General features: G+C 71.0%; 89 protein-coding genes, 3 pseudogenes and 1 riboswitch (1 of these 93 cut by a window edge). Of the genes and pseudogenes, 64 read left to right on the forward strand and 28 right to left on the reverse strand.

Going from position 1 to position 93,299, the window contains the following annotated elements:
* The 3 genes in view from urtC to urtE are tightly spaced (at most 9 nt apart) and all read left to right on the forward strand, a layout consistent with a single transcriptional unit that may run on beyond the window.
* On the forward strand, positions 1–960 hold the 3' portion of the coding sequence (gene urtC / locus AB0J90_RS20550; RefSeq protein WP_363598065.1) for an urea ABC transporter permease subunit UrtC. It extends 213 nt beyond the left edge of the window; only the last 960 of its 1,173 coding nucleotides appear in the window; its start codon lies off the left edge, out of view; its stop codon occupies positions 958–960.
* Positions 957–1,724: an urea ABC transporter ATP-binding protein UrtD gene (urtD, locus tag AB0J90_RS20555; RefSeq protein ID WP_363598067.1), complete on the forward strand. Its 768-nt coding sequence runs from the start codon at positions 957–959 to the stop codon at positions 1,722–1,724. Before urtC ends, urtD begins: the two co-directional genes overlap by 4 nt.
* Positions 1,725–1,733: 9 nt before the next feature.
* Complete coding sequence (gene urtE, locus AB0J90_RS20560) at positions 1,734–2,423, forward strand: urea ABC transporter ATP-binding subunit UrtE (RefSeq protein ID WP_363598222.1); 690 nt, start codon at positions 1,734–1,736, stop codon at positions 2,421–2,423.
* A gap of 52 nt (positions 2,424–2,475) precedes the next feature.
* On the opposite strand, the gene AB0J90_RS20565 is transcribed toward urtE, so the two are convergent.
* The 3 genes from AB0J90_RS20565 to AB0J90_RS20575 all read right to left on the reverse strand — a co-directional run bounded on the left by AB0J90_RS20565 (position 2,476) and on the right by AB0J90_RS20575 (position 4,577).
* The gene (locus tag AB0J90_RS20565; RefSeq protein ID WP_363598069.1) at positions 2,476–3,315 is read right to left on the reverse strand and encodes an SGNH/GDSL hydrolase family protein; all 840 of its coding nucleotides are present in this window, start codon (positions 3,313–3,315) and stop codon (positions 2,476–2,478) included.
* A 190-nt stretch (positions 3,316–3,505) separates the two neighbouring features.
* Positions 3,506–4,177 (reverse strand): DUF998 domain-containing protein, encoded by a 672-nt coding sequence (locus AB0J90_RS20570; protein ID WP_363598071.1) that lies wholly within the window; start codon positions 4,175–4,177, stop codon positions 3,506–3,508.
* Between the two features lie 76 nt (positions 4,178–4,253).
* The gene (locus AB0J90_RS20575; protein ID WP_363598073.1) at positions 4,254–4,577 is read right to left on the reverse strand and encodes a multidrug efflux SMR transporter; all 324 of its coding nucleotides are present in this window, start codon (positions 4,575–4,577) and stop codon (positions 4,254–4,256) included.
* A 359-nt stretch (positions 4,578–4,936) separates the two neighbouring features.
* On the opposite strand from AB0J90_RS20575, the gene AB0J90_RS20580 reads away from it, so the two are divergent.
* Complete coding sequence (locus tag AB0J90_RS20580; protein WP_363598075.1) at positions 4,937–5,464, forward strand: hypothetical protein; 528 nt, start codon at positions 4,937–4,939, stop codon at positions 5,462–5,464.
* A 57-nt stretch (positions 5,465–5,521) separates the two neighbouring features.
* On the forward strand, positions 5,522–6,115 hold the full coding sequence (locus AB0J90_RS20585; RefSeq protein WP_363598077.1) for a hypothetical protein: 594 nt from the start codon (positions 5,522–5,524) through the stop codon (positions 6,113–6,115).
* 64 nt (positions 6,116–6,179) lie between these two features.
* On the opposite strand, the gene AB0J90_RS20590 is transcribed toward AB0J90_RS20585, so the two are convergent.
* The 6 genes and pseudogenes from AB0J90_RS20590 to AB0J90_RS20615 all read right to left on the reverse strand — a co-directional run bounded on the left by AB0J90_RS20590 (position 6,180) and on the right by AB0J90_RS20615 (position 10,889).
* Positions 6,180–6,953, reverse strand: coding sequence for an urease accessory protein UreD (locus tag AB0J90_RS20590; RefSeq protein WP_363598079.1), 774 nt, complete (start codon positions 6,951–6,953; stop codon positions 6,180–6,182).
* A complete protein-coding gene (ureG, locus tag AB0J90_RS20595) occupies positions 6,953–7,711 on the reverse strand; it encodes an urease accessory protein UreG (protein WP_363598081.1) in 759 nt (252 codons plus the stop codon). Before ureG ends, AB0J90_RS20590 begins: the two co-directional genes overlap by 1 nt.
* Positions 7,701–8,363 carry an urease accessory UreF family protein gene (locus tag AB0J90_RS20600; RefSeq protein ID WP_363598082.1) on the reverse strand — a complete coding sequence of 221 codons (663 nt, stop codon included), beginning with the start codon at positions 8,361–8,363 and terminating at the stop codon, positions 7,701–7,703. The genes ureG and AB0J90_RS20600 overlap by 11 nt, the downstream gene beginning before the upstream one ends.
* A 3-nt stretch (positions 8,364–8,366) precedes the next feature.
* Entirely contained in the window at positions 8,367–10,076 is a 1,710-nt protein-coding gene (locus AB0J90_RS20605; RefSeq protein ID WP_363598084.1) for an urease subunit alpha, read from the reverse strand.
* 164 nt (positions 10,077–10,240) lie between these two features.
* Positions 10,241–10,546, reverse strand: a pseudogene (locus AB0J90_RS20610) (urease subunit beta); the annotation flags it as partial.
* A 40-nt stretch (positions 10,547–10,586) separates the two neighbouring features.
* On the reverse strand, positions 10,587–10,889 hold the full coding sequence (locus AB0J90_RS20615; protein WP_326559487.1) for an urease subunit gamma: 303 nt from the start codon (positions 10,887–10,889) through the stop codon (positions 10,587–10,589).
* 226 nt (positions 10,890–11,115) lie between these two features.
* Between AB0J90_RS20615 and AB0J90_RS20620 the strand changes: the two genes are divergently transcribed.
* On the forward strand, positions 11,116–11,712 hold the full coding sequence (locus tag AB0J90_RS20620) for a YbhB/YbcL family Raf kinase inhibitor-like protein (protein ID WP_363598085.1): 597 nt from the start codon (positions 11,116–11,118) through the stop codon (positions 11,710–11,712).
* 66 nt (positions 11,713–11,778) lie between these two features.
* On the opposite strand, the gene AB0J90_RS20625 is transcribed toward AB0J90_RS20620, so the two are convergent.
* The 3 genes from AB0J90_RS20625 to AB0J90_RS20635 form a co-directional block, all read right to left on the reverse strand.
* Positions 11,779–12,381, reverse strand: a complete 603-nt coding sequence (locus AB0J90_RS20625; RefSeq protein WP_363598087.1) for a hypothetical protein — start codon at positions 12,379–12,381, stop codon at positions 11,779–11,781.
* Positions 12,378–13,256 carry an ATP-binding cassette domain-containing protein gene (locus tag AB0J90_RS20630; protein WP_363598089.1) on the reverse strand — a complete coding sequence of 293 codons (879 nt, stop codon included), beginning with the start codon at positions 13,254–13,256 and terminating at the stop codon, positions 12,378–12,380. Before AB0J90_RS20630 ends, AB0J90_RS20625 begins: the two co-directional genes overlap by 4 nt.
* Positions 13,257–13,323: 67 nt before the next feature.
* Positions 13,324–13,518: a hypothetical protein gene (locus AB0J90_RS20635; protein ID WP_363598090.1), complete on the reverse strand. Its 195-nt coding sequence runs from the start codon at positions 13,516–13,518 to the stop codon at positions 13,324–13,326.
* A gap of 368 nt (positions 13,519–13,886) precedes the next feature.
* Here AB0J90_RS20635 and AB0J90_RS20640 point away from each other — a divergent pair, with 368 nt between their 5' ends.
* Both AB0J90_RS20640 and AB0J90_RS20645 read left to right on the forward strand, forming a co-directional pair.
* On the forward strand, positions 13,887–14,150 hold the full coding sequence (locus AB0J90_RS20640; RefSeq protein ID WP_363598224.1) for a hypothetical protein: 264 nt from the start codon (positions 13,887–13,889) through the stop codon (positions 14,148–14,150).
* A 222-nt stretch (positions 14,151–14,372) separates the two neighbouring features.
* A complete protein-coding gene (locus tag AB0J90_RS20645; RefSeq protein ID WP_363598092.1) occupies positions 14,373–15,173 on the forward strand; it encodes a hypothetical protein in 801 nt (266 codons plus the stop codon).
* Between the two features lie 1,163 nt (positions 15,174–16,336).
* On the opposite strand, the gene AB0J90_RS20650 is transcribed toward AB0J90_RS20645, so the two are convergent.
* The 6 genes from AB0J90_RS20650 to AB0J90_RS20675 all read right to left on the reverse strand — a co-directional run bounded on the left by AB0J90_RS20650 (position 16,337) and on the right by AB0J90_RS20675 (position 22,350).
* Positions 16,337–17,125, reverse strand: coding sequence for a DUF1684 domain-containing protein (locus AB0J90_RS20650; protein ID WP_363598094.1), 789 nt, complete (start codon positions 17,123–17,125; stop codon positions 16,337–16,339).
* A complete protein-coding gene (locus tag AB0J90_RS20655) occupies positions 17,122–17,982 on the reverse strand; it encodes an ATP-binding cassette domain-containing protein (protein WP_363598096.1) in 861 nt (286 codons plus the stop codon). Before AB0J90_RS20655 ends, AB0J90_RS20650 begins: the two co-directional genes overlap by 4 nt.
* Positions 17,979–18,779 carry an ABC transporter ATP-binding protein gene (locus tag AB0J90_RS20660; protein WP_363598098.1) on the reverse strand — a complete coding sequence of 267 codons (801 nt, stop codon included), beginning with the start codon at positions 18,777–18,779 and terminating at the stop codon, positions 17,979–17,981. The genes AB0J90_RS20655 and AB0J90_RS20660 overlap by 4 nt, the downstream gene beginning before the upstream one ends.
* Entirely contained in the window at positions 18,776–19,678 is a 903-nt protein-coding gene (locus tag AB0J90_RS20665) for an ABC transporter permease (RefSeq protein ID WP_363598100.1), read from the reverse strand. Before AB0J90_RS20665 ends, AB0J90_RS20660 begins: the two co-directional genes overlap by 4 nt.
* Positions 19,675–20,637: an ABC transporter permease gene (locus tag AB0J90_RS20670; protein ID WP_363598102.1), complete on the reverse strand. Its 963-nt coding sequence runs from the start codon at positions 20,635–20,637 to the stop codon at positions 19,675–19,677. Before AB0J90_RS20670 ends, AB0J90_RS20665 begins: the two co-directional genes overlap by 4 nt.
* Positions 20,638–20,787: 150 nt before the next feature.
* Positions 20,788–22,350, reverse strand: a complete 1,563-nt coding sequence (locus tag AB0J90_RS20675) for an ABC transporter substrate-binding protein (RefSeq protein ID WP_363598104.1) — start codon at positions 22,348–22,350, stop codon at positions 20,788–20,790.
* Between the two features lie 415 nt (positions 22,351–22,765).
* Between AB0J90_RS20675 and aspS the strand changes: the two genes are divergently transcribed.
* The 4 genes from aspS (at position 22,766) to AB0J90_RS20695 (ending at position 27,558) form a co-directional block, all read left to right on the forward strand.
* Positions 22,766–24,592 carry an aspartate--tRNA ligase gene (aspS, locus tag AB0J90_RS20680; protein ID WP_363598106.1) on the forward strand — a complete coding sequence of 609 codons (1,827 nt, stop codon included), beginning with the start codon at positions 22,766–22,768 and terminating at the stop codon, positions 24,590–24,592.
* 4 nt (positions 24,593–24,596) lie between these two features.
* The gene (locus AB0J90_RS20685) at positions 24,597–25,418 is read left to right on the forward strand and encodes a sugar nucleotide-binding protein (RefSeq protein ID WP_363598108.1); all 822 of its coding nucleotides are present in this window, start codon (positions 24,597–24,599) and stop codon (positions 25,416–25,418) included.
* An 89-nt stretch (positions 25,419–25,507) separates the two neighbouring features.
* Positions 25,508–26,194: a helix-turn-helix domain-containing protein gene (locus AB0J90_RS20690; RefSeq protein WP_363598110.1), complete on the forward strand. Its 687-nt coding sequence runs from the start codon at positions 25,508–25,510 to the stop codon at positions 26,192–26,194.
* Positions 26,191–27,558 (forward strand): MFS transporter, encoded by a 1,368-nt coding sequence (locus tag AB0J90_RS20695; RefSeq protein ID WP_363598112.1) that lies wholly within the window; start codon positions 26,191–26,193, stop codon positions 27,556–27,558. Before AB0J90_RS20690 ends, AB0J90_RS20695 begins: the two co-directional genes overlap by 4 nt.
* Here AB0J90_RS20695 and AB0J90_RS20700 read toward each other — a convergent pair.
* Positions 27,483–28,238 (reverse strand): GNAT family N-acetyltransferase, encoded by a 756-nt coding sequence (locus AB0J90_RS20700; protein ID WP_363598114.1) that lies wholly within the window; start codon positions 28,236–28,238, stop codon positions 27,483–27,485. The genes AB0J90_RS20695 and AB0J90_RS20700 overlap by 76 nt on opposite strands.
* Positions 28,239–28,343: 105 nt before the next feature.
* Between AB0J90_RS20700 and AB0J90_RS20705 the strand changes: the two genes are divergently transcribed.
* The 11 genes from AB0J90_RS20705 to AB0J90_RS20755 all read left to right on the forward strand — a co-directional run bounded on the left by AB0J90_RS20705 (position 28,344) and on the right by AB0J90_RS20755 (position 41,196).
* A complete protein-coding gene (locus AB0J90_RS20705) occupies positions 28,344–28,550 on the forward strand; it encodes a hypothetical protein (protein WP_326559466.1) in 207 nt (68 codons plus the stop codon).
* Between the two features lie 74 nt (positions 28,551–28,624).
* The gene (locus tag AB0J90_RS20710; RefSeq protein ID WP_363598116.1) at positions 28,625–30,094 is read left to right on the forward strand and encodes a replication-associated recombination protein A; all 1,470 of its coding nucleotides are present in this window, start codon (positions 28,625–28,627) and stop codon (positions 30,092–30,094) included.
* A complete protein-coding gene (locus AB0J90_RS20715) occupies positions 30,091–33,054 on the forward strand; it encodes a hypothetical protein (RefSeq protein ID WP_363598118.1) in 2,964 nt (987 codons plus the stop codon). Before AB0J90_RS20710 ends, AB0J90_RS20715 begins: the two co-directional genes overlap by 4 nt.
* A 145-nt stretch (positions 33,055–33,199) precedes the next feature.
* Entirely contained in the window at positions 33,200–33,664 is a 465-nt protein-coding gene (locus tag AB0J90_RS20720) for a DUF948 domain-containing protein (protein WP_363598120.1), read from the forward strand.
* Between the two features lie 42 nt (positions 33,665–33,706).
* The gene (locus AB0J90_RS20725; RefSeq protein ID WP_363598122.1) at positions 33,707–34,012 is read left to right on the forward strand and encodes a hypothetical protein; all 306 of its coding nucleotides are present in this window, start codon (positions 33,707–33,709) and stop codon (positions 34,010–34,012) included.
* A complete protein-coding gene (gene alaS, locus AB0J90_RS20730; RefSeq protein ID WP_363598124.1) occupies positions 34,009–36,693 on the forward strand; it encodes an alanine--tRNA ligase in 2,685 nt (894 codons plus the stop codon). Before AB0J90_RS20725 ends, alaS begins: the two co-directional genes overlap by 4 nt.
* Before the next feature lie 86 nt (positions 36,694–36,779).
* Positions 36,780–37,241, forward strand: a complete 462-nt coding sequence (ruvX, locus tag AB0J90_RS20735) for a Holliday junction resolvase RuvX (RefSeq protein ID WP_363598226.1) — start codon at positions 36,780–36,782, stop codon at positions 37,239–37,241.
* A complete protein-coding gene (gene mltG, locus AB0J90_RS20740) occupies positions 37,238–38,440 on the forward strand; it encodes an endolytic transglycosylase MltG (protein ID WP_363598126.1) in 1,203 nt (400 codons plus the stop codon). The genes ruvX and mltG overlap by 4 nt, the downstream gene beginning before the upstream one ends.
* A complete protein-coding gene (locus AB0J90_RS20745) occupies positions 38,441–39,268 on the forward strand; it encodes a shikimate dehydrogenase (protein WP_363598128.1) in 828 nt (275 codons plus the stop codon). It begins immediately after the preceding gene.
* 246 nt (positions 39,269–39,514) lie between these two features.
* Positions 39,515–40,693, forward strand: coding sequence for a chorismate synthase (gene aroC / locus AB0J90_RS20750; RefSeq protein ID WP_363598130.1), 1,179 nt, complete (start codon positions 39,515–39,517; stop codon positions 40,691–40,693).
* Complete coding sequence (locus AB0J90_RS20755) at positions 40,693–41,196, forward strand: shikimate kinase (RefSeq protein ID WP_363598132.1); 504 nt, start codon at positions 40,693–40,695, stop codon at positions 41,194–41,196. The genes aroC and AB0J90_RS20755 overlap by 1 nt, the downstream gene beginning before the upstream one ends.
* A 4-nt stretch (positions 41,197–41,200) precedes the next feature.
* Here the strand turns inward: AB0J90_RS20755 and AB0J90_RS20760 are convergent, their stop codons facing one another.
* Positions 41,201–41,926, reverse strand: a complete 726-nt coding sequence (locus AB0J90_RS20760) for an alpha/beta hydrolase (protein WP_363598134.1) — start codon at positions 41,924–41,926, stop codon at positions 41,201–41,203.
* Between the two features lie 86 nt (positions 41,927–42,012).
* On the opposite strand from AB0J90_RS20760, the gene AB0J90_RS20765 reads away from it, so the two are divergent.
* From AB0J90_RS20765 to aroQ, 3 genes are all read left to right on the forward strand, one after another.
* Positions 42,013–43,017 carry a YafY family protein gene (locus AB0J90_RS20765; RefSeq protein ID WP_363598136.1) on the forward strand — a complete coding sequence of 335 codons (1,005 nt, stop codon included), beginning with the start codon at positions 42,013–42,015 and terminating at the stop codon, positions 43,015–43,017.
* 103 nt (positions 43,018–43,120) lie between these two features.
* Positions 43,121–44,200, forward strand: a complete 1,080-nt coding sequence (gene aroB / locus AB0J90_RS20770; protein ID WP_363598138.1) for a 3-dehydroquinate synthase — start codon at positions 43,121–43,123, stop codon at positions 44,198–44,200.
* A complete protein-coding gene (gene aroQ / locus AB0J90_RS20775; RefSeq protein ID WP_363598140.1) occupies positions 44,197–44,667 on the forward strand; it encodes a type II 3-dehydroquinate dehydratase in 471 nt (156 codons plus the stop codon). Before aroB ends, aroQ begins: the two co-directional genes overlap by 4 nt.
* A gap of 354 nt (positions 44,668–45,021) precedes the next feature.
* Here the strand turns inward: aroQ and AB0J90_RS20780 are convergent.
* Both AB0J90_RS20780 and mptB read right to left on the reverse strand, forming a co-directional pair.
* A pseudogene (locus tag AB0J90_RS20780) lies at positions 45,022–45,918 on the reverse strand (glycosyltransferase family 87 protein); the annotation flags it as partial.
* Positions 45,915–47,474, reverse strand: a complete 1,560-nt coding sequence (gene mptB / locus AB0J90_RS20785; protein ID WP_363598142.1) for a polyprenol phosphomannose-dependent alpha 1,6 mannosyltransferase MptB — start codon at positions 47,472–47,474, stop codon at positions 45,915–45,917. The pseudogene AB0J90_RS20780 and the gene mptB, both read right to left, overlap by 4 nt.
* Positions 47,475–47,642: 168 nt before the next feature.
* On the opposite strand from mptB, the gene efp reads away from it, so the two are divergent.
* Together efp and nusB are read left to right on the forward strand one after the other, a co-directional pair.
* The gene (gene efp / locus AB0J90_RS20790; protein ID WP_363598144.1) at positions 47,643–48,200 is read left to right on the forward strand and encodes an elongation factor P; all 558 of its coding nucleotides are present in this window, start codon (positions 47,643–47,645) and stop codon (positions 48,198–48,200) included.
* A gap of 23 nt (positions 48,201–48,223) precedes the next feature.
* A complete protein-coding gene (nusB, locus tag AB0J90_RS20795) occupies positions 48,224–48,634 on the forward strand; it encodes a transcription antitermination factor NusB (RefSeq protein WP_326559452.1) in 411 nt (136 codons plus the stop codon).
* Between the two features lie 144 nt (positions 48,635–48,778).
* Here nusB and AB0J90_RS20800 read toward each other — a convergent pair whose 3' ends face one another.
* Positions 48,779–49,267: a transcriptional regulator gene (locus AB0J90_RS20800; protein WP_121159805.1), complete on the reverse strand. Its 489-nt coding sequence runs from the start codon at positions 49,265–49,267 to the stop codon at positions 48,779–48,781.
* 285 nt (positions 49,268–49,552) lie between these two features.
* On the opposite strand from AB0J90_RS20800, the gene pyrR reads away from it, so the two are divergent.
* From pyrR to AB0J90_RS20895, 19 genes and pseudogenes are all read left to right on the forward strand, one after another.
* A complete protein-coding gene (gene pyrR, locus AB0J90_RS20805) occupies positions 49,553–50,137 on the forward strand; it encodes a bifunctional pyr operon transcriptional regulator/uracil phosphoribosyltransferase PyrR (protein ID WP_363598146.1) in 585 nt (194 codons plus the stop codon).
* Positions 50,134–51,060 carry an aspartate carbamoyltransferase catalytic subunit gene (locus AB0J90_RS20810; RefSeq protein ID WP_363598148.1) on the forward strand — a complete coding sequence of 309 codons (927 nt, stop codon included), beginning with the start codon at positions 50,134–50,136 and terminating at the stop codon, positions 51,058–51,060. Before pyrR ends, AB0J90_RS20810 begins: the two co-directional genes overlap by 4 nt.
* A gap of 28 nt (positions 51,061–51,088) precedes the next feature.
* The gene (locus AB0J90_RS20815; protein ID WP_363598150.1) at positions 51,089–52,366 is read left to right on the forward strand and encodes a dihydroorotase; all 1,278 of its coding nucleotides are present in this window, start codon (positions 51,089–51,091) and stop codon (positions 52,364–52,366) included.
* Positions 52,366–53,556, forward strand: a complete 1,191-nt coding sequence (carA, locus tag AB0J90_RS20820) for a glutamine-hydrolyzing carbamoyl-phosphate synthase small subunit (RefSeq protein ID WP_363598152.1) — start codon at positions 52,366–52,368, stop codon at positions 53,554–53,556. Before AB0J90_RS20815 ends, carA begins: the two co-directional genes overlap by 1 nt.
* Entirely contained in the window at positions 53,549–56,923 is a 3,375-nt protein-coding gene (carB, locus tag AB0J90_RS20825; protein ID WP_363598154.1) for a carbamoyl-phosphate synthase large subunit, read from the forward strand. The genes carA and carB overlap by 8 nt, the downstream gene beginning before the upstream one ends.
* The gene (locus AB0J90_RS20830; protein ID WP_363598156.1) at positions 56,920–57,930 is read left to right on the forward strand and encodes a quinone-dependent dihydroorotate dehydrogenase; all 1,011 of its coding nucleotides are present in this window, start codon (positions 56,920–56,922) and stop codon (positions 57,928–57,930) included. Before carB ends, AB0J90_RS20830 begins: the two co-directional genes overlap by 4 nt.
* Positions 57,927–59,201, forward strand: a complete 1,275-nt coding sequence (locus AB0J90_RS20835; RefSeq protein ID WP_363598158.1) for an adenosylmethionine--8-amino-7-oxononanoate transaminase — start codon at positions 57,927–57,929, stop codon at positions 59,199–59,201. The genes AB0J90_RS20830 and AB0J90_RS20835 overlap by 4 nt, the downstream gene beginning before the upstream one ends.
* 184 nt (positions 59,202–59,385) lie before the next feature.
* The gene (pyrF, locus tag AB0J90_RS20840; RefSeq protein WP_363598160.1) at positions 59,386–60,228 is read left to right on the forward strand and encodes an orotidine-5'-phosphate decarboxylase; all 843 of its coding nucleotides are present in this window, start codon (positions 59,386–59,388) and stop codon (positions 60,226–60,228) included.
* A gap of 171 nt (positions 60,229–60,399) precedes the next feature.
* Positions 60,400–60,717, forward strand: coding sequence for an integration host factor, actinobacterial type (mihF, locus tag AB0J90_RS20845; RefSeq protein ID WP_326559443.1), 318 nt, complete (start codon positions 60,400–60,402; stop codon positions 60,715–60,717).
* A 26-nt stretch (positions 60,718–60,743) separates the two neighbouring features.
* Entirely contained in the window at positions 60,744–61,283 is a 540-nt protein-coding gene (locus AB0J90_RS20850; protein WP_363598162.1) for a guanylate kinase, read from the forward strand.
* Between the two features lie 20 nt (positions 61,284–61,303).
* Entirely contained in the window at positions 61,304–61,567 is a 264-nt protein-coding gene (gene rpoZ, locus AB0J90_RS20855) for a DNA-directed RNA polymerase subunit omega (RefSeq protein ID WP_007075826.1), read from the forward strand.
* Between the two features lie 19 nt (positions 61,568–61,586).
* Positions 61,587–62,795 carry a bifunctional phosphopantothenoylcysteine decarboxylase/phosphopantothenate--cysteine ligase CoaBC gene (gene coaBC / locus AB0J90_RS20860; RefSeq protein WP_363598164.1) on the forward strand — a complete coding sequence of 403 codons (1,209 nt, stop codon included), beginning with the start codon at positions 61,587–61,589 and terminating at the stop codon, positions 62,793–62,795.
* An 88-nt stretch (positions 62,796–62,883) separates the two neighbouring features.
* Positions 62,884–64,077 (forward strand): methionine adenosyltransferase, encoded by a 1,194-nt coding sequence (metK, locus tag AB0J90_RS20865; RefSeq protein ID WP_363598166.1) that lies wholly within the window; start codon positions 62,884–62,886, stop codon positions 64,075–64,077.
* Positions 64,078–64,136: 59 nt separating this feature from the next.
* A complete protein-coding gene (locus tag AB0J90_RS20870) occupies positions 64,137–66,326 on the forward strand; it encodes a primosomal protein N' (protein ID WP_363598228.1) in 2,190 nt (729 codons plus the stop codon).
* Positions 66,327–66,470: 144 nt separating this feature from the next.
* On the forward strand, positions 66,471–67,469 hold the full coding sequence (locus AB0J90_RS20875; protein WP_363598168.1) for an AAA family ATPase: 999 nt from the start codon (positions 66,471–66,473) through the stop codon (positions 67,467–67,469).
* 76 nt (positions 67,470–67,545) lie between these two features.
* A pseudogene (locus tag AB0J90_RS20880) lies at positions 67,546–68,759 on the forward strand (cytochrome P450).
* A 158-nt stretch (positions 68,760–68,917) separates the two neighbouring features.
* On the forward strand, positions 68,918–69,478 hold the full coding sequence (def, locus tag AB0J90_RS20885) for a peptide deformylase (RefSeq protein WP_363598170.1): 561 nt from the start codon (positions 68,918–68,920) through the stop codon (positions 69,476–69,478).
* Between the two features lie 5 nt (positions 69,479–69,483).
* The gene (fmt, locus tag AB0J90_RS20890; RefSeq protein ID WP_363598230.1) at positions 69,484–70,428 is read left to right on the forward strand and encodes a methionyl-tRNA formyltransferase; all 945 of its coding nucleotides are present in this window, start codon (positions 69,484–69,486) and stop codon (positions 70,426–70,428) included.
* Between the two features lie 260 nt (positions 70,429–70,688).
* On the forward strand, positions 70,689–72,038 hold the full coding sequence (locus tag AB0J90_RS20895; RefSeq protein ID WP_363598232.1) for a transcription antitermination factor NusB: 1,350 nt from the start codon (positions 70,689–70,691) through the stop codon (positions 72,036–72,038).
* Positions 72,039–72,124: 86 nt separating this feature from the next.
* Here AB0J90_RS20895 and AB0J90_RS20900 read toward each other — a convergent pair whose 3' ends face one another.
* Positions 72,125–73,015 (reverse strand): septum formation family protein, encoded by an 891-nt coding sequence (locus tag AB0J90_RS20900; protein WP_363598172.1) that lies wholly within the window; start codon positions 73,013–73,015, stop codon positions 72,125–72,127.
* Between the two features lie 206 nt (positions 73,016–73,221).
* Positions 73,222–74,739: a DUF2142 domain-containing protein gene (locus AB0J90_RS20905; protein ID WP_363598174.1), complete on the reverse strand. Its 1,518-nt coding sequence runs from the start codon at positions 74,737–74,739 to the stop codon at positions 73,222–73,224.
* 500 nt (positions 74,740–75,239) lie between these two features.
* On the opposite strand from AB0J90_RS20905, the gene rpe reads away from it, so the two are divergent.
* The 6 genes from rpe (at position 75,240) to ribH (ending at position 80,831) form a co-directional block, all read left to right on the forward strand.
* Entirely contained in the window at positions 75,240–75,920 is a 681-nt protein-coding gene (gene rpe / locus AB0J90_RS20910) for a ribulose-phosphate 3-epimerase (RefSeq protein WP_363598176.1), read from the forward strand.
* The gene (locus tag AB0J90_RS20915) at positions 75,914–76,879 is read left to right on the forward strand and encodes a response regulator (RefSeq protein ID WP_363598234.1); all 966 of its coding nucleotides are present in this window, start codon (positions 75,914–75,916) and stop codon (positions 76,877–76,879) included. The genes rpe and AB0J90_RS20915 overlap by 7 nt, the downstream gene beginning before the upstream one ends.
* 123 nt (positions 76,880–77,002) lie before the next feature.
* Positions 77,003–77,181, forward strand: a riboswitch (FMN riboswitch).
* 169 nt (positions 77,182–77,350) lie between these two features.
* Positions 77,351–78,412, forward strand: a complete 1,062-nt coding sequence (gene ribD / locus AB0J90_RS20920) for a bifunctional diaminohydroxyphosphoribosylaminopyrimidine deaminase/5-amino-6-(5-phosphoribosylamino)uracil reductase RibD (protein WP_363598178.1) — start codon at positions 77,351–77,353, stop codon at positions 78,410–78,412.
* A 3-nt stretch (positions 78,413–78,415) separates the two neighbouring features.
* On the forward strand, positions 78,416–79,021 hold the full coding sequence (locus AB0J90_RS20925; RefSeq protein ID WP_363598180.1) for a riboflavin synthase: 606 nt from the start codon (positions 78,416–78,418) through the stop codon (positions 79,019–79,021).
* Positions 79,018–80,328, forward strand: coding sequence for a bifunctional 3,4-dihydroxy-2-butanone-4-phosphate synthase/GTP cyclohydrolase II (locus AB0J90_RS20930; RefSeq protein WP_363598182.1), 1,311 nt, complete (start codon positions 79,018–79,020; stop codon positions 80,326–80,328). The genes AB0J90_RS20925 and AB0J90_RS20930 overlap by 4 nt, the downstream gene beginning before the upstream one ends.
* A 2-nt stretch (positions 80,329–80,330) precedes the next feature.
* Positions 80,331–80,831 carry a 6,7-dimethyl-8-ribityllumazine synthase gene (gene ribH, locus AB0J90_RS20935; protein WP_363598184.1) on the forward strand — a complete coding sequence of 167 codons (501 nt, stop codon included), beginning with the start codon at positions 80,331–80,333 and terminating at the stop codon, positions 80,829–80,831.
* A 25-nt stretch (positions 80,832–80,856) separates the two neighbouring features.
* Here the strand turns inward: ribH and AB0J90_RS20940 are convergent, their stop codons facing one another.
* From AB0J90_RS20940 to AB0J90_RS20950, 3 genes are read right to left on the reverse strand one after another with little or no spacing between them, the layout of a single operon-like run.
* The gene (locus AB0J90_RS20940; RefSeq protein WP_363598186.1) at positions 80,857–81,654 is read right to left on the reverse strand and encodes an amino acid ABC transporter ATP-binding protein; all 798 of its coding nucleotides are present in this window, start codon (positions 81,652–81,654) and stop codon (positions 80,857–80,859) included.
* 1 nt (position 81,655) lies between these two features.
* Complete coding sequence (locus AB0J90_RS20945) at positions 81,656–82,471, reverse strand: amino acid ABC transporter permease (RefSeq protein WP_363598236.1); 816 nt, start codon at positions 82,469–82,471, stop codon at positions 81,656–81,658.
* 50 nt (positions 82,472–82,521) lie between these two features.
* Positions 82,522–83,385: an ABC transporter substrate-binding protein gene (locus AB0J90_RS20950; protein ID WP_363598188.1), complete on the reverse strand. Its 864-nt coding sequence runs from the start codon at positions 83,383–83,385 to the stop codon at positions 82,522–82,524.
* Positions 83,386–83,614: 229 nt separating this feature from the next.
* Here AB0J90_RS20950 and AB0J90_RS20955 point away from each other — a divergent pair, with 229 nt between their 5' ends.
* The 11 genes from AB0J90_RS20955 to pheT all read left to right on the forward strand — a co-directional run bounded on the left by AB0J90_RS20955 (position 83,615) and on the right by pheT (position 93,176).
* Positions 83,615–84,142: a SigE family RNA polymerase sigma factor gene (locus AB0J90_RS20955; protein WP_363598190.1), complete on the forward strand. Its 528-nt coding sequence runs from the start codon at positions 83,615–83,617 to the stop codon at positions 84,140–84,142.
* A gap of 12 nt (positions 84,143–84,154) precedes the next feature.
* The gene (locus AB0J90_RS20960) at positions 84,155–84,478 is read left to right on the forward strand and encodes a phosphoribosyl-ATP diphosphatase (RefSeq protein WP_363598192.1); all 324 of its coding nucleotides are present in this window, start codon (positions 84,155–84,157) and stop codon (positions 84,476–84,478) included.
* A gap of 62 nt (positions 84,479–84,540) precedes the next feature.
* Positions 84,541–85,386: an ATP phosphoribosyltransferase gene (gene hisG, locus AB0J90_RS20965; protein WP_326559420.1), complete on the forward strand. Its 846-nt coding sequence runs from the start codon at positions 84,541–84,543 to the stop codon at positions 85,384–85,386.
* A 10-nt stretch (positions 85,387–85,396) separates the two neighbouring features.
* Positions 85,397–86,344: a DMT family transporter gene (locus AB0J90_RS20970; protein WP_363598194.1), complete on the forward strand. Its 948-nt coding sequence runs from the start codon at positions 85,397–85,399 to the stop codon at positions 86,342–86,344.
* 5 nt (positions 86,345–86,349) lie between these two features.
* A complete protein-coding gene (locus tag AB0J90_RS20975; RefSeq protein WP_363598196.1) occupies positions 86,350–86,811 on the forward strand; it encodes a PH domain-containing protein in 462 nt (153 codons plus the stop codon).
* 337 nt (positions 86,812–87,148) lie between these two features.
* The gene (gene infC / locus AB0J90_RS20980; protein ID WP_363598198.1) at positions 87,149–87,775 is read left to right on the forward strand and encodes a translation initiation factor IF-3; all 627 of its coding nucleotides are present in this window, start codon (positions 87,149–87,151) and stop codon (positions 87,773–87,775) included.
* Between the two features lie 19 nt (positions 87,776–87,794).
* The gene (gene rpmI, locus AB0J90_RS20985) at positions 87,795–87,989 is read left to right on the forward strand and encodes a 50S ribosomal protein L35 (protein ID WP_326559416.1); all 195 of its coding nucleotides are present in this window, start codon (positions 87,795–87,797) and stop codon (positions 87,987–87,989) included.
* 34 nt (positions 87,990–88,023) lie between these two features.
* The gene (gene rplT / locus AB0J90_RS20990) at positions 88,024–88,416 is read left to right on the forward strand and encodes a 50S ribosomal protein L20 (protein ID WP_145777279.1); all 393 of its coding nucleotides are present in this window, start codon (positions 88,024–88,026) and stop codon (positions 88,414–88,416) included.
* 31 nt (positions 88,417–88,447) lie between these two features.
* Entirely contained in the window at positions 88,448–89,365 is a 918-nt protein-coding gene (locus tag AB0J90_RS20995) for an RNA methyltransferase (protein WP_363598200.1), read from the forward strand.
* Positions 89,366–89,544: 179 nt separating this feature from the next.
* Positions 89,545–90,606 (forward strand): phenylalanine--tRNA ligase subunit alpha, encoded by a 1,062-nt coding sequence (gene pheS / locus AB0J90_RS21000; protein WP_363598202.1) that lies wholly within the window; start codon positions 89,545–89,547, stop codon positions 90,604–90,606.
* 41 nt (positions 90,607–90,647) lie between these two features.
* The gene (gene pheT / locus AB0J90_RS21005; RefSeq protein WP_363598204.1) at positions 90,648–93,176 is read left to right on the forward strand and encodes a phenylalanine--tRNA ligase subunit beta; all 2,529 of its coding nucleotides are present in this window, start codon (positions 90,648–90,650) and stop codon (positions 93,174–93,176) included.
* Positions 93,177–93,299: the final 123 nt, after the last annotated feature.

Consider the following 93,299-nt stretch of genomic DNA (forward strand, 5'->3'; position numbering starts at 1 on the left):
GGCGTGTTCTTCGGCCTCGGCGGCTACGCCATGGGCATGCACCTCAAACTCCGCGAAGCCGGGCCGGGCGGGCTGCCCGACTTCATGGTCTGGAGCGGGGTGGAGAGCCTGCCGGCGATCTGGCGTCCGTTCGCCAACCCGGTCTTCGCCCTTGCCATGGCGGTGCTGCTGCCGGTCACCGTGGCGGTCCTGCTCGGCCTGCTGGTCTTCCGCCAGCGGGTACGGGGCGCCTACTTCGCCGTACTGTCCCAGGCACTCGCGGCGGCGTTCGTCATCCTGCTCGTCGGTCAGCAGGGCCTGACCGGCGGCACCAACGGGCTGACCAACTTCCAGTTCTTCTTCGGCCTCGACCTCTACGACCCGGCCGACAAACGCCTGCTCTACCTGGTGGTGGTGCTGGCGCTCGGTGCGACGTTCCTGATCGCCTGGCAGCTCGGCCACAGCCGGTTCGGCAAGCTCCTGGTCGCGATCCGCGACGGCGAGGACCGGGTACGTTTCCTCGGCTACGACCCGGCCGTGGTCAAGACCATCACGTTCGCCATCTCGGCCGGCATGGCCGGACTCGCCGGTGCCCTGTTCGTGCCGATGGTCGGCCTGCTCAGCCCGGCCAACCTGGGCATCGTCGCCTCCCTCGAACTCCTCGTCGGGGTGGCCATCGGCGGTCGCTACTCGCTGGCCGGTGCGGTCGGCGGCGCGCTGCTGGTCAACTACGCCAAGACGGTCTTCAGCGAGGAGTCCGCCGACAACTGGATCTACCTGCAGGGCGCCATGTTCATCGCGGTGATGATCTGGGCACCGCGCGGACTCGCCGGACTGCTCGCCGACGGGCGGGCGTTGGTGCGCCGACGCAGGCGTACCCGATCGCCGGTCACGTCCGACCAGCCGGCGGGGGCGGCGGACCCGCCGGTGGCGACCACGCCGGCCGCCTCGGCGCCCGAGCCGAGCGAGGTGGCGAGATGACCGAACTGCTCCGGGTACGCGGACTGAACGTCACCTTCTCCGGCTTCCGGGCCATCACCGATCTCGACTTCACCGTCTCCGCCGGTGAACTGCGTTTCCTGATCGGGCCGAACGGCGCCGGCAAGACCACCCTGATCGACGTGATCACCGGGCTGACCAAGCCGGCGTCCGGCTCGGTCACCTTCGACGGCACCGAACTGGTCGGCCGGCGCGAGCACCGGATCGTCCGGCTCGGCGTCGGGCGCACCTTCCAGACCTCGGTGGTCTTCGAGGAACTGTCCGTGCTGGAGAACCTCGACCTCGCGGCCAGCTTCCGGCGCCCGCTCGGCGCCCTGCTGCGGCGTCGCCGAGACACCTCCGACGAGGTCGCCGAGGCACTTGCGACGACCGGGCTGACCGCGCTCGCGGACCGCCCGGCCGGGGTGCTCTCGCACGGCCAGCGGCAGTGGCTGGAGATCGGCATGCTGGTCGTCCAACGGCCCAGCCTGCTGCTGCTGGACGAGCCGGTGGCCGGGATGAGCCGGCCGGAACGGGAACGCACCGGCGAACTGCTCCAGGAGGTTGCCCGGGAACACACCGTGATCGTGATCGAGCACGACATGGAGTTCCTGCGCCGGTTCGCCAGCACGGTCAGCGTGCTGCACGAGGGCCGGCTGCTCTGCGAGGGCACGGTGGCACAGGTGCAGGCCGACCCCCGGGTGCAGGAGGTTTACCTCGGCCGGACCCGCAAGGAGAGCACCGAGCTGATCAAGGAGGCGGGTTAGTTGCTGCGGGTGTCGGGACTGGACGTCGCGTACGGGCGGGCGCAGGCCCTGTTCGGGGTGGACCTGTGGGCGCCCGGCGGCTCACTGGTCTGCGTGATGGGACGCAACGGGGTCGGCAAGACCACCCTGCTCAAGGCGATCATGGGGGTGTTGCCGGCGAAGAAGGGCAAGATCGAGTTCGGTGACCGGGACATCACCCGGCTCAAGACCCACGAGCGGGTACGCCTCGGCCTCGGTTACGTGCCGCAGGGGCACGAGACCTTCCCCCAGCTCACCGTCTGGGAAAACCTCCAGGTGGCGCTGGAGGCGTCGCCCGGCGGCGGCGACAAGAGCGCGGTGGACGAGGCACTGGACCTCTTCCCGGCCCTGCCACCGCTGCTGCGCCGCCGGGCCGGTTTCCTCTCCGGCGGCCAGCAACAGCAACTCGCCATCGCGCGGGCCCTGGTCACCCGCCCGAAGATGCTGCTGCTCGACGAGCCGACCGAGGGCATCCAACCGTCGATCATCCTGGAGATCGAGGCCGCGATCGAGCGGCTGCACAGCGAGTTGGGGCTGGCGATCCTGCTGGTCGAGCAGTACCTCGAACTGGCACTGCGGATCGCCGACCGGTTCGTCATCCTCGACGCGGGCGAGGTGGCCCGCGCAGGCGAGCGCGCCGACCTCCAGGACGAGTCGGTGCACCGCCTGCTCGCCGTCTGACCCGGACGGGGCGGCCACCCGTACGGTCGGCCGCCCCGGACCGGGGGATCTGCTACCAGCCGAAGCCGGCGGCGTACGTGACACTGGCCAGCACCTGCTGACCGGTGGCGTTCGGGTGGAAGTAGTCCCAGCCCGAGAGTTGGTTCAACGCGAACGGATAGTTGAAGACCGCGTTGTTGTCGAACTTGCAGTTGGCGCCGTACGCGGCACACGCCGAGGCGAGCTGGGTGTTGTAGTCGACGACGCGCTGACGTACCCGGTTGCGCCGGTCGACGTCGGCCTGCGCGTTCGAGGTCGGGTTCGCCAGCATCGACTGGCAGATGCCGAACAGCGACCAGGCCGTACGGGCACTGCCACTGCCCCGGCCCACCGACCAGAGCCGCTGGATGTCCGGCACGCTGATCACGTACACCTGGGCGCCGGGCAGGCCGGACTTCAGCCGGTTGAGCCCGGCGTCGACGTTCGCCCGGAAGGTTCCGACCGTCGTCATGCTCGACTCCGAACCGGTGCAGGCGTCGTTGGCGCCGATCAGCACGGTGACGTACTGGACACCACGGGATACCGCGCTGTTCGCCTGACCGAGCAGGTCCGCCGAGTCGGCCCCGGTCTGGGCGTCGTTGTAGTTGCGACCGTTGATGGCCGGGTTCACGGCCCGGATACGCAGGTAGTGCGGGTTCACCGACGAGTTGTCGCCGGTGCTGAACGAGCGCGAGGTGCAGTCGACGTACCAGCCGCAGGCGTTGAAGCCACGGGTGATCGAGTCGCCCAGGCTGGACATCGAAGCGGGCGGGGGACCGGGGGCTGCGGCGGCGGGGACGGCGCCGACGACAACCGAACCGATCAGTACGGCGAGAGCGGTGAACAGGGGCAGGGTGCGCCGGGATAGGGACATGGGGGCCTCCGGATCACGGGTGCCTGGCGGTGGTGGTTCTGGGTGCCGGGAATCATATAGACGCGCATCGCTGCACACAATGTGTCGGCGACACCCTCGGCACCCTGGTGAAGTGGTGATCCAGCCCCTCGGCCAGCGGCGACGCGGCGGGTTCACCCCACCGGGTTTGGTTCGCTGTAGCGGGCCGGGCTCACTCCACCGGGCTGGGTTCGGCGGCCGTGTCGGTGCCGGCGGCCGGCAGCGCGGACGGGGCCAGCCGGGCGCTGATCGCCACCACCATCGGCCAGATCGACTCGGCACCGGCGGCAAACCGCTCGGTCAGGCCGATCCACGGGCCGCGGCTGAACATCTCGACGCCGAACCAGGCGCAGAGCCCGATCGGGACCAGGCTGGCGATGATCGCTGCGGGTCGGCGTACCGCCCAGGGGCGGGGTACGCCGGGGTCGGCCCAGGTCGGCCAGAACCTGTCCCGCAGCGCCACCGTCGAGGCCAGCGGCCAGAGGGCGAGCGCGACGAAGGCGGTCCCGGCGACGAACGCGTGCTCGTCCGAACCACCGTTCTCCGGCTGCGGGAAGAGCGCCACCAGGCCGGTCGCGATCCCGCCGAGGGCGAGCAGGGCCCGGCCCAGCACCCCGGCCAGCACCAGCCCGATCGCGGTGACCAGGTAGCAGGCCCCGGCGGCGGCCAGGCCGAGCTGCATGATCCACGGGTCGGTCGCACCGGGCCCGGCCAGCACGCTGATGGTGTCGAAGATCGGGTCGTAATGATCGGGTTGGCGAGCCGCCCCGGCGGTCCAGCCGCCGATCAGGAAGAACGGTGCACCGATGGCGGAGAGTAGGGCCCACCACGGCACGGGTCGCATTCGGTCACCGTACTGCGGAGCATCGGTGCAGGTCCGGCGATTGCGGACGGTCGTTGAGCCCCGGTGAGCGGCACTGTCAGTGACGCGCGCCCAACTCCAAGGCGGCCACTCCCGCGATCACCAACACCAGCCCACCGACCTGGATCCAGGTGAGGCTGTCACCCAGGAACGCGGCACCGATCACCGCCACCAGGGCCACCCCGATGGCCGACCAGACCCCGTACGCGACACCGACCGGCATGCCCCGCTTCAGCACCTCGGCGAGCAGTACGAAGGCGATGACATAACCGATCACGACGATCACCGACGGGACCAGCTTCGAGAACCCCTCGGAGATCCGTAGCGCGATGGTCGCGCTCACCTCACTGAGGATCGCCGCACCCAACAAGATCCACACCATTCGCGTTCCTCCCTCCGGATCGGAGTTACTCTCTCGTACCCGAACTGTCGGGCCGAGTTGGGGTGTCCTGGGGTGCGGCGGTCGTGACAAGTCGGTAGCGCGGAACCCAGTCTGCTCCGGCGACGTCCAACAGTTGTCCGTTCGGCTGTTTTGTCGTTCGGCCGTCCTGCGGACAAGGGAAGTTTGTCTGGTGTTAACCGGACCAAACTGTTCGGGCGATCTCGGTACGGGAAGGATTGGCGACAACATCGTGGTTCATCGATACGTGTATCTCGCGATGCTGTTGCTGGAAGGTTCCCGGCTTGGAGGCGACTTTGAAGCAGATCTGGTCCAGTAGGCTCCCAAACGTACGACGATCGGTGGGCATTGTGGTTGCGGCGGTAATTGTTGCTACCGTCACGCTCCAGCCGGTCGGACCCGCGCGCGCCACCTACTACTCGGGTGGAATGTGGAGTGCGCACTTCCCCATCCGGTCGTACAGCTACAACAGCACCTGGCAGGTGCCGCTCGACCGGGCGCTGACCAACTGGTACAACACTCCGACGGCGGCCTGGATCGAGAAGTCGGCGTCGGCGCCGTCCTGGTTGGAAGCCTCGTCTTTCCCCGACACGTGGTTCGGACTCTATACCCCCTACGGGTCGGGGTCCGGGAGGTATTTCCGGATCCAGATGAACTCCCGTACGCTGAGTGCGAGTTCCGGCGGCAATTTTGCCAACTGGGTGACCAGCAGCTTCACGCACGAACTCGGGCACGCTTTGAGTCTGAATGACAATCCTCCGGTGGCCGCCAGTGCGTCCCTCATGCGGCACGACCGTAATCGGGCGACGTTGACTACTCCCCAGCAGTACGACATCAACGACGTGAACAACTTCTACAGCTCTCGCTAGCTTGAATAACTATGGATCGGAGTCAAGTTGTCAAGAGCACGGGGTTTGCTGACAGCCGTGGTAGCTGCGGTGGCGATGCTCGGGGTGTCCGGCTGCGCGGCGGATGCTCCGACCGGCGATACCGGCCCGACCGGCTCGGTTGTCGACTACCACCCGGACTACCCGTCGTACGAGAATCTCGCCAGCCTCTACGAGCAGGCCGATGTCGTCATCGAAGCCACGATCGAACCGGGGACCAAGGTGCAGAACCTCACCCCCTCCAAGGTTTCCGAGAGTGATCCCCAGCTGAATCCGAACGCGGGGATGCCCAGCGGCCAGCAGCAGGCGAGCGAAGCCCTGGTGGTGACCGTTTTCCAGGCCAAGGCCAACCGGGTCTTCAAGGGCGACGTCAAGCCCGGCGCTCTCGTCCCGGTCAAGCAACTCGGCGGTGACTACCAGGGTGTGACCTACCGCGAGACAGACGCGGTGGCGCTTCGCAGCGGCACCGGCTATATCCTGTTCCTCGCGCTCTTCCCCGACTCACCGGCCTCGCTGCTCAACCCTGACCAGGCCCAGTACCCACTCGACGCGGCGGGCAAGCCCGGTCCGGTCAGCGCGGAGGCAGTGACCTTCACGGTCGCGGATCTTGAGCGACTCTCCGCCGGCCGGTAGCTCTCGACGTGGGCTCGGCCCCGGACACGAGAGCCGGGCGCCGAGCCCACCCGGCGGTCTACGCCTACCGACGTACGGAAGCCGCGGTATCGGGCGCGGACAACTCGCCGCGCATAACCTCTCGGACCATGGCGAGATCGGTGCCGGTGGCGGTGACCAGCACCGCCGGTCCGCCGACCAGCGGCATCCGAGCGGCGTACGCCCCCAGCGGCGCCGCCTCCGGCAGCCCCGTCTCGGTCCAGGTCGGGTCGACCCGAAGCAGTGTTCCGGTGACCCGTGCACCGCCGAGCCCGGCCGGACCCGCCCAGCCCGGAGCCCTCGGCCCCACCGCCAGTTCGTTGCGCAGCAGCGTACGGCCGGCGTAGCGCACGGTGGTGCTGATCCGTACGTCACCGACCTGCTCGCCGTGCCGCCCGCAGACCAACTCCTCCCGCCAGACCAGGGCCGCGCCCTCCGCCAGCTCCAACACCGAGCGGGAAAGGTGATCACAGCGGGCGGCACCGATCAGCGGCTCGGGCAGCCACCGCAGCCGCCCGCCCGCGCCGATCCGCGCCACCACCTCCAGCCGGGACTGCCCACCGCCCGCCCCCGGCAGCGCCAACGACGCCGCCACGGTCCGTACGCACAGCAGCGCCCCGGCACCCACCTCGATCTCGATCCGCAGCCGGTCCCCGCCGAGCGGCCCGGCCGCACCCCCGACCAGGTGCACCTGCACCTCGCCGGGCTCACCATCCGGTCCGGTACGCCGCAGCAGCAGCGGAGCCTCCCCGCGCAGCTCGGTCAGCCTCGTTCCCCGAGAGCCGTCCGCCACCGCCACGATCCGGGCAACCGCCCGCATCAGTACGAGGCCGGTGACCGTACGACCCCGGTCCGGTCCGCGACGAGGGCGCGTACCCAGTCGGCGACTGGTGTTGCCGCCCTGTCCTGCACCAGGGAGAGGAAGACGGTCGGCAGGTCGCCCCGGCGGGCCGCCGCGTCCCGGGACATCACCGACAGGTCGGCCCCGACCAGCGGCGCCAGGTCCGTTTTGTTGATCACGAGTAGGTCGGCGCCGGTGACTCCCGGCCCGCCCTTGCGCGGCACCTTGTCACCGCCGGCCACGTCGACCACGAAGATCTGCTGGTCGATCAGCCCCTTGCTGAACGTCGCGGTCAGGTTGTCGCCACCGCTCTCCACCAGCACCAGGTCCAGCGGCCCGAGCGTCGCCTCCAACTCCTCGACCGCGTCGAGGTTCGCGGAGATGTCGTCCCGGATCGCGGTGTGCGGGCAGCAGCCGGTCTCCACCGCCCGGATCCGCTCGGCCGGCAGCACGCCGTGCCGGAGCAGGAAGTCGGCGTCCTCGGTGGTGTAGATGTCGTTGGTCACCACCGCCAGCCGCAGCTCCGCCGACAGCGTCCGGCACAGCGCCGCGACCAGCGCGGTCTTGCCGGAGCCGACCGGCCCGCCGATCCCGATCCGCAACGCCCGACCCCCGTCGACCGGGGCACCGGCCAGCGCCGGATGCGGATCGACTCCCGGATCAGGATGGGTGTGCGGCGGCTCGTCCGGATCGTGCGTGTGCGGCGTACCGGCCGGGTGAGAGGTATCAGGATGCAAAGAGACGCACCTCCTGGCTCGCGTGCAGTTCGGCGCCGATCTCCAGCAGGACAGCGGAGTCGGCAGGCAGGTCGTCGACCGGATCGTCGACCCGGCCGGCCGCGTCGGCCGCCAGCCGGTCGCATTCGCCGGCCAGACCGGCAAGCAGGGCATGGACCGCGTACGGGTCAAGACCGAGCAGCCGTACGGCGGCACTGGCCGGACCACTGACCGACCCGTACGCGCTGGCCACCGCCGCCTCGGTCGGGCTCAGCCCGGCGGCAGCCGCCACCAGGCCGAGCGCCACCGGTTGGTGCAGACCGGTCGGGGACGCCCCGACCGGCACCGCCACCGGGCCGAAGATCGCCCGTCCGGCGCGTACGAGTGCCCTGCCCTGGGCCCGGGAGACGCGGCGCAGCGCGGGTGACGGCGTACGCGTGTCCAGGCCGTCGTCCAGGTCGGCGGCCGGCACCCGGCCGGCGCAGGCGCTCGCCGCGAACGCGGCGCCGACCCGGCCGGTGGTGGCGAGCCGGCCGCGCAGGAACTCGGCCAGCCCGGCCAGGTCCCGCAACCTGCCCGAGGCGACCGCCGACTCCAGCCCACCGGAGTGCGCGTGCGAGCCCGCGGGCAGCCGCCCGTCGGCCAGCACCAACAACGTGGCCAGCGAGGACATGTCTTAGAAGAGGAAGTAGCGCTGGGCCATCGGCAGCTCCGTCGCCGGTTCGGGCTCGATCACCGCGCCGTCGATGCGGACGGTGAAGGTGTCCGGCTCGACCTCGATCCGGGGCAGCGCGTCGTTGAGCGGCATGTCCGCCTTGCCGCGCGACCGGACGTCGGCCACCGGGGCGAGCCGTCGACCCAAGCCGATCCGCTCACCGAGCTTGTCCTCGATCGCGGCCGGCGCGACGAACGCCAGGCTGGTCTGGGCCGGCGCGGTGCCGTACGCGCCGAACATGGGGCGGGGCAGGACTGGTTGCGGGGTCGGGATCGAGGCGTTGGCGTCACCCATCTGCGCCCACGCGATCATGCCGCCCTTGATGACCAGGTGCGGGCGTACGCCGAAGAACACCGGATCCCAGAGCACCAGGTCGGCGAGCTTGCCCGCCTCGACCGAGCCGACCTCGGCGTCGATGCCATGGGCGATGGCCGGGCAGATCGTGTACTTGGCCACGTACCGCCGGGCACGCTGGTTGTCCGCGGCCCCGTCACCGGGCAGCGAGCCGCGCCTGGCCTTCATCACGTGCGCGGTCTGCCAGGTACGCAGGATGACCTCGCCGGCCCGGCCCATCGCCTGCGCGTCCGACCCGATCATCGAGATCGCCCCGAGGTCGTGCAACACATCCTCGGCCGCCATCGTGCTCGGCCGGATCCGGCTCTCGGCGAACGCCAGGTCCTCCGGCACGGTCGGGTTCAGGTGGTGGCACACCATCAGCATGTCGAGGTGCTCGTCGAGGGTGTTGCGCGTGTACGGCCGGGTCGGGTTCGTCGACGACGGCAGCACGTTCGGTTCGGCGGCGACGGTGATGATGTCCGGCGCGTGCCCGCCGCCCGCCCCCTCGGTGTGATAGGCATGGATCGACCTACCGCCGATCGCGCGCAGGGTGTCGGCGACGAAACCGGCCTCGTTGAGGGTGTCGGTGTGGATCGCCACCTGCACTCCGGAGGCGTCCGCGACCCGCAGGCAGGCGTCGATCGCGGCCGGGGTGGTGCCCCAGTCCTCGTGCAGCTTGAAGCCGCCCGCGCCGCCGCGCAACTGCTCCCACATCGACTCTTCGCGGACCGTGTTGCCCTTGCCGAGCAGCAGTACGTTCACCGGCCACGGGTCGATCGAGGCCAGCATCCGGGCCAGGTACCAGGCGTTCGGCGTGACCGTGGTCGCCTTGGTCCCCTCGGCCGGGCCGGTGCCACCACCCATGATCGTGGTGATCCCGCTGGCCAGCGCCGTCTCCAGGATCTGCGGACAGATCAGGTGTACGTGACTGTCGATCCCACCGGCGGTCAGGATCTTCCCGTTGCCAGAGATGATCTCCGTCCCTGGCCCGATCACCAGGTCAGGGTGCACACCGTCCATGGTGTCCGGGTTGCCGGCCTTGCCGAGCGCCACGATCCGACCGTCCCGGATCCCGACGTCCGCCTTGACGATGCCCCAGTGGTCGAGCACCACCACACCCGTGATCACCGTGTCCGGCGCACCCTCGGCCCGGGTCGCCATCGACTGTCCCATCGACTCCCGGATCACCTTGCCACCGCCGAAGACCGCTTCGTCCCCGTACCCGCAGTAGTCCCGCTCGACCTCGACCAGCAGATTCGTGTCCGCGAGCCTGATCCGGTCCCCGGCCGTAGGCCCATACAGCGCGGCATACCGCCGCCGATCCAGCGTGCTCACAGCCCACCCCCGGCGTTGCCCGTGCCGCCCTCGCCGCTGCCGCCCGCGCCTTCGTTCGCCTCGTTGATCATGAAGTTAGCGACAGTTTTCGGCCTGAAATCTGCGCTAACTTCATGATCAACGCGTTGGTCGGCGCGTTGGTCGGCGGGTTGGTCGGCGGGCTGGTCGAGGGGGCCGGCGGCGGCACCCCGTAAGCCGGGGACGGTGCGGGTGCCGGCTAGGGGGATGAGGGCTACTTCGCGGGTGATGCCGGGTTCGAAGCGGATGGCGGTGCCGGCGGGTACGGCGAGTCGGTGGCCCCAGGCGGCGGATCGGTCGAATTCCAGTGCCGGGTTCGCCTCGGCGAAGTGGTAGTGCGAACCGACCTGCACCGGCCGGTCGCCGGTGTTGCTGACCGGCAGGGTCAGCACCGGCCGACCGGCATTGATCTCTATGTCGCCCGCACCAGGAAGCACCTCGCCCGGGATCATGTGGTCCACCTTCCCAACGGAGCCGCTGCGGGCCCCTGGCCTACGAGATCGGGTCGTGTACGGTCACCAGCTTCGTACCGTCCGGGAAAGTCGCCTCGACCTGCACTTCGGGCAACATCTCGGGCACCCCTTCGAGGACGTCCTCGCGGCCGAGCACCCGCCGGCCGGCGTCCATCAGGTCGGCGACGCTGCGACCGTCGCGCGCCCCCTCCAAGAGGAACGCGGTGATCACCGCCGTCGCTTCCGGGTGGTTCAGCCGTAGCCCACGTTCTCGCCGGCGCCAGGCGACGTCAGCGGCGACGTGGATGAGCAACCGGTCCTGCTCGTGTCGGGTGAGGAACAACGCAGTACCTCCGGACAGGGGAGCGAACATTGTGGATCGTGCCAGTCGCAGGTAACGCAGGTGTTACGCCGTATGGCCGCTGCTCACGGGGCTTCGCGACCCGATCGGTCCCGGTAGCTTCGTCGATGTACGCAGCATTGCCACGTTAACGGGGGAGAGGACACGGGGGATGGGACAGCGGTCGGTTGTGGAACCAGGGCGGCCCATGCGGGGAGGCCGGCTACGGGTGGTGACCCGGACGGCCAGCCTGATCGTACTGGTGGTGGTCGGTTCGCTGCTGACCGGATGCGGGCAGGACAGCGCACCGACGCCCGATCCGACCTCGGCGCCGAGTCTGACGCCGACGCCGGATCCGATGGCGGGAGCCAGTCCGGCGAAGACGATCACGGTCACCAGTTCGGCCTTTGCCGAGGGCGCGCGGATACCCGAGCGGTACACCTGCAAGGGCGGCAGCGAGCGCCCGCCGCTGGCCTGGTCCGGTGACGTCGGGGACGCCGCCGCGTTCGCGGTCATCGTCGACGACCCGGACGCACCGGGCTTCACGTACGTGCACTGGATCGTTTACGACATCCCGGCCGCCACGAAGGAGATCCCGGCCGGTGACCTGCCCGCGGATCTGCTCCAGGCGTCGAACTCCAACGGTGGCGCGACCTGGACCCCGCCCTGCCCGCCGAGCGGCGAACACCGCTACCAGTTCACCGTCTACGCCCTGGCGAAGAAGATCGGCCTGCCGGCCGGTACCGAGGCCGGCGAAGCGCGTAAGGCGATCGAGGCGGCGACCATCCGGGTGGGCAGCCTGACCGGCCTCTACGGCAACCTCTGACGTCATCGGCGGTGCGTGGGCGCGGCAGACGGTTCGGCGCGAGCAGCAGACGCGTCAGACGACTGATCAGTCGCCGGTCAGGTCGCGGCGGATGGCGATGACCGCGCCCACGAACGCCACGGCCGCCCAGCCGGCGGCGATCAGCAGGCTGTCGCGCTCACCGGCGCCGCTGCCCAGGAATGCCGAGAACGGCAGCGGCGCCTTCAACCTGCCGACCAGCCCCTCGACGAAGACGAACCAGCCCGCGCACCCCAGGAACAGCCAGGTCGGACGACGTACGATCGCCGCGGTCGCGGCACCGAACACGGCCATGACCGGCACCACCGTCAGGGTGTACCGGTACTGGGTCAGGTCACCCTTTGCGAGCACGGTGGCACCGCTCAGCGCGGCGACTCCCGAGGCGACGACCACACTCGCGATGACCTGGGCGATCAGCACCAGCACCCGCTTCGGCTGGGCCAGGTAGAGCAGCACCGCCGTACGGTGTTGGTAGTGCTGGGCGACGGTCATCACAGCCAGCCCGAACGCCCCCAGGCAGGTCAGCAGCGCCCACGAGTCGACGTTGAACCAGCCGAACAACGCGCCTACCGTGCCGAGGACGGCGATGGAAACCCAACTGGACCGGATCGTCGCCGCCCGGTGAAGCTCACTGCGTACGATAGCGATCATCGGGTGGCGGCCAGGTCGAGGAAGATCTGTTCGAGGTTCGGGGCGTCCACGGTCATCTCGTAGATGGGTACCTGCGCGCCGAAGGCGATCTCACCGGCGTCCTCGGGGGACAGTCCCACCACTTCCAGTGCGTGTCCGTCCGTTGTCACACTGCCACCGGCACCCTCGAACGCCCGCCACAGGCGTTGCGGGTCGCGACCGCGTACCCGAAGCTTGCGGGCCGAGGCGCCGTAGAGGCTGGCGAGCGGTGCCGTACACCGGACCTGCCCTTTGGCGATAATCACCACGTCGTCGATGAGCTGCGCCAACTCGGCCAGCAGGTGACTGGAGATGAGTACGGTCCCACCCTCGCGAGCGTGGTCGCGCAGCAGTTGACGAAGCCATGCGATGCCCTCGGGGTCGAGCCCGTTCGCCGGCTCGTCCAGGATGAGCACCGACGGATTCCCCAACAGTGCGGTCGCCACCGCTAGGCGCTGGCGCATTCCCAGCGAGTAGTCGCCACTGCGCTGGTCGGCGGCGTACGCCAACCCGACGTACTCCAGCAGGGTGTCCGCACGGGACCGGGGTGCACCGACCGCGATCGCCTGGGAGATCAGGTGCGCCCGACCGGTCTGCCCCGGATGACTGATGCCCTGTTCGAGGACCGCGCCGACCTGTCGCAGCGGATGCGCGAGGTCACGGAACCGCTTGTTGTTGATCAGCGCCTCGCCGGACGTCGGTCGGCTCAGCCCGAGCAGCATCCGCAGCGTCGTGGTCTTGCCAGAGCCGTTGAGCCCGAGAAACCCGGTAACCCTGCCCGGTACGGCAGTGAAGCTGACACCGTCCACGGCTCGCACCCGGCGATACTGCTTGGTGAGTTCGAGGGCCTGGATCATCGCGCCCATTATCGCCAGCCGCCCGCCGGCCGCGCAGCCCCCGCCGATCCGGCCAGGCCCGTCGCGGTCAGCCCGCGTCCGAGCCGTCCATCCGCCGAACACGCCTTTCCGCGTACGCCTGGACCTCGGCCGCCAACCAGATGCGTCCCACCCCGAGCGTGTCGATCGGGGCGGGGAAATCCGGCCGGTCGACCAGGATCGCGGCACGCTGACGGCTGACCCCGAGCAGGTCGGCCACCTCGGCCAGCGCCATCATCCGCATCGGCGCACTTTGCGATGAGCGGGGATAGGCAGGTAGTCAACGAGGCTGTTGACTACCTGTCACCACCGGCCTCGGCACCCTCGGTCCATGCGGACGCGACGCGCTCTCAGACCGATTCCGTTGGCACCCGTCCACCGCCGCACCTGGAGGCGCTTGCGCCGCTGGTGCTCCTGCGGCCTCCGCTGGACCTCATGCCCCGACCGCCGCCAGCCCGTCCCGTACGAGCCACAGTCAGGTCCCGCCGTTCGTCCTGACCGGGGCAACCGCCCGAACTGGGACGCGTTGACCGTCGCGAACCCCCGCGTAGGCCGACCCGGCTACCCCACCCCTGCCCAGCGCTGGCGAGCGAACGGCGGTCGCTGGTGACCGTGCCGCCGCTCCAGCAACGCCAACACCTCCCCCTACGCCCACTCTGGATCTGCCGAATCTGCGCCGCCCCCTGGCCGTGCGCCCCTGCACGCCTGCGCCTCTGGCACGAGTACGCCCACGACCGCGTCGCGCTCGCCATCTACCTCTCGACGGTCCTGCACGAGGCCGCCGCCGACCTCTACCGCCTGACTCCCCACCCCGGTCCCGACCCTGCGGACCTCTTCGCCAGATTCCTCGGCTGGTCCCGCCATGGGTCGATCTGATTCGCGAGGTCAGGTGATGTTGTGGATGGATGTTGAGCAGATTTTAGAGTTCATCGCCAAACCCCGCAGATGACAGAGTCGGCTCGCTGCTGATGGTCGACCGGCTTTGACCTGTCGTGTCACGGACATATTCGGCAGATGTTACGAGAGACGTGACACCATCGCGCGGTCAACGGCATGAGAGTGCGCCTGGATACACGGGTCGTGATTTAAGGGGAGCTTATGGAGCTGGGTCGTCTAGCGATCGGGTTTATCGCCGCTGTGGCCGTGCCGGCGAGCATACCCCGGTTGCGTGCGCAAGCATACTGGACAGTGCTATTCGCCTTCGCTTATGCCGCCTATACTTCATTTGCAATACTTGATGGAATCAGGGCGTGGGCTATCGGTCTGTTCGCGGCGGTACTGGCGCTAATCATCTGCAAGCGCCGCTCGCGTTCGGATGTCAGTGCAAACGTCGTCAACGGAGACGTGGAGGTAGCCGTTCCTCGTCTCGGTATCGGCAAGAAGTATGGGTTATTTGAGGGGACTGTAAAATTCTATCGCTACCTCGTCTGCCGGATCGATGTTCTAGTGCTACTCGTCATCCTTTGTATAGCAGGGGTAATTGCGTTCGGGTTATATGAGCGCGGGGGTCTGACGAGGCTGATCGAAAATGATCGAATTGCCCTGTTGTCTTCTGGTGCGTTGCTGGCGGTATTTGCTGGGAATGAACTTGTGCTCGTAGTGATCCGTCCGTACCTGCTGTCCCTCGAGCGTCAAGGGGAAAATGTTGCCTCCATCGTCCCGACGGGGCTTCATATCGGCTGGATCGAGCGGACCATCGTGTTTTCTTTCATTGTGGCGGGTGAGCCTGAAGCCGCCACCCTGGCAGTTGCCGCGAAATCGCTAATACGCATCCCCGAGGTGCAGCGCCATGCGGGGGTCTTCGCTCAGTATGTGGTTGTGGGCACCCTCGCAAACCTACTTGTTGCGATGCTTGCGGCCATCATGGTCAGAGTGTCCTGTGGGCTATCGCCCCTTTGATGTCGGCTCGATCAGTAGGGCGCGTCCGTTCTTGAATCCCGCAAGACCAATAGTCTCAGATCGGAACTCCTGAACTTGAGGTGCCGGGTTGTTCAATACGGTCAAATCGCCCGCAAAGCCTCGACTGCCTCAGTGTCGTTCTGTTGGCGATGTCGACGGGCTTGAAGGGCGGTGGCGTATGCTGTGGGTATCGCGACCAACCAATGCACGCTTTGGAATCCGGCTCTCACGTCTTGCAACTTGAAGGGTGAACAAGAATGAGTGAGCCATTAGGGCCATTTCAGACTATTTGGGACGCATGGGACGAAGTGCATCTCGATATCATGGGCCAGTCTGCGGATGACTTTCGCAGGATCGTTGACGTTCAGTTTGCGGAGATGAACGACCACCTGGCTGAGGGGCAAAGGGTTAGGGCCGCGTTAGAGGTTGTAGACATCATTAGTGTGGCACTTACAATGTTGCGGTGGCTCGACTTCAAGCCAGATGAGATTGCATCTATGGCAGAGCGGAGAGCTCGTGACCGTATGCAGGGTCAGGTGAGTGAGATTCTTGATAAGTACCGGATATCTCGCTCAGATGGCCTGCGTCCGGCTGATGCTCGTGATTCATCAGCATTGACGGACTCGTAGCTCACCGTCTAGTCGCAGTGGCTGGTGTGTAGGTGGGCAGATGGATGTGATGCGGAATTTTACTGCCAGGAGAACTAGGAAGTGTGCGTTACTCTGAGATTGCCTCGTGGAACGCTTCGTGTAGGCTCGAGGTCTGATCTGCGGTTCATCGACGGATTTTGGGGCGTCTTGACGGAAGCCGTAGCTGTCTAGTCGGTTCAACGAGAGTTGGTCGGTCCAGTTCTGTGTGCCGGACTGCGCGTCGCGCCGAAGCTGAGCGCATCCACTCCGATGATGCCAGGTGCCGCTGCTGGAGGCGTTGGATCTCTGAGTCGTTTATGTAGTTCGTCGAATTCGGGTAGGGGCAATGGTCGGTGAAGACATTCCCTGAAGTGGCGGCCAGAGCCACGTCGTTTTTTGGTTAGGCGACGCGCGGTCAGCGGTAGCCCTTTGAGCTGTTCGGCGAGCTGATCTCCCGAGAATCATCCCAGAAAGGTTGCGGAAACCCGGCTGACCACAAGGCCGATGGGCTCGTAATGGAGTATCGGCCCGTTGTTAGGCGTGGGTGCGTACGCGCTGTTCGCCGGCTTCCACCGGGAAGGGGAGGATGTTCTGGCGGGGCGGGAGGGGGCAGATGAACGCGTCGGAGAAGGCGCACGGCGGCAGCTCCACCCGGTTGAAGTCCAGCGTCACCGGCCCCGGACCGGTCGGCAGCGGTACGAACAGGAAGCGCGAAGCCGCGTACGACTGCTTGCCACTGGTCGCGTCCCGGAAGGTCAGGTGCGCCTCGCCCGCGTGACCGGTGTCGAGCCCCACCATCTCCACCTCGTGACCGTCCACGGCGAACGAGAACGTCCCGATCACCTGGTAGTCGACCTCACGCCCCGAGTTCGTGTGCACGATGTGCTCGGTCGTGTTCACCTCGGCCGGGCGGAACTCGGCGGTCACCACCCACGCCGGATCAGGGGCGAACGCGTCGATGCCGGCGAAGGTCCGTACCCCTTCGGAGTTCGGGTCGTAGGTCCGTACGGCGGTGTCGTTGCCCCGGCGGATGATGACCAGCGCGACGTCGCCCACGGCGAGCCACTGCCCGTCGCGGATGACCGCCTCGGTGACCGGCTCGCCGTCGACGCTGAGCCCGGACGCTTCGGTGACCCGCACGACACCGTTCTCGACCGACCAGCGGCCCGGCACACCCTCGATGACCGTCTCGTCGGAGATCCAGTTGGTGCCGGTCAGGGTCAGGTCACCACCGGGGGAGGAGACCTTGGTTTCCCGCTGGTCGTGCCACTTCCGCCACTCGTCGGCGAAGTTGTCGCTGGTCACATCGGTGTCGACGCTCATGCCGTCTCCTCGGTTCGTGCAGTGGGAAGCGCCGCCTCGCCCGGAAGGGCCGCCGCGCTCGGAAGCAGATCAGCCGTACCCGGCGGGGCAGTCAGGTCGGCGGGGAGTTGCGGGATCGCGGCCAGGAGCGCGCGGGTGTAGTCCTGGGTCGGTCGTTCGAGCACGGTGGCGGTCGGGCCGGACTCGACCACCCGGCCGTGCCGCATCACCAGCACCTGTTGGCAGAGCTGGCTGACGATCGCCAGGTCGTGCGACACCAGCACCAGCGTCAGCCCCAGCGTGTCGACCAGCTCGCGCAGCAGGTCGACGATCTGGAGACGTACGGAGACGTCGAGGGCGCTGACCGGTTCGTCGGCGAGCAGCAGCCTGGGCGACGGGGCGAGCGCTCGGGCGATGGCGATGCGTTGCCGTTGGCCGCCGGAGAACTCGTGTGGGTAGCGCTTGCCGTCGTCGGGGTGCAGGCCGACCGCGGTCAGCACCTCGGCCACCCTGTCCGCCCGTTCGGCGCGGTCCTTGCCGATTTTCAGCGACCGGAGCGGCTCGGCGACGATCGCACCGACCGACATCCGGGGGTTCAGCGACGAGCGCGGGTCCTGGAAGACCACCTGCACCTGGCTCCGGAACTCCCGCCGGGGCACCTTGCCCAACGGCTGCCCACCGAAGCGAACCGAACCGGAGCTGGGCCGGTCGACGCCGAGCAACAGGCGCAGCAGCGTGCTCTTGCCCGCACCGGACTCACCGACGATGCCGAGGCTGACACCACTGTCGATGGTGACATCCACCTGGTCCAGCGCGGGCCGGGGACGCCCGGCGTACTGGCGGGTCAACGAACGACCGGCGAGCAGTTCGGCGCTCATCGTTCAACCGTCCCAACGGTCAGGCGGGTCACCTGAGCCGCGCTGGTGACCAACTGCCGGGCGTACGCCGACTGTGGGCGGCGCAGGACGTCGCCGGTGGCGCCGGACTCCTCCACCCGACCGTCGCGCATCACGATCAGCCGTTGCGCCAGGCCGGCCACCACCGGCAGGTCGTGGCTGATGAACAGCAGCGCCACCGAGGTCTCCTCGATCAGTTCGTCGAACAGGCTGAGGATCTGCGCCTGCACGGTCACGTCCAGCGCGGTGGTCGGCTCGTCGGCGATCAGCACCCTGGGGCGGCAGGCCAGGGCCATCGCCAGGGCGACCCGTTGCCGTTGGCCACCGGAGATCTCGTGCGGCAGGGCCCGTACCAGGCGTTCCGGGTCGGGTAGTCCTACCCTCTCGCACCAGTGGACGGCCTGCGCCTGCGCGTCGGTGCGGTTCAGGCCCCGGTGCAGGCGCAGCGGGCCGGCGATCTGTCGGCCGATCGGCATCAGCGGGTCGAGCGCGGTCAGCGGTTCCTGGAAGACCATGCTGACGGTGTTTCCGCGTACGCGTCGCCAGTCGCGGTCCGGTGCGGCGATCAGGTCGCGGCCGTCGACGGTGATCCGGCCGCTGACCCGCATGCCTTCCGGCAGCAGGCCGAGCAGGGCGAGTGCGGTCAGCGACTTGCCGGAACCGGACTCGCCGATCAGGCCGACCCGGTCACGGGCGGCGAGTTCGACGTCCAGGTCCTTGACCAGGGTGCGGTCGTCGAGGGTGACGGTGAGGTGTTCGGCGGCGAGGATCGTGGTCATCGTTTCACCGCCCGTCGGTTGCGGCGCAGTTGCGGGTCGAGGGTTTCGCGCAGGCCGTCGCCGAGCAGGTTGACGCCGATCACCGCGATCGCGACGGCGATGCCGGGCAGCAGCACGTTCCAGGGGGCGACGCTCACCGTCGGCTGGGCCTCCTGGAGCATCCGACCCCAGGATGGTGCCGGTGGCGGGGTGCCGAGACCGAGGTACGACAGCGACGCCTCGGCGATCACCGCGATGCCGAACGCCAGGGTGGCCTGGACCAGCAGCGTGTGCCAGATGTTCGGCAGCACGTGCCGGATCAGGATCATGATCGGCCCGGTGCCGGAGGTCCTGGCGGCGAGCACGTAGTCCTGGGTGAAGATCCGGCTGGCCGAGATCCGGGTCAGCCGGGCCACCTCGGCGCAGACTCCCACCCCGATCGCGATGATCGCCACCAGGGTCGACGCGCCGTAGACGGTGACCAGCAGCATCGCGAGCAGCAGGGTCGGGAAGGCGATCAGAATGTCGACCACGCCGATCACGGCGTCGTCGGCGATCCGGCCACCGGCGGCGGCGAGCAGGCCGAGCGGCAGGCCGAGTGCGAACGCCACCGCGACTGCGGCCGTACCGACCCAGACGGCGGTCCGGGCGCCGAGCATGAGCTGGGTGAACTGGTCGCGGCCGAGCCGGTCCGTGCCGGCCCAGTGGTCCGCCGACGGGCCGGCGAGCCGGCCGCCGGGGGTGGCCTGGTCCAGCGCGTACGGTGTCCAGAAGAGGCTGACCAGGGCGAGCGCCAGGATCAGGCCCAGCAGCACCGCCCCGGCGACCAGGGAAGGTGACCAGCCCCGGCGCACGCGAGCACCGGCCACCACCGGGGCTTCCGGTGGCGCGATGGTCGGGTCCAACAACGGTACGGTCACGCCTGACCTCGCAGTCGGGGGTCGATGAGCCGCTGGATCAGGTCCACGGCGAGACCGAGCAGCAGGACGGTCGCGGTCATCAGGAAGACCGCGCCCTGCACCACCGGCAGGTCCCGGGACTTCACACTCGTCAGCAGCAGGCTGCCGAGGCCGGGCAGGGCGAAGACGCTCTCGATCACCACCGTGCCGAGCAGCGAACCGGCGAGCAGGACCCCGAGCACGTTCACCACCGGGGCGGCGCCGTTGCGCAGACCGTGCCGCCACAACGCCCTCGGCAGGCTGTAACCGAGCGAGCGGGCGGTACGGATGTACTCCTGGTTGAGCACGTCGAGGGTGGCCGAGCGGACGTACCGGACCAGCAGCGACGCCTGGGCGATGGTCAGCGTGACCACCGGCAGCACCAGCGACTGCACCGCGGCGCCCGGGTCCTGCCAGCCGTTGCGGGGGAAACCGCCGGGCGGCAGCCAGCGCCACTGCACGGCGACCAGCCAGACCACCACGATGCCGACCCAGAAGATCGGCAACGCGATGCCGAGCTGGGCCAGGCCGGAAACCGCGACCCCGGCGGCGTTGCGTCGGCGCAACGCCGCGAACACCCCCACCGGTACGGCGACCAGGATCGAGGCCACGAAGGCGCTCAACGCCAGCGGCAGCGTCACCGGCAACCGGTCGACGATCTGTTCCAGCACCGGCGTACGGGTGAACAGGCTGTCGCCGAGGTTGCCGGTGAACAGCCCGCCGAACCAGTCGCCGTACTGGGTGAGCAGGGGGCGGTCGGTGCCGAGCTGGTGGCGGATCGCCTCGATCTGCTCCGGTGGCGAGCCGACCGCGAGCAGGGTCACGGCTGGGTCGCCGGGCAGCACCCGGAGCAGGAAGAAGACCGCCGAGCCGGCCAGGAATAGCGAGCCGACCAGCCAGCCGAGCCGGCGCAGCAGGTATCCGAGCATCGTCAGCCCCACCGCCGTCCCTGCGAACGCTTCAGCCGAAGCCGAGACCGAAGCCGAGACTGGAGCCGAAGCCGGAGCCGAGACCGGAGCCGAAGCGGCCGAGGGCCGGCCGGTGACCCGGGGGAGCGGGTACCGGCCGGCCAGGGCGCGCTGACGGGGGAATCAGCGCTGCTTGCTGATCGGGGCGACATAGAAGCTGTCCGTGGTGAGGTTCTTCTGGTAGCCGCTGACCGCGCTGGACGCGATCTTGATTGCCGGGTCGAGGTAGAGCCAATCGCTCGCCGCGTCCTCGGAGATCTGCCGGGCGACCTTCTTCAGCAGCTCGGTCTGCTCGGCCTCGGTGGCGGCCGTCTCGGACTGCTTCACCCACTCCTGGACCTGCGGGTTCTTGTACTGCCAGTAGAAGTCCGGGTTGCCGTACCAGACCAGGTCACGCTGGTTGACGTGGGTCATGATCGTGGCCTGGAAGTTGTGGTTCTTGTAGACCTTGTCGGTCCAGGTGGCGTCGTCGATCGGGTTCAGTGTGATGTTGATGCCGGCCTGGGCGAGCTGGCTCTTCAGCCCCTGCGCCACGATGTTGATCGAGTCGGACGGCACGTAGTCCACGGTGAACGACAGCCCACCGGCGAACCCGGCCTTGGCCAGCAGCGCCTTCGCGCCCTCGACGTTGTGGTCGTCGATGCTGGTCAGGTCCTCGTACCAGGGGTCGGTCGGCGGGACCATCGAGCCGAGGATCTGGCCACGCTCGGCCCAGACCGCGGTCAGCAGCGCCTTGCGGTCGGTCGCCTGGCGGATCGCCTTGCGTACGTCCACGTTGTCGAACGGGGCCACCGAGTCGTTGAAGTTGAACAGTTCCTTGGTGGTCGAGGTGCCCTCGACGATGGTGAACTCGGGCCGGTTCTCGAACTGGGCGAGCACGTCCGGGCTGGTCACCTGGGTCACCAGGTCGAGCTGGCCGGCGAGCAGGGCGTTGTTCTCGGCGGTGGTGTCCTTGAAGAAGCGGTACACCACCTCCTTGTTCTTCGCCTTGTCACCCCAGTACTTGTCGTTGCGGACCAGGTTGATCGAGTCGCCCTGCTTCCAGGTGCCGACCGTGTACGGCCCGGTACCCACCACGGTCGTCTCCGGGTTGCCGGCGCCGGGCTTGGTCACCGCGGCCCCGGTCGAGGCCAGGTAGAACAGGAACGACTGCGACCGCTGGCTCAGCGTGACCTTCACCGTGTTGTCGTCCGGCGCCTCGATCGTCTTCATGATCGAGAGGTCCTTCTTGCGGGCGCTGGTGGACTCGTCCGAGGTGACCCGCTTGAGCGTGGTCACCACGTCGGCCGCCTTCAGCGGGGTGCCGTCGGAGAAGGTCACCCCGGACTGGAGGTGGAACGTGTACGTGGTCCCGTCCGGCGCCACGTCCCACGACTTCGCCAGCAGCGGCTCGACCTTGCCGTCGTCGGTCAGCACGGTCAGACCCTCGACCACGTTGCGCAGCAGCACCTGGGCGTGACCGGTGTTGCCGCCCTTGACGGTGTTCAGCGTGGTCGGCTCGTTCAGCGAACCGATCGTGATCGTCGCGTCCGGGTCGGCGCCACCGGCGCTGCCGGACGGCCCGTCGGACGAGTTCGAGCAGGCGCTGAGCAGCAGGGCGCCGATCGCGGCACCCGCCGTGACCAGGCCGAGTCGGCGACGGAAGTGACGTACGGGGGAGCGTCCCCCGGGTGGGCTGGACGACATGTGCTGGCTCCAGGTGTGGCGGGCCACGATGACGACGGATCGGCACCGTTTGCGAGGGTTATCAGAGGGGGGCCGTACGCGCCGGCCGGTGCGCGGCACTGGGCAGCCGGCGGCCGGGGAAAAGTCTGTGTGCTGACGACGAGACGGTCAGCGACAACAACAGCCGCGTACCGGCGCGACGCCGGCCATGCGCCCAGCACACTGGGACGGATACGCGACGCTCATGTCAGGGACCATACCCGCGATCTTGCATTCCCTACCAATCCGATGGGAGTAATCTTGGCCACGTTTTGCCAGGGTGGCGTGGGTGGTCGGGGGAGCGGGCGGGGGCTGTCCGGGGGAGGGCACCGGGCCCGCCGAGCCGCCCTGACAGAATGCAGGAGCCACATCCTGGACCCATGAGGAGAGCCCTGCCGTGATCCGTACCCATGACGCCGGCAGCCTGCGCGCGACGCACGCCGGCAGCACGGTGAAGCTCGCCGGCTGGGTGGCCCGCCGGCGCGACCACGGCGGCGTGATCTTCGTCGACCTGCGCGACTCCTCCGGCGTGGTGCAGGTCGTCTTCCGCGAGGGCATGGAATCCGCCCACGCGCTGCGCAACGAGTTCTGCGTCCTGGTCACCGGCGAGGTCACCCGCCGCCCCGAGGGCAACGACAACTCAGAGCTGCCCACCGGCGAGATCGAGGTCACCGCGAGCGAGCTGGTCGTGCTCTCCGAGGCCGCGCCGCTGCCGCTGCCGGTCGACGACCAGGTGGTGGCCGGCGACGACATCCGACTGCGCTACCGCTACCTCGACCTGCGCCGCAGCGGCCCGGCCAACGCGCTCAAGCTCCGCTCGAAGGCCAACCAGCTCGCCCGGGGTGTGCTGCACGACCGCGACTTCCTGGAGATCGAGACGCCGACCCTGACCCGGTCGACGCCCGAGGGTGCCCGCGACTTCCTGGTGCCCGTGCGGCTCCAGCCCGGCTCCTGGTACGCGCTGCCGCAGTCCCCACAGCTGTTCAAGCAGCTCCTGATGGTCGGCGGGATGGAGCGCTACTACCAGATCGCCCGCTGCTACCGGGACGAGGACTTCCGCGCCGACCGGCAGCCGGAGTTCACCCAGCTCGACATCGAGATGTCCTTCGTCACCGAGGACGACGTGATCGACCTCGGCGAGGCGATCGTCACCACCCTCTGGCGCGAGCTGGCCGGACACCAGATCAGCTCCCCGATCCCGCGCATCACCTGGCACGACGCCATGAGCCGGTACGGCTCCGACAAGCCCGACCTGCGCTACGGCGTCGAGCTGACCGAGTTGACCGACTACCTGCGCGGCACCGAGTTCCGGGTGTTCGCCGGGGCGATCGACGCCGGAGGCTACGTCGGCGCGGTGGTCATGCCCGGCGGCGCCGGACAGACCCGCAAGGAACTCGACGGCTGGCAGGACTGGGCCAAGTCGCGCGGCGCGCGCGGACTCGCGTACGTGGTGCTCGACGCGGAGACCGGCGAGGCCCGGGGCCCGGTGGCGAAGAACCTCTCCGAGGCGCACCTCGGCGGGCTCGCCGACGCCGTCGGTGCCAAGCCCGGCGACGCGGTCTTCTTCGCCGCCTCCACCAACCAGCGCGAGGCGCAGGAACTGCTCGGCGCGGCGCGGGTCGAGATCGCCAAGCGGTCGAACCTGGTCGACGAGTCGGCGTGGGCGTTCTGCTGGGTGGTCGACGCGCCGATGTTCGAGCCGACCTCCGACCAGGAGAACGGCGGGGCGGGCGGCTGGACCGCGGTGCACCACCCGTTCACCTCCCCGAACGCGGACTGGGAGGGGCGCTTCGAGGAGGCACCCGACCGGGCCCTGGCGTACGCGTACGACATCGTCTGCAACGGCAACGAGATCGGTGGCGGTTCGGTCCGTATCCACCGGGGTGACGTACAGAGCCGGGTCTTCGACCTGCTCGGCATCACGCCCGAGGAGGCGACGGACAAGTTCGGCTTCCTGCTGGAGGCGTTCAAGTACGGCCCGCCGCCGCACGCCGGCATCGCGTTCGGCTGGGACCGGGTCTGCATGCTGCTCGCCGGGGCGGAGTCGATCCGCGAGGTGATCGCCTTCCCGAAGACCCGTGGCGGCTTCGACCCGCTGACCGGGGCACCGACGCCGATCACCGGCCAGCAGCGCGCCGAGGCCGGCATCGACGCCAAGCCGAAGCCGCCGACCCCGGCACACGCCGGCACCGCCGGGGTGGCCGCACCGGTCGAGCCGGTCTGATCCGTTGACCCTGCTGATCGTCGGGGCCAGCGGTTACCTCGGCGGCGAACTGTGCCGCCAGGCGGTGACCGCTGGTCTCCGGGTCGTCGGGACGTACCATCGCGCACCCGGCGCGGTCGGCGGTGTCGACTGGCAGCGGCTGGACATCAACGACCGGGCCGCCGTGCGTGCGCTGGTCACCCGGGTACGACCGGCCGCCGTGATCGGTACGGCCGCCGTCTACGGACAGTGGGCGGTCTGTGCCGACGGGGCCGGTCACGTCGCGGCTGCCGCCGCAGAGGTGGGCGCCCGACTGGTGCACCTGTCCAGTGACGCGCTGCACGGCGGGCGCCCGGAGCCGTACGCCGACGACGAGCCACCCACCCCGGTCTATCCGTACGGGGCGGCGAAGGCGGCCGGTGAAACCGCCGTACGGCTGGCCGCCCCGCAGGCGGCGCTGGTGCGTACGTCGCTGATCGTCGGCGACGAGCGGAGCAAGCAGATCCGGCTCTGCCTCGACGCGCTCAGCGGGGCAGCGGGCGTACGCCTGTTCACCGACGAGTTCCGCTGCCCGGTCGACGTACGCGACCTCGCCTCGGCGGTGCTGGAACTGGTCGACTCGGACTATGCCGGGGTGCTGAACGTGGCCGGCGCGGACCCGGTGAGCCGGGCCGAACTGGGTCGGTTGGTGGCCCTGCGCTACGGCTTGGACCCGGCGAAGCTCGCGGTCACCACGATCGCCGCCGCGGGTCAGCCCCGCCCGGCCGACGTACGCCTGGACAGCTCCCGCGCGGCGGCCCTGTTGAAGACCCGCCTGCGCGGCGTACGCGAACTCCTCGCTGCCTGAACACCTCCGAACCTCCCCGAACGGAAACTTGCAGAAAACTTCTGCATAGGAGTTGTGCATAGATTCTGTGCAGAAGTATTCTGCAAAACATGTCTGCATCCGAGGAAGCCGACGGGACCGTCGAAGCCGCCGGAACCGCCGAACCGGAGTCGAGCGTCCGGCTTGATGGTCGTCAGATTCGGGCCCTGGCCCACCCGGTGCGTTCGCGCCTGCTCGCCGCGCTGCGGTCGGACGGCCCGGCCACCGCGACCGGGCTGGCCAACGCGCTCGGCACCAACACCGGCAACACCAGCTACCACCTGCGCCAACTCGCCGAGGTGGGACTCGTGGCCGAGGACACGGGGCGCGGCACCGGCCGGGAACGGTGGTGGCGTTCCGTACACCGCAGCACCATCTGGTTCAGCAGCGACTTCGACGACGACCCCGACGCCCGCGCGGCCTCCGACTGGTTCGACGACCACCTGCTGCACAGCTACGTCGAGCAGGCCCGCAACTGGAACGCGGCCAAGCGGAGCTATCCCGCCGCGTGGCGGGCCGTCGGCGGCTACCACGACTCGCTGCTCAGTCTCACCCCGGAACGGCTGGGCCAGCTCACCGAGGAACTGGGTGCGGTGATCAAGCGCTACATGGCCGACCCGTCACCAGCCGGGGACCAGACCGAACAGGTCCTGCTCTACCTGAACATGTTCCCCCGGGTCGACACCCCGCCCGGCGCATCGTCCGACAGCCCGACAGCTGTGCCGCCCGCCGAGCACGACGACGAGGAGAGGCCATGACAACGCTGACCCTGCGGCAGGCCCGTGGCCGCTACCTGGTCCTGCTCGGGCTGCGCTGGTTCCCGGTCGGCCTGATGATTCCGGTCGGCACCCTGCTCATGCTGGAACGAGGGCTCACCCTGCCGCAGGTCGGTCTGGTGGTGGCGGCGCAGGGGCTGGTCGTACTGGTGCTGGAACTTCCCACCGGCGGGCTCGCCGACGCGATCGGCCGCAAGCCGGTCCTGGTCCTGGCCAGCCTGCTCTGTCTCGCCTCAGTGGCCCTGCTGATCTTCGTCGACTCGGTCGGACTGTTCCTGCTCGTCTTCGTGTTGCAGGGCATCTTCCGGGCGCTGGACAGCGGCCCGCTCGACTCCTGGTACGTCGACGCGGTCCTGGCCGCCGACCCCGACGCGGACATCGAACGCGGGCTCGGCGGCGGGGGAGCGGTGCTCGGTGTGGCGGTCGGGGCCGGAGCGCTGCTCAGCGGCGGTCTGGTCGCGCTCGGCCCGATCGGCGGGTTCAGCGCGCTGACCGTACCGGTGGTGGTCGCGTTCGTGTTCGAGGTGATCGCGTTGGTCGCCCTGGTCGTCCTCCTGCCGGAGGTACGCCAGGCGCGGGGCGTCGCCGCGCTGCGCGACTCGCTGCGCGGGGTGCCGACCGCCATCGGCGGCGCATTCGGCCTGCTGCGTCGGTCCAGGATCCTGCTCGCCCTGGTCGCGGTCGAACTCTTCTGGGGCTTCGGCATGGTCACCTTCGAGACCCTGCTGCCCGTACGCCTCTCCGAGGTGGTCGGTAACCCGGACGATGCGGCGGCGCTGCTCGGCCCCGCCGGATCGGTGGCCTGGCTGGCCTCGGCCGCCGGTGCGGGCCTCGCCCCGGTGATCGCCCGCCGGATCGGGGTGGCACCCACCGCCGCTCTGCTGCGGATCGTGCAGGGCGCGACCGTGGTCGGGATGGGACTGCTGGCCGGTCCGGTCGGCGTGATCGCCGCGTACCTCGCCTGCTACCTGGTGCACGGCGCGTCGAACCCGCTGCACATGGGATTGCTGCACCGGCAGGTCGACGGCCCGTACCGGACCAGCGTGATCTCGCTCAACTCGATGGTGTCGCAGCCGGCCGGCGCGCTCGGTGGGGTGGTCCTGACCGCCGTGGCCGGCGCCACCTCGGTCACCACGGCCATGCTGGTCGGCGCGGTGGTGCTGGCCGTCGCCGCACCGCTCTACCTGCCGGCCTGGCGGGCCACCCGCAACGCACCCGTCGTGGTGCCGGAAGAGCCGGTGCCGGGCGGGCCGGTGCCGGCGAGCATTCCTCAGGCCAGGACGGGGACCGAGGCCAACCCCACCGACGTACGCGCAATCGAGCCGGCGAACCCGAGCCGGTCGTAGAGCCGGATAGCGGGCAGGTTGTCCGTCAGTACACCGAGGGTCACCTCCTCGGTCTCGTCCAGCAGGGTACGGGTCATCGCGGCGGTGAGCGCGGCACCGAACCCCCGACCACGGGAGTCGGTCGCGACCGTGATCCCGGCGAGGAAGCCGGTGCCGCCGCGACTCCGGTCGGCACCGGCAGCCACCAGCCGGTTGCCGTCGTGGATGCCGTACCAGTGGTGTACCCGAGGATCGCCGGGTCGGGTGGTGCTGGTCGGGAAGGCGACGTCGACCAGGGCGTCGATCGCGTCGTGGTCGGCCTCGCCGAGGCGTACCACCCGCTCCTCCTCCGGTTGGACCGGCGGCGGGGCAACCGCCCAGCGGAAGTCCCAGTCGTCGCGGTGCGTCACCGGCAGGTGCCGGGCCAGGGTGTCGGCGTCCAGCCGGGGCAGGTGCAGCCAGCGCGGGTCGAACGTGCCGGCGGCGCGCAGTTCGGCGGCCAGCTCGACCGCCTGTGCGGCGTCGCCGGTCGCCCAGCCGGTCACGCCGTACGGGCCGGTGCCGGTCCAGAAGGCGGCGTCGTCGAGCAGGTAACCGGTCGGGTCGTCGCCGTCCTGGGCGTTGAGCCGGACGTACGGGTGGTCGCCGGCCGCGGCCAGGATGGCCGCACGCCCCCTGACCAGGGTCGCTCTGCTGAACACGAGGGAAACGATAGCGCTGATCGCGCCGGTTCCACGGTGGAGATTGACGGGAGCCGTGGCGGGGTACATCAGGGTCGACCCACCCCACCCCCTCGGAGGACCGATATGTTCGCCTACATCGCCGCCGGCGTTTTCGGCTTTGCGCTCCTGCTCGACCTGTTCGACTCCGATCTTGGCGCGCCGGACTTGTTCAACTGGAACACCCTGATCCTTATCGGTCTGCTCTGCCTCGCGCTCTACCTGGCCGGTGTCGGTCGCGCGCCCGGCGGTGGCGGCGGGCGCTGGCGCGGACGGCGGCCCGGTCGGGGCTGACCGTCGACCGACGCGAACCGGCCCGGGATCGGCGCATTTCAAGCGTCCGGCACCGGGCCGGTAATGTCTTCGTGATGGAGCCCGACGGTCTGTTCTCCCTCACCGGTGCCGGTGGGGCGCGCTCCGCACCCCCGACATCGGGGGGCGCCGATGGCTTCACCACACCCGGAGCGGACGCCCCGCTGCCGGTCCGGATGCGTCCGGCGAGCCTGGACGAACTGATCGGTCAGGACCACCTGCTGGCACCGGGTGCGCCGCTGCGCCAACTGGTGACCGGTACGACGCCGATGTCGGTGATCCTCTGGGGGCCGCCGGGCAGTGGCAAGACCACCATCGCGCACCTGGTCGCCGGGGCCACCGACCGGCGGTTCGTCGCCATGTCGGCGCTCTCCGCCGGGGTCAAGGACGTCCGAGCGGTGATCGAAACCGCCCGTCGGGAACGTCGGGCGGGCGGCCGACCGACCGTGCTCTTCATCGACGAGGTGCACCGGTTCAGCAAGACCCAGCAGGACTCGCTGCTCGCCGCGGTCGAGGACCGTACGGTCACGTTGCTAGCGGCGACCACGGAGAATCCGTACTTCTCGGTCATCTCGCCGTTGCTCTCGCGGTGCGTACTGCTCACCCTGCAACCGCTGGACGAGCAGGCGGTGCGCGGGTTGTTGCGTCGCGCGATGACCGACGAGCGGGGGCTGGGCGGGGCACTCACCCTCGCGCCCGACGCCGAGGACCATCTCGTACGCCTCGCCGGTGGCGACGTACGCAAGGCACTGACCGCGCTCGAAGCGGCCGCCGGCTCGGCCGCGGCCCTGGGCGGCACGCAGATCGACCTGGCCACCGCCGAGCAGGCGGTGGACGTGGCGGCGGTCCGCTACGACCGTGACGGCGACGCCCACTACGACATCGTCAGCGCGTTCATCAAAAGCATGCGCGGCTCGGACGTCGACGCGGCCCTGCACTGGCTGGCCCGGATGCTGGTGGCCGGCGAGGACGCCCGGTTCATCGCCCGGCGGATCGTCATCTTCGCCAGTGAGGACATCGGCATGGCCGACCCGACCGCGCTGAGCGTCGCCACCGCCGCCGCCCACGCCGTCGAGTACGTCGGCCTGCCCGAGGTCCAGCTCAACCTGGCCCAGGCGGTGATCCACATGGCGACCGCGCCGAAGTCGAACTCGGTGACCACCGCGATCGGTGCCGCGACCGGGGACGTGCGGGCCGGACGCGGCGGTTCGGTGCCCCGAGCCCTGCGCGACGCCCACTACCCCGGTTCGCGGGGCCTCGGGCACGGCACCGGCTACCGCTACCCGCACGACGACCAGCGGGGTGTGGTCACCCAGCAGTACGTACCCGACGACCTCGTCGGAACCGACTACTACCGGCCCAGCGGACACGGTGGGGAGCGGGCGGTCGCCGCCCGGCTTCCCCTGTTGCGGGGCATCGTCCGGGGCACGCCCGCCCCGGCACCGGCGTCGACCAGTACCGGCACCAGGCCGGACCGGGCGGCGGACGAAGACGGCAGCGCGCCTGCCGGGGAGGATCACCAGTGAAATCGCGCGGTTCCGACCTGCCCGAAGACGGCACCGAGGAGCAACGGGAACCTCGATCCCTGCGACGCCGCTGGGGACGGGGCAAGTCCGACACCCCCGCCGAGGAGCCGGAGGTCAGCGGAGAGGAACTCGGCTGGATCGCCGACCTCCGTACGGCCAAGCAGCAGCAGACCGAACTCGGTCCCGGCGGTGCCGAACCCGGGCCGGGACGTGGTGCCCCGCCGCCCGGCCGGGGAGCCGCGCCGGCCGACTTCGGCCCCGTCGGCCCAGGGCCGGGCGACCCGGAGCCGGGCGGGCCGCCTGCACCCGTACGTCGCGCCGCGGTCGTGCCCCCGGTCGGTCAGCCCAGACCCACGCCCGAACCGCACCGAGCCGAACCGCACCGCCCGGAGCCGCCACGAGCCGAACACACGCTGACCGGCCCACCCACTTCGTCCGAGCCGTGGCGTACGCACGAGGAGGCCGATCCGGCCGGCTTGTCCCGCCACTCTCGGCCGTCCGAACCCGACGGCTCCCGTGCGACCGAGCGGCCGGGCCGGCGGGCGGCGTCACCGGTCGAACCCGACGACTCCCGTGCGTCAGGGGACCGGCCCGGCCGGCACGCGGGCACGCCGGTCCCGGATCCGCGCCAGCCGCAGGCCCGGCACGGTGTGCCCGTGGACGACCCGGCGCGGCGCCCACCCGAGCCACGGACCGGCGAGATGCCTGCGGGACGGCGTCACGAGGAGACCCCGCCCGGCCGGCGCAGTGCGGTCGCCACCCCGCCGGTGCCGGGCGGTCCCGCGACCGGTCGCCCCGGATTCCCGGCCGGTGAGCCCACCGGCCGCCCCGAGCAGCCGGCCGACGGCAGGTACGGCCAACCCCGTGACGCCGACGACCCACGGGCGCCGAGGGTCGGCGACCCGACCGATCCACGAGGGGCCAGACTCGCCGACCCGACCGATCCACGAGGGGCGAGACTCGCCGACCCGACGGATCCGCGGGGGCGGCGGCATGCCGATCCCACCGATCCGCGCGGGGCGAGGCTGCCCGACCCCACGGATCCGCGCGGGGCGAGGGCTGCCGAACCGACTGATCCGCGAGTGCCCAGGACGGGTAACGCGCCCGCGCTGCCCCCGCCCGCCGGACCGGAGGAGACGACCGGAAGCCGGCGTGCGTCCGGCCCGTCGGACTGGGTCCGGCGCGCGACCCGCGGCGGTCGCTCCGCAGGCGCCGCACCCGTTCCGGGGGGCCCGGCCGGTGGTCCGGTCACCCCGGACGGCTTCGGTGCACCGCCCGCAGCAGCACCGGGGCAGGGCCCCGGTCAGCCGCCGGTGGGCGGGCGTGGGCACGACGCCTGGGCGCCCGGTGAACGCCCGCCGGCCGATTCCGTACCGCCGGGCCGTGACGGCACGCGCGGCCCCGAACTGCGCCCGCGCCGGTCCGCGCCGGTTGACGGCCCCACCGGCCCCGAGCGTGCACAGCCCGGCCCCGGTTACCCGCCTGGCCGGCCACCGACCGGCGCTCCGTCCGGCCCGGACCGTGCCCGCGCCGACAGCACCGGCGAGAACCGTGGCGTCGGCCGTGCCGTACCCCCGGGACCGCCCGTCGGTCCGGGACCGCAGGGTGCGGTCGTACCTCCCGGCAACCCCGGTGCTCCACGCGGCGCCGCATCGGTCCCGCCGCCCACCGAGCCGATGGATCGGCGTGGTGGGCGTGCCGCCGACCCTCGGCAGGCACCCCCGGCCTTCCCACCGGCGACCGGCCCCGGCGTGCCGCCCCGGCCATCCGGTGCCGCTTCCGTGCCGCCCGGCGGTCCGATGGCCCCCGGCGGTCCGATGGCCCCCGGCGGTCCGATGGCCCCCGGCGGTCAGATGCCGCCATCTGGGCAGCCGGAGCGTGACGCCGGTTCGCCGGGCGCCGGGCGTGGCGCAGCGTCCGTGCCGGTTGCCGGATCGGCGTCGGTGGCCGTCCCCGGCACCGCCACCGGACCCCGCTCCGGTGCGCCGAACCCGATCGGCGGCCCCCACCAGGGCGGTCCCAACCCGATGGGCGGCCCCCACCAGGGCGGTCCGAACCCGATGGGTGGTCCGCATCAGGGTGGGCCGAATCCGATGGGCGGGCCCGGTCCGATGGGTGGGCCGCACCAGGGTGGGCCCGGCCCGGCCGGTGCGCCCAAGGTGGCGGCGGTGGCCAAGGCCGCGGTCGCTCCGGTCGGCGCGGCGAGCGTACGGCCCGCAGCCGTGTCTGGACCGGCTCCGGGCGGCGGCGACCGCTCGTTCGACGATCCCACCGGTACGGGAGAGATCCGTGAGCCCCGGTCCGAGATCCGCCGGCAGGCGAGGGAGAAGCGTCGGCTGAAGGTGGCCGCGCTGGTCCTGGCCACCCTGCTGGTGCTCGGCGCGCTGCCGCTCTTCTTCGGCATCCGGGCCGCGACCCGCGATCCCGTCTTCAGCGCCCTGGACGAACTGTCCGTACCGCAGTGGGCAGCCACCCAGGTCGAGGACGACGTCTACGGCAGCCGGTGGTGCCTGATTGAGTGCCGGTTCCGGGAGCGCACCGTGGAGTCCGCGCAGGGGGCGGACCCGACCGCGCAGGCGTACCAGCAGGCGCTGACCGAGGACGGTTGGAAGTCGTGGGAGATCAAGCCCTGCCCGGAGCAGCCGGTCGAGGGGCACTACACCTGCTGGCGGCGCGACGAGCTGACCCTCGACCTGTGGGTCCGCCCGCCGACCTGCGCGACCGAGCCGCTGGACGCACGCCCGACGATCGAGCCGACCGCGCCGGAGGAGGCACCGGCGTCGCCCGGCGTGGAGCCGCCGCCGTGCGACGGCGCGGTGGTGTCGATCAAGGTACGGAACGCGATCGACGACGACCGGATCAAGCCCCAGCCGAGTACGGACCCGTCGCTCACCGGGGTGGATCCGGAACCGCTGTTCACCGACGATCCGCTCAGTGAACTGACCGCCCCACCGTCGTGAGCCGACTTTCGTCACGGACGGTAGGGTCTGCCTGTTGGTACGGAGTGCGGCGTTACGTGTCCGGTGCCGCTTTGCCCGCTGTTGGAGCGGTGCGCCCGGATGGCGTAGCCGCGCTTTCGAGACGGTTCGGTAGAGGAGAACACGGGTGAACCCTGGACAGATCGCCGCGCTCGTCGCGGCGGGGGCGTTCCTGATGCTGGTGCTCGTACTGGCCGTGCCCATCCTGCGGCTGCGTCACACGGTCGACGCCGCTACCCAGGCGATCAACGACCTGAACGACCGTACGGCGCCACTGTTGGGTAACGCGAACGCCACCATCGAGAACGTGAACGTGGCGCTCACGCAGGTGCACACCTCGTTGGACGGGGTGAACATCCAGCTCGCCAAGATCGACACGATGACCGGTCACGCGCAGAACGTCACCGCCAACGTCGCCAACCTCGCCACCGTGGTCTCCGCCGCGGCGGCGAACCCCCTGGTCAAGGTGGCCGCCTTCGGCTACGGCGTACGCAAGGCGGCCGCCGCCCGCCGGCACGCCGACACCGACCGCGAGGTACGGGCGACGCTCAAGCAGCAGCGCCGGGCAGCCAAGCGCGGCGACAACCGCTGACCTGGTGCCGGGTTCACCGGAGCGGGGAGAGAGGATAAGGCCATGAGGCGATTGCTCTGGCTGGGCATCGGGCTCGCCGTCGGGGCGCTGGTCGTCCGCAAGGTGACCCGGACCGCCCAGTCGTACACACCGGGCGGCATCGCCACGTCGCTTTCGGCATCCGCCGGTGGCGCGGTCGAGTCCCTGCGTGGCTTCATCGACGACGTTCGGGCCGGCATGGCCGAACGCGAGCAGGAGATCCACAACGCCTTCGCCGAGGGCGTGGCGTTCGACGACCAATTCGCCGACCTGCGCGGGGACCCGCGGATCGGCGACCACGAGATTTTCCCGGAGGATGGCTCCCGATGAAAACGGCGGAGATCAAGCGGCGGTACCTGGCGCATTTCGAGGCGAATGGCCATGCCGTGGTGCCGTCCGCTCCGCTGCCCGCCATCAACGATCCGAACCTGTTGTTCGTGAACGCGGGCATGGTGCAGTTCGTGCCGTACTTCCTGGGGCAGCAGGCGGCGCCGTACCAGCGGGCGGTGTCGGTGCAGAAGTGCATCCGTACGCCGGACATCGACGAGGTCGGCAAGACCAGTCGGCACGGGACGTTCTTCCAGATGAACGGGAACTTCTCGTTCGGGGACTACTTCAAGTCCGGGGCGATCAGCCTGGCCTGGGACCTGATCACGAAGTCGCAGGCCGACGGCGGGTTCGGGCTGGATCCGGAGCGGATCTGGCCAACCGTCTACCTCGACGACGACGAGGCGTTCGAGCTGTGGCACAAGCAGGTCGGGGTGCCGGCGGAGCGGATCGTGCGGCGGGGCAAGAAGGACAACTTCTGGTCGATGGGCATTCCCGGCCCGTGCGGGCCGTGCTCGGAGATCTTCTACGACCGGGGACCGGAGTTCGGCGCGCAGGGCGGTCCGGAGGTCGACGAGGACCGCTACATGGAGTTCTGGAACCTGGTCTTCATGCAGTACGAGCGGGGTGCGGGCGCCGGCAAGGAGGACTTCCCGATCCTCGGTGACCTGCCGGCGAAGAACATCGACACCGGCATGGGCCTGGAGCGGATGGCCTCGATCCTCCAGGGTGTCGACAACCTGTACGAGATCGACGAGGTGCGGCCGATCCTGGACCGGGCGGCGGAGCTGACCGGAAAGCGGTACGGCGCCCACTCGGGTCACGCGGCCAGCGAGTCGCACCCGGACGACGTACGGCTGCGGGTGATCGCCGACCACGTGCGGACCGCGCTGATGCTGATCGGTGACGGGGTGACCCCGTCGAACGAGGGTCGCGGTTACGTGCTGCGGCGGATCATGCGCCGGGCGATCCGTTCGGTGCGGCTGCTCGGCTGGCAGGAGCGGGCCCTGCCCGAGCTGCTGCCGGTGGCCCGGGACTGCATGTCGCCGTCGTACCCGGAGCTGGCCGAGGACTTCGACCGGATCTCGCAGTACGCGTACGCCGAGGAGGACGCGTTTCTGTCCACCCTGCGGGCGGGCACCACGATCCTGGACACCGCGATCGCGGAGTCGAAGTCGGCGGGCAAGCCGGCGCTGACCGGTGAGCGGGCGTTCCAGCTGCACGACACGTACGGCTTCCCGATCGACCTGACCCTGGAGATCGCCGCCGAGCAGGGGCTGACGGTCGACGAGGACGGCTTCCGCCGGCTGATGGCCGACCAGCGTTCCCGGGCCAAGGCCGACGCGCAGGCGCGCAAGACCGGACACGTGGACCTGTCCGCGTACCGCGGGGTGCTGGACAACGGCGGACCGGTCACCTTCACCGGCTACACCGAGGTCAGCCGCGAGTCCAAGGTCCGCGCCCTGCTCGCCGGGGCCGGCGTGCCGGTCGAGGTGGCGGGGGAGGGCGAGACGGTCGAGCTGGTGCTCGACACCACCCCGTTCTACGCCGAGGGCGGCGGCCAGCAGCCCGACCTGGGCCTGATCACGGTCGGCGGCGGGCAGGTCGAGGTGCTCGACGTGCAGCAGCCGGTGCCCGGTCTGATCGTGCACCGGGCCCGGGTGGTCCGGGGCGAGGTGCGTACGGGTGAGGCCGGTCTGGCCGAGATCGACGTGACCCGGCGCCGGGCCATCTCCCGGTCGCACACCGCGACCCACCTGGTGCACCAGACCATGCGGAACTTCCTCGGTGAGTCGGCGACCCAGGCGGGTTCGCTCAACGCGCCCGGCCGGCTGCGGTTCGACTTCAACACCCCGACGGGCGTCTCGCCGAGCGTGCTCGCCGACGTCGAGCAGCAGGTCAACGAGGTTCTCCTGTCCGACCTCGAGGTGCACGCCTTCATCACCTCGCAGGCCGAGGCCCGTCGGCTCGGCGCGATGGCGCTCTTCGGCGAGAAGTACGGCGAAGAGGTGCGGGTGGTCGAGGTCGGTGACTACGCCCGTGAACTCTGCGGCGGTACGCACGTGGCCCGTTCCGGTCAGCTCGGCCTGGTGAAGATCCTCTCCGAGTCGTCGATCGGCTCGGGCGTACGCCGGGTCGAGGCCCTGGTCGGCATCGACGCGTTCCGCTTCCTGGCCAAGGAGCACCTGCTGGTGTCCCGGCTGGCCGATCTCTACCGGGTGCCGAACGAGCAGGTGGCCGACCGGGTCGAGCAGACCGTGTCGCAGCTGCGGGACGCGGAGAAGGAGCTGGAGAAGCTCCGGGCGCAGATGGTGCTCGGCGGGGCGGCGGCGTTCGCGGCCGGTGCCCGCGACGTACGCGGGGTGGCCTTCGTCGGCGTCGAGGCGCCGGAGGGTGCGGCCGGCAACGACGTACGGACCCTGGCGCAGGAGATCCGCGGCAAGATCGACGCGGCTCGTCCCGCGGTGGTCGCGGTGGCGGCCCGCTCCGGTGGCAAGGCCTCGCTGGTGGTGGCGCTGAACGCCGCCGCCAAGGGACGCGGCCTGTCCGCGGGTGACCTGGTCAAGGCGGCGCTGTCCGGTCGGGGCGGCGGCAACGCCGACCTGGCCCAGGGCGGCGGGGTGCCGGCGGACCAGGCGCCGACGCTGCTCGGGACCGTGGAAAAGGCAATCGCCGAGGCGTGATGGATTGCTCGGAGGCAGATCGTCGTGGTCAGATCGTGAACCACGGCGGTCTGCTTTCCGTATGCAGCGAGGGGAGGTCAATCGGTATGGGGCATTTCTCGCCCGGTGTACGGCTCGGCGTCGACGTCGGAAAGGTACGGGTGGGCGTGGCGATCTGCGACCCGGACGCCATTCTGGCCACTCCGCTGATCACCCTGGCCCGTGACCTCGCCACGGACGAGAAAGCGGTTCCGGCGGACATCTCGGAATTGGCGCATCTCGTCGCGGAGCATCGAAGTGTCGAGGTGGTCGTCGGGTTACCGGTGAATCTTGCCGGGGTGCACGGCCCGGCGGCGATCCACACCAAGGCGTACGCCAGCCGACTGGCCGAGGTGATTGCCCCCGTTCCGGTGACTCTCACGGACGAGAGGATGTCGACGGTCGTGGCTACCCGTAGGCTGTCCGAGCGAGGCGTTCGGGGGAAGCGTCAACGCGCTGTGGTCGATCAGGCGGCCGCAGTCGAGATCCTGCAGAGCTGGCTAGACGGGCAGCGGAGGCGGACCAGATGATCGACGACTTGGAGCTCGCGTTCGACGAGCGAACCGAGAAGGGACAACACCGGCGCGGTGGCGTACGCGACCGGAAGCGCAAGGGTCGTGGTGGCCGGGGCAAGACCGTGCTCGCCCTGGTGCTGCCTCTTGTCCTGCTCGCCGTACTCGGCGGTGGTGTCTGGTACGCCGGCGACCGGATCCAGGGGCTGTTCGGTGCGCCCGACTACGAGGGCGCCGGCACCGGACAGGTCGTGATCGAGATCAAGGACGGCGATTTCCTCGCCGACATCGGCAACACCCTGGTCACCCAGGGGGTGGTCAAGAGCCCCAAGGCGTTCGTCACCGCAGCCGAGAAGAACTCGGCGAGCACCGGTATCCAGCCGGGCTTCTACCAGGTGCGCAAGCAGATGTCGGGCGAGGCCGCGCTGACCCTGCTGCTGGACCCGAAGACCAGGGTGACGAACAAGGTCACCATCCGCGAGGGTCTGACCGCCAAGCAGGTCTACAAGAAGCTCGAGGAGACCACCAAGATCCCGGTGGCGGAGTTCGAGGCGGCGGCGAAGGACCCGATCGCGCTCGGCATCCCGGACTTCTGGTTCAAGCGCAGCGACAACAAGAAGGTCACCCCGTCGATCGAGGGCTTCCTTTTCCCGGATACGTACGACCTGCCGCCGAACGCCACCGCCGAGGGCATCCTCAAGGAAATGGTGCAGGGATTCCTCACCGTCGCCGGCCAGATCAAGTTCACCGACGTGGTGCAGGAGAAGTTGGGCGGTGTCACCCCGTACGAGGCGTTGATCGTGGCCTCGCTCGCCCAGGTCGAGGCGGGTAACCCCGACGACCTCGGCAAGGTCGCCCGGGTGGCGTACAACCGGCTGTTCAAGCCGAACGCCGAGGTGCCGTGCGAGTGCTTCGAGATGGACGTGACGGTCAACTACTGGTTCGACGTCCGGGGGCTGCCGACCAAGTCGTCGAAGGACATGACCGCGAAAGAGTTGGACGACCAGAAGAATCCGTACAACCGGAAGCTGAAGGGGTTCATCCCCACCCCGATCGACAACCCCGGCAAGCTGGCGTTGCAGGGGGCGATGGATCCGCCGAAGGGCGACTGGTACTTCTTCGTGGCGGTCGACAAGCAGGGGCATTCGGAGTTCGCCAAGACCAACGCCGAGCACCTGCGTAACCAGCAGAAAGCCCGAGAGAACGGCGTGCTCTGAGTGGTCGTGGCCCGACGCGCGGCGGTGCTGGGTAAGCCGATCTCGCATTCCCTCTCGCCCGTGATCCACAACGCGGGTTACCACGCGGCCGGCCTGACCGGTTGGTCGTACAGTGCGATCGAGTGCGCCGAGGCCGAGCTACCGGATCTGGTGGCCGGTCTCGGCGCCGAGTGGGCCGGGCTGTCGTTGACCATGCCGCTGAAAGAGGTCGGGCTCGCGGTGGCCGGCGAGGTCTCGCCGGTCGCCGCCGCCGTCGGTGCCGCCAACACCCTGGTACGCCGACCCGACAACTCCTGGTACGCCGACAACACCGACGTCCCCGGCATGGTGGAGGTGCTTCGGGCGGCCGGGGTGCCGGCCGGCGCCACGGTGACCGTGCTCGGTGCGGGTGGCACCGCGCGGGCGGCACTGGCCGCGGCCGTCCAACTCCAGGCGGAGCGGGTGACCGTGGTGGCCCGCCGGTCGTCGGCGATCGACGAACTCCGGCCGGTGGCGCGCAAGCTGGGGATATCGCTGGTCCCGGCGGACTGGACCGACGCACCCAAGCAGGCACTGGCGGACGTGGTGATTTCCACCGTGCCGAAGGGTGTCGCCGATCCGCTCGCCGGACAGATCTCCTGGCTGCCGTCGACGGTGCTCTTCGACGCGCTCTACGACCCGTGGCCGACGCCGCTGGCCGCCGACGCCCGTGCGGCGGGGTGCCGGATCGTCTCCGGACTCGACCTGCTGCTGGCCCAGGCGGTCGGCCAGTTCGAACACTTCACCGGCGTGACCGCACCCGTCGCGGCGATGCGTACGGCGCTGTTTTCCGCTCACGCCGCAGCCTGACGCTCCGGCTGTCGCCCCGACGTTCCAGCGCACGGCGAGCGTCGAGGTTTCCGACCGTGAAAAGATCTTTACTCGCTGTGTGCCGATTGGTAGGTCTGGCCGTCCGTACACCGAGACGGGGCGGTGGGGCTCGCCGGAGGCTGATCCCGGGCGTGCCAGACTGGGCAACTGGCATGTGGGCGGCGTCCGGTAGGACCCAGGACGACCCGGCCCGGCACCGCATGGAAAAGGGAAAGGTTCGCTGCCTTGTTGCGCTGGTTGACCGCGGGTGAATCGCACGGCCCCGCCCTCGTCGCGCTCCTCGAAGGGGTGCCCGCCGGGATCGAGGTGACCAGCGAGGAGATCGTCCGCGAGCTGGCCCGCCGTCGGCTCGGCTACGGCCGGGGCGCGCGGATGGCGTTCGAGCGGGACGAGATCGAGATCATCGGTGGCGTACGGCACGGGGTCACCCTGGGCAGCCCGGTCGCCGTGCGGATCGGGAACTCCGAGTGGCCGAAGTGGCAGACCGTGATGTCCGCCGACCCGGTCGACCCGGAGGAACTGGCCAGCCAGGCACGCAACGCCCCGCTGACCCGTCCCCGCCCCGGTCACGCCGACCTTGCCGGAATGCAGAAGTACGGTCACACCGACGCCCGCCCGATCCTGGAGCGGGCCAGTGCGCGGGAGACCGCCGCCCGGGTCGCCGTCGGCACCGTGGCGAAGGCGCTGGTCCGGCAGGGGCTCGGCATCGAGATCGTGTCGCACGTGGTCGAGTTGGGCTCGGTCGCGGCCAAGCCCGGCCTGCAACCCCGTCCCGAGGACGCCGAGCGGATCGACGCCGACCCGCTGCGCTGTCTCGACCCGGAGGCGAGTGCCCGGATGGTGGCCGAGGTCGACGCCGCCAAGAAGGACGCGGACACGCTCGGCGGCATCGTGGAGGTGCTGGCGTACAACGTGCCGCCGGGTCTGGGCAGTCACGTGCAGTGGGACCGCAAGCTCGACGCCCGGCTCGCGACCGCGCTGATGTCGATCCAGGCGATCAAGGGCGTGGAGATCGGTGACGCCTGGCTCCAGGCCCGCTCGCGCGGGTCGGTCGCGCACGACGAGATCGTGCCTACCGCGACCGGGGTACGCCGGGTCACCGACCGCGCCGGGGGTCTGGAGGGCGGCATGACCACCGGAGAACCCCTTCGGGTACGCGCCGCGATGAAGCCGATCTCGTCGCTGAACCGGGCCCTGGCCACGGTCGACGTGACCACCGGTGAACCGGCGACCGCGATCAACCAGCGTTCCGACGTGTGCGCGGTGCCGGCCGCCGCCGTGGTCGCCGAGGCGATGGTGGCGTTGGTGCTGGCCGAGGCGGCGACGGAGAAGTTCGGCGGCGACTCGATCGCCGAGATCCGACGTAACCTCGGCGGCTACCTGGACCACCTGGTGATCCGCTGATGGCCCCGATCTGCGTCCTGGTCGGCGCACCCGGATCCGGCAAGACCAGCACCGGTCAGGTCCTCGCCACCGCACTCGGCGTCGGCTTCCGGGACACCGACCTCGACATCGAGGCGACCGCAGGCAAGCCGATCCCGGAGATCTTCGTCGACGAGGGCGAGGACCATTTCCGTACGCTCGAACGAGACGCCGTGCTGGCCGCGCTGGGTGAGTTCGACGGGGTGCTCGCCCTCGGCGGCGGCGCGATCCTGGCCGAGTCGACCCGCGCGGCGCTGGCCGGGCACACCGTGGTCTACCTGTCGGTGGAGTTGACCGACGCGATCCGGCGGGTCGGGCTCGGCGCGGGCCGACCGCTGCTCGCGATCAACCCGCGCGCCACCCTCAAGTACCTGCTCGACCAGCGGCGACCGCTCTACCAGGAGGTCGCCGCGCACACCGTGATCACCGACGGTCGTACGCCGGAGCAGGTGGCCGACGAAATCCTGCACCTGCTCAAGGCGTAAGCGCCTAGGCGGAGGCGATCGAGTCGAGCAGGTCGGCCAGACGTTTCGGCTCGCTGAGCATCGGCCAGTGGCCGGTCGGCAGCCCGTGGATGTCCGCCCCGGCCAGCTCGGCGAACATCGGCACCCCCTGATCGATCATCGAGCGGACCACCTCCACCGGGAAGGTGCAGGCCACCAGTGTGGTCGGCACCGCCCGTCCTCCCGTACGCCGGACCGGGTCGGTGGCGGTCCGCAAAGGTTGCGGGGTGGCCCGCGCCCGCAGCAGCGCCAACGCCGGCTCGTCGAGCCCGGCCAGGTTCTCCGGATCGGCGGCCGGATCCCAGGCCGGCGGCGGTAGCTGACCGTCCCGGACCAGGCTGCGGGTGCGGTCCTGTTCCTCCGGCGGGTTGGTGTCGAACTGGGAGACGCCGTCGGGCAGCGGTGCGCTGTCGACGTAGACCACCCGGGCGATCCGGTCCGGGATCCGGTCCGCGGCCTGGGTGACCGGCAGACCGCCGCCGGAGTGGCCGACCAGCACCACGTCCCGCAGGTCCGCGGCCTCGATCAGCCCGACGATGTCGGCGGTGTGGGTCTCCAGGTCCACCTCGGGGCCGAGCTGGTGGGCGCGGTCGGCGAGCCCGGTCAGGGTCACCGGGTGGACCTCGTGGCCGTCCGCCCGCAGCGCGGCGGTCACGTCCTGCCACGCCCACGCGCCCAACCAGAACCCCGGAACCAGTACGAACGTGCTCATCCCCGTGTCTCCCGTCGCTCGATGTCGTCTGGTGAAACCGTACGATCGAATCCGGGCAGGATCGGTCCGGTATTGGAGAGTGGTCTGTGTCACATCCCGCCGCTCGGGTGCTGGGCCTGCTCGAACTGCTCCAGAGCCAGCACCGGCTCACCGGGGCGGAACTCAGCGCCCGCCTCGGCGTCGACGAGCGCACCGTCCGCCGCTACGCCCGCACCCTGGAGGAACTCGGCATCCCGGTGACCGCCGCCCGGGGACGGTACGGCGGCTACCGGCTGCTGCCCGGTTACAAGCTGCCGCCGCTGATGCTCACCGACGACGAGGCGGTGGCGGTGGTGCTCGGGCTGGTCGCGGCGGAACAGCTCGGCCTCGGCACCGAGGCACCCGCGACCGCCGTCGCGCTCGGCAAGATCAGTCGGGTGCTGCCGGAGGCGCTGGCCGACCGGCTCAGCGCCGTACGGCAGACGCTCGGCTTCACCGCCAGGCGGCGTACGGAGACGGTCGGTCCGGCGGCGAGTGTGCTGCTCACCCTCGGGGCGGCGACCCGGTCCCGCCGTCGGGTCAGCCTGACCTACCGCTCGTGGCGGGGCGAGGACTCCCGCCGCGACCTGGACCCGTACGGCCTGGTCTTCCACGCCGGCCGCTGGTACGTCACCGGCCACGACCACCGCCGTGACGAGATCCGCACGTTCCGCCTCGACCGGATTGCCGCCGTCGAACCGTCGACGGACCCCACGGGCGGGACATCGGCCGACGGGGGAGCGGGGCAGTTCACCGTGCCGGAGGGGTTCGACCCGGTCGGACACGTGGCCCGGTCGCTGGCCGGAGTGCCGTACACCTGGTCGGTCGAGGTGCTGCTGGAAACCGACCTGACCGAGGCCCGTCGCCGGATCCCACCGAGCGTGGCCGAGCTGACCGAGGCGCCGGACGGGGTGCTGGTACGCGCCCGAGCGGAGAACCTGGACGGGATGGCCCAACTGCTCGCCGGGCTCGGCTGGCCGTTCACCATCCTGCGCCCGGACGAGTTGCGTACCGCGCTGGCCGAACACGCCACCCGGCTCGCCGCCCTCGCCGCCCGCCATCCGGACACCTGAGCGCACGCCCGCCACCCGGACACTTGAGCCGCTGCCCGCCATCCGGACACCTGAGCGGCCGGTTGCACAACACCCCGACGGGGGCGCACTAGGCTCGGCCCCGATGGACGAGTTGACGAAGATTTCGATCGGCGGCGAGCAGACGTACGACGTCCTCGTCGGCCGGGACCTGCTCGATAGCCTGCCGGCGCTGCTGCCCGGCGCGGACCGGGTCGCCGTGCTCCACGCACCACCGCTCAAGGCGTTGGCCGACGCGCTCGCCGAACAGGTTCGCGCCGACGGGCGTACGCCGCTGCTGGTCGAGGTGCCGGACGCGGAGGCGGGCAAGAACATCGACATCGCCGCCCGCTGCTGGGACCGGCTCGGGGCGGCCGGCTTCACCCGTACCGATGCGGTGGTGGGGGTCGGCGGCGGCGCGGTCACCGACCTGGCCGGCTTCGTGGCCGCCTGCTGGCTGCGCGGGGTCCGGTGGGTGGCGGTGCCGACCTCGCTGCTCGGCATGGTCGACGCGGCCGTGGGCGGCAAGACCGGGATCAACACCGGGGCGGGAAAGAACCTGGTCGGAGCGTTCCACCCGCCGGCCGGGGTGCTCTGCGACCTGGCCACCCTGGACACCCTGCCCCCGGTCGACCTGGTCGCCGGGCTGGCGGAGGTGGTCAAGTGCGGCTTCATCGCCGACCCGGTCATCCTCGACCTGGTCGAGGCCGACCCGGTCGCGGCCACCCGGCCCGGGGCGCCGGTGGTACGCGAGTTGATCGAGCGGGCCATCCAGGTCAAGGCCGACGTCGTCTCCGGGGACCTGCGCGAGTCCGGGGTACGCGAGGTCCTCAACTACGGGCACACGCTGGCGCACGCGATCGAGAAGGCCGAGGGCTACCGGTGGCGGCACGGCCACGCGGTTTCCGTCGGTCTGGTCTACGCCGCCAACCTGGCCCGGCTCGCCGGCAGGCTCGACCCGCTCACCGCCGAGCGGCACCGCAGCGTGCTCGAACTGCTCGACCTGCCGACCGGCTACCGGGCGGACGCGTGGCCGGACCTGCTGGCCACGATGCGGGTGGACAAGAAGGCACGCGGCGCCCGGCTGCGTTTTGTCGTACTCGACGGGCTGGCCCGGCCGGCGATCCTGGAGGGGCCGGACGAGGACCTGCTGCGCGCCGCGTACGACGAGGCGGTGGCCCGGTGACGAAGGTGTACGTCCTCAACGGACCCAACCTCGGCCGGCTCGGCACCCGCCAGGTCGACGTGTACGGGCTGACCAGCTACGCCGGGCTGGTCGACCTCTGCGAGCGCACCGGGCGGGAACTCGGCCTCGACGTCGAGGTACGGCAGACCGACGCCGAGCACGAACTGCTCGGCTGGCTGCACACGGCCGCCGACGAGCAGGCCGCGGTGGTGCTCAACCCGGCCGCCTGGTCACATTATTCGTACGCGGTCCGCGACGCCTGCGCCATGCTCCGTGGGCCGCTGGTCGAGGTGCACATCTCCAACATCCACACGCGGGAGGAGTTCCGGCACCACTCGGTCGTCTCCGCGGTCGCCACCGGCGTGATCGCCGGACTCGGCGTGGACGGCTACCGGCTCGCGCTGGTCCACCTCGCCGACCGGCTGGCCGCCGACCGGGCTGCCGCCGAGCCGTTGGACGCCGAGTGAGCCGTTGCCGGTTGGCTGGTCGGCCACCGATACGCCGCTGACGGGTCGGCCGCTGACCGTTCGGCCGCTGACCGTTCGGCCGCCGATTGGGAGGCCGCCGATCGGGAGGCCGACCAGTAGCGCCAGGCTGATCCAGACGTAGGCGTTGGCGCCGACCAGCCCGACGGGCCCGCTGGGGTCGTCCCACCAGAGCCAGACCACGCTGCTGCACAGCAGGACGTACGCCACCACGGTGGCGGTGCCGAGCCGGCGCCTGCGCGGGCCCGGTCCGGCGCTCAGTGCCGCGTTGCCGAGAACCGCGAGCGCGGGCAGCAGCCAGACCAGGTGGTGCACCCAGGTGATCGGGCTGACCAGGCAGCCGACGATCCCGGTGAGGGCGAAGCCGGCGAGCGGGTCGTCGGCGCGGGCGGCCCGGCGTACCCGGATCGCCCATGCCACGAGCACGGCCAGGACCACGGCCAGCCAGACGCCCTTGCCCAGGTTCGGGTCGAGCCGGGTCAGCAGGCCCCGCAGCGACTGGTTCGACACGTAGCCCAGGTCGCCGACCCGGTCGGTGTCCCACAGCGCGTGCGTCCAGAACACGTACGACGGGTGCGGCGCCAGTACGGCGGCGAGAGCGGTCGCGCTCGCGGCGGTGCCGGCGGCCACGGCGGCGGCCCGCCACCGTCCCACCAGCACCAGGTAGACGATGAACACCGCCGGGGTCAGCTTGATCGCCGAGGCGAGACCGATGCCGATCCCGGCGAACCGGTGCCGGTCGCCTCGGGACAGCATGAGGTCGGTCAGCACCAGGGCCAGCAGCAGCAGGTTGACCTGTCCGAAACTGACCGTGTCCCGGACCGGTTCGTAGACCGCCACCGCGCACCCGGTCAGCGCGTACGCGTACCAGCGTGGCCAGTCGTGCCGCCGGGCGATCGGGTTGAGCAGCCAGTGGACCACCAGCCCGGCGGCGGCCACGTTGACCACGATGCTGGTGACGATCGCCGCCGGCCAGCCGACCAGTGCCAGCGGGCTCATCACCAGCGCCGCGAACGGCGGGTAGGTGAAGCCGTACCGGGTGCCGGGGCGCAGGTAGTCGTAGAGCTGACCGCCGTCGCGCAGCCAGTGGATGACCGCGCCCTGGTAGACGCCGACGTCGAAGAAGCCCCGGTGTACCGGGACGGTGGCCAGGAACACCGCGCAGGCGGCAACCAGCGGGCCGATCAGCAGCACCCGGTCGCGGGTACGGCGGGGAGCCCGAAGTCGGCTCATCGTGCTCCTCCGGAGGGGGACGGGTCCGACGCGGCCAGCCGCTGCGCGGGTACGCGTGCGGGCAGGTGCGGGTGTGGGTCGGGCAGGCGGTCCAGGTCGCCTCGCCGGGGTGCCGGCAGCGCAGCCCCGGGTACGGCGGCCGGGGCGAGCCGGAACCGGCCCCGGTGATGCAGTCCGAGGACCAGCAGTACGGCCAGCGCGCCGCCGAGGGCCACCTGGGCCAGCTCGGCGAGCCCCGGCGCGTACCCGTCCGGCAGGACGACCAGGGCCAGTACGGCACACGCGATCGCGGCCCATCGGCGCAGCCGCCCGTCGGCCGCGGCGACGGCGATCGGCACCAGCCCCCAGAGCAGGTACCAGGGCCGGACGGCGGGGCCGAAGAACACCAGCGCGCCGAGGCCGAGCCCGAGGGCGTACACCGGTCCGAGTTCGTCGCGGCGCAGCCAGAGCAGCAGCCCGGCGGCGAGTGCCACGGCCAGACCGGCCCACCGCCAGAACGAAACCGCGTGCGGGGCCACGTCCGCGCCGATCAGCTCCAGCAGGGCGCGGGTGGCCCGGCCCAGCGCACTGCTCACCGACCAGTTCGCGGCCGAGACCGGGGTGTCCAGGGCGGTGATCCAGCCGTACCCGGTGCCGGCCACGGCGGTGACCAGCACCGTCGTGCCGACCGCCACCACGGCGGTGCCGAGCAGTGCCCGGACGGTCCGCCAGCGGCCGGCGAGCTGCCCGGCCCACAGCGGTGCGACGAACACCAGCGCGACCAGGGCCGGCGCCTTCACCAGGGCGGCCAGGGTCAGCAACGCGGTGCCGAGCGCCGGCCGGTGGGCCACCGCCGCGGCCAGCCCGGCGCCGAGCAGCCCCACCATCAGGGCGTCGTTGTGCGCGCCGCCGACCAGGTGGATGAGGACCAGCGGGTTGAGCACGCCGAGCCAGAGCGCCGCCGCCGGGTCGACCCCGCAGCGCCGGGCCAGGCCGGGCACGACCGCGGCGAGCAGGACCACGCCGAGCACCGCGACCATCCGCAGGCCGAGCACGCCGAGGGCCACGTGGGTGCCGGTCACGGCGGCAACCGCCGTGGCCAGGACCAGGAAAACCGGGCCGTACGGGGTGGTGGTGTGCTGCCAGATCGCCGGCACCTCGGCGGCGAGTGGGCCGCCGAGGGTGGCCGGCCCGTGTCGGTAGACGTCCAGCCCGGCGCCGACCATCGCGCCCTGGGCCAGGTAGCTGTAGACGTCGCGGCTGAAGATCGGCGGCGCGATCAGCAGTGGTGCCGCCCACAGCGCCAGGGTGACGAGCAGGGCCGCCGGGCGGGGCGGGTGCTCGTCGCGGACCAGCCGGCCGAGCCGCCACCAGGCGGCGACGAGCAGCGCCAGCCCGAAGGTGGCGCAGACCAGGCCGAGTCCCGGATGCCGGCGCAGTTCGTCCAGGACGGGGAAGGGGCCGCGGGTCGGCAGCGCACCGGCTCCGGCGGCGCCGAGGGCCAGCAGGGTCACCCCGGCCACTCCCAGAGCACGGCAGCGGGCGAGCACGGAGAGTCGGGTGACCGGGTTCGGCACCCGTGCACGCTGTCAGCGACGGATGTCCCGGACCCGACCGCGAGTTGTCCGGCGCGTGACGCCCACGCGTCCGGTCTCGATCAACCGCCCGTACCCGTGCCAGCGCGGAGGGCGTCCCGGCAAGTAGACTCGTTAGGTCTGTCCGCCAATTGAAGATCAAGGCAGGAAATGGCCACCACCAACGACCTCAAAAACGGTCTGGTCCTCAACCTCGACGACCAACTCTGGGCTGTCGTGGAGTTCCAGCACGTCAAACCCGGCAAGGGTGGTGCGTTCGTGCGCACCACATTGAAGAACGTGCTGTCCGGCAAGGTCGTCGACAAGACGTTCAACGCGGGCACCAAGGTCGAAACGGCCACCGTCGACAAGCGGACCATGCAGTACCTCTACGCCGACGGCGAAGACTATGTCTTCATGGACCTGGAGACCTACGACCAGATCCAGGTGCCCGGCACCACGGTCGGCGACGCGGCGAACTACCTGCTGCCCGAGGCCGAGGCGATCGTCGCCACCCACGAGGCGGTCCCGCTCTACATCGAGCTGCCGACCAGCGTGATCCTCGAGGTCACGTACACCGAGCCGGGTCTGCAGGGCGACCGGTCGACCGGCGGCAACAAGCCGGCGACGGTGGAGACCGGTGCGACCGTGCAGGTGCCGCTGTTCATCACCACCGGTGAGAAGATCAAGGTCGACACCCGCGACGGCCGTTACCTCGGCCGCGGCTGATGGCCGAGGGCCCCAAGCAACAAATGCCCGCGCGTCGCAAGGCGCGCAAGCGGGCGCTGGATGTCCTCTACGAGGCCGACCAGCGGGATCTGCCCCCGGTCGAGGTGCTGGCCGGTTATCTCCGACGGCTGACCCCGCCGCCGCCGGAGCACATGGAGTACGCGATCGGCCTGGTCGAGGGTGTGGCCGGGCAACTGGACCGGATCGACGAGCTGATCGCGAGCTACGCCGAGGGCTGGACGCTGGACCGGATGCCGGTCGTCGACCGCAACCTGGCCCGGATCGCCGTCTACGAGCTGCTCTACGTCGACGAGATCGACGACGCGGTGGCGATCAGCGAGGCGGTCGAGCTGGCCAAGCAGATGTCGACCGACGACTCGCCGCGCTTCCTGAACGGGATCCTCGGCCGGATCGCCGAGTACGCCACCCGCTGACCCGAGCCGTGGTCCGGCCCGTGCCTGCGCAGGGCGCGGGACGTCTCGGGGCGCGGGGACGCGGCAGGGCAGGTGGACGTGAAAAGGGGGCGCCCGGCAGGGCGCCCCCTTTCATACTGCCTTCGTGCTGTCCTGCGGTGGTACTCAGGAGGCGAAGAGCGCCCGCGGGTCGGCGACGAGTACGCCGTGCTCGGTCAGGCGCTCGATCAGCCCGGAGGGCGACGAGTCGTACACGATGGCGAGCGCGCGCAGGTCGTCCGCGCGGATCGACAACACCCGGCCGTTGTAGTCGCCCCGCTGCTGCTGGATGGCGCGGGCATAACGGGCGACGTACGCGAGCTCCTCGGAGGCCTCGTCGTAGAGGCGCTCCAGGTCCAGGACGATCTTGTTCGTGGGCTCGTGCCGGACCCCGCTGCCGTCCGGCAGCAGTTCCGCGACGGGCACCCGGTAGAAGTCCGCCAGCTCGGCGAGGCGCGAGACGGTGACCGCACGGTCACCACGCTCGTACGACCCGACGACGACGGCCTTCCAACGCCCGTTCGACTTCTCCTCCACCCCCTGCAGGGACAGCCCCTGCTGCTGACGGATAGAGCGCAGGCGGGCGCCCAACGACTTGGCGTATTCAGAGGGCATTCGGACACTCCCAGTGCTGGCTCGGGGATCTCCCCAGCGGTCGCTACGGAGCGTGACGGTACGGGGATTGCGACACGTGGTCAAGTGGTCGTTACCTTCCCGTTGGCAAGATCGTGGTCACGAAGCTGAAATCTTTTCGTTGACCGGACGGTCAGCGCCCCGCCCGGGCCCGCCGACCGCTCGCTGGTAACGTGGTGATCAGCCCCCGGCCTGACCGCGTGCGGTCCGGGCCGGATCCGACATCCTTTAACGACCCGTCCAGCGAGGCGGGGAAGGAGGTCCGCCGTGGCCTTCCCGCAGGCCGCCCAACCCCCGGTGGCTTCGCCACCGTCCGTGAAGGTCATCTTGACCAGCGCCGATCTGCAACGCGTGGTCGACCGGATCGCACACCAGATTCTCGAAAAGACCCAGGGCGCCGCCGACACCGTGCTGCTCGGGATTCCCACCCGGGGCGTGCCGCTGGCCCGCCGGCTGGCCGCCCGGATCAGCACCTTCGAGGGCATTCAGGTGCCCGTCGGTGTGCTCGATATCACCCTTTACCGCGACGATCTACGCCGGCACGCGACCCGGGCCATCGGGCCGACCGAGGTTCCGCCCGGCGGGGTCGACGGCAAGCGGGTGGTCCTGGTCGACGACGTCCTCTTCTCCGGACGCTCGGTCCGGGCTGCGCTGGACGCGCTGAGCGACCTCGGCCGCCCCAGTTCCGTACAACTTGCCGTGCTGGTCGACCGGGGCCACCGGGAACTGCCCATCCGGGCCGACTACGTAGGCAAGAACATCCCCACCGCGCTGGCCGAGAGCGTCAAGGTCACGCTCGCCGAGGTCGACGGTGCGGACGAGGTCAAGCTGTTCGGGAGGCCCACGCTGTGATCAGGCACCTGCTCTCCGGGGCCGACCTGGACGCGACCACGGCCACCCTGATCCTGGACACCGCCGCCGAGATGGCGACGGTGGCCGGGCGTGAGGTGAAGAAGCTGCCCGCGCTGCGCGGCCGGACCGTGGTCAACCTCTTCTACGAGGACTCCACCCGGACCCGGATCTCGTTCGAGGCGGCGGCGAAGCGACTCTCCGCCGACGTGATCAACTTTTCCGCCAAGGGTTCGAGCGTCTCCAAGGGCGAGAGCCTGAAGGACACCGCCTTGACCCTGCAGGCGATGGGCGCCGACGCGGTGGTCATCCGCCACCCCGCCTCGGGCGCCCCGCACCGGCTGGCCAACTGGGTCGACGGGGTGGTGGTCAACGCCGGTGACGGCACCCACGAGCACCCCACCCAGGCGCTGCTGGACGCGTACACGATGCGGTCGCGGCTGGGTCGGCTCGCCGGGCTGCAGGTGGCCGTGGTCGGCGACGTACTGCACAGCCGGGTGGCCCGCTCCAACGTGCTGCTGCTGTCCACCCTGGGCGCGAAGGTGACCCTGGTCGGGCCGCCGACCCTGATCCCGGTCGACATCGCCGCCGCGCTCGCGCCCGGCACCGACGTCTCGTACGACCTGGACTCGGTGCTGCCCAGCGCGGACGTGGTGATGATGCTGCGGGTGCAGCGCGAACGGATGGCCGACTCCTACTTCCCCTCCGCCCGCGAGTACGCCCGCCGCTACGGCCTGGACGGCCCCCGGTTCCGCCGGCTGCCGGACCACGCGATCGTCATGCATCCCGGCCCGATGAACCGGGGCATGGAGATCGCCCCGGAGGTGGCCGACTCACCCCGCTCCACCATCGTCGAACAGGTCACCAACGGGGTCTCCGTACGGATGGCCGTCCTGTATCTGCTCCTGGGGGGAAAGAACCAGTGAACCGTCCGCTCCTGGGGGGAACAACGTCATGAGTGCGTACCTGATCAAGGGCGCCCGGGTGGTCGGCGCCGAGCCGACCGACCTGCTGCTGCGCGACGGCCTGGTGGTCGCCACCGGCCGCAACCTCGACGCCCGCGACGCCGCGGTGGTCGACGCCGACGGCCTGGTGGCCCTGCCCGGCCTGGTCGACCTGCACACCCACCTGCGCGAGCCGGGCCGGGAGGACGCCGAGACGGTCGAGTCCGGCTCCCGCGCCGCCGCGCTCGGTGGTTACACCGCGGTCTGCGCGATGGCGAACACCTCGCCGGTCGCGGACACCGCCGGGGTGGTGGAACAGGTCTGGCGGCTCGGCCGGGAGGCCGGGCTGGTCGACGTGCAGCCGATCGGTGCCGTCACCGTCGGGCTCGGCGGGGAGCGGCTGGCCGAACTCGGCGCGATGGCCGACTCGGCCGCCCGGGTACGGATCTTCTCCGACGACGGGCACTGCGTCGCCGACCCGCGGCTGATGCGTCGGGCGCTGGAATACGTGAAGGCGTTCGACGGGGTGATCGCGCAGCACGCCGAGGAGCCCCGGCTGACCGAGGGCGCCCAACTGCACGAGGGCGAGGTCTCCACCCGGCTCGGACTGACGGGCTGGCCGGCCGTGGCCGAGGAAGCGATCATCGCCCGCGACGTGCTGCTCGCCGAGCACGTCGGCAGCCGGCTGCACGTCTGCCACGTCTCCACCGCCGGCAGCGTCGAGGTACTGCGCCAGGCCAAGGCCCGCGGGGTCCGGGTGACCGCCGAGGTCACCCCGCACCACGTGCTGCTCACCGACGAGCTGGCGGCAAGCTACGACCCGGTCTTCAAGGTCAACCCGCCGCTGCGTACGGCCACCGACGTGGCCGCCCTGCGGGCCGCCCTGGTCGAGGGGATCGTCGACATCGTCGCCACCGACCACGCGCCGCACGCGCTGGAGGACAAGGAATGCGAGTGGGCGTACGCCCGTCCGGGCATGCTCGGGCTGGAGACCGCCCTGCCGGTGCTGCTCTCGGTGCTCGGTGAGCGCTGGGACCTGATCGCCGACCGGATGTCCCGGACGCCGGCCCGGATCGCCGGGCTGACCGAGCACGGGCACGACCCGGCTCCGGGGGCGGTGGCCAACCTCACCCTGGTCGACCCGGCCGCACGCCGTACCGTCGACCCCGCTGAGCTGGCCAGCCGCAGCCGCAACACCCCGTACGCCGGCACCGTGCTGCCCGGCCGGATCGTGGCCACGTTCCTGCGCGGCGAGCCGACGGTGCTTGATGGAAAGGCAGTCAAATAATGCGACGCAGGCCCGCGATCCTCGTACTGGAGGATGGCCGGACGTTCCACGGTGAGGCGTACGGCAGTGTGGGGGAGACCTTCGGTGAGGCGGTCTTCAACACCGGGATGACCGGTTACCAGGAGACGCTGACCGACCCGTCCTACCACCGCCAGGTCGTGGTGCAGACCGCGCCGCACATCGGCAACACCGGGGTCAACGGCGAGGACGACGAGTCGGGCCGGATCTGGGTGGCCGGCTACGTGGTCCGCGACCCGGCCCGGATCGGCTCCAACTGGCGCGCGTCCGGAGGTCTGGAGGACCGGCTGGCCGCCGAGGGCGTGGTCGGCATCTCCGGCATCGACACCCGCGCGCTGACCCGACACCTCAGGGACTCCGGCGCGATGCGGGTCGGCATCTCCAGCCTCGACGACGACCCGCAGGCCCTGCTGGCCCGGGTCCGGGCCACCCCGGAGATGGTCGGTGCCGACCTGTCGGCCGAGGTGACCACGCCCAGGCCGTACACGGTCGACGCGCAGGGCACGCACCGGTTCACGGTCGCCGCGCTGGACCTGGGGATCAAGCGCAACGTGCCGCGCCGGCTCGCCGCCCGCGGTGTGACCACGCACGTCCTGCCGGCCTCGTCGAGCATGGAGGACCTGCTCGCCACCGGTGCGGACGCGGTCTTCTTCTCGCCCGGCCCGGGTGACCCGGCGACCGCCGACCACCCGGTCGCGCTGGCCCGCGAGGTGCTCAGCCGGCGGATCCCGCTGTTCGGCATCTGCTTCGGCAGCCAGATCCTCGGCCGGGCGCTCGGCTTCGGCACCTACAAGCTGGGCTACGGCCACCGGGGCATCAACCAGCCGGTGCTGGACCGGGTCACCGGACGGGTCGAGGTCACCTCGCACAACCACGGCTTCGCGGTCGACTGGCCGGGGCGCGAACCCGGCCAGGACGTGCCGGCGGGCCAGTTCATCGAGACCGACTTCGGCGCGGTCGAGGTCAGTCACGTCTGCCTCAACGACAATGTGGTCGAGGGCCTGCGGGCGAAGGACGTACCCGCTTTCACCGTGCAGTACCACCCCGAGGCAGCCGCCGGCCCGCATGACGCGGACTACCTCTTCGATCGCTTCGCGGAGCTGATCGAGGGCGAGCGGCAGCCGGGCGGGCGTGGCCAGGGCAACAAGAACGAGGGCGGGAACCATGCCTAAGCGGACCGATTTGCGCCACGTACTCGTGATCGGTTCCGGTCCGATCGTGATCGGGCAGGCCTGCGAGTTCGACTACTCCGGCACCCAGGCCTGCCGGGTGCTGCGCAGCGAGGGGCTGCGGGTCAGCCTGGTCAACTCGAACCCGGCGACGATCATGACTGACCCCGAGTACGCCGACGCCACCTACGTCGAGCCGATCACCCCGGACTTCGTCGAACTGGTCATCGCCAAGGAGCGGCCGGACGCGCTGCTGCCCACCCTGGGCGGCCAGACCGCGCTGAACACCGCGGTGGCGCTGCACGAGTCGGGTGTGCTGGAGAAGTACGGTGTCGAGCTGATCGGCGCCGACATCGACGCGATCCGCCGCGGCGAGGACCGGCAGCTGTTCAAGGAGGTCGTCGCCAAGGCGGGTGCCCGGATCGGCATCGCCGACCCGACCTCGCTGGTGCCGCGCTCGCGGGTCTGCCACTCGATGGACGAGGTCCGCCAGACCGTCGGCGAGCTGGGGCTGCCGGTGGTGATCCGGCCGTCGTTCACCATGGGCGGGCTCGGTTCCGGCATGGCGCACACCGACGAGGACCTGACCCGGATCGCCGGGGCGGGGCTGACCGCAAGCCCCGTGCACGAGGTCCTGATCGAGGAGAGCGTGCTCGGCTGGAAGGAGTACGAGCTCGAGCTGATGCGCGACCGGCACGACAACGTGGTGGTCGTCTGCTCGATCGAGAACATCGACCCGATGGGTGTGCACACCGGTGACAGCGTGACCGTGGCGCCGGCCATGACGCTCACCGACCGGGAGTACCAGCAGCTGCGTGACCTGGGCATCGCGGTGCTGCGTGAGGTCGGGGTGGACACCGGCGGCTGCAACATCCAGTTCGCGGTCAACCCGACCGACGGCCGGATCGTCGTGATCGAGATGAATCCCCGGGTCTCCCGCTCCTCGGCGCTGGCCTCCAAGGCGACCGGCTTCCCGATCGCCAAGATCGCCGCGAAGCTCGCCATCGGCTACACCCTGGACGAGATCCCGAACGACATCACCCTGCAGACGCCGGCCGCGTTCGAGCCGACGCTGGACTACGTGGTGGTCAAGATCCCTCGGTTCGCGTTCGAGAAGTTCCCCGGCGCCGACCCGGAGCTGACCACCACGATGAAGTCGGTGGGCGAGGCGATGAGCCTGGGCCGCAACTTCACCGAGGCGCTGAACAAGGCGATGCGCTCGATGGAGACGAAGGCGGCCGGGTTCTGGACCGTACCGGACCCGGTCGGGTCGACGGTCGAGTCCACCCTGACCGCCCTGGCTACCCCACACGACGGCCGACTGTACACAGTGGAGCGAGCGCTCCGGATGGGTGCCTCGGTCGCCGAGGTCTCCGCGGCCTCCGGCGGGATCGATCCCTGGTTCCTGGACCAGATCGCCTCCCTGGTCGACCTGCGCGAGGAGATCGTCGCGGCGCCCGTACTCGACGGGGCGATGCTGCGCCGGGCCAAGCGGGCCGGGCTGTCCGACCGGCAGATCGCCGCGCTGCGCCCGGAACTCGCGGCCGAGGACGGGGTACGCGTACTGCGGCAGCGGCTCGGGCTGCGCCCGGTCTACAAGACCGTCGACACCTGCGCGGCCGAGTTCGCCGCCACCACCCCGTACCACTACTCGTCCTACGACGAGGAGACCGAGGTCGCCGGCTCGGACCGGCCCAAGGTGCTGATCCTGGGCTCGGGGCCGAACCGGATCGGGCAGGGGATCGAGTTCGACTACTCGTGCGTGCACGCCGTACTGGCGTTGCAGGGCGGGCCGGTGCCGGGCGCACCCGGCACCGGGTACGAAACCGTGATGGTCAACTGCAACCCGGAGACCGTCTCCACCGACTACGACACCGCCGACCGGCTGTACTTCGAACCGCTCACCTTCGAGGACGTGCTCGAGGTCTGGCACGCCGAGGACAGCTCCGGCAAGGCGGCCGGCGGTCCCGGTGTGGTCGGGGTGATCGTGCAGCTCGGTGGACAGACCCCGCTCGGCCTGGCCCAGCGGCTCAAGGACGCCGGGGTGCCGATCGTCGGCACCTCCCCGGAGTCGATCAACCTGGCCGAGGACCGGGGCGCGTTCGGCGCGGTGCTCGCCCGAGCCGGCCTGCGAGCCCCCGAGCACGGCACCGCCACCTCGTACGACGAGGCCAAGGCGATCGCCGACGAGATCGGCTACCCGGTGCTGGTCCGGCCGTCGTACGTGCTCGGCGGGCGGGGCATGGAGATCGTCTACGACGACCCGACGCTGCGCGACTACATCGGCCGGGCGACCGACATCTCGCCGGACCACCCGGTGCTGGTCGACCGGTTCCTCGACGACGCGATCGAGATCGACGTGGACGCGCTCTGCGACGCCGACGGCGAGGTCTACATCGGTGGCGTGATGGAGCACATCGAGGAGGCCGGCATCCACTCCGGCGACTCGTCCTGCGCCCTGCCGCCGATCACCCTGGCGAGTTCGCACCTGGCCGCCGTACGCCGCTACACCGAGGCGATCGCCCGCGGTGTCGGCGTACGCGGCCTGCTCAACGTGCAGTACGCGCTCAAGGACGACGCCCTGTACGTGCTGGAGGCCAACCCGCGCGCCTCGCGTACGGTGCCGTTCGTCTCCAAGGCGACCGCGGTGCCGCTGGCCAAGGCGGCGGCCCGGATCATGCTCGGCGCCCGGATCGCCGACCTGCGCGCGGAGCGGCTGCTCCCGCCGACCGGGGACGGCGGCACGATGCCGGTCGACGCCCCGATCGCGGTCAAGGAGGCGGTGCTGCCGTTCAAGCGCTTCCGCACCCGCGCCGGCCAGGGCGTCGACTCGCTGCTCGGTCCGGAGATGAAGTCCACCGGTGAGGTGATGGGGATCGACGTGGCGTTCGGGCACGCGTTCGCCAAGTCCCAGGCGGCCGCGTACGGCTCGCTGCCGACCGCCGGCAAGGTCTTCGTGTCGGTGGCCAACCGCGACAAGCGCGCCATGATCTTCCCGGTGAAGCGGCTGGCCGATCTCGGGTTCGAGATCGTCGCCACCGTCGGCACCGGCGAGGTGCTGCGCCGGCACGGCATCTCCTGCGAGCTGATCCGCAAGCACTACGAGGAGGCCGGTGCCGGTCCGGACGCGGTCTCGCTGATCGCGGCCGGCGAGGTGGCCCTGGTCATCAACACCCCGCAGGGCTCGGGCGCCAGTGCCCGCTCCGACGGGTACGAGATCCGCAGCGCGGCGGTGACCGCGGACATCCCGTGCATCACCACCGTGCCGGGTGCGGCGGCGGCGGTGATGGGCATCGAGGCGCTGATCCGCGGCGACATGGCCGTACGCCCGCTGCAGGAGCTGCACGCCGCCCTGCGGGCCGGCGAGTGATCTTCGAGCGGGTGGTCCGCCCCGCGCTGTTCCGGCTCGGTGGCGGTGACGCCGAGACGGCACACGAGTGGACCCTGCACCGGCTGGCCGCCCTCTCCGGGCGGCCGGCCGCGCTGGCCGCGCTGCGGTCCGCGTACGCGGTGTCGGCGCCGCGCCGAGTCTTCGGGCTGGACTTCCCCAACCCGGTCGGGCTGGCCGCCGGGATGGACAAGAACGGCGTGGCGCTGCCGGCCTGGCCGGCGCTGGGCTTCGGTTTCGTCGAGGTCGGCACGGTCACCGCACACGCCCAGCCGGGCAATCCCCGGCCTCGGCTGTTCCGGCTGCCGCAGAGCACCGCGGTGATCAACCGGATGGGTTTCAACAACGACGGCGCGCAGGCACTGGCGCACCGGCTGGCGGCCGGGCCGGCGCTGCGTGTACCGCTGGGCATCTCGCTGGGCAAGTCGAAGGTGACCCCGCTGGACGACGCGGTGGGCGACTACGTCGCCTCGTACCGGGCGCTGCGGGAGCACGGTGACTACTTCGCGGTCAACGTCTCCTCGCCGAACACACCGGGTCTGCGCGCGTTGCAGGACCGTGCGCATCTCGACGCGCTGCTCGACGCCCTGGTGGGGGAGAAGCCGGTGCTGGTGAAGATCGCGCCGGACCTGACCGAGCCGGCCATCGCCGAACTGCTGCGGGTCTGTCTCGACCGGGGCGCGGCGGGTGTCATCGCCACCAACACCACGCTCGGCCGCGGCGGCCTCGCCGCCGCCGACGAACCCCGGGGTACGGAGACCGGCGGACTGTCCGGTCGGCCGCTGACCGTACGGGCCCGCGAGGTGGTCTCGTTCGTCCACCGGGAGACCGGCGGGGCGCTGCCGGTGATCGGGGTCGGCGGGATCATGGATCCGGACGACGCGAACCGCCTCTTCGACGCCGGGGCGAGCCTGGTGCAGCTCTACACCGGTTTCATCTATCGCGGGCCGGGTCTGGCTCGCGCGATCGCGCGGTCGGCCCGGCCATGAACCCCGCCGAGTTGCTCGCCGCCGACGCCGCGCACGTCTGGCACCCGTACGCGCCGATGCCCGCGACCACGCAGCCGTACCTGGTCACCGAGGCCGAGGGCGTACGCCTGCGCCTGGCCGACGGGCGTGAGCTGGTCGACGGCATGTCGTCGTGGTGGGCCGCGATCCACGGTTACCGGCATCCGGTGCTGGACGCGGCCGTGACCGGGCAACTCGGCCGGATGAGCCATGTCATGTTCGGCGGGCTGACCCACTCCCCGGCGATCGAACTGGCCCGCGACCTGGTCGACCTCACCCCGCCCGGACTGGAGCACGTGTTCCTCTGCGACTCCGGCTCGGTCAGCGTCGAGGTGGCGGTCAAGATGTGCCTGCAGTACCAGCTCGGCCGGGGTCGCCCGGAGCGGCACCGGCTGGCCACCTGGCGCGGTGGTTACCACGGGGACACGTTCCAGCCGATGAGCGTCTGCGATCCCGAGGGCGGAATGCACCACCTCTGGCGGGACGTGTTGCCGCGGCAGGTGTTCGCGCCCGTACCGCCGGCCGGTTTCGACGCGCCGGTCGACGAGGATTATGCGGCGATGCTGGCGGACCAGGTCGCCAGGCACGCGCACGAACTGGCCGCGGTCATCGTCGAGCCGGTGGTGCAGGGCGCCGGCGGCATGCGTTTCCACAATCCGCACTACCTACGGGTGCTGCGCGAGGTCACCGCGGCGCACGGGGTGTTACTCATCTTCGACGAGATCGCTACCGGTTTCGGTCGCACCGGTACGTTCTTCGCCGCCGAACACGCGGGTGTCACCCCGGACGTTCTCTGTCTCGGCAAGGCGCTCACCGGTGGCTACCTGAGCCTCGCGGCGGCGCTCTGTACGCCGGAGGTGGCCCGGGGGATCGGTGCCGGCGGCGTACTGGCGCACGGGCCGACGTTCATGGGCAACCCGCTCGCGTGTGCCGTCGCGAACGCCTCCATCGGGCTGCTGCGGGCCGGAAACTGGGCGGCCGAGGTTGCGAGGGTGCAGGCGGGTCTCCGGGCGGGTCTGGAGCCGTTGCGTGGCACGCCCGGCGTGGCGGACGTACGGGTGCTCGGCGCGATCGGTGTGGTGCAGCTCGACCACGAGGTCGACCTGCCGGCCGCCACCGCCGCCGCGGTCGACCGGGGCGTGTGGCTGCGCCCGTTCCGCGACCTGGTCTACACCATGCCGCCGTATGTGACGGACGACGGGGACCTGGCCCGGATCGGCGCGGGGGTGGCCGCCGCCGTCGCCGCGGGCTGACCCGCCGTCGCCACCCGCCGGCCACCGCCGCCACCGGTGGTCGCCGACATCCGGCCGGTCCGGTCACCGGGAGGTCGGTCGCCGGACCGCGTGAGGCTGCGTGCCGCACCGGCGACGCCGGATGCGTACCGGGAGGGCTGGAGCCGCGTCGCGCCCCGCGTCGCGGCGAGGAGAGGAGAGCGCGATGGAGAGCTTCGGGATCCGGCTGCACCGGGCGATGGCCGAGCGGGGGCCGCTCTGTGTGGGCATCGACCCGCACGGCGCGCTGTTGGAGCGCTGGGGGCTGCCCGACGACGTGACCGGGTTGGCGCGGTTCAGCGAGACGGTGGCCGAGGCACTGGGCGACCGGGTCGCGGTGGTGAAGCCGCAGTCGGCGTTCTACGAGCGCTTCGGGTCCCGAGGACTCGAGGTACTTGAGTCAACTATCCGACAGTTGCGAGATGCCGGAGCTCTTGTGCTTCTGGACGTCAAGCGTGGTGACATCGGCTCCACGGTGAGCGCGTACGCCGCCGCATACCTTGATCCATCCAGTCCTCTGTATGTCGATGCGATCACCGCGAGCCCGTATCTGGGCGTCGGCTCGCTCGCGCCGATGTTCGACACGGCGGCGGCGCACGGCGGCGGCGTCTTCGTGCTGGCGCTCACCTCCAATCCGGAGGGTCCGGCCGTGCAACACGCCCGCGCCGCCGACGGCCGGACTGTCGCGCAAACCGTGATCGACGAGATTTCCCAGCTCAACGCGGGTGCCGAGCCGCTCGGAAGTTTCGGGCTGGTGGTCGGCGCGACGATCGGCGAGACGGGCCACGACCTGTCCCGGGTGCACGGCCCGATGCTCGCGCCGGGTCTCGGCGCCCAGGGCGGGAGCGCTGCCGACCTGCGTACGGTCTTCGGTCGAGACCTGACCGGGGTGCTGCCGTCGTACTCCCGCGAGGTGCTCGGGCACGGCCCGGACCGGTCCGCGCTGCGCGCCGCCGCGGACCGCGCGCTGGCCGATTGTCGGGCCGTACTCGACCGCGCCGGTGAGTGATAGCTCGGTCACGGTCGCATGATCATGGCGCGTCCACGTTGCCGAAAACTCTGCTGACCGCTAGTTTTCCCGGCGCTGGGAACCACATACCCCTTTGGTTTTCAGCCACCCCACGTTTCACAGATGCGGCGGTGCGTTCCGCCCGTCGCGATAGGGACCTGAGGAGAACTGGTGCCGCTCCCCCAACTGAGCCCCGAACAGCGTGCAGCCGCGCTGGAGAAGGCTGCGGAGATCCGCAAAGCCCGTGCTGAGCTGAAGGAGCAGCTCAAGCAGGGCAAGACCACCCTCGCCGCCGTCCTCGACCGGGCGGAGGGCGACGATGTCGTCGGCAAGCTGAAGGTTTCGGCCGTCCTCCAGGCGATGCCGGGGATCGGCAAGATCCGGGCGACCCAGATCATGGAGAAGCTCAAGATCGCCGACAGCCGGCGTCTGCGCGGCCTGGGTGACCAGCAGCGCAAGGCACTGCTTGGTGAGTTCGCCGCCAACTAGTTAGTGGCAGCGTGTAGAAACAAGCAGTGAGTACGGTGGACGACGCGCGCCCGGCGGCTCGTCTCACGCTCCTTGCCGGTCCTGCCGGGGCCGGCAAGGAGAGCGTGATCGAGCTGATCCGGGCGCGTTCGCCCCTGTTGTGGGTATCGGTCCCGATGACCACCAGAGCCCGTTGCCCGTACGAGGCCGACGGGACCCGCCTGTTCGTCCACCCCGACGAGTTCGAGGCGCTGATCGCCGCCGACGGCCTGCTCGAGTGGGGCCGTTACGCCGGCCACCTGCACGGCACGCCGCGCCAGCCGGTGCAGTCCCGGTTGCGCGCCGCCCAGCCGGTGCTGCTCAGTCTCGACCTGCCCGGCGCCCGACGCGTACGGGCCGCGATGCCGGGGTCCCGTCTGGTGTTCCTCGTCCCGCCGGGGGCGGTTCCGCCGACCACCCAACCGCACGGCGGGGCGGAAATCGACCGGGTGGTGGTCAACGACTTCGTCGAGCGGGCAGCGGAGGAACTGGTAGGCTTGCTCGGTTCATCCTTTCTGACTCCGGCTCAGCCGCGTACCAGCGGTTGAGAGACACAGAGGTTTATCTCGTGGGTTCCATCGCCAATCCCGAAGGCATCACCAACCCTCCGATCGACGAGCTGCTGGAGAAGACCACCTCCAAGTACGCGCTTGTGATCTTCGCGGCCAAGCGGGCCCGCCAGGTCAACGCCTACTACAGCCAGCTCGGCGAGGGTCTGCTGGAGTACGTCGGACCCCTGGTCGAGACCACGCCGCAGGAGAAGCCGCTGTCGATCGCGATGCGCGAGATCAACGCGGGCCTGCTCACCGCCGAGCCGACCGACCAGCCGTAGCAAGACCGACAGATCGCTCATGCCCGCTCAGGTCGTTCTTGGCGTAGGCGGGGGCATCGCTGCGTACAAGGCCTGTGAGCTGCTCCGGCTCTTCACCGAGTCGGGGCATGACGTCCGGGTCGTACCGACCGCCTCGGCACTGCGTTTCGTCGGCGCCCCGACCTGGGCGGCGCTTTCCGGCAAGCCGGTCGCGGACGACGTCTGGGCCGAGGTGCACGAGGTCCCGCACGTCCGCATCGGTAAGCAGGCGGATCTTGTCGTGGTCGCACCGACCACCGCCGACCTGCTGGCCAAGGTCGCGCACGGACTGGCCGACGACCTGCTCACCAACACGCTGCTGACCGCCCGTTGCCCGGTGGTCCTGGCGCCGGCGATGCACACGGAGATGTGGGAGCACCCGGCGACGGTGGCCAACGTGGCGACGCTGCGCGCTCGCGGCGTACTTGTCGTCGAGCCCGCCAGCGGTCGGCTGACCGGCGCGGACACCGGCAAGGGTCGACTGCCCGACCCGGCGGAGATCTTCGCGATCGCCCGGCGGACGCTGACCCGGGGGGCGGTCGCGCCACGTGACCTGACCGGGCGGCGGGTGGTGGTCACCGCCGGTGGCACCAGGGAACCGCTCGACCCGGTGCGCTTCCTGGGTAACCGATCCTCTGGCAAACAGGGTTACGCCTTTGCCCGCACTGCTACTGTGCGTGGCGCTATGGTTACAGTCATTGCCGCCAACGTCTCGCTACCCGACCCGGCCGGGGTGGAGGTGGTGCGCGTGTCCACCACGGAGGAACTGCGCAAGGCCACCCTCTCGGCCGCCGCGGACGCGGACGTGGTGGTGATGGCGGCGGCACCGGCGGACTTCCGCCCGGCGACGTACGTCGACCAGAAGATCAAAAAATCGGATGACGGTACGGCGCCCACCATCGAACTGGTCACCAACCCCGACATCGCCGCCGAACTCGGCGACCGGCGCCACGCCCACCAGGTACTGGTCGCCTTCGCCGCCGAGACCGGTGACGCCGAGCCCAACGCACGGGCGAAGCTGGCGCGCAAGAAGGCGGACCTGATCGTGGTCAACGAGGTGGGGCCGGACAAGGCGTTCGGCACCGACTCCAATACTGCTGTCGTGCTGGGCGCGGATGGATCCAGGACGGCTTTCCCGGAACAATCCAAGGAAGACCTCGCCGACGGCGTCTGGGACCTGGTAACAACGCGCTTAACCGTTTCGTCTTAACCACTGAGCACACTGTCACCGAGGAAATGACCCATGTCCGCGGCGCTAGACTGCCCGCCGACACTCTTCGAGATCCTTTAGGAGCACCGTGGCACGCCGCCTGTTCACTTCCGAGTCGGTCACGGAAGGCCACCCGGACAAGATCGCTGACCAGATCAGCGACGGCATCCTTGACGCGCTGCTGACCCAGGACCCGCGCAGCCGGGTGGCGGTCGAGACCCTCATCACCACCGGTCAGGTGCACGTCGCGGGTGAGGTGACCACCAAGGCGTACGCCGACATCCCGACCATCGTCCGGGAGACGATCCTCGGGATCGGGTACGACTCTTCGAAGAAGGGTTTCGACGGGGCCTCGTGTGGAGTGAGTGTCTCCATCGGTTCCCAGTCGCCCGACATCGCGCAGGGTGTGGACAGCGCCCTTGAGCTGCGGTCGGGCTCCTCGGAGAGTGCTCTGGACGCGCAGGGCGCCGGTGACCAGGGCATGATGTTCGGCTTCGCCTGCTCCGAGACGCCCGAGCTGATGCCGCTGCCGATCGCGTTGGCGCACCGGTTGGCCCGCCGGCTCGCCTCGGCCCGCAAGGACGGCACGATCCCGTACCTTCGCCCGGACGGCAAGACCCAGGTCACCATCGAGTACGACGGGCTGCGGCCGGTCCGGCTGAACACGGTGGTCGTGTCCAGCCAGCACGCCGCGGACATCTCGCTGGAGTCGCTGCTGACCCCGGACGTACGCGAGCACGTCATCGCCCCGGAACTCGAGGAACTGGGTCTGGAGACCGACGGCTACCGGCTGCTGGTCAACCCGACCGGGCGGTTCGAGATCGGTGGCCCGATGGGTGACGCGGGTCTGACCGGCCGGAAGATCATTGTGGACACCTACGGCGGGTACGCCCGGCACGGTGGCGGCGCGTTCTCCGGCAAGGACCCGTCGAAGGTCGACCGGTCGGCCGCGTACGCGACCCGGTGGGTGGCGAAGAACGTGGTGGCCGCCGGTCTGGCCGAGCGCTGCGAGGTGCAGGTCGCGTACGCGATCGGCAAGGCGCACCCGGTGAGCCTGTTCGTGGAGACCTTCGGCACCGAGAACGTCCCGGTGGAGCGGATCGAGAAGGCGATCGGCGAGGTCTTCGACCTCCGTCCGGCCGCGATCATCCGCGACCTCGACCTGCTCCGGCCGATCTACCAGAAGACCGCGGCGTACGGCCACTTCGGTCGTGAGCTGCCGGATCTGACCTGGGAGGGCACCGACCGTGCCGCCGACCTCAAGTCGGCCGCAGGAGCCTGACCACCGCTAGGCGTACCGACCGGCAGCCCGCGAGCGGGCTGCCGGTCGCTCGCGTAGTGGTGGATGTGCCGCTGGCCCACCTGGACCGTCCGTTCGACTACCTGGTGCCCAGTGAATTGGCCGAGACGGCCCAGCCCGGCACGCGGGTCCGGGTCCGGTTCGCCGGGCAGTTGGTCGACGGCTGGCTGCTGGAGCGGGTCGAGTCCTCGACGCACGACGGCCGGCTGACCTACCTGGAACGCCTCGTCTCGGCGGAACGGGTGCTCTCCCCGGAGATCGCCCGGCTGGCCCGGGCGGTCGCGGACCGGTACGCCGGAGGTCTGGCCGACGTGCTCCGGCTCGCCGTGCCACCCCGCCACGCCCGGGTCGAGTCACAGCCCGTGCCCGCCCCGGTGACCACCGACCCACCGCCGACCGACGTCGTGATGCCCGCCGACGCGGCAGCGGCTGGCGCGGTCCCACCCGCCGTCGCGCCGGCAGGCGTGCTGTCAGCGGATATGGCGCCGGGCGCCGTGGCGTCACCGGACCTGGTGCCGGCTGCCGTGGCGGGACCCGACGTCGCGCCGGCTGCCGTGGCGGGACCCGACGTCGCGCCGGCAGGGCTGGCGGGACCCGACACGGCGGGACGCGATGTGGTGCCGATCGACGGGGTGCCGATAGACGGGGTCCCGGCAGACGGGGTGGCGGACGACCGCCCGGGGCGGGGGTGGCGGGACTATCCGGCCGGGCCGGGGTTCCTGCGGGCGCTCACCGACGGGCGACGCCCGCGTGCGGTCTGGTCCGCGCTGCCCGGCGAGGAGTGGGCGGCGCGGTTCGCCGAGGCGGCGGCGGCCACCGTACGCGGTGGGCGGGGAGTGGTCGCGGTGGTCGCCGACGCCCGCGACCTCGACCGCCTCGACGCCGCGCTCACCGCCGAACTCGGTACCGGACGGCACGTGGCGCTCTCCGCGGCGCTCGGCCCGGCCAAGCGTTACCGGGCCTTCCTCGCCGCCGCGCGGGGACAGGTGCCGGTGGTGATCGGCACCCGGGCGGCAATGTTCGCCCCGGTCGACCGGCTCGGGCTGGTGGCGATCTGGGACGACGGCGACGATCTGCACTCCGAGCCGCGGGCGCCGTACCCGCACGCCCGCGAGGTGCTGCTCACCCGTGCCCAGCTCGCCGACGCCGCGGTGCTGGTGGCGGGGCACGCCCGGACGGCCGAGGCACAGTTGCTGGTCGAGACCGGTTGGGCGAAGGAGATCGTCGCCGACCGGGCGACCGTGCGGGCGCGTACGCCGCAGGTGACGCCGACCGGTGACGATCCGCAACTGGCCCGGGATCCGGGGGCGGCGACCGCGCGGCTGCCCAGCCTCGCCTGGGAGGCGGCCCGAGCGGCACTGCGGGCCGATCTGCCGGTACTGGTGCAGGTGCCGCGTCGGGGATACCTGCCGTCGGTTTCCTGCGCGAACTGCCGCGCTCCGGCCCGGTGCCCGCACTGTGCGGGGCCGCTCGCGCTGCGCTCTGCGAACGCCGTACCGAGCTGCCACTGGTGCGGGCGGGTCGCGGCGGCGTACACCTGTCCCGAATGTGGTGGGCGTCGGCTGCGCGCGGCGGTGGTCGGCGCCCGGCGTACGGCGGAGGAGCTGGGGCGGGCGTTCGCCGGCGTGCCGGTACGGACCTCGGGTCGGGAAGAGGTGCTCGGCGAGGTACCGGCGGAGGCCGGGCTGGTGGTGGCGACGCCCGGCGCCGAGCCGCTCGCGGCCGGCGGCGGTTACGGTGCGGTGCTGCTGCTGGACTCCTGGGCGCTGCTGACCCGGGCCGACCTGCGGGCCGCCGAGGAGGCGCTGCGGCGTTGGCTGACCGCGGCGGCGCTGGCCCGACCGGCGGCGGCCGGGGGGCGGGTGGTGCTGGTCGCCGACGGTGCGCTGGCGCCGGTGCAGGCGCTGCTGCGCTGGGACCCGGCCTGGTTCGCCGCCCGTGAGCTGGCCGAGCGGCGGGAGCTGGGCTTCCCACCGGCAGCCCGGATGGCGAGCCTGACCGGGGTGCCCGACGCGGTCGCCGACCTGCTCGCGGTCACCCGACTACCGGCCGGCGCGGAGGTCCTGGGGCCGGTGCCGGCGGGGGAGGGCCAGGAGCGGATGCTGGTCCGGGTGCCCCGCGGCCGGGCCGGTGCGCTGGCGGTCGCGCTGCACGAGGCGGCCGGGGTACGCACGGCCCGTAAGGCCGGTCAACCGGTACGGATCCAGGTCGATCCGCTGAACCTGTTCTGACCCGTGGTCCGCCGGGAGGCTGGTGTACGCGTGGTAACATCGCCCCTCATGTCGCCGCCCATTGGTGTGACGATGCCGTGATCACACCGGTTCGGTGTGTAATCGAGTGATCCTAATCAGTCTGCGATCAGGGGTGTGTGCGTCGTGGCCGATCGTCAATCGATCGTTCTCAATGGAGATCTCGGCAGCGGTAAGAGCACGGTGTCGATCGAACTCGCCAAGCGACTCGGCCTGCGCCGGATCAGCGTCGGTGACCTGTACCGCGAGATGGCGCAGCGGCGCCAGATGACCACCCTGCAGCTCAACCTGCACGCCGAGCTGGACCAGGCGGTCGACGGCTACGTCGACCAACTCCAGCAGGACATCGCCGACTCCGGCGAGCAGTTGATCGTCGACAGCCGGCTGGCCTGGCACTTCTTCCGGGACGCGCTCAAGATCCACATGATCACCGAGCCGACCGAGGCGGCCCGCCGGGTGCTGGCCCGCCCCTCCGGCCCGGCCGAGAGCTACACCTCGATCGAGGAAGCCCGGACCAAGCTGCGCGAACGCAGCGAGAGCGAGCGCAGCCGGTTCATCCTCCGGTACGGCGTGGACAAGGCCAAACTGCGCAACTACGACCTGATCTGCGACACCACCCGCGCCTCCGCGATGGAGGTCGTCGAGCACGTCATCGCCGCCTTCGAGGGCACCCTCGGCAAGCAGGTGCTGCAGGAGGCGCCGCCGCTGCTCCTGCTCGACCCCGGCCGGATCTACCCCAGCCAGGAGATCCAGGGGCTGCGCGGGCTCTGGGAATCGGACTTCGTCGACGACGTCGCCCGGGCCGGAGAGGCGGCGCTGGAGCCGCTCAGCATCGGCTACACCGGCACCGACTTCTTCGTCGTCGACGGGCACCGGCGACTCAGCGCCGCCCTGCGCAACGGGTTCAAGCTGGTCCCCGGCCGGCTGGTCGCCGAGGTCGACGAGCCCGTGGTCGGCGGCCGGTCCGCGGTCGAGTTCTTCCAGGCCGAGGTCGGGCTGGGCACGATCTACGACTGGGACGCGGCGCACGGCGTACGGCTGCCGCTGCCCGAGCACGTGCTGGCACAGGCCGACCCGGCCTCGGCCGACCCGATCCTGGCCAGCGAGGCCGGCATCTCCTCGTAACGGTCCCGCCCCGGGCGGGGCCGACTGGCGCCGGGCGACGATGATGGATCTTTGCGCGCCGTCCCGGAGGTACGCGATGGATCCCGCCCAGGCACTCACCCTGCTCATGTCGCCGGCCGGGCGGACCGATCCGTACCCGCTCTACGAGGCACTGCGCCGGCACGGTCCGGTGGTCGAGGCCGGTCCGAACCTCTTTGTCGTCACCGGGTACGCCGCCGTCGACCAACTGCTGCGCGATCCCGGCATGCTGGTCCGCGACGCGGCGATGCTCGACCGGCAGTGGGTCGGCTGGTGGAACAACCCGGCGATCGCGGTGATCGCCACCTCGGTCCTGCAGACGAACCCACCGGACCACAGCCGGATGCGACGGCTGGTCGCCGGGGCGTTCACCGCGCGCCGGGTGGCTGCGCTGCGGGACGTGGTCACCGCCCAGTCGCGGGAACTGGTGACCGGCATAGCCGAGCGGGGCCGCGACGGCCGGCCGGTGGACTTCCTGGCCGAGTTCGGCTACCCGCTGCCGGTCGGCGTCATCTGTGCGCTGCTGGGCGTACCGGCCGCCGACCATCCGTGGTTCCGGGTCCGGGCCGCCGACCTGACCGCCGTACTCGAACCGGAGATCACCCAGGACGACCTCGACACCGCGAACCGGGGCGCGACCGAACTGGCCGCGTACCTGCGGGAGCTGATCGCGTACCGGCGCCGTACCCCCGGTCCGGACCTGACCAGCGCGCTGGTCCTGGCCCACGACAGCGACCCCGACCAGCTCTCCGGCGACGAACTGCTGGCCAACCTGGTGCTGCTGCTGGTGGCGGGCTTCGAGACCACCACCAACCTGCTCGGCAACGGCCTCGCCGTGCTGCTGGCCCACCCCGCACACGCCGCCCGGTTGCGGGCGGACCAGGCCCTCGCCCCGGACTACGTCCGCGAACTGCTCCGGTTCGACGCGCCGGTGCAGCTCACCAGCCGGGTCGCCGGCGTACCGACCGAGGCCGCCGGCACCAGGTTGCCGGCCGGCGCGGAGGTGCTGCTGCTGATGGGGCGGCCAACCGGGATCCGGACCGGTTCGCCCACCCGCACCGGTTCGACCCGGACCGGCCGGACCGGCAACCGATCTCGTTCGGCGCGGGCGCGCACTACTGCCTCGGTGCGCCGCTGGCCCGGCTGGAGGCGGAGGTCGCCTTCCCCGAAGTGCTGCGTGGGCTACCCCGGCTCGAACTGGTCGGTACGCCCACCCACCGGATCCGGCTCACCCTGCGCGGCTACGAGCGGCTGCCGGTGTCGGTGGCCTGAAATCTGCCGGTACCGCCGCCGTAGACTGGTACGGCAGCATCCTGTCTGCCCCCGTTCCGCCGGGGCCGGTTCTCCCGATGGTGGTCCGCCCGACCGGGCGACCCGCCCGGGTGACCGTCCCACCGGCAACCGTCCCCCCAGCTAAGGAGCCGTCCCGCGTGACCGTCCAGCCCATCCGTCTGTTCGGGGATCCGGTGCTGCGCACGCCGGCCGAGCCGGTGGTCGACTTCGACGCCGAGCTGCGCAAGCTGGTCGCCGACCTCACCGACACCATGCGCGACCGCAACGGTGCCGGTCTGGCCGCCCCGCAGCTCGGGGTCGGCCTACGGGTGTTCACCTTCGACGTGGACGACGTGGTCGGGCACCTGATCAACCCGGTGCTCTCCTTCCCCGACGAGGAGGAGCAGGACGGCCCGGAGGGCTGCCTGTCCATCCCCGGCCTCTACTTCGACACGGTGCGCCGGCAGAACGTCGTGGCCAAGGGCTTCAACTCGTACGGCGACCCGTTGCAGATCGTCGGCACCGGCCTGATGGCCCGCTGCGTACAGCACGAGACCGACCACCTCGACGGGGTGCTCTTCCTCGACCGGCTCTCGGTCGAGGGGCGCAAGGAGGCGATGAAGGCGATCCGCGCGGCGGACTGGTACGACTCCGGCGCCCCGCCGGTGATCAAGACCAGCCCGCACGGCGCGGGCAGTCCCTTCGGCCTGGGGCGGTGACCCGGATGCGCCTGGTCTTCGCCGGCACACCCGCCGTCGCGCTGCCCGCCCTGGAGGCCGTCGCCGCCTCCCGGCACGAACTGCTCGCCGTGGTGACCCGCCCCGACGCGCCCGCCGGACGCGGCCGTGGTCTGGTCCGCTCCCCGGTCGGTGCCTGGGCCGACGAGCACGGCATCGAGGTGCTCACCCCGGCCCGCCCGCGCGAGCCCGAGTTCCTGGCCCGGCTGACCGAGCTGGCGCCGGACTGCGTGCCGGTGGTCGCCTACGGCGCGCTGGTGCCGCCAGCGGCGCTGGAGATCCCCACCCACGGCTGGGTCAACCTGCACTTCTCGCTGCTGCCTGCCTGGCGCGGGGCCGCGCCCGTGCAGCACGCGGTGCTGCACGGCGACGCACTGACCGGCGCCAGCGTGTTCCAGCTCGAAGCCGGGCTGGACACCGGCCCGGTCTTCGGCACCCTCACCGACGAGATCCGTCCCGTCGACACCTCCGGTGACCTGCTGACCCGGCTCGCCGCCTCCGGCGCCGGGCTGCTCGTGGCCGTACTCGACGCGATCGAGGCGGGCACCGCCCGAGCCGAGCCGCAGCCGGTCGACGGGGTCTCCCTGGCCCCGAAGCTGACCGTCGCCGACGGCCAGGTCCGCTTCACCGAACCGGGCTTCGCGGTGGACCGGCGGATCCGGGCGGCCACCCCGGCACCCGGCGCCTGGACCACCTTCCGCGGCGACCGGGTCAAGCTCGGCCCGGTCCGACCGATCGCCAATTCACCCGATCTCAAACCAGGAGAGCTGCTCATCGAACGGACCCAGGTACTCGTCGGCACGGCCACCACCGCGGTTGCCCTCGGCGAGGTACGCGCTGCGGGCAAGAAGCCGATGCCGGCCACCGACTGGGCGCGCGGCGTCCGGGTCGCCCCGGGCGAGACCTTCCAGACCGCCGAGGTGACCGAGTGATCGCCTCGTCGGACAACCGTGACCAGACCCGCTCCGGGGACCGCACGGACGACCGTGGTCGCGGGCGCCCCGACGACCGGTCGCCGGTCCGCGCCGACGACCGGGGCCGACCCCGCTCGGACGACCGTGCTGGACCGCGCTCCGACGACCGGGGACGACCCCGCTTCGACGACCGTGGCCGTCCCCGGGACGCCCGCGGCGGCCGGGACCGGTCCACCGGTACGGGCGGACGCGGTCGACCGGGCGGCCCACCGGCCGACCTGCCGCGCCTGGCGGCGTACGAGGCGGTGGCGGCGGTGCACCGCGACGACGCGTACGCGAACCTGGTGCTGCCGGGACTCCTGCGCGACTGGGGACTGCACGGCCGTGACGCCGCCTTCGCCACCGAGCTGACCTACGGCACGCTGCGGGTACGGGGCACCCTGGACGCGATCCTGGCCGTCGCGGCGGCACGGGAGGTGGCCCGGATCGACCCACAGCCGCGCGACGCGTTGCGCATCGGCGCGTACCAGCTGCTCTACACCCGGGTGCCGGCGCACGCGGCCGTCTCCGCGACGGTCGAACTGGTCCGCTCGGTGGCACCGGGCGCGACCGGGTTCGCGAACGCGGTGATGCGCGAGATCGCCGGCAAGGACCTCGACACCTGGGTCGCCGAGCTGGCGCCGCCGTTCGAGACCGACCCGGTCGGGCACCTCTCGCTCGTCTACAGCCACCCACAGTGGATCATCCGGTCGTTCGCCGAGGCGCTCGGCGGTGACATGTCCGAGACCACCCGACTGCTGATCGAGGACAACGAGCGCCCGCCGGTGCACCTCTGCGCCCGTCCCGGCCGAGCCGACCCGGTCGAGCTGGCCGACGAGGTGGGCGGCGCACCCGGTGCCTTCTCGCCGTACGCCGTGTACCTGTCCGGCGGGGCGCCGGGTGACCTGGCCGCGATCAACGACGGCCGGGCACACGTGCAGGACGAGGGTTCCCAACTCGTCGCCGCCGCGGTCGCCGCCGCACCGGTCGAGGGGGAGGACAGCCGCTGGCTCGACCTCTGCGCTGGTCCCGGCGGCAAGGCCGGTCTGCTCGGCGCGCTCGCCGCGCAGCGGGGGGCCACCCTGACCGCGGTGGAGGTGGCCGAGCATCGGGCCAGGCTGGTCTCCCAGGCGGTACGCGGCCTGCCGGTCAAGGTGCTCACCATGGACGGGCGGACCGCCGGCGAGGACCCCGACCTGCCCGCGGGCGGATTCGACCGGGTACTGGTCGACGCACCCTGCACCGGGCTCGGGTCGCTGCGCCGCCGCCCCGAGTCGCGCTGGCGCCGCCAACCGTCCGACCTGCCGCCGCTGACCCGGCTGCAACGGGAACTGCTCACCGCAGCCCTCCGGGCGGTCCGGCCGGGCGGCGTGGTCGCGTACGTGACCTGCTCGCCGCACGTGGTGGAGACCCACGTGACGGTGACCGAGGCGGCGCGGCGTTCCGGCGTACCGGTCGATTTTGTCGACGCGCGGCCGCTGCTGCCGGCCGGCATGCCCGGCCTCGGCGACGGCCCCACCGTGCAGCTCTGGCCGCAGCGGCACGGCACCGACGCGATGTTCCTGGCGGTGCTGCGCCGCGGCGAGTGAGAACCGCCGCACCGATCTCCATACAGCGACGCCCCGGCCGGATGGCCGGGGCGTCGCCGTACGTCTCCGTCGAGTGTGGTGCGGGGTCAGTTGATCGGCAGCGCGCCCGGCCCGGCACCCTTGAGGGACCGGGTCAGGGAACGACCGTCGATCCAGAGGAAACACTGCACCCCGCGGTTGCCGGCCGCCCAGTCGGCCTCGCTCGGGTAGTAGAAGATCCAGCCCGTGCGGTACTGCAGGTCGCTGTTGTTGGGCACCTTGGTGAAGGTGGCGATGACACCCATGCACCCCTTCTCGGTGCGGGCGTCGTCCTTGCGGAACGCGTCGTACGGGACGTCCGGCGCGGTCCAGATCCCGGCGAACTCGCTGTTGTGCTTCGCGGTGCAGGAGACCGGCTGCATCTGGTCGATGTCGTCCTTGACCAGCTTCGGCGTGAAGCAGCCGTAGGCCAGGCCGTCCGGCGCGGTCAGCGCGCCCTTGAGGGTCTGCTGCCGGCTCACCACGTCCGGGTTGTCCAGGCCACCGGTCTCCACCAGGTCGCACCGGAACCAGCGGGCGCCGCCCTCCCACGCGTAGCTCGACGGCGGCACCACGCTGAGCGAGAGACGACCGCCGCGCCAGTCACCACCGACGAACTCGTTGACCTTGCCGTCGCACTCGGCCCGAGCCGCCCGCATGCTGGGCGACCCCTCGGCCGGGGGAGTGGTCCGATCCGCGTCACCGCCGCCGAACGTGCCCACGTACACGGTTTCGGTGTCGTGCGTCTGTCCACAATCGACCGGCTGGTAGGAACTCAGGTAGCCGATGTCCACCGGTCGCGGGTGGCAGGTGCCGGCCGGTGGGGTGAAACTGACCGGAGCCCCGATCGCGGCCCAGTCGTCGGTCAGGTCGCCGTCGACACCGTCGGGCAGGGCACAACCGCTCAGTACGAGCGCCGCCAAACCACCGAGAGCCACTGCGGTCAACCAACGTCGCATCTGTTTGTCCTCCCCGGGGACCCGACGGCCGGCTACCGCACCCCTGCCGGGCACCGAAGGCCATCGGCCGAGCAGCATACCGGCTCGTGTCCGTACGACCCCGCGCCGCCTTCGTCCGCCGCCGGTCCCGGCCGCCATCCGGATGAGCGCATGCCCTGTCCCGTCCGGCTCCGGTCGGCCACGCCGACGACGGTGAGGGTTCGACATCAGACGGTGACCCGTTCGGGCTCGGCGACTCCCGAGACCGGCTGGGCTTCCCCGGGTGCCGCCTCGGCCACCGACTCCGGGATGTCGATGGTTATCCGTCGGTAGAACGTGACGAGGACGACGGCGGACAGTACGCCCAGCAGGAGCGGCGTCACCGAACCCAGTTGCGGATGCCACGAGCCGGTGAGGGGGTTCAGCGACGGGGGATACAGGGGCGAGGGCATGCCGTTCTGAAAGCGGATCATGCCCCACGCGAGAACCAGCACATGAAGCGGCAGCAGGACGACCGCGAACAGTCTGGTCAGCCTGTTGAGCGGGGCCGCGAAACCCCGATTGGCGACGACGTATGCCGCGAGGATCGGAACTCCGATCAGCATCGGCAGGAAATAGCGTCCCTGGTTGATGAAGCCGGACTTGCTGATCTGGATCGCCTCGGCGAGGCTCGGCGCGAGCATTCCCAGCGCGCCGAGGCCGGCCACCCGCCACCGATCGGCCGGTCGGCCGAGGGCAAGGGCAAGGGCCACCAGGGTGCCGATCGCCATCCACCAGGCGATGTACACGAAGACAGGCAACGGAGTGTCGAGCCAGCCCAGTCGGCCGATGAGTTCGGGGACGATCTGATGCCACCGGTCGAATATCTCGACCTGGAGCGTCTTGACCGGGCCGAGGTTGCTCGTGGTTCCCGGAATCAGGTCGGTCGCGTGTCGCCACAGGGTCCACGAGACGGCCGTCAGCCCGACCACGGAGAGTGTCGCGAAAAGGGTCCAGAAACGCCGTGAGCGCAACAGGACCTGGCGCAGGTGGGACGTCATCGGCAGCAGCATGACCAGCGCGACGACGCCGAACCAGGCGGGCCCCGCGGGCCGCAGCGCGAGCATCGCAGCCCCCGCCACACCCGCGAGCCACCATGCCGACCTGCGCGCGCCCGCCCCGTCCGGCTCGAAGAAGATGGCCATCAGACCGACCACCAGGCCGAGGCCGGCCGCGATCTCCGTGCCGCTGGGGTTGATCGCCCCCGCCTGGACCGCGACGACCGGGGTGACGGCGACCAGGATGCCACCGACCACCGCCCGGCGGCGGAGTGTGAGCGCCACGGAGGTCGCCCAGGCGATCAGGGCCGCCACGATCGCGGCGCTGATGAGCCGGGCGAACAGCACCCCGGTCATGTCCGGCGAGATCCGGATCGGCATCCCCACAGCCAGGTAGTAGGCCGGGGAGTACCGCGCGACGTGTACGAGCTTGCGCTGTTCGGTTTCGTCGCCACCCGGCGGGACGGCGCAACTCGCCGGCGCCTCCGGATGGAAGGCGAAGCAGTTGTCGCGGATCAGGCTTTTGGGAATGTTGCGATATACACCGGGATATTGGCCCTCTTGGGCGAGTTCGCCGAGAACCTGACCGGAGGCAACACCGTACGCGTTCGCGATGTGCGCCTGCTCGTCCGGAGTGCCGTCATAGGGGCTGGCAACGGCCCACGCGGCGAACAACAGGAAATAGCCGAGCAGAGCCCAGAGGAACATCGTACGGAGAGCGCGGCCGGAAAGGGCTGGGCGAGGCGATTCGGTCGCCGCCGGATTGGTCACCGGCGGGAGCATACCGGACGTACGGGCCGGTTTGAGCTCGACGGGAACCATCGACGGCGGCTGCGGGTAGCGCTGCTCGAAACGGACCCACCACGATGGAGAGCCACTGCTCGATCTTCCGGCAGTCAGCACGTGTCCTGTCCGACGCCTGGGCCGCTTGGCCCGGCGCTACATGCTGACCACGCAGGCTCGGCGTGGCCGAGCATTCGGCTTCGAGGTCGGCCGAGTATTCGGCTTCGAGGTCGGCCGAGCTTCCGGCTTCGAGGTCGACGCTGAGCGGGACCGGCAGTCGCGGCACGAGGCGACCGGCCGGGCGATGGTCGACAGCCGGCGACGAGTGCGCCACCGGCCCCGTATCCGAGCCCCGGTGGCACCCAACCGTGGGACGGTGTGGTGGCCCGTGCCGTACGGCTGGCGTCCGTTCGTAGACTGGCGCGGTGACCGCACCGACGCCGATCATCGCGCCCAGCATCCTCGCCGCGGATTTCGCGCATCTCGCCGACGAGGCCAGGGTGGTCGAGTCCGCGGCCGACTGGCTGCATGTCGATGTGATGGACAACCACTTCGTGCCCAACCTGACCATCGGGCTGCCGGTGGTGCAGAGCCTGCTCGCGGTCACCACGCTGCCGTTCGACGTACATCTCATGATCGAGGACCCGAGGCGGTGGGCGCCGGCCTACGCCGACGCCGGGGCGTACAACGTGACCTTCCATGCCGAGGCGTGCGACAACCCGGTGGCGCTGGCCAAGGACCTGCGTTCGGCGGGTGCGAAGGCGGGGCTGGCGATCGACCGGGACACCCCGATCGAGCCGTACCTGGACCTGCTGCCGAGCTTCGACACCCTGCTGATCATGACGATCAAGGCGGGGTTCGGTGGGCAGCGCTTCATCCCCGAACTGCTGGAGAAGGTCCGGGCCGCCCGCCGGCACGCGGCAACCGGTCACCTCGAACTGCGGATCGAGGTCGACGGTGGGATCGCCGCCGACACCATCGAGCAGGCCGCGGCGGCTGGCGCGGACGCCTTCGTGGCCGGCACCGCCGTCTACGGCGCGGACGATCCGGCGGCGGCGATCGGCCACCTGCGAGGCCTGGCCCAGCGGGCTGTGTCGCGATCGTGAGCGTCGATCCGGTCGAGGAGCGCCAGGACGTGATCCTGGTGGTGGACGATGATGCCGACATCGCCCGGTTTGTCGAGTTCAATCTTCGGCTGCACGGTTTCGACGTACTCAAGGCCAGCGACGGCCAGGAAGCCCTTGAGATGATCGAGGCGCACCGGCCCGACCTCGCCGTGGTCGACCTGATGATGCCCCGGATCGACGGGCTCGAACTGACCCGCCGGCTGCGCGCCGACCCGATGACCTCCGCCCTGCCGGTGATCATGCTGACCGCCAAGGGCATGACCGTGGACAAGGTGCACGGCCTCACCGCCGGGGCCGACGACTACCTGGTCAAACCGTTCGACACCGCCGAGTTGATCGCCCGGGTCAGCTCCACCCTGCGCCGGAACAAGGAATTCCGGGAGGTGTCCCCGCTGACCGGCCTGCCCGGCAACAGCCGGGTCCGCCGGGAGATCACCGACCGGGTACGCAGCGGCGTCGACTACGCCGTCGGCTACGTCGACATCGACCGCTTCAAGAGCGTCAACGACCGGTACGGGTTCAGCCGCGGCGACGAGTTCATCAGCGCGCTCGCCCGCAGCCTGCACCGGGCGGTGGTTTCGGTCGGGCTGCCCCCGGCGTTCCTCGGCCACATCGGCGGCGACGACTTCGTCATCGTCTGCGCCCCGGAGCAGGTACGCCCGATCACCGAGCGGGCGGTGGTCGACTTCGAGAAGACCGCCGACGAGCTGTACGACCCCTCCGACGCCCAGCGCGGTTTCGTCGAGCTGAAGGACCGGCGGGGCACGATCAAGAAGGCCGCCCTGGTCACGCTCTCCATCGGGGTTTCCCTGTCGGTGCCCGAGCGGCGGTTCACCGACCCGCTCGAGGTGATCGCCGCAGCCTCGGAGATGAAGAGTCTGGCCAAGCACCAGCCCGGCTCGTACGTGGCGGTCGACCGGCGCCGGGTCGAGGGCTGATCCGGGGACGCCGGAATATTCCCGCCCGATTGGGCGGGAGGTGGTGATGATCAGCGCTGTGAACTAGGTCGCGTAGATGGCGATCGAGGCCCGAAACCGTGTAAGACTCACAACGTACCCACCACGCGCTGGCGGGACTCGGTGAAATTCCGAACCGGCGGTGATCCGCGGCCTCGGCCACGGTAAGCCCGCGACCCGATCGACCCTGTGTCGAGCGGTGGACCTGGTGAGAATCCGGGGCCGACGGTTGAGCGCGGGCTTCCCTGCCCGCACTCAGACAGTCCGGATGGGAGACAGCGCGCGGGACGGACAGGTCTCGGCCGGCACCCTCGGGCGCCCCGGTCCGGGACTCTGCCGGGTCGGCTGTGCCGTCCCCGGGTTTCTCCGCCGCCGCCTGCGCCGGTCATGTGCCGGAATGCCTCCCCCTCGTCGCGCGTTTGACCGACGAGCGAGGAGAGTAGGGCGCAGGACATGGTGAGCGTCTCCGCCGATGCGGCGATGCGTCGGGCGATCGAGCTGGCCGCCCGCGGCTTGGGCAGTACCAGCCCCAATCCGGTGGTCGGCTGCGTACTGCTCGACGCCGACGGCGAGTTGGTCGGCGAGGGCTTCCACGCCTACGCCGGTGGACCGCACGCCGAGATCGTCGCGCTGGCCCAGGCGGGTGCCCGCGCCCGCGGCGGCACCGCCGTGGTCACCCTCGAACCCTGCGACCACACCGGCCGTACCGGGCCGTGCACCGGCGCGCTGATCCGGGCCGGGGTGGCCCGGGTGGTGATCGGGGTGGGCGATCCGAACCTGGTCGCCTCCGGTGGCGCGGAGACCCTGCGGGCCGCGGGCGTCGAGGTCGAGATCGGGGTACGCGCCGCCGAGGTCGAAGCCGGCAACATCGCCTGGCTGACCGCCGTACGGCGGGGCCGTCCGTACGTCATCTGGAAGTACGCCTCGACGCTCGACGGGCGTTCCGCCGCGGCCGACGGCACCAGCATGTGGATCACCTCCGAGGCGGCCCGGATGGACGTGCACGCCCTGCGCGGCACCGTGGACGCGGTGATCGCCGGGGTCGGCACGGTCATCGCCGACGACCCGCGACTGACCGCCCGGAACCTGCGCGACGGCAGCCTGGCCATCCGGCAGCCGCTGCGCGTGGTGGTGGACAGCTCCGGGCGTACCCCGGCGGATGCCCGCGTGCGCGACGGCGCCGCCCGCACCTGGGTGGTGACCACCGCGGACCTCGGCGCCAACAAGGACGACCGGGTCGACCTGGAGGCCCTGCTCGCCGAGCTGTACCAGCGTGGCGTCCGGGCCGCGCTGCTGGAGGGCGGACCGACCCTGGCCGGCGCCTTCCTCGCCCTCGGCCTGGTCGACAAGGTCATCGGATACGTGGCACCGAAGCTGCTCGGCGCCGGCCCGGCCGCGCTCGCCGACGCCGGCCCCCGAACCATCTCCGAGGTCATCGACCTCGATTTCGTCGACATCACGCAGGTCGGTCCCGACCTGCGGATCACCGCGCTGCCCCGGAAGAGGGAGGGCTGAGACATGTTCACCGGCATTGTCGAGGAACTGGGCGAGGTCGTGAAACTGACCGACACGGGTACGGACTCCGCGCTGATCGCGGTCCGTGGCCCGGTCGTCACCTCGGACGCCAAGCACGGCGACTCGATCTCGGTCAACGGCGTCTGTCTGACCGTGGTGGACGTCGGCGCCGACGTGTTCACCGCCGACGTGATGGGGGAGACCCTGCGCCGGTCCTCGCTCGGCGCCCTGCGCGCCGGTGACCCGGTCAACCTGGAACGGGCGGCGACGCTCGGCACCCGGCTCGGCGGGCACCTGGTGCAGGGCCACGTCGACGGGGTCGCCGAGATCATCGGCCGGGAACCGGCCGAGCAGTGGGAGACGGTCCGGTTCTCGTTGCCGGCCGGCATCGCGCGCTACGCGGTGGAGAAGGGCTCCATCACCGTCGACGGAGTGTCCCTGACCATCTCGGAGATCGGCGACGACGCCTTCGCCGTCGGCCTGATCCCGACCACGCTCAAGCTCACCACGCTGGGGCACAAGAAGATCGGCGACCCGGTCAACCTCGAGGTGGACGTCGTCGCCAAGTACGTCGAACGGCTACTCGGCAGCGGAAAGGCCATGTCATGAGCGAGTCGAGCGTCATCGAATCGGATTTCGTGGAGACCGAGGTCGACACCGGGGCGGGCCCGGGCGGCGGCTCCGCCCCCGTCTTCGCCCCGATCGAGGAGGCGATCGCGCAGATCGCGGCCGGACGGCCGGTGGTCGTGGTCGACGACGCCGACCGGGAGAACGAGGGCGACCTGATCTTCGCGGCGGAGCTGGCCACGCCGGAGCTGCTGGCCTTCACCGTCCGGTACACCTCGGGCTACATCTGCGCCCCGATCACGGAGCAGGAGGCCGACCGCCTCGAACTGCCGCCGATGTACCACACCAACCAGGACCGGCGGGGCACCGCGTACACGGTGACGGTGGATGCCCGCGAGGGTGTCACCACCGGCATCTCGGCCGCCGACCGGGCGCACACCATCCGGCTGCTCGCCGACCCGGCGACCCAGCCGACCGACCTGGCCCGGCCGGGGCACGTGGTGCCGCTGCGGGCCCGGGCCGGCGGGGTGCTGCGCCGCGCCGGGCACACCGAGGCCGCGATCGACCTGACCCGGCTCGCCGGGCTGCGGCCGGCCGGTGTGCTCTGCGAGCTGGTCAACGACGACGGCACCATGATGCGCCTGCCCGACCTGGAGAAGTTCAGCGCCGAGCACGGCCTGACCCTGATCAGCATCGCCGACCTGATCGCGTACCGGCGGCGGACCGAGAAGCAGGTGCACCAGGACGCCGAGGCACAGCTTCCCACCCCGTACGGGCTGTTCAAGGCGTTCGGCTACACGGTCGACAACGACGCCGCCGAGCACGTCGCGCTCGTCTACGGCGACCTCGCCGACGGGCAGGACGTGCTGGTCCGGGTGCACTCCGAGTGCCTCACCGGAGACGTGTTCGGCTCGCTGCGCTGCGACTGCGGGCCGCAGCTGCAGGCCGCCCTGGCCCGGGTGGCGCAGGAGGGACGCGGCGTGGTGCTCTACGTACGCGGACACGAGGGGCGCGGCATCGGCCTGGTGCACAAGCTGCAGGCGTACCAGTTGCAGGACCAGGGGCGGGACACCGTCGACGCCAACCTGGACCTGGGCCTGCCGGCCGACGCCCGCGACTACGGCACCGGTGCGCAGATCCTCTACGACCTGGGCGTACGTTCCATGCGGCTGCTCACCAACAACCCGGCCAAGCGGGCCGGGCTGGAGGGCTACGGGCTGACCATCACCGGGCGGGAGGGCCTGCCGGTGCGGGCCACCCCGGAGAACGTCCGCTACCTGCGGACCAAGCGGGACCGGATGGGCCACCTGCTGGGTGAGCTCGACGGGATCACGGAAGGATCGGCGTAACGATGGCTGGTTTCGGGGAACCGGGAGTGACCGCGGTGGATGCCGCGGGGCTGACCGTCGGGGTGGTGGCGGCCCGCTGGCACGCCGAACTGACCGACCACATGCTCGAACGTGCGGTGGCCGCGGCCGAGGCGTCCGGCGTCCGGGACGTACGGGTGGCCCGGGTCGCGGGCTCCGTGGAACTGCCGGTCGTCGCACAGGCGCTGGCCCGCGACTGCGACGTGGTGGTGGCCCTCGGCGTGGTGGTCCGGGGCAGCACCGCCCACTTCGACTACGTCTGCCGGTCGGTCACCGACGGGCTGACCCGGGTCGCGCTCGACGCCGGCAAGCCGGTCGGCCAGGGCGTGCTCACGGTCAACACCCTCGAACAGGCTCAGGACCGGGCCGGGCTGCCCGGTTCGGCCGAGGACAAGGGCTGGGCCGCCACGGTCGCCGCCCTGGACGCCGCGCTGGCGATCCGGGGGCTGGGCAAGCGTACGGTCCCGGTCGGTTTCGGCGGCTGATCCGCCTACCCCACGTACGCCGGGTTCAGAGCCGGCCGGCCTCGATGATCCGCCGCAGGAACTGGCGGGTACGCGGCTCGGTCGGCTCGCCCAGCACCCGCGCCGGTGGCCCCTGCTCGATCACCCGGCCGCCGTCGAGGAAGCAGACCCGGTCGGCGACGTCCCGGGCGAAACCCATCTCGTGGGTGGCCAGCACCATCGTCATCCCGTCCGCCTTCAGTTCGCGGATCAGGCTGAGCACCTCACCGACCAGTTCCGGGTCCAGCGCCGAGGTGACCTCGTCGAGCAGCATCAGCCGGGGCGAGTTGACCAGCGCCCGGACGATCGCCACCCGCTGCTGCTGCCCGCCGGAGAGCCGGTCCGGATAGTCCCGCGCCTTGTCGGCCAGACCCACCCGGTCGAGCAGCTCACGGGCCTGCGCCTCGGCGTCCGCCCGGGTGCGCCGGTGTACCCGCAGCGGCGCCAGGGTGATGTTGTCCAGCACGCTCAGGTGCGGGAACAGGTTGTACGACTGGAACACGATGCCGATCCGGCGGCGTACCCGGTCCGGGTCGATCCGGGGATCGGTGATGTGTTCGCCGTCCAGGTGGATCGTGCCGTCGTCGATCTCCTCCAGCAGGTTCAGGCAGCGCAGCAACGTCGACTTGCCCGAGCCGGAGGCGCCGATCAGGGCGACCACCTCGTGCTCGGCCACGTCCAGGTCGAGCCCGTCGAGTACGGTCCGCCCGCCGAACGACTTGCGCAGCCCCCGGCAGGACAGCAGCCCAGTGGCCGGGTCCTCGGACGGTTGCGGGGTCGCGGTGGTGTGGTCGGTCAGTGTCATGTCAGTGCCCCGCCTGCCGGCGTGCGGCCCGTAGCGTCACCCAGTCGGTCACCGCGATCAACGGGATGGCGAGCAGCACGAAGAGCACCCCGGCGACGATGTACGGGGTGTAGTTGAAGTGTTCGGCGGTCTGGATCTGGGCTGCCCGTACCGCGTCGATCGGACCGGCCAGGGAAACCAGCCCGACGTCCTTCTGTAGCGCCACCACGTCGTTGAGCAGCGGCGGCGCCACCCGGCGGGCGGCCTGCGGCAGCACCACGTGCCGCATGGTCTGCCGGTAGGTCAGCCCGAGGGAGCGGCCGGCGGCGAACTGGCTCGGGTGCACCGACTCGATGCCGGCCCGGAACACCTCCGCCAGGTAACCGCTGTACGTGATTACCAACGCGCAGCCGCCGAGCACCAGCACCGGCGGCATGCCCTGCAACCGCAGCCCCGGCACGCCGAGGGTGAACACGTACAGCACGATGATCAGCGGCAACCCGCGGAAGGTGTAGGTGTAGCCGGTCGCCAGCGCGCGTACCGGGAAGAAGACCGGCCCGCGCAGGGTCCGCAGCAGCGCCACCACCAGGCCCAGGGCCAGTGCGCCGAGCGCGCAGAAGAAGAGCAGCCGGACGTTGAGCCAGAGCCCGGTGAGCACGTCCGGCAGGGCCGCGCGGGCGATGTCCAGGTCGAGGAAGGACTGCCGTACGCGGGCCCAGCCGGGCGAACCGGTGACCGCGACCACCAGCAGCGTGCCCAGCACGCCGGTGGAGGCCGCGGCGACCAGCACCGAGCGGACCGTCTGCCGACGCCGGTGGGCGGCCCGCGCACGGGCGATCTCGCCAGGGGCGTGGTCGAGCGGTCGGTCTTCGGTACGGATGGGTCCGCTCACGTCAGTTCGGGTGCGCCCGCCACCTGGGCGAGCCACTTCTGCTCCAGTTCGCCGAGGGTGCCCGCCTCACGCAGCGCGGTGACCGCACCGCCGACGCAGCCGGTCAGCCGCGATCCCTTGTCCAGCACCAGCCCGAACGTCTCCGGCACGCCGACCTGCGGCACCTGGCCGACGATCGTGGCGTCGGTGAGTTCGGCGCCGGTGATGTAGAACGCGGTCGGCAGGTCCACCACCAGGCCGTCGATCTGCCCGTTCTGCAACGCCTTCTTGGCGTCGTCGTTGGTGTTGAACACCTGCGGCTGCGAACCGGGCTTGATCACGTCGGTGATCGCCTGGTAGCTGGTGGTACCGACCTGGGCGCCGAGCTTGGCGTTCTTCAGGTCGGCCAGCGTGGTCTTGCCGGCGATCTTCGACGACTTCAGCGCGATCACCGTCTGGCGGACCAGGTAGTACGGCGCGGAGAAGTCGACGGCCTGCTTGCGCTCCTCGGTGATGGAGAACTGGTTGATGTCGAAGTCGAAGTCCTTCGGCCCGGGTGCTATCGCATTCTCGAACTTGACCCGGTTCCAGACCACGTCGGTACGGGCGTACCCGAGCCGTTCCGCGACCGCGTACGCGACCGCCGACTCGAAGCCCTCGCCGTTGTCCGGCTTGTTGTCCCTGAACCACGGCTCGTACGCCGGGTCGTCGGTGCCGATGGTCAGCTTGCCCGGCGTCTTGGTGGTCAGCGATTCCTTCGCACAGGACGCGGCGGCGGGCTGGGAGGGAGTTGGTTCCACTTTCTGCGGGGCGCAGCCGGCGAGGGCGGCGAGAAGGGCGGTCGCGGCCCCGAGGGCGACCGGCACCGTACGGCGAGCCATGGCGGACAGCATAGGCGCAGGCGGGAACCCTTCCATAGAGTGCCCCACCACATTGGTAGGGATTACGGTCCCGCCGGATGCTCGGGCACCCGGACTGGTTGTACGCCGGGATCGGTCGGCTTCTGGCGGGGCGCTGGCGTGTCCCGGCGTCCGGGGCGTAAACCGAAGGCAGGACCCGCGCGTCGGCCCCGGGTGCCATCTGCCGGCCGACGCGCCCGGCGGGAGGACCATGCCGTACCCGCGGGCAGCGCAGTGGGGGGCGGACGAGGCGGTCACCCACCTCTTCGTCGTCCACTACCGCCCGCTGGTCCGGCTCGCCGTACTGCTCCTGCACGACCTGGGCACGGCCGAGGAGATCGTGCAGGACGCGTACGTGGCTCTGCACCGGCGCTGGCCGTGGCTGCGCGACTCCGACCGGGCGCTGTCGTACCTGAGGGTGACGGTGGTCAACCGGTCCCGGTCGGCGCTGCGCCACCGCCGGGTGGTGCAGGCCCACCTGGCGACCGCACGGCCCGGCCCGGACGCACCGTCCGCCGAGGCCGGGGCTCTCGACCTGCTCCGGTACGACACCGTGCTGGCCGCGCTGCGGACACTGCCGGCCCGGCAGCGGGAGGCGATCGTGCTGCGTTACTACGCCGACCTGTCGGAGGCGGAGACCGCCGAGCTGATGGGGCTGAGTCGAGGGGCGGTCAAGAGCCACACCGCCCGGGGTGCCGCCGCGTTGCGCCAGACGCTCGGGGCGGGGTCGGCGGGCTGACCGGTCCACCTGATGGCCGCCGGGCGACCCGGCGCGCCACCCGGCGCCGGGAGGCTGCGAGAATCCGATTCCGTGAAGACGTTCGAAGAGCTGTTCGCCGAGCTGCAGGCCAAGGCCGCCGCCGGCACTCCGGGCTCGGCGACGGTGGCCGCCCTGGAACGCGGCGTGCACGCGATCGGCAAGAAGGTCGTCGAGGAGGCGGCCGAGTCGTGGATGGCGGCCGAGCACGAGGGCCCCGAGCGTGCCGCCGAGGAGATCTCCCAACTGCTCTACCAGGCCCAGGTGCTGATGCTTGCCACCGGACTGGAGCTCAAGGACGTCTACCGACATCTCTGAGGTGCCACGCCCCCGATTCAACGGTCGAACCCTGATCCAGCCGATCGAAGGAGCACCTCACGATGCTGCGCATCGCCATCCCCAACAAGGGCACCCTGTCCGCTCCCGCCGCGCAGATGCTGCGCGAGGCGGGCTACCGCCAGCGCACCGACCCGAAGGACCTGGTCTGCCGGGACGAGCCGAACGACGTCGAGTTCTTCTACCTACGTCCCCGTGACATCGCGACCTACGTCGGCTCCGGTGATCTCGATCTCGGCATCACCGGCCGGGATCTGCTGATCGACGCCGGCAGTCCGGCCGAGGAGGTGCTCGACCTCAACTTCGGGGGCGCCACCTTCCGGTTCGCCGCCTCACCGGAGACCATCACCTCCGCCGACCAGATCGGCGGGCGACGGATCGCCACCGCGTACCCCGGGGTGGTGGAGCGCCACCTGGTCGAGCACGGCCTGAAGGCGGACGTGGTCCGGCTCGACGGTGCGGTCGAGAACGCGGTCCGGCTCGGCGTCGCCGACGTCGTCGCGGACGTGGTGGAGACCGGTGCCACCCTGCGTCAGGCGGGCCTGGTGATCATCGGGGAGCCGATCCTGCGCTCCTCGGCGGTCATGATCCGCCGGCTCGGCGCCCCGGCGCACAACCAGGCCGACCAGTTGCTGCGCCGGCTGCACGGGGTGCTGGTCGCCCGGCGGTACGTAATGCTCGCCTACGACGTCCGGGCCGACCTGCTCGACCGGGCCACCGCGCTCACCCCGGGGATCGAGTCGCCCACCATCTCGCCGCTGCACCGGGAGGGTTGGGTGGCGGTCCAGGCCATGGTGCTGCGCAGCGACGTACACCGGATCATGGACGAACTGTACGATCTCGGCGCCCGGGCGATCCTGGTCACAGACATCCACGCCTGTCGCCTGTGAGGCTCACCGGGTGAGGATCTTCCCCGCCTGGTTGGCGCTCGGACTGGCGGTGCTCGGCGGGGTCGGTTCGGCGGTGCAGAGCGCGGCGAACGCCGAACTCGGCGCCCGGGTCGGCAATCCGGCCATGGGCGCGGTGGTCAACAATGCCGGTGGGGTCGCCCTGCTCCTGGTCGGCCTGCTGGCGCTCCCGTCGATGCGAGCCGGGCTCGGCGTACTGCGCCGGGCCCGGCTGCCCTGGTGGAGCTACCTGGGTGGGCTGGGCGGCGGCGGCTTCGTGGTGATCGCGACGTACGTGGTGCCGGCGCTCGGGGTGGCCGTGTTCACCATCGCCCAGGTGGCCGGCAACAGCGCCGGTGGCCTGGGCGTCGACCGGGCCGGGCTGGCTCCGGGCGGCCGGCGGGCGGTCACCGCGCCCCGGCTGCTGGGTGCGCTGCTGGGGATCGGTGCGGTGGCGTTGGCCCAGTTCGGCCGCCCGTTGGGTGAACTCGCCGTGGGACTGGTGGCGTTGGCCGCGGCCGGCGGTGTCCTGGTGGCCCTGTCGGCGGCGCTGAACGGCCGAATCTCGGCGGTCGGCGGTGCCGCCGCGGGTACGGCGGTCAACTTCGCCGTCAGCACCCCGGCGATCGTCGCGGTGGCGGCGGTGGCCGGTGCGTTCGGCCGGCTCGGTTCGATCCACTGGCCGACCGACTGGTACCTCTACCTGGGCGGGCCGGTCGGGGTCGGCGTCGTGGTCGCCCTGCTGGTCTGCGTACGGGCGGTCGGTGTGCTCCGCAGCGGCCTGGCCATCGTCGCCGGGCAACTCGGCGGTGCGCTGCTGCTCGACGTGCTCCGGCCGGACGGGCCGGGAGCCAGCGTGGCGGTGTTCGCCGGAGCGCTGCTGACCCTGCTCGCGGTGGTGGTCTCCGGGTGGGTGGTCCGCCCCGCGGCGACCGCCGGTCCGAACGGGGTGGCAGGATGAGGGCCGTGACCGACTCCGACCTCGTACGGCTGCGACCGCGGCGGCTCCGGGTGATGTGCTGGGTGCTGGCACCGTCCCTGGTGGTGGTCTTCACCGCGTTGGGGCTGGCCCTGCACGGGTCGACCGGCGAGGGTGCGGCCACCTTCCAGCGCGGTGACTCGTTCGCCATGATCGGTCTGGGGGTGCTCGGCGCGCTGGTGATCCTGCTCTTCACCCGGGTGCTGGTCGAGGCCGACAGCCAGGGCGTACGGGTGCGCAACGTGCTCGGCTCGTACGACCTGCCCTGGGAGGTGGTCCGGGCGGTGCGCTTCGATCACGGCTCGCCCTGGGCGAGCCTGGAACTGCACGACGACGAGCTGGTCCCGATGATCGCCCTGCAGGCGGTGGACAAGGAATCCGCGGTCGCCGGGGTACGCGCGCTGCGCGCCCTGCACGACGCCTCGCGACGGCTGCCGGCCGCGAACTGAGGCTTCCGACCCGCCGGGCGGGGTGCCCGTTTGTCGGGCTATCGGCCCGACCTGCTAACATTGGTAAGTCGACCATGCTGTCCCTCGCGGTGACAGCGGTAAAGCGGAGCGCCTGCTCCCACCCGAGTCGCCCCAGTCGGTGGCCGGGTCCGGTCAACGACCCGGATCCTGATCCGGGTCGGACGTGTGGCTTCGTGCCGCACCGACCGGTCGAGCGGGCCCTGGCATGCGCCGGGGCCTTCTGCTTTCCGGATCGGTTCCCACCGGGGAGCCGACCCAGGGGTCGGCACCGAAGGAGTTACCGACTCGAGGAGGCCCCATCAGCGTCGAACCACGCGTGAACGAACAGATCCGGGCACGTGAGGTCCGACTGGTCGGCCCTGAGGGTGAGCAGGTGGGCATCGTCCCGCTGGAGCGCGCTCTGCAGCTGGCCGCGGACGTCGACCTGGACCTGGTCGAGGTTGCGCCGATGGCGCGCCCGCCGGTGTGCAAGCTCATGGACTTCGGCAAGTTCAAGTACGAGAGCGCACTGAAGGCGCGCGAAGCGCGGCGTAACCAGCAGCAGACCGTCATCAAGGAGATGAAACTCCGGCCGAAGATCGACCCGCACGACTACGAGACCAAGAAAGGTCACGTGGTGCGGTTCCTCAAGGCGGGTGACAAGGTCAAGGTAACGATCATGTTCCGTGGTCGCGAGCAGAGTCGCCCGGAACTTGGCTACCGGCTCCTTCGCCGACTCGAGTCGGAGATCTCGGAACTGGGGTACGTCGAGGCCGCGCCGAAGCAGGACGGCCGAAACATGATCATGGTTCTTGCTCCGCACCGCGCCACCAAGGCCGCCGCCACGGCAGCCAAGGCCGGCGGACCGCGTGAGCGAGACGCCGAGACGGCCGAGGACGGCGAGACGGTTGAGGCACCGTCAGTCGCGCCTGAGGTCGAACCCGCCGGCACCGCCGGCGAGTAACAGGGGAGAGACGCAACAGATGCCGAAGATGAAGAGCCACACCGGAATGGGCAAGCGGGTCAAGGTGACCGGCTCCGGCAAGATCGTCGCCCAGCAGGCTGGCCTGCGGCACAACCTGGAGAAGAAGCCCTCCAACCAGACCCGCCGGCTCACCGGCACGGTCGAGGTTGCCAAGGTTGACGCCAAGCGAATCAAGAAGCTGCTGGGCCGCTGACGCGCCCGCCACTTAACCCGAAGGAGTAGTTGAGATGGCACGCGTCAAGCGGGCTGTAAACGCCCAGAAGAAGCGTCGTACCCTGCTGGAGACCGCCAGTGGCTACCGCGGTCAGCGCTCCCGGCTGTACCGCAAGGCCAAGGAGCAGGTGCTGCACTCGATGCAGTACGCCTACCGGGACCGTCGCGACCGCAAGGGCGACTTCCGGCAGCTCTGGATCACCCGGATCAACGCGGGCGCCCGCGCCAACGGGATGACCTACAACCGCCTGATCCAGGGCCTCAAGCTGGCTGGCGTCGAGGTCGACCGCAAGATCCTGGCCGACCTGGCCGTCAACGACGCGACGGCCTTCGCCGCCATCGTCGAGGTGGCCCGTGCCGCGGTCGCGGCCGAGGGCACCGGCGGCGCGGCGGCCCAGGCCGCCTGAGTCAGCACAGAAGTTGATCGAGGCGCCCCGAATGCCGTCCGGACCGCAGGTGGGGCGCCTCGACCATGTCCGGGGCACGGACCCGCCGCAATTCACCGCGCGTACGCCCCGGGTGGTTGCCGCCCGGCGGCTGCACCGGCGCCGGGACCGGGACAGCACCCGACGGTTCCTCGCCGAGGGACCGCAGGCCGTCCGGGAAGCACTCGACCGTCCCGGTGTGGTGCGGGAACTCTTCGGCACCCCGGCCGCCCTGGACCGGTACGCCGACCTCGCCGAGATCGCCCGACGGGCCGGTCTGCCGGTCTCGCCGCTGACCGACGACGGGCTCGCCGCGCTGACCGAGACCGTCGCACCGCAGGGCCTCGTCGCCGTCTGCGACCAGTTCGACCAACCACTGCACCGAGCACTGCGCCGGTCCCCGCGGCTGGTCACCGTACTGGCCGAGATCCGGGACCCGGGCAACGCCGGCACGGTGCTGCGTACCGCCGACGCCGCCGGGGCGGGCGCGGTCGTCTTCGCCGGTGACGCCGTCGACCCGTACAACGGCAAGTGCGTGCGGGCCTCGGCCGGCAGCCTCTTCCACGTCGACGTGGTCCGGGCCGACGACCCGGCCGCGGTGGTGACCAGCCTGCGCCACGCCGGGCTGACCGTGCTCGCCGCCTCCGGTTACGGCGAGACCGACCTGGACGACCTCGCCGACGACGGCGGCCTGTCCCGGCCCACCGCCTGGCTGTTCGGCTCCGAGGCGCACGGCCTGCCGGCCGAACTGGCCGCCGCCGCCGACGCGCGGGTACGCGTGCCGCTGCACGGCCGCGCCGAGAGCCTTAACCTGGCTGCCGCCGCGGCCGTCTGCCTGTACGCTTCGGCCAGAGCTTTGCGGGCCGTGAGCGCGAGGAGTGAGCCGGGTTTGCGAGCCCCGCAGTCGCGATCAGAGGGAGATCAGGAGTAGACCTCTCATGAGTGCGTTGATGTACTCGTTTAGCCAGCCCGCCGGTGTCGGCGGGCGGCAGGTCTGACCCTTTCCTGCTCCCTACTCCCACCGGCGGGCTGCGGCGTCGCCGCGCGTCCGTAAACTCTGATGGCCGCCGCCGAGGCAGGCCTTCCGCCGTGAGGGAGCACCCGTACGCCATGACTTACCGCAACGATCCGTACGACCCGAAACAGGTCGCCCTGCTCGACCAGGACAACCTCGACGAAGCCGTCGCCGCCGCGCGCACGGCGTTCGCCGGTGCCGCCGATCCCGACTCGCTCGCCGCCCTGCGCCACCAGCACCTGGGTGACCGGGCGCCGATCTCGCTGGCCCGCCGGGAGATCGGCGCGTTGCCGCCGGCAGCCAAGTCCGACGCCGGCAAGCGGGTCAACGAGGCCCGCCGGGCGATCGAGACGATCTACGACGAGTGGCGGGCCGAGCTGCAGCGCGCCCAGGCCGAGCGGGTGCTTGCCGAGGAGCGGGTCGACGTCACGCTGCCGTACGACCGCCGCCCCCGTGGCGCCCGGCATCCGTTGACCCTGCTGATGGAGCGGATCGGTGATCTCTTCGTCGGCATGGGCTACGAGATCGCCGAAGGCCCCGAGGTGGAGTTGGAGTGGACCAACTTCGACGCGCTCAACATCCCGCCGGACCACCCGGCGCGCGGGCTGATGGACACCTTCCACGTGGACGTACCGGGGCTGGTCCTTCGTACGCACACCTCGCCGGTGCAGGCCCGTACGATGCTGGCGCGCAAGCCCCCGATCTACGTCATCTGTCCGGGGCGGGTCTACCGCACCGACGAACTGGACGCCACCCACAGCCCGGTCTTCCACCAGGTCGAGGGGCTGGTCGTGGACAAGGGCATCACCATGGCCCACCTGCGCGGCACGCTCGACCACTTCGCCCGGTCGATGTTCGGCGAGGACGCGCGGACCCGCTGGCGGCCGCACTACTTCCCGTTCACCGAGCCGTCGGGCGAGTTCGACGTCTGGTTCCCGGGGCACCGCAACGGGCCGCAGTGGGTCGAGTGGGGCGGCTGCGGCATGGTCAACCCACGGGTGCTGCGCGCCTGCGGGATTGACCCGGACGTCTACTCCGGCTTCGCGTTCGGCATGGGCGTCGACCGTACGGTGATGGTCCGCAACGGGGTGAGCGAGGTGCGTGACCTGTTCGAGGGGGACGTGCGGTTCACCGGCGCGCTCGGCGTCGAGGCGTGACGGGCATGCGGAATCGAACTTCGGAAGCGGTGGTCTGAGTCATGCGAGTTGCTATTTCCTGGCTGCGCGAGCACGTCGACCTGCCCGTCGACCTCAGCACCGAGGACCTGGAACGGGCGCTGGTGAACCTCGGGCTCGAGGTCGAGTCCATGGTGGACCTGCGTACCACGGTCACCGGTTCGCTGGTCGTCGGCGAGGTACGCGAGATCGAGGAGCTGACCGGGTTCAAGAAGCCGATCCGGTTCTGCCGGGTCGACGTGGGCACCGCCAACGGCACCGGTGAGCTGCAGGAGATCGTCTGCGGCGCCACCAACTTCGCCCCCGGTGACCGGGTGGTGGTGATCCTGCCCGGCGGGGTGCTGCCCGGCGGCTTCGCGATCGGCGCCCGCAAGACGTACGGGCACAACTCCAACGGCATGATCTGCTCGGTGAAGGAGCTGGGACTCGGCGACGACCACGCCGGGATCCTGGTCCTGTCGCCGGACACCGCCGTCAAGCCCGGTGACGACGCCCGCCCCGTGGTCGGGCTCGACGACGTGGTGGTCGAGCTTGAGATCACCCCGGACCGCGGCTACGGCCTGTCCGTACGCGGTATCGCCCGGGAGCTGTCGCACGCGTTCGGGGTGCCGTTCCGGGACCCGGCACTGGCGCCGGCGCCGGGCGGGACCGAGCGGCCGGCGTACCCGGTCGAGGTCCGCGACCCGGTCGGCTGCGACCGGTTCGCCGCCCGCCTGGTCCGCGGCGTCGATCCGACCGCGCAGAGCCCGCAGTGGATGCGGCAGCGGCTCACCGTCGCCGGCATCCGGAACATCTCGCTGCCGGTCGACATCACCAACTACGTGATGCTCGAACTCGGCCAGCCGATGCACGCCTTCGACGCCGACCGGCTGACCGGCGCGCTGGTGGTCCGCCGGGCGCAACCGGGGGAGAAGCTGACCACGCTGGACGGCGTGACCCGGGTGCTGGACCCCGAGGACATGGTGATCTGCGACGCGGGTCAGCCCAGTCCGGTCGCCGGGGACGGCGACGGGCTGCCGATCTCGCTCGCCGCGGTGATGGGTGGGCAGACCAGCGAGGTCCTCGCCGACACCACCGACGTGCTGTTCGAGGCGGCGCACTGGCAGCCGGCGATGGTCGGGCGCACCGCGCGGCGGCACAAGCTGTTCAGCGAGGCGGCCAAGCGCTGGGAGCGCGGGGTGGACCCGGCGCTGCCGCTGGTCGCACTGGACCGGGCGGTCACCCTGCTGACCACGTACGCCGGTGGTGCGGCGAGTGCGGAGATCCTGGACTTCTCGCAGGTGAGCCCACCGTCGCCGATCGCGCTCGACCCGGAACTGCCGACCCGGCGCATCGGCGTGGAGTACCCGACGGCACGGGTGGTCGCGCTCCTGGAGGAGGTCGGCTGCACCGTCGTCACCGAACCGGACCTGCTCCGGGTGGTCCCGCCGACCTGGCGGCCCGACCTGACCGGTCCGGCCGACCTGGTCGAGGAGGTCGTCCGGCTGGACGGCTACGAGCGGGTGCCGTCGGTGCTGCCGCTCGCCCCGGCGGGGCGCGGGCTCACCCAGGCACAGCGGCGGGTCCGGGCGGTCGCCCGGATGCTGGCCGAGAACGGGTACGTCGAGACGGTGTCGTTCCCGTTCGTGTCACCGGAACTCTTCGACGCGCTCGGGTTGCCGGCCGACGACACCCGTCGCCGGGCGGTCCGGTTGGCCAATCCGCTCTCCGACGAGGAGCCGTTGCTGCGTACGACGCTGCTCGGTCCGCTGCTCGGCGCGCTCAAGCGCAACCTCGGTCGGGGCGCGCGTGACCTGGCCCTCTACGAGCTGGGTACGGTCTTCGAGTCCCGCCCCGGTGCTGGCAGCCCGCCGCCGATGGGGGTCGAGCACCGGCCCAGCGACGCCGAGTTCGCGGCCGCCGACGCGGTCCTGCCGCACCAGCCCCGGCACGTGGCCGTGGTGCTCGCCGGTGAGGTCGAGCGCACCGGCTGGTGGGGCCCTGGCAAACCGGCCGGTTGGGCCGACGCGGTCGAGGCGGCCCGCAACGTGCTCGCCGCTGCCGGCCTGCCCGACGACCGGGTCACGGTACGGGCGGCGCAACGGGCGCCCTGGCACCCCGGCCGGTGTGCCGAGGTGCTCGTCGACGACACCGTGGTCGGGTACGCCGGTGAGCTGCACCCGGCGACCGTCGAGGCGCTGGAACTGCCCCGCCGGACCAGTGCGATGGAACTCGACCTGGATCTGCTGCCACCGACACCGGTGCCGTCCGCACCCCGGATCTCCGGGTTCCCGCCAGCGCTGATCGACGTCGCGCTGGTGGTGCCGGAGGAGGTCGCCGCCGCGGAGGTGCAACGGGCCCTGGCCGATGGGGCGGGGGAGCTGTTGGAGTCGGTACGGCTGTTCGACGTCTACGCCTCGGCGCAGCTCGGGGTGGGGCGCAAGTCGCTGGCGTACAAGCTCACCTTCCGGGCGCCGGACCGGACCCTGACGGTGGAGGAGGCGGTGGCCGCCCGCGACGCGGCCGTTGCCGAGGCGTCGTCCCGGCTCGGTGCCACCCTGCGCGGCGCCTGAGCCGCCTGCCGTACGTCGTGGTGGCCGGTGTGTTGTTGGTCCGCACCCCGTACGCGTCCATGGTCACGTTCGGCACCTGGTACGGGCCGATGCCGAGGGTGGCGGCGTTGGCCACCACCGCCG

It is taken from the genome of Micromonospora sp. NPDC049523 (genome assembly GCF_040676775.1).
GTDB lineage: Bacteria > Actinomycetota > Actinomycetes > Mycobacteriales > Micromonosporaceae > Micromonospora_G.

Excerpts from the sequence above, each read along its gene's own strand:
- urtD (WP_363598067.1), top strand. The coding sequence starts at position 957 with ATGACCGAACTGCTCCGGGTACGCGGACTGAACGTCACCTTCTCCGGC.
- AB0J90_RS20705 (WP_326559466.1), top strand. The coding sequence starts at position 28,344 with ATGTTCGCCTACATCGCCGCCGGCGTTTTCGGCTTTGCGCTCCTGCTC.
- AB0J90_RS20925 (WP_363598180.1), top strand. The coding sequence starts at position 78,416 with ATGTTCACCGGCATTGTCGAGGAACTGGGCGAGGTCGTGAAACTGACC.
- hisG (WP_326559420.1), top strand. The coding sequence starts at position 84,541 with ATGCTGCGCATCGCCATCCCCAACAAGGGCACCCTGTCCGCTCCCGCC.
- AB0J90_RS20710 (WP_363598116.1), top strand. The coding sequence starts at position 28,625 with ATGGAGCCCGACGGTCTGTTCTCCCTCACCGGTGCCGGTGGGGCGCGC.
- AB0J90_RS20960 (WP_363598192.1), top strand. The coding sequence starts at position 84,155 with ATGGCCGCCGGGCGACCCGGCGCGCCACCCGGCGCCGGGAGGCTGCGA.
- AB0J90_RS20650 (WP_363598094.1), bottom strand. The coding sequence starts at position 17,125 with ATGAGCGTCGACACCGATGTGACCAGCGACAACTTCGCCGACGAGTGG.
- AB0J90_RS20635 (WP_363598090.1), bottom strand. The coding sequence starts at position 13,518 with ATGCGGATGATGGCGCTGGCCGAGGTGGCCGACCTGCTCGGGGTCAGC.
- AB0J90_RS20600 (WP_363598082.1), bottom strand. The coding sequence starts at position 8,363 with ATGTCCTCGCTGGCCACGTTGTTGGTGCTGGCCGACGGGCGGCTGCCC.
- carA (WP_363598152.1), top strand. The coding sequence starts at position 52,366 with ATGCGACGCAGGCCCGCGATCCTCGTACTGGAGGATGGCCGGACGTTC.
- AB0J90_RS20905 (WP_363598174.1), bottom strand. The coding sequence starts at position 74,739 with ATGTTCCTCTGGGCTCTGCTCGGCTATTTCCTGTTGTTCGCCGCGTGG.
- AB0J90_RS20835 (WP_363598158.1), top strand. The coding sequence starts at position 57,927 with ATGAACCCCGCCGAGTTGCTCGCCGCCGACGCCGCGCACGTCTGGCAC.
- alaS (WP_363598124.1), top strand. The coding sequence starts at position 34,009 with ATGAAAACGGCGGAGATCAAGCGGCGGTACCTGGCGCATTTCGAGGCG.
- carB (WP_363598154.1), top strand. The coding sequence starts at position 53,549 with ATGCCTAAGCGGACCGATTTGCGCCACGTACTCGTGATCGGTTCCGGT.
- AB0J90_RS20695 (WP_363598112.1), top strand. The coding sequence starts at position 26,191 with ATGACAACGCTGACCCTGCGGCAGGCCCGTGGCCGCTACCTGGTCCTG.
- AB0J90_RS20570 (WP_363598071.1), bottom strand. The coding sequence starts at position 4,177 with ATGCGACCCGTGCCGTGGTGGGCCCTACTCTCCGCCATCGGTGCACCG.
- AB0J90_RS20660 (WP_363598098.1), bottom strand. The coding sequence starts at position 18,779 with ATGACCACGATCCTCGCCGCCGAACACCTCACCGTCACCCTCGACGAC.
- aroB (WP_363598138.1), top strand. The coding sequence starts at position 43,121 with ATGGACGAGTTGACGAAGATTTCGATCGGCGGCGAGCAGACGTACGAC.
- efp (WP_363598144.1), top strand. The coding sequence starts at position 47,643 with ATGGCCACCACCAACGACCTCAAAAACGGTCTGGTCCTCAACCTCGAC.
- AB0J90_RS20930 (WP_363598182.1), top strand. The coding sequence starts at position 79,018 with ATGAGCGAGTCGAGCGTCATCGAATCGGATTTCGTGGAGACCGAGGTC.
- AB0J90_RS20655 (WP_363598096.1), bottom strand. The coding sequence starts at position 17,982 with ATGAGCGCCGAACTGCTCGCCGGTCGTTCGTTGACCCGCCAGTACGCC.
- rplT (WP_145777279.1), top strand. The coding sequence starts at position 88,024 with ATGGCACGCGTCAAGCGGGCTGTAAACGCCCAGAAGAAGCGTCGTACC.
- AB0J90_RS20590 (WP_363598079.1), bottom strand. The coding sequence starts at position 6,953 with ATGCGGGCGGTTGCCCGGATCGTGGCGGTGGCGGACGGCTCTCGGGGA.
- rpmI (WP_326559416.1), top strand. The coding sequence starts at position 87,795 with ATGCCGAAGATGAAGAGCCACACCGGAATGGGCAAGCGGGTCAAGGTG.
- AB0J90_RS20995 (WP_363598200.1), top strand. The coding sequence starts at position 88,448 with ATGCCGTCCGGACCGCAGGTGGGGCGCCTCGACCATGTCCGGGGCACG.
- AB0J90_RS20760 (WP_363598134.1), bottom strand. The coding sequence starts at position 41,926 with ATGAGCACGTTCGTACTGGTTCCGGGGTTCTGGTTGGGCGCGTGGGCG.
- AB0J90_RS20800 (WP_121159805.1), bottom strand. The coding sequence starts at position 49,267 with ATGCCCTCTGAATACGCCAAGTCGTTGGGCGCCCGCCTGCGCTCTATC.
- AB0J90_RS20955 (WP_363598190.1), top strand. The coding sequence starts at position 83,615 with ATGCCGTACCCGCGGGCAGCGCAGTGGGGGGCGGACGAGGCGGTCACC.
- AB0J90_RS20755 (WP_363598132.1), top strand. The coding sequence starts at position 40,693 with ATGGCCCCGATCTGCGTCCTGGTCGGCGCACCCGGATCCGGCAAGACC.
- pyrF (WP_363598160.1), top strand. The coding sequence starts at position 59,386 with ATGGAGAGCTTCGGGATCCGGCTGCACCGGGCGATGGCCGAGCGGGGG.
- ribH (WP_363598184.1), top strand. The coding sequence starts at position 80,331 with ATGGCTGGTTTCGGGGAACCGGGAGTGACCGCGGTGGATGCCGCGGGG.
- nusB (WP_326559452.1), top strand. The coding sequence starts at position 48,224 with ATGCCCGCGCGTCGCAAGGCGCGCAAGCGGGCGCTGGATGTCCTCTAC.
- AB0J90_RS20690 (WP_363598110.1), top strand. The coding sequence starts at position 25,508 with ATGTCTGCATCCGAGGAAGCCGACGGGACCGTCGAAGCCGCCGGAACC.
- AB0J90_RS20565 (WP_363598069.1), bottom strand. The coding sequence starts at position 3,315 with ATGTCCCTATCCCGGCGCACCCTGCCCCTGTTCACCGCTCTCGCCGTA.
- ribD (WP_363598178.1), top strand. The coding sequence starts at position 77,351 with ATGGTGAGCGTCTCCGCCGATGCGGCGATGCGTCGGGCGATCGAGCTG.
- mltG (WP_363598126.1), top strand. The coding sequence starts at position 37,238 with ATGATCGACGACTTGGAGCTCGCGTTCGACGAGCGAACCGAGAAGGGA.
- fmt (WP_363598230.1), top strand. The coding sequence starts at position 69,484 with ATGCGCCTGGTCTTCGCCGGCACACCCGCCGTCGCGCTGCCCGCCCTG.
- AB0J90_RS20630 (WP_363598089.1), bottom strand. The coding sequence starts at position 13,256 with ATGATCCAGGCCCTCGAACTCACCAAGCAGTATCGCCGGGTGCGAGCC.
- ruvX (WP_363598226.1), top strand. The coding sequence starts at position 36,780 with ATGGGGCATTTCTCGCCCGGTGTACGGCTCGGCGTCGACGTCGGAAAG.
- AB0J90_RS20815 (WP_363598150.1), top strand. The coding sequence starts at position 51,089 with ATGAGTGCGTACCTGATCAAGGGCGCCCGGGTGGTCGGCGCCGAGCCG.
- AB0J90_RS20725 (WP_363598122.1), top strand. The coding sequence starts at position 33,707 with ATGAGGCGATTGCTCTGGCTGGGCATCGGGCTCGCCGTCGGGGCGCTG.
- AB0J90_RS20575 (WP_363598073.1), bottom strand. The coding sequence starts at position 4,577 with ATGGTGTGGATCTTGTTGGGTGCGGCGATCCTCAGTGAGGTGAGCGCG.
- AB0J90_RS20645 (WP_363598092.1), top strand. The coding sequence starts at position 14,373 with ATGGAGCTGGGTCGTCTAGCGATCGGGTTTATCGCCGCTGTGGCCGTG.
- pheT (WP_363598204.1), top strand. The coding sequence starts at position 90,648 with ATGCGAGTTGCTATTTCCTGGCTGCGCGAGCACGTCGACCTGCCCGTC.
- AB0J90_RS20675 (WP_363598104.1), bottom strand. The coding sequence starts at position 22,350 with ATGTCGTCCAGCCCACCCGGGGGACGCTCCCCCGTACGTCACTTCCGT.
- pheS (WP_363598202.1), top strand. The coding sequence starts at position 89,545 with ATGACTTACCGCAACGATCCGTACGACCCGAAACAGGTCGCCCTGCTC.
- AB0J90_RS20900 (WP_363598172.1), bottom strand. The coding sequence starts at position 73,015 with ATGCGACGTTGGTTGACCGCAGTGGCTCTCGGTGGTTTGGCGGCGCTC.
- AB0J90_RS20950 (WP_363598188.1), bottom strand. The coding sequence starts at position 83,385 with ATGGCTCGCCGTACGGTGCCGGTCGCCCTCGGGGCCGCGACCGCCCTT.
- AB0J90_RS20625 (WP_363598087.1), bottom strand. The coding sequence starts at position 12,381 with ATGATCGCTATCGTACGCAGTGAGCTTCACCGGGCGGCGACGATCCGG.
- AB0J90_RS20940 (WP_363598186.1), bottom strand. The coding sequence starts at position 81,654 with ATGACACTGACCGACCACACCACCGCGACCCCGCAACCGTCCGAGGAC.
- coaBC (WP_363598164.1), top strand. The coding sequence starts at position 61,587 with ATGCCCGCTCAGGTCGTTCTTGGCGTAGGCGGGGGCATCGCTGCGTAC.